Raw genomic sequence first — 115,343 nt, 5'->3', positions numbered from 1 at the left:
CGCGCAGAGCTTCAACTAACTTCTCTACCGACTCAGAGGTATCTCCAGGCGTAACTAGGCAAAGAATGTTATACATATCGCTTAGCTCGATTTCTAAGTTGTAGTGTTCTCGCAGCCAGTTCTCGACGTCGTATCCTGTTACGCCTAGATGGCGAACATGGATACATACTTTGGTAGGATCGTAATCATAAGTGGCTTCACCACCCAAAATTTCTTCGCTAAAGCTGTACAAGCCAGGAATCTCGTTGATTTGTCTGCGAGCGTCTTGGGCAAGCGTAATCGCACGTTCTGCGATATCGCGACCGTTCAGTGCTAGATTGCGACGCGATGTATCTAACGAAGCAAGCAGAATGTAAGAAGTCGATGTTGTTGTCAGCATACTAATTATCGTCTGCACTCGCTGCGGGTTGACACGACCCTTGCGTACATTTAGAACGGAGCTTTGCGTCATGGAGCCACCTAATTTATGAACACTTGTGGCAGCCATATCCGCGCCGGCCTGCATAGCGGACATCGGAAGCTTGTCATGGAAATGAATCAGCACGCCGTGCGCTTCGTCTACTAGCACGGGGATATCATAGCTATGTACCAGATCAACGATTTCTTTGAGGTTCGCGCATATGCCAAAGTAAGTCGGATTAATGACAAGTACAGCCTTGGAGTCCGGATGCCTCTCAAGCGCGCGCTTGACGGAGCGGGTTGTAATCCCGTGATCGATGCCGAGATTGTTATCCCGTGCCGGAGAAATAAATACAGGTCTGGCTCCGGCAAAGATAATAGCAGCCATAATGGACTTGTGTACGTTACGCGGTACGATAATTTTGTCTCCAGGCGCGCAAACAGACAAAATCATTGTGATGATTGCGCCGCTTGTGCCTTGAACGGAGAAGAAGGTGTAGTCGGAGCCGAATGCATCCGCCGCTAGCTGCTGTGCCTCTTCAATTACACCAGTAGGTTGATGAAGATCGTCTAGCGGAGCTATATTGATAAGATCGATCGACAGAGCGTTGTCGCCGATAAATTCGCGAAATTCGGAATCGCTGCCTACGCCTTTTTTGTGTCCGGGAATATGGAATTGAACGGGATTATGCGCCGCATGCTCGCGGAGCGCAGTGAAGAGCGGGGTTTTATTATGATCCATCGCCGTATCCCTGCCTTTCATCAGATGTACAAACAAAATAGAGTATAACAAAATCAAGAGGTTTTGCAAGCAAAGAATGTCGTGATTTCTCGCTCGCGACGCGGGATAACCGTTATTTGTTACAAAATTGTTCATACTTGCGGCCCTCATGGATATGTTACGATAGCTGGAGTGGAGGGATTAACAACATGAAAGATAAACGTTTACTGATTGTTATGGCTGTGTTGATGATCACATTTATCGGCTTTGGCATTATCATCCCGGTTATGCCGGAAATTATACAAGCCGCTGACCCGGAAGGGGCGGAGCTGCATACGGGCTGGATGCTTGCGCTGTACTCAGCAGTGTCATTCATACTATCTCCGTTATGGGGCAACCTGTCCGATCGGATTGGCCGGCGGCCGATTATTCTGATTGGGCTTGTTGGTTTTGCTGCGAGCTTCCTTCTATTCGGACTAGCCTCGGGCAATCTGGGACTGATGTATGTTTCCAGGGCTGTCGGCGGACTGTTCTCCGGTGCGGTCGCTTCTGTCATCGTTGCTTATGTAGCAGATATTACGCCGCCGGAGCAGCGTACCAAAGGGATGGGCCTCGTGGGCATGTCCATTGGTCTTGGATTCACAATCGGACCAGGCTTTGGCGGGCTGCTCAGCGTCGTGTCGCATGAGACTCCGTTTTTTGTAGCTTCGGGGCTTGCGCTGATTACATTTGTTCTTGCATGGCTGAAGTTGAACGAATCCTTGACACCAGAGCAACGCAAGAAAAGGACGGAGAAACGAACATCCCGCTGGACGGCATTCCAAGGTCCGCTCAAACATTTGTACGTTCTCGCATTTTTCGTAACCTTTACGCTGGCTGGCATGGAGGCTACTCTTCAATTTTTCGGGATGAGACGATTCGATGTTACTCCGCTTGAAGTTGGATTGTTATTCTTCGTGTGCGGGATCGTAGGCGCTCTTGTGCAGGGCGGCTTCGTCAGACGTAAAATTCAGAAGGGCGAAGAACCGAAGTATATTGTAATTGGACTTCTCGTGTCAGCCGTAGGATTCTTCATGCTGTTGTTCGCCCATTCATTGACATGGGCAATTGTGTCGCTTGCCGTTTTCGGCATCGGGAATTCTCTGATTCGGCCATGTGTCACTTCGCTAATTACGCAGAAAACAACGGTAGGTCAAGGTGTTGCATCCGGGCTTAGCTCCTCCATGGACAGTCTGGGACGAATTGCAGGACCGCTTCTTGGTACGTTCTTGTTCACACTCGGAGAAGGCTTGCCTTATCTCCTTGGCGGTATTTTATGTGTGGCAGCGGTCGCTTTTGTATTCCGCTTCCGTCAATTGGACGGCGCTGCACACGATTCGCAGAGACAAGAGGCGTAATTTTCCCGGTTGTTCGAATACGACAGTAGAGATGACGTTGTCTGCTAAGGCTCCTTAAGGCTCCCGATTGGGAGCCTTTTGTAGTTGTGAGAAGGCTGTCGGCGAACAACTTTAAGACCAACTGCACTCGACTAAAGTCGTGGTTGGGGTCGGCCTTTGGACGTGAACCGAAAACCGTCTTCAGACGTTTCTCCCGTTTCCTTCGTCTGGGTATGATTGGATTGTTCGTAATAACGATCCGAAGAACGGAGAAGGAGCAGAAACAAATGATGAATTCAATAACAGGGTGGTCATTCCGAAATAAGGCAGCAGTCGGCTTGTTAGTGGTGATGGCGCTCATCATGGGCATGATTAGCTACTTCCGATTACCGATGGAGTTTCTTCCCGCTGCTGACAACCCCCAGGTCATGATCGCAGCGATCGGACAGGGAGTAAGCGCAAAAACGATGGAGGATGAAGTCACAAGTCCACTAGAGGATGCAGTCATGTTTACGAAAGGTCGTACATCGATGTTCTCTACTTCAGGCGATGGATACTCTCAAATTAGTCTGAACTTTGATGCTTCAACCAATATGAAGGAAGCCAAAGAAGAGGTAGAGCGTGCGATCGCGAGCGTGGGGCTTCCGGAGAAAGTGATGAAGCCATTCGTCGTGCAATTTCACACATCGATGATTCCAATATCGTGGGTGACGCTCACCTTCGACGAATCTTTATCGAATAGAGAGCGTGAAGAGAGATTAACTGTAATCAAATCTGAGCTGCAGGGCATAGAAGGAACAGGGCAAATCTCGGTATCTGGCGGAGCGAAGGCGGTCATTCACTTAATTCCATCGGGAGACAAACTTGCTGAAGCCGGATTACCGGTGCAATCGCTTATGGGAGTGTTACAAGGAAGAGGCGTTCAGTCGTCGATAGGCGACCAGAACATAGACGGTCAAGGGGCTAGCCTGAAAGTGTATGATGAAATCAATTCTCTTGAGATGTTAAGGCAATTGCCGATTGCGTCGGGGCTCAGGCTCTCAGACGTCGCAGTCGTCGAATTGGCCAATGAGAGTGACAGCGTCAGCCGAATGAACGGGCAGGATGCGGTCATGTTGACGATATCCAAAGCTTCTGATGCGAATGCAGTTTCGGTGGGCAGGTTAATCCATGAAAAAGTGAGTGAGCTAAACGCACTTGGGGATGGCGTGACAGCTTCCGTTCTAATTAGCAGTGCGGAATCCATTGAGTATTCTGTGAATAGCATGCTGCGGGAAGTGTTACTCGGTGCCTTATTCGCAACAATTGTCATCTTGGTGTTCATGAGAAATTTCCGAGCTACTCTCGTAACGATCGTTTCCATTCCGCTTTCACTTGGAATTACGTTGTATTTGTTGCAGTTATCAGGTGTTACGCTGAATATTATTACGTTAGGCGGCGTTGCTGTTGCTGTCGGCAGACTTGTTGACGACAGCATTGTCGTGATCGAGAACATCTATCGAAGGCTTCAGAAGGAAACATTCTCTATCTCATTAATTACGAATGCGACAAAGGAAGTTGCTCAAGCGATCACCTCGTCCACAATCGTGACAGTAGTGGTATTCTTGCCGATGGGCTTGCTTCGTGGTTCGTTGCAGGCGTTCCTCCTGCCTTTCGCTTTGACGGTAACCTATTCGCTGCTTGCTTCGCTCCTAGTTGCTCTGACAGTCGTTCCGTTGTTAAGCGCTTGGCTGCTGCGGGGTACTAAAGAGAAAGAACATGCAGCTTCGCCGCGGTTCGCGTCGTTCTTATCTTGGAACTTGCGCCATAAGTGGGCTCCGTTGACGTTGTCCGTCGTATTGCTCATCGGTTCTGTCGGCGCATATGCACTAATGCCTAAGGGGGCGCTTGATGCTTCTAGCGCTGAGAATCTTATCGTTACACTTGAATATCCGGGAGATACGCCGGAATCAAAGGTACTAGAGAAAGGGACGGAATTGGAGCAGTTCCTAAGCGGTCACAAAGAAATCGAGTGGACAATGATGACTTTAGGTAACAGTGCAGAAGCTGCCCAGTTCGGGGATGTATCCTCTCCAACGATGGTTTATTATATCGTAGATCTAAAGGCTGGAGCGGATGGCGGGCAAATTCTGGAGGAAGTGCGCGCACAGGCGGCATCTTATCCGGAAGCGGAGCTTCTAGCAAACGCTCAGGATCTTATGATGGGTGGCGGCTCCACAACTGTCTTTATTGATGTGACAGGGGAAGAATCGCAGCTTGCCGAGGTAGCAGGCAAGCTTGAGGAAGCGGTGTCGCAAATCGACGGAGTATTGAAGGTCGAAAGCAATCAAGAAGAATTAAAGCCTGTATACTCGTTCAAAGTGAATCCGATGCTTGCAAAGGGCGAGGAGATCGCACAGCAGCTGCAGCTTGCTCTTAACCAGGTACCTGTCGGTTCCGTGAAGTTATCCGAAGGAGTAACGCCTGTTTGGCTTCAACCGATCGTCAGTCCGCAAACGAATACAGAACTTGGCGCTCTAACCGTTATGTCGGAGTCGGGTCCTGTTCCGATCTCGACAGTCGCGGAGTTGGTCCGGACCGAAGAACCAACCTTGTTGTATCACAAAGAAGGCAAGCCTTACTTGCGAGTAACAGCTAGCGTTGCCCCCGACAAGCTGTCCGTTGTTGGTGAGGATATTAAGAAAAAGTCAGCGGAGATGGATTTGCCAGCAGGTGTGGAATTGGCAGTTGGCGGGGCGTCCGCTGAACAATCCAGCGATTTCGCAGATCTCGGCATGACTGCCCTTATCTCCATCGGATTGGTATACCTGATCATGGTGCTCACCTTCAAGACATTAAGAGGACCGCTTGCCATTATGATTTCTTTGCCTCTTGCTGCAATCGGCGCTGTAACTGGACTGTTAGTCTCTGGCGTTACGCCTGATTTCACAGCGATGTTCGGGGCGCTGATGTTGATCGGCATCGTTGTCACGAATGCGATCGTACTCATTGATCGTGTGAAGCAGAACGAAGAGTCCATGAGTATTCGCGATTCGTTAATCGAAGCGGCGACTACGCGGATGAGGCCGATTGTCATGACGGCGGTTGCCACCATCTGCGCCATGCTGCCGCTCGTATTCGGCTCCCACGAATCAGGTAGCATTGTCTCGCAAAGTCTGGCCATTGTCGTGATCGGCGGCTTGACCGCGGCAACGCTTCTGACTCTGGTTATCGTTCCTTGTGTATACGAATTGTTATATTTCCGGAAGTCAGGTAAGCAGCGTAATATGGCGATTGGCTCATCCAAGTTCGCGGCAGTTGGCGTCTCGGAGAAAACGGAAGCTTAAACGATACAAAGATACAAATTACTCCTAGTAGAAGAACAAGCCGGTGAAGAGTGTTCAGCACTCTTCATCGGCTTGTTGTTATTCTGAGTGTGCGCATGCCATCTTATAGAGCGGCAATAATGCATCGTATGTGGACAACGCATAGGCGAGAAGCTGATCTCCATCCGCAAGAAGAGGATCATCAGCGGCGATATGGCGTCCGATCAGCAGCTCCGCTTTCTGGACATCGCGGAAACGTACCAGCGTGGTTTTCCAAGCTTCCTCATCCATGTCGCCAATTTGGAGTGCGTCCTTCTTCATGTGATCCATTGATAATTTGTATCCATTCGGCACCTGTGCCATTACTTCATCTATTTGTGTCAAATAGGCGGATGCGATCGTTTTTTTGTTCGGCAACTCATAGATCAGTGCGAGCCAAATGAACAGATGATCATCGAACAGTCCAAGCTGGAAGTGGGGATGCGACTTGTAACCGCGCTTATTCCCGCAGATCGATAGCCAGGTATCCTTTGGTGCATTAACGGTTCGTCTGGCATGTTTGGCGATGTGTAGGAACATCTCTTGTCCCAAGCGTTGAGACAGCACGTCCGTCAGCCGTTCGCCGATAGCCCGAAATTTAGGTTGGATGCGAGATTGGATGCCATTCATGCGTTGTTCGAGTCCGTTAAGCTGGAACACTTCGAAATCAGCAGATGTGAAACCTTCATCTATAAGGGAAGGCAGTTGGGTAGGGGTAGTCAAATCTAGATCAGCTCCTTAAGGACTTCATGTATACGATGAGAAGACTTATTAATTTAGAATTATTATAACATGGAGTTCGTCATATGCCTATATCGATCGATTTCGGGAAGAGCCTCATACAGATTAGGCGCCATAAACATAAAAAATAGTCAATAATCCAAGTTGCCAGAACATAAGATGAAGTATAAGATAGTGGTAAGAACAAATTGTCAGAACATTTCGTCAACTAATTCTTGGTTAAGGGAGGGATTGCCGTGAATAAGAGCTACGAAGTCGAATACTGTAATCTGGAGCTGCGATTCGAACGCCGGCAAATCCAAAATCTCATCCGTGATCTCATTCAGGAAGGATATTCCTTATACTGGAGCGAGACGGAAGGGCAGTTCCTCGTATCCATCCGAACCGGTCGCAAGCTGGTGAAGCTCCAATTCCACCGGATGAACACCAGGTACAAAATCGTAGGCGATTATGTCATTAAAGACGAGAAGTTGTCGGAGCTATTGGAGAAATTAATAAACGATACACGCGGCCATGCGGTTGTGAAACGAATTAAGGATCGTCAAATCGTGATCGAAAACATTATGTTCGGTGAAATCATAAGACTTGTGGAGGTGTCTGGCATGGAACATCGGATCATTTATCAAAAGAAACCATTCGTAACAATAGAAGAAATGATCAAGGCCTTTCAATCGAAACGGGCAGAAGAGAGGGCGGCGGTGCTGCGTTACGAGCTCGACTACGAACTGTCGGTGCTTCATGAGGCGCTTGAGGCTCAAAATGAGGAAGCGGTTACACAATCAAAGGAAAAATTAGTGGCGCTCCGTACGGAGATGCTGCAGCTGGAACTGTGAGGGATAGACGCGCGTGGATAATCTAAGGCTCTAACGAAACGATCAAGCAGTCGCCCGGGATGGTGCGGCTTGCAGGGTCGTTTCTTTGTGCGAGCAGCACCGACAAGGCCATTATAAAATTTATTGAACCCCACCCCCCTAATATTCTGATGGTAGCTTACGACATTTTTCAATTCAGAAGGTTTTCTTCTGGTGGCAAAAAGAGTAGAATATAGCTATTGTGAATTTAAAAAAAATTACTTACAAAGGATGGAAGAAATTCATGTCTAAGCAACAAATCGGCGTTATCGGCATGGCCGTCATGGGCAGAAACCTAGCCCTCAATATCGAAAGCAGAGGGTTTACTGTCTCCGTATTCAACCGTTCGCGCGAAAAAACGGACGAGCTTATGAGCGAATCCGCAGGCAAAAACCTGGTGCCTACTTATACGATCGAAGAGTTTGTTGCTTCACTCGAAGTTCCTCGTAAAATTCTGATCATGGTGCAAGCGGGAGCGGGTACGGACGCAACAATCGACTCCCTCGTGCCACATTTGGATCAAGGGGATATTATTATTGACGGCGGCAACGCTTATTTCCCTGATACACAGCGCCGCAGCAAAGAGCTTGAAGAAAAAGGCTTCCGCTTTATCGGCACAGGCGTTTCCGGCGGCGAAGAAGGCGCACTGAAGGGGCCTTCCATTATGCCTGGCGGTCAGCGATCCGCTTACGAGCTGGTGGAGCCGATCCTTACGGCAATCTCTGCGAAAGTCGGCGATGAAGCATGTTGTACATATATTGGACCAGACGGTGCCGGACATTATGTGAAGATGGTCCACAACGGCATCGAATACGGCGACATGCAGCTGATTTGCGAAGCGTATGACCTGCTCAAGAACGTGCTGGACGTAAGCGCGGAGGAGCTTCACGAAATCTTTGCAGAGTGGAACAAAGGGGAGCTGGACAGCTACCTGATCGAAATTACTCGCGACATCTTCTCCAAATACGATCCGGAGACTGGCAAGCCTATGGTTGACGTCATCCTTGACTCCGCTGGCCAGAAGGGTACAGGCAAATGGACAAGCCAAAGCTCCCTTGATCTTGGCGTGCCATTGTCCATTATCACGGAGTCTGTATTCACTCGTTTCTTGTCCGCAATGAAGGAAGAGCGCGTAGCGGCAAGCAAAGTATTGAGCGGCCCTGCTAAAGTTCCTTTCCAAGGCGACAAAGCTGCATTCATCGAAGCCGTTCGCAAAGCACTGTTTGCGAGTAAAATTTGCTCTTATGCACAAGGCTTCGCTCAAATGCGCGCGGCATCCGATGAGTATGGCTGGGATCTGAAATATGGCGACATCGCGAAGATCTTCCGCGGAGGCTGTATTATTCGTGCTCGCTTCCTGCAGAACATCACAGACGCTTACGAACGTGATGCGGAGCTTCGCAACCTGCTGCTGGATCCGTACTTTAACGAAATCGTTGTATCGTACCAAGGTGCATGGCGCGATGTCATCGGAACGGCTATTGCCAATGGCGTACCGGTTCCTGCGTTCTCCAGCGCGCTGGCTTACTTCGACAGCTATCGCACAGAGCGACTGCCTGCTAATCTGCTTCAAGCGCAACGCGATTACTTTGGCGCTCACACCTTTAAGCGTGTGGACAAAGAAGGAACGTTCCACTTCAACTGGCTTCAATCCTAGTCGCTTTTAGCGGTCTACGAGGCCATGGGACGCTTCGCGCAGCCAATCGCGCAGCCTGTCCGCTTCCTGGTCGCTGCAATGTCTGCGTTGAATAAGCGCCATTGCCGCTTCGGCGAAATATAAAAAGTTTTTCATGAGGCGTGGCTGCGACAGATCCATGAAAGCGGGATCTGCGTCAGCCACCTTTTTTTTAATATAACCGAGCATCCAGATGACGTCGTCGCGACATAAAGGATGCTCCGGATTCAGGATAGTACGGATCCGTTGGTCGGTCGGATGTAGTGAGCGGACCTGACTCTTCATAATAAGATCACTCCCTGCTTATAATTGACATCATTAACATGCATACGACTAATCCCACTTTTTTATACACTGAATCCCCAAATAAATGATATGATATGGAAGAATTGTCTTCTAAGAATGAGAAAAGGGATGATTGCTCAGATGAAATCGAACAAGCTGGTGCTGATCGGATTTATGGGCACGGGCAAATCCAGCGTCAGTCGAGCGTTATCGGAGCAACTAGGATGGGAACGGGCCGATAGCGACGACGACATCGTAAGACGAGCAGGAAAAAGTATTCCCGATATTTTCGCGGGCGAAGGCGAGCAGCACTTCCGAGATATGGAGTCGGCGTGTCTCCGAGATCTCTTGCAGCGTGCTGAACCAGCAGTGATCGCGACCGGAGGCGGCGCGGTGCTGCGCGAGAGCAACCGTGAAACGATGCTCGCACATAGCTTAGTTGTTGCATTGACTGCAGACCCGGAGAGTATCATCACCCGCGTATCGCAGGATGAAGGGCGGCCTCTGCTGCAAGGAGATGCCAGGGAGCGAGTTTATCAGCTGCTGGAGCAGCGCAAAGGCCTTTATGATTTCGCACATCTCATCATCGATACGACTGGTTTATCCGTTAAGGATGTCTCAAGCCGTATTATCAAACATATGAATGAATCAAAGGAGAACTAATCGATGGATGTTATCGTAACACCGACGCCCCGCTTGTCGGGCGAAATTCAAGCGCTTTCCTCCAAGAACTACACCACCCGCTACTTGTTGGTAGCTGCATTAGCAGAAGGAACCAGCACGATCTATTATCCCGCCCACAGTGAGGATAGCGATGCAATGCGTCGTTGTATCCGCGATCTCGGTGCCATTGTCGAAGAGGACGAAGAGAAAATCGTTATTACAGGTTTCGGCAGCAACCCCAAGCCTGTTGATGAGCTGGATGTGGGCAATGCGGGAGCGGTGCTTCGGTTCCTCATGGCGATTGCATCGCTTTGTCCGGATGTTACCTTTGTTAATCGTTATCCGGATTCTCTGGGGAAACGTCCGCATGACGATCTCATCGAATCGTTAATTTCGATGGGCGTTGCCATCGAGCATCGTGAAGGGAAGTTGCCAATTCGGATTCAAGGCGGACAGCCTAAGGGCGGACATATTCAGGTTTCCGGCAATATTAGCTCTCAATTCTTGAGCGCGCTGTTGTTCCTCACGCCGCTGCTTCAAGAGGACAGCGAGATCGAGGTTCTGCATGATCTCAAATCCAAGGTGGTAGTCGGACAAACGTTGGAGGTTCTTGAGCAGGCTGGCATTATTATTCATGCCGATGAAGACTACATGCGATTCCGTGTGCCTGGCCGCCAGCAATACGAGGCGAAGACGTATTCGGTGCAAGGTGATTATCCTGGTTCCGCCGCGATTCTGGCAGCTGCCGCTGTGACGGAATCCGATGTTATCGTGCATCGTCTGGTTGAGAACAGCAAGCAAGGTGAACGTGCTGTCGTTGACGTGCTTCGTATGATGGAGACACCGCTCACACATGAGAATGGAATTGTGCATATTAAAGGCAATGGTCGACTCAAAGCAGTCGAATTCGACGGGGATCACGCGACGGATGCGGTGCTCGCCATGGTGGCCGCTGCTGTGTTTGCTGAAGGGACTTCTCGATTCTATAATGTTGAAAACCTGAGATACAAAGAATGCGACCGCATTACGGATTACCTGAACGAGCTTCGTAAAGCAGGCGCTAATGTCGAGGAACGCCAAGCCGAGATCATCGTACACGGCAGGCCGGAAGGTGTTGAAGGAGGAGTCGAAATCAATGCCCACTATGACCACCGCGTTATTATGGCATTAACGATTGTTGGTTTACGCTCCCAAGCTCCGATCCGTATCCGCGATGCGCATCATGTTGCGAAGTCGTATCCGATTTACTTCGACCACCTGAAGGCGCTTGGCGCTAATGTAGAGTGGGTAGACTAATAGTAGACGTTATCCATCCTATTGGGAGGTGCTCGTATGTCATTTGGCAACCCGAACAGAGATGAAATCAAAGAACTATTAGCCAACAGCCAGACAATTGCAGTCGTTGGATTGTCCGACAAACCTGATCGTGTTTCGTACATGGTTTCAAAGGTCATGCAGACAAAAGGGTACACCATCATACCGGTTAACCCTGCTGTCAATGGCCCTATACTTGGAGAAACTTGTTATGCGTCCTTAAAGGACATCCCTGTCCCTGTTGATATCGTCAACGTATTCCGCAGAAGCGAGCATACACCCGAGGTAGCTGAGGATGCGTTGGCTATTGGTGCCAAGTCTTTATGGCTTCAGTTAGGCATACGCAATGATGAAGCTGCTACTATTGCCGAATCCGGCGGATTGCGGGTCATAATGGACCGCTGCATCAAGGTGGAGCTGCTGAACCTGCTGCCGCAAGGGAAATCCAATAATTAACGGAATAACAATGTAGATACTTCTGCACAATAAGTGAGGGCTGAGGGGTCAAACAACACTCTCCCGCGGAATAGAATCATCAACGAAGCGGGCCGTCATGGTCCGCTTGTTGGCGTTAATCGCTATAATTTTTGCCACTTATGTTTGATAATGATGGCCAAGCGCTTTGACAAATAAGGGATGAGCGCGTAACATCAGATTAGATAAGTTAGGATAAAGCGCTTGCTTGACCCGGATAAGCTCTAACTTTGATTCATTCTTATGCCAATTCTGCCATTTCTGCCAATTTGGTATCATACATAACAATCGTATCTCGAATCGAGAACATGCCAACAGGAGGTTAAGAGCAAATGAAGTTTATAGGGAGCCTGCAGCAATTAGGCAGAGCGTTCATGCTGCCGATGATTGTGCTTCCTGCCGCAGCAGTGTTTCTTAGCTTGAGCCAATTACCCTGGGAGTGGATCGGCTTGCCCGGCATGTCAGATCATCTCAGAGCGGCGAGTGAAATTATTTTTACATACTTACCCTTCATATTCGCTTTAGGTATTTCACTTGGTCTGACGGGCAATGCATTGTCCGCAGGGATGGCTTCCATGGTTGGTATGGCGATTTATGTCGGCATAACGGGAGAAGCCAACGTAGAGATTGAACCAACCGTCATGATCGGAACGATCATTGGTATATTTTCAGGATTTAGTTATGAGCGGTTTAAGGATTTGAGACTGCCCGAATATATTCAATTTTTCGGTGGTCCAAGGTTCGTACCGCTATTTGTCAGCTTCCTGACATTATTATTTTCGATCGGGATGGTTAATCTGGCTCCTGTCTTACAGCAGATGCTGATCGAGCTTGGAGATGTCGTTGCTTCAGGCGGCGGTTTTGGCGTGTTCTTATACGGTTTTGTTCATCGGATTCTGGTTGTCTTCGGTCTACATCATCTCGTCAGCCATGTGTTCTGGTTCCAGATTGGTGGTTATGAGACAGAGAGTGGCAACATGGTATATGGAGATTTACCACGTTTCTTTGCTGGAGATCCATCCGCGGGCGTCTTCATGGCGGGGCTGTATCCGACTATGATGTTCGCGCTGCCGGCCATTGCGCTAGCGATTATTCATGAGGCGCGCGAGGATCTCAAGCCCAAGATTCGGAAGACATTTATGTACGCGGCGCTTGCATCGTTCCTTACAGGCGTTACAGAGCCAGTTGAGTTTGCCTTCCTGTTTGTAGCTCCATATTTGTACGTCGTTCATGCGATTCTATCAGGCATAATTATGTGGGTCACATATGAGCTTGGTATTCGACATGGCTTCTCGTTCTCGGGTGGAGCCATTGACTTCTTGATTAATGAACATCTAGCAACGCGAGGATGGCTGATCCTTCCAATTGGGATTGTGGTCTTCGCGATCTATTATGTGTTGTTCCGATGGGCGATTACGCGGTTCCAGATCCCTACGCCAGGTCGAGAAGAGGGCTCGCAGCTCGATGAGTGGGCAGGCGACATTCCGTATCGTGCGCCGCTTATTCTGCAGGCTATCGGAGGCAAGGGAAACATTGTACAGATGGAGTCCTGTATCACTAGGCTGCGGCTGAAGCTGTCTAACGACAAGGTCATCGACGTGAACTCGCTTCGGAATCTAGGAGCTGCTGGCGTAATCCGATTAGGCGGCGGGCATGTTCAGGTTGTGTTCGGCACATATTCGGAGCTGATACGCGAAGAGATGCTGAAAACTATCAGCAGAGACCAAGCGCAAGTGTTATTCCATTCACCTGTTCAAGGTCGGATGATTCCACTTGACGAAGTACCGGATCCGATATTTGCCGGCAAGCTTGTCGGTAATGGCGTTGCATTCCTTCCGGACAAGGGTGAGCTCGTATCACCAGTAAAGGGTGAGGTTATCCATATCTATCCGACGATGCACGCAATCGGTATCAAGACGCCGGAAGGGCTTGAAGTACTGCTGCATATCGGCATTGACACATCCAAGCTGTCTGGCCAATCGATCTTCGAGGCCGTGGTCAAGGAGGGAGATGCGGTGACGCCTGGCATGCTGCTGATCCGCTTCAATCTCGGGAGGCTGCGCAAAGAGAGCAAGTCATTAGCTACACCAATGGTCATTACCAACTCCGATAAGGTTCATTCTTGGCGGTATGCGCCGTTCAAAGCGGTCAAGAAGGGACAGTCATCGGTCATGTCAGTCGTACTTAAAGAGAGCAATGGTGGAGGGGAACAAGTATGATTCAAGGGATTGGTGCATCAATGGGCATCGCGATCGGCAAGTCGTTTGTCCTTCCTAACTGGGAGTGGGAAGTGCCGGACAACAAAGTCGATGTTGCGGATTTCGCCAAAGAGTTCGAGCGGGTGTACGAAGGGATCCGAACGTCCAAGTACGAGATCCAACAGATTAAGGAAGAGCTGCGCGATGTTGTCGGCTCGGACGAAAGTCAGATCTTCGATGCGCATCTTGCCATTCTCGACGATCCCGTGTTCATGAACGAAATACAAGGCATTATTCAGCGTCAATACAAGGCGGCCGAAGTTGCCGTTAAGGAAGCGATCGACCATTTCGTTACCATGTTTGATCTGCTCGACGATGATTATATGAAAGAGAGGGCGCTCGACATTAAGGATGTCGGCAATAGGCTTCTCAAGCATTTGCTAGGTGTTCCTGAAGTGACGCTGCCCGTAGATACTCAGCCCTTTATCCTGATCGCGAAAGAGCTATCTCCATCACAGTTAGCTCATATTAATCCGGATCACGTGCTCGGGATTGTAACGCTTGCAGGCAGTACGACCTCACATTCTTCGATTATGGCGCGCGCATTAGGCATTCCGCTTGTAGTCGGCGTTGAAGCAGGACTTCCTGAGCTAAGCGAGCCGATCATGACGGGGCAGACAATCATCATTGACGGTAGTGACGGAACCGTCTATCTTGATCCTGAGCAAAGTATCGTCGATTTGTATGTCGAACTGCATGAGCGGCAAATGGAAGCCAAACGCAAGCTTCAGCATTTTGCAGAACGCAAAGCCGTCACGCCTGATGGGAAGTCGCTGAAGCTGGAAGCGAATATAAGCTCGCTAAAGGAGCTTGAAATTGCTCTTGCAGGGGGAGCGACAGGCGTTGGCTTGTTCCGGACGGAATTTCTATATATGGATCGCAACCGGTTCCCTAAGGAAGAAGAACAGTACGAAGTATATCGAAGTGTGGCTGAACGTTTAGCCGGAGAGACGCTTGTAATTCGGACCCTAGACATAGGCGGCGATAAGCAGCTAGACTATTTTGATATCCCGGAGGAAGACAATCCGTTTCTCGGTTACAGAGCTATCCGGATATCACTTGATCGCAAAGATTTATTCAAGACCCAGCTTCGAGCCATTCTGCGCGCAAGCGCGTACGGTTCTGTCAAGGTTATGTATCCGCTCATTATATCGGTGGACGAGGTTAGAGCTGCGAATGAGGTGCTGGCAGAAGCGATGCGAGAGCTGGACTCAGAAGGTCTGCCTTACCAGCGAGACATTCCCGTCGGTGTGATGATTGAGGTTCCGGCGGCTGTGATGATCGCCGATTTATTGGCGCAAGAGGTTGATTTCTTTAGCATTGGGACCAATGATCTTGTGCAATTTACACTGGCCGTTGATCGAATGAATGAGGAAATATCACATCTGTACGAACCGTTCCATCCGGCCCTTCTGCGTATGATCAAGAAGACAGTGGATGCAGCGAAGGAGTGTGGCATTACAGTATGCGTATGCGGCGAGCTTGCTGGAGATATGCGGGCGCTTCCGATATGGCTAAGTCTTGACATCGACGGATTAAGTATGTCTGCGCACTCTATCCTGCCGGTCAAGGAGCGTTTAATCTCCACGAGGCAGGATGAATGCAGTGATGTTTGGCAAAACCTCCAGCAATGCCGAACGAGTACAGAGATTATCGGACAGCTGGAGGCGTTCGCAGAAATCAAAGATGAGCAGACGGCGAAGGGTTAACCCTTTCGCTGTTCAAGCGCGTCTACGAATGCTTTGGCATACGGCGGCAGATCCGGCGGACGACGTGCAGAGATCAGGTTGCCATCGACAACTACGGCTTCGTCGTACCAGGTTGCTCCCGCATTCTCCATATCGTCCCGTATTCCAGGTGTCGAGGTCACTTTGCGCCCCTCCAATATTTTGGCGGATATCAATACCCACCCAGCATGACAGATTTGCCCGATCGGCTTATTCGCCGCGTCAAGCTCCTGGACGAGCTTAAGTACCTTGGGATAACGGCGAAGCTTGTCCGGCGCCCAGCCGCCTGGGACCAGCAATCCGGCAATTTCGTTGCTATTTACTTCGTCGAAGGACAAGTCTGCAACGGCAGGCACGCCGTATTTGCCAATATGCGTCTTACCTTTCTCGGGTCCGGCATATAGGACAGTCGCTCCAGCTTCTCGAACACGATAGACGGGGTACCATAGTTCCAAATCCTCGCATTCGTCGTCCAGCAAGCAGATTACAGTTTCATTGTGTAAGGACATCATAACCCCTCCATTCAGAATAAGTGCCATTCATACCTATTGTATCCAAAGGAGACCTCATGAATCAAATCGTACCAAGCGCTGCGAAGCGCCCATTAAGCAAAGTGATCCGATTTGCACCCGCGGTTATTTGGATGCTTGTCATCTTTGTGTTGTCTTCACGGACAGGGGATGAGGTCAACACGATGCTTCCGTTCTTTCAACGATTTTTTCCGGGGATGACGGACTTTAACTGGGGACACTTTGTCACGTATTTCATCTTGGCTGCCTGTATCGACTATGGAATAGGCGCTAAGTCGCAACGATGGAGCATTAAATTACTCATTGTCGTGTTATGCGGTTTGTACGGTATCACTGACGAGCTGCATCAATCGATGGTGGGGGGACGGATGATGGATGCTGCCGACGTGCGCAATGATTGTATCGGTGCAGCCATCTGGACAATTACCTCTGCGATTCCGCCAATGAAGAGAGTCCTTAAGCGGATTGGTTTTCAGTATCGAGTTCATTGAATGGGGCTCGAAACATCATGGCGATCCTTCCAAATTCATCGCTCGAAGGCCCGCTGAGGGTGATCATAAAGTAGTAAAAATTTCATGGGGTTCTTAAGCAGGATTTTTGGCAAAAAAGGTCGAATCCTTTATCATTCCCGACTGCAACTATGCAAGGGGACCAGCGGCATACCCGCGTGAATAAGGAGTTGACCATTTTGCGTAAAACATGCCATTGCGGCGAGATCATGACGATGAAACTGCGTACGGTTATTTATTCCGGCAAAGTCGAAATCGATAACGTACCTATCTTCTCGTGCGCTGCTTGCAGCAGAAGCGAAGTCATACCTGAAGTGAAACCCGATTTGACCGGATTAATCGCGAAGCTCGGTGCAGAGCCTGATAAACAGACGTTTCTGTTTAACGAATGCAACGAATGGGCGGACCTCCTGGTCGAAGCGAAAGTGAACAAAAAACCTCCGGAACGTCATGATGTGGAAGTTCTTATCCAGCAGCGTATCAACACGATCCTTGATCTGTATCTCCTAGCCCAAACGCTTGGTGATGAAGGTTGGATAGCTGATTTGAACAAGCGGTTAGAGCAACTCAGCAGACGCTCGATGCTTACATAAGCTAGACGTTTCGATAAGAAAACCTGCCGTACGGCATGTTCTCGCCAACGCCCATTTGTCGCCGAGGATTCGCGTGCATTGCGAAAAGTAATATTTTGTCGTATCATTACGTTAACAATCAGCGAGCGATCTCGTATGTGATAGCCCTCATAATGGGACTAGCTATATGGATAGTCCCAGGCCGAACCATACTGAAGAATAACAAATTCCCTGAGCAAATGGAGAGAGAAACCGTGACGGTAACCATTTATGATGTAGCAAGAGAAGCAGGAGTGTCCATGGCCACGGTATCCCGAGTTGTGAATAACAACCCTAACGTGAAGCCAGCAACGAGAAAAAAAGTTTACGAAGCAATCGAACGTCTTGGCTATCGCCCTAATGCAGTAGCGCGTGGACTTGCCAGCAAGAAGACAACTACTGTCGGCGTCGTAATTCCAGATATTTCGAACGCGATCTTTGCAGAAGTTGCACGCGGAATCGAAGATATTGCTAATATGTATCACTACAATATCATTCTTTGTAACGCGGACAAGAAAAAGGATAAAGAGATTCGTGTCATTAACACCTTGCTTGAGAAGCAGGTAGATGGTCTGTTATTCATGGGTGGAACCGTGACAGAAGAACATCTCCAAGCGTTTAAGACCGCGAATGTACCCATTGTGTTATGTGCGACAAGCGATGATAACAATCAGATTCCTTCCGTCGACATTAACCATGAGGAAGCGGCTTATGATGCAGTGATGAAGCTGACTAGCCAAGGTCATACGCGAATTGCGATGATCAGCGGCACGTTGCAGGATCCGTCCAACGGTTATGCCCGTTTCCAAGGGTATAAACGTGCGCTCGAAGCTGCAGGCATCACATATGATGATACATTAGTTCGCATCGGCAACTACAGATACGAATCCGGCGCAGATGCCATGAAATATTTTATCGATCTGGAACAACGACCAACTGCCGTTTTCTCTGCAACTGACGAGATGGCGATTGGCGCGATCCATTGTATCCAAGATAGTGGTTTGCAAGTTCCCGGAGATATCTCCATCATCAGTGTCGACAACAGCCGAATGGCCTCCATGGTCCGTCCTCAGCTAACTGCGGTTGCACAGCCCATGTACGATATCGGCGCGGTTTCGATGCGTTTGTTGACCAAATTGATGAAAAAAGAAAACGTAGAACAGGCCAAAGTCATCTTGCCGCATGAAATCGTGGTACGACAGTCGGTTGGAGGAATTTAGAACGAATGACAACTAAGATAGTAGGGATCATCGGCGCAATGGCCGAGGAGATCGAAAGGCTTCATGAGCATGTCGAAGTAACGAATACCTTTACAAAAGCAGGCATTACCTATTATGCAGGACAGCTGCACGGCAAGTCCGTGATTTATTGCAAATCTGGAGTAGGCAAAGTGAATGCGGCAGTGTGCACGCAGCTGCTACTCGATGCTGGCGTGGATTGTGTCTTGTTCACTGGTGTTGCGGGAGCACTTGATCCACGACTGAATATTGGCGATATCGTCGTGTCGAACGCATGTATTCAACATGACATGGATGTGACGCCACTCGGATTCCAGCAAGGAGAAATACCGTATCATCCGAACTCCAGATTCCAAGCAGATCCCCGATTAGTGGAACTTGCGACAAGCGCAAGCGAACGTTTATTCCCTGGACGTTGTTTGACTGGGGTCGTATTGTCTGGCGATCAGTTCATCGCAAGCCGGGAAAAGGTGGATCAACTTCACCAGTCCTTGCAAGGAACATGCGCTGAGATGGAAGGTGCTTCGGTCGCACAAGTATGTGAGATGAATGGTATTCCATTCGTCGTCATACGGTCGATGTCGGACAAGGCGGATGGATCTGCCCATGTTAATTTTGCTGACTTTACTGTTCAAGCATCTAATCATTCGTATCAGATCATTGACGATATTCTTCAACATATTTAACAACAAAGAAGAGCAACCCGTGGCGGATTAGCCGAATGGGTTGCTCTTTTTTAGATCGTAAGTATGAACTTTTATAGATCCTGTATGACGATATCCCGAGTAAGTCGATTATTACTCGTAATTTGCTCTCTGCGAGGCACGGGAGGGATATCCTCTTCTTGATCTAGCCATGTGTGTGGAAGCGGCATTGGGCTGACGGATGACCACCGTTCTAGCCAAGCAGCTGGCAGCTCACATTGGCATGATTCCGACTTGATTTGACTAGACAAAGGATGCTCGCTCATCTCCAGCCATACCATGGACCATGCTCGAGGGACAACTCGCCATACATCATATCCGCCCCCGCCAATCGCGACCCACTTTCCTCCCGTGTAGGTGTGAGCAAGCTCATGAATGATGGCAGGAATTTCGCGATAAATATTCATGCTACAATGAATGTGGGAGAGCGGATCATACGCGTGAGCATCGCAGCCATGTTGGCTTACAATAATATCGGGCTTAAAGGATTCAATGACTTTGCGAAGCGTAGTATTGAAGCTCTCCAGCCAGGATTCATCTTCAGTAAACGGCTCGAGCGGCATATTGAAGCATGCGCCAAATCCGCTGTCCAATCCTTTCTCCGAGGCAAAGCCAGTGCCGGGGAACAAATATTTGCCTGTCTCGTGAATGGAATAGGTGCACACATGTGGATCCGTATAAAAAATCCACTGTACGCCGTCACCATGATGTACATCAGTATCGATATAAAGGACGCGTGCATGATAGCGCTCTCTAATGTATTGAATCGCAATTGCTGCATCGTTGTACACACAGAATCCAGATGCTTTGTCTGGAAACGCGTGATGGAGTCCGCCTGCCAGATGGAAAGCGTGATCCGTCTGGCCGCTCATGACCGCTTCCGCGGCGGATACTGATCCGGAGACGATGGAGGAAGCAGCAGCATGCATGCCTTGGAAAAACGGCGTATCCTCCGTCATCAAGCCGAACTGCTCAGCGGTTACAGCGCGGCTGCGAGGATCGGCTTCGTCATTTAGCGATTTGACGGCCTCTATATAATCAGATCGATGTACAAGGGCGAGAAGTTCATCGCTGCACTTTATGGATGGAGCAACGAGTTCGGCCTCCGTCAGCGCCCCACATTCTTTGAGGAGATCAATGGTAAGTGACTGACGAATGGGGTCGAAGGGATGTTCCTCGCCAAATTTATATTGGTATGAATCGGAATGATGAATGAAAAGAGCATTCGATTTCATTACGATCTTCATTCCTTTCTCGCCGGAATAGGCGTGAGCTTAATACATATACCGATTGCGGAATCGAACGCGGTCGAATTGCTCGATGGAAGTCAAAGGCACTTCCTTGCCGATGCGAACCATAAGACAGTTAGCGGGATGCGAGCAAATTTCGGGATCATCCGTAGCGAACCAGATCATGCCTGCCGATTTCATCAGTCGTTCCATCATATTTCTGTAATCCCAGACATTGAGTTTCGTTCCCTCGAGATCCCAGTGCCAATAATATTCGGTTGTAAATACGATCACATTCTCAAGCTGCTCCTCGGCGAAGGCCATGTCAATGAGTTTTTTTCCGATGCCGTAGGAACGGTAATCATTGGCGACCTCTATTGCGCCTAATTCGACGAGATCGATCATTCCGCCTTCTGACCAGCGCTCCAGCTCGTCCGGATAATGGAAGGTAACATAGCCGACAATCAAGTCACCATCTCTTGCGAGCATAATCCGCCCTTCCTCGAGCCCGGCAATCTCAACCAATGCTTCATGCTGCTCGGCCGGTCTGCGAAAGGCGTCAAGTTTAACATGCATCCTATAGCCCGCCAGCCGGTCTGGAGGGACTGGGCCTTCAATGATAAGCTCCCTGTCGTCGCGGGTCACGATAATGTCGGTCTGAAGCCGTTTGCGATGTTCCAAGGAATCAGCACCTTTCGTTCATAAAAATCGTAAATTTGATCGCATCTTCCTTTTATTTGATTATCTACTACTTATCTTTATATCAAACAATCAAGAAAATGAAAAGCGTAGTCGAATCGAATTGTGTTATGCTATAATAGATATATTGTTTTGTAAGCGCCTTCTAAGGTGCGAATTTCCAGATTTGATGGGAGAGTGATAGGATGATCAACTTGCATCAAGAGCGTATACCTGCAACAGCAACAAACCCTAACCTCAAAAATTATGAAGAGGCAACCGATACTTTCGAATGGGAGCAGATCGAACGCCAATTCAGTTGGTATGAAACGGGTAAGGTCAATATGGCCTACGAAGCGATCGAACGTCATCTGGATACCGGCAAGGGTGACAAGATTGCACTCTATTACAGCGACAATGACCGAGACGAATCCTATACGTATCGCCAGCTAAGCGAGCAATCGAACCGATTCGCCAATGTGCTTCGCAAACACGGTATAACGAAAGGCGAGCGCGTCTTTATCTTCATGCCGCGTACCCCAGAATTATACTTTAGCGTACTAGGCGTCTTGAAGGTCGGTGCCGTAGTTGGACCGTTGTTCGAAGCGTTTATGGAGACAGCTGTCAAGGATCGTCTGCAAGATAGCGAAGCGGTGGCAATCGTCACAACACCAGCGCTGCTACACCGAATCAAAAGGGACGAGTTGCCGGCGCTCAAACATATCATCGTCTTTGGGGATGATGTTCCGTCTGACGAAGGCATCGTTCATTTCAAGAACGAAATGGAAGCGGCCTCTGATGTAGCCGAGATCGAATGGCTGAATCGCGAAGATGGTCTTATCCTCCATTATACATCAGGCTCTACTGGTAAGCCAAAGGGAGTATTCCATGCCCAGAACGCAATGATTCAACATAAATATACCGGTCAGATCGTACTCGATCTGAAAGAAGATGATATCTATTGGTGTACTGCGGACCCAGGTTGGGTTACAGGGACATCTTACGGGATCTTCGGTCCTTGGCTCAACGGTGCCACTAACGTCATTCGTGGTGGTCGATTCAGTCCGAGCGACTGGTATAGCGTGATCCAGAAGTACGCCGTCACAGTATGGTACAGCGCGCCTACGGCGTTCCGTATGCTCATGGGTGCAGGCGACGATCTATCCAAGCAATTTGATCTGTCGAGTCTACGCCATGTATTGAGCGTTGGTGAGCCGCTGAATCCAGAAGTTGTACGCTGGGGAATGAAGGTGTACGGTCAACGGATTCACGATACTTGGTGGATGACAGAGACTGGCGGACAACTGATCTGTAACTATCCTAGCATGGATATTAAACCAGGCTCCATGGGCAAGCCGCTTCCAGGCATCCGCGCGGCGATTATTGACGACAACGGCAATGAAGTCCCGCCTTACCGCATGGGCAATCTGGCGATTCAGACGCCATGGCCATCGATGATGCGTAAAGTATGGAACAATCCAGCCAAGTACGAAGAGTACTTCAGACTGAAAGGCTGGTATGTGTCCGGAGACTCCGCTTACATGGATGAAGATGGATACTTCTGGTTCCAAGGACGTATCGATGACGTCATCAATACCGCTGGCGAACGTGTTGGTCCATTCGAAGTCGAGAGCAAGCTGGTCGAGCATCCTGCCGTAGCAGAAGCCGGTGTTATCGGCAAACCGGATATGGTTCGCGGTGAGATCATCAAAGCGTTTATCGCGCTTCGCGAAGGCTTTGAGCCGACTGAAGAATTGAAGAAAGAGATTTCGCAATTCGTAAAAATCGGTTTGTCAGCTCATGCTGCTCCTCGTGAGATTGAATTTAAAGACAAGCTGCCGAAGACACGCAGCGGCAAAATCATGCGTCGCGTACTGAAGGCGTGGGAACTTAATTTGCCAACAGGCGATCTGTCGACCATTGAAGATTAGAAGGATATAGGATTAAAGGTTTAGATTATAATTAATAAGGGCTGCTCTGAGGTCAATTGACCTTCAGAACAGCCCTTTTTAAATTTGATTATCCTGCAATTTTGACCTTTGTAGAAGGCTGGGATTTTCCTACATCATTTTCGGCTACGATGTAATAAGTCCCCGTGGCGAACGGTGAAACATGTTCATAATTCGTCTGGGCTGTCGAGCCTAGGAGGGTGTAGTCTCCGTCATTATTGGCACTATAGAAAACATGATATGTGGTGACTTGATCGGATACTGGATTCGAACTCCAACTGAGATTAACGCTTAACGCCGAGCTCTCTGCTTGCACACCGCTCGGAGCGGAAGGGGCACCTTCCGTCACCTGTCCGCCGCCCTCAGTACCATCTCCAGGCATCCCTGGAAGCTCTGGAATCTCAGGAATTACAGGCAGTTGTCCGCTCACCACGATAACGCTCGGTGAGGATTCTTTACCCACGATATCAACTGCGACAATGTAATAGGATGTACTCTCGAGTGCGTTAGCTTTAAAGGTCGCCGTGTATGGATCTCCGAAGATAATGGAGTTGCCGAATTTCTCATACGGGCCTCCGTTTAACGAACGATAAATTCGATATCCGATAACATCAACGGATTGGCTGTCAGTAAACGTAATGGTAAGATTGCCAGCGCCATCCGGTGTCAGCTTAACGGCATTAGGCGGTGCAGGCACAGCGCCGTCATCCACCCGAGGATCGGTCTTGGATGGCGCATCATTAGCAGCATCTGCTGGGATATATATATCCATAGGACGTCTGTTTTCAGATGGCAGCTTCTCTTGCGCCAATTGAATTTCGTCCATTAGTGCATCAAGTGGTTTTTTCCGTTTAACCAGAAGCTTTTCGATCAGGAATTCTTCAGGAGTTAGCTCGTTAGGCACATAGTTAATGCCGTTGTAAGTAATGATCTTCATGTTCACGAGTGTATCATCCTGTTTCTTAGGAACGAACTCCTTATTGAACCAATCTGTGACAACCATACCTGCTTGTTGCGTTAACGCGCTAGGTAACAATCCGCTAGCGGAAGAGACAGTAGCCTTCACGATGCCGTCCGGCTTAGGGAAATCCTCTGTAGGGAACAAGTCTGGCTTCTGTTCGGCTACTTCATTCATAATCATCGTCCAGATCGAGCGTGCTCGAGTACGACCGTTATTGGACAAAGCGTTGATTTGTTCTTCGTAGCCCGCCCATACACCAAGTGTAACGTCAGGGGAGAAGCCCATAAACCATACGTCGCCATAACTTTGAGTGGAGCCAGTTTTGCCAGCGATCGGAATTTCACCATACTTCTTGAATTGTTTCGTAATGGCATGACCAGAACCAGTGGTGCTTGAGATTACTGTTTTGAGCATATCCGTCATGAGGAACGCCGTCTGTTCGGAGAACACCTGTTTAGGGGCGTCCTGGTGCTCGTAGACGATCTTGCCGTCCGCATCCGTAATCCGTTCAATCATGTAAGCGTCGTTGAACACCCCTTGATTCGGGATGGCTCCGTATGCGTTCGTCATCTCTTCTACAGAAACACCGAGACGAAGACCGCCGATAACGCCTGTCTGCGAATAAGAATCCTCTGGCTGCAGAGTTGTGATGCCCAGCTTCCTCACGAACTCCCACGACTTCTCGATCGTCACGTCTTCGTTAAAGATCTTGAGCGCAGGCAAGTTCAGGGAACGGTTCAGCGCATCGCGCGCAGTCACTAGACCAGCAAACTTGCGATTGACGTTCATCGGGATGTGATAACCCTTCTGACCGTCTCGCAAGACGAGTGGAGCGTCGTCGATGATGCTGGCTGGTTGAATAATTCCCGCATCAATGGCTGGCAAATAAGCCGCTAACGTCTTCATAGTGGAGCCAGGTTGACGAATCATCTGTGTAGCGAAATTCATTTGCTCCTCGTAGAAGTCACGACCCTCTAACATGCCGACAATCGCTCCGGTCTTATGATCGAGCATGATCGCCGCTGTCTGTTCTAAACCTTTTTGTTCATTGTATGGAGAGAAGTTCTCCGCGTTGCTGCCGATCTTGCGCATAATGTCATATACCTGTTTGTCGATGGTCGTATAGACATGGTAGCCGCCGCGCAGCAATTGCTCCCTTGCTTGTTCTATGAGGTCCGAGTTTTCTTTCTTACGAAGCTCTTCCTTGGTCAAGCTCGGATCCTCTTGCATCAGAAGCGCTTCCGCTGCTTGGCGTTCGGCTTCAAGCATGAGATAAGGATAAGTGGTATACGCTTTCTCGCTCGGAGGAGCGATTGAAGCTCGTATATCGAACTTAAGCGCCTCATCGTACTCGGTTTGTGTAATTCTGCCCGTCTCAAGCATACGTGTCAGGACGAGCTCATGACGTTTGACCGCGCGTTCGAAGCCTGCTTCATTAAATTTACCTGTTCCCGTGAACGCGTTATAAAGGGAAGGCAGCTGAGGCAGACCGGCCAAATAAGCGGATTGGGCAATGTTAAGCTGCTCTAGATCATCGACACCGAATATACCTTTGGCTGCAGCCTTGATCCCGAATACTTGATAACCATTAGAGCCGTTGCCGAATGGCATCTTATTAAGATAAGCCGCCAAAATCTCTTCCTTCGTTAAGTATCGTTCCATGCGCAGAGACAAGAAAATTTCCTTGATCTTACGGCTATCCGTCTTATCCAGACTTAAGAACACGCGTCTAGCAAGCTGTTGGGTCAGCGTGCTGCCGCCCGTTTGTGTGTCTTCATTAAACAGCTTCTGCTTGACGGCTCGACCTAGACCGTTGATGCTCACGCCTTTATGTTCAAAAAACTCGTTGTCTTCCGTAGCCAGTAACGCATCTATGACGGTCTGAGGAATATCTTCATATTCGACGACAATTCGGTCCTCGTCTGTACGTAATTGACCGACAAGCGATTCGTCATTGAAGTAAACGTAGCCTGTCATCGAATATTCGCCGACTTTATCCTGAATGACGGATTGCGGGCGAACCTCCTCGTCTTTGACGAGTGCGGCCACGTAACCTGTCACTGCTCCGCCTGCCAGGAGTCCGATGAAGATACCGAAGTAAACAATCCATTTGACCGTTATAAATGATACCAGTCCGAACATACGCCATTTGCCATAAGGCGGCTGTGATGGCTTTTGATCCTCTTGCATGCTTATAACTCCTCCTCCAAAAATCGCTTTTCCATTATAGCACAAATCCTTATTCGGTACATATTTACACTCATTTTACGACCATGTAGGATGTCAACACGAAGTGCCTATTACAGCTCTGCAATCGCTCTAATGGTTTAAACGCTGGCAGGGGTAAAAAGTTTTGAATAAGTACGAATTGGGAGGAGCTAGCTGAAGCTTGTGTATTCTCAGAAAGAAATGAGCTAATATTTGTGAGAATAATGAAAAATGTCGAATTATATAAGCAACTAATGTATAGTTAGTATCGTATTAATTACGGTAAAGATGACAACATCTGGAGACAGCGAATGGAGGTGGAACAATGGATACGTTATTTTTATCTTGTCTCGCGCTTGGTATTTTATTTGCGCTCGTTAGCGTTATTTTCGGTGATTGGCTAAGCCAGGCAATGGAAGGTGCACTTGATTTCCTTTCTCTTGAAGGACCTGCCTTCTTGAATCCCATGACATTATTCGGCGGGATTACTGCATTTGGCGGCGCGGGTCTTATGCTCACGAAGTATACTTCAATCGCAATGTGGAGTGTCATTCTTCTTTCCGTTTTGATTGCGGTTGCGCTAAGCGCAGTAGTGTTCTTCCTATACGTCAGACCGATGGAAAATAGCGAGAACTCCATCGCGTTCACGCTTCAGTCGTTGCGCGGATCACTTGGAGAGGTGAGCATACCGATACCTGCTGCGGGATACGGCGAGGTGCTAATACGTGCTGGAGCGGGCGTAACGAACCAGATCGCTGCGAGCTTCGATCAGCAGCCCATCCCAGAATCTGCACAGGTCGTTGTCGTTGAAGTCAAGGAGAGTGTGCTCTACGTCTCCGAGGTTCATTTAAGGCTTTAGATTGTTCAAACCATGAGCGAGAGGAGAAATGCAGAACATGAACATTGAAGAGTATTTGGTAATACCGCTGATTGTAGTAGGGGTGCTCGTCGTACTCGGCCTAGCCTTCTGGGCGAGGTACAAGACGGTTAGTCCGGACGAGGCGATGCTGGTAACGGGATCGTTTCTCGGCAGTCGCAACTCGTTAGTCGATGAATCGGGCCGTAAAGTTAAAATTATAAGAGGCGGAGGCGCATTTATCCTCCCTGTGTTCCAGAAAGCTGAATACTTGTCTCTCTTGTCCCATAAGCTTGATGTTTCGACGCCGGAGGTATATACCGAGCAAGGTGTTCCGGTTATGGCAGATGGCGTAGCGATTATTAAGATCGGCGGTGCGGTAGAAGACGTTGCTACAGCTGCGGAGCAATTCCTCGGCAAGCCGACTGAAGCTTTGAAAGGGGAAGCGCAAGAAGTGCTGGAAGGTCATCTGCGTGCAATTCTGGGTTCAATGACCGTCGAAGAGGTATACCGGAACCGCGATAAGTTTGCACAAGAGGTGCAAGGCGTTGCGGCAAAGGATCTGAAGAAAATGGGCTTGCAGATCGTATCGTTCACGATAAAGGACCTTCGTGACAAACACGGCTACCTGGACGCATTAGGTAAGCCTCGTATCGCTGCCGTTAAGCGAGATGCGGAGATTGCGGAAGCAGAAGCGATTAGAGACGCGAGAATTCAGAAGGCGCTAGCATCAGAAGCTGGACAGAAAGCAGAGCTTTTGCGCGACACGAACATTGCGGAAGCAGAGAAGGACAAGGAAATGAAGGTTGCATCCTTTAAGCGTGACCAGGATACGGCTAAGGCAGAAGCTGACCAAGCGTATTCCATACAGGAAGCTCGTGCTAAGCAAAGCGTAGTCGAAGAGCAGATGAAAGTAGAGCTTGTTCGTAAGGAACGCGAGATCGATCTGGAGGGCAAGGAAATTCTCCGCCGCGAGAAGCAATACGACGCGGAAGTGAAGAAGAAGGCGGATGCCGATCGTTATGCCGTTGAACAAGCGGCGGAAGCAGATAAGGCTAAGCGTATTCGCGAAGCAGATGCGCTGCAATACCGCATCGAGGCTGAAGCCAAGGCGCAGGCTGCTCAGAAGCGTCTAGACGGTCTGGCTGTCGCGGAAGCGGAGCGAGCAAAGGGTACAGCGGAAGCCGAAGTCATTCGTTTGCGTGGTCTGGCAGAGGCGGAAGCAAAGGAAAAGCTGGCAGAAGCATTCGCGAAGTTCGGAGAAGCAGCCGTCCTCGATATCATTGTCAAAATGTTGCCTGAGCTTGCAGGCAAGGTGGCTGAGCCGATCAGCGCAATCGATAAGCTGACTGTGGTGGATACAGGAAATGGCGAAGGGGCTGCAAGACTTAGCAATTATGTTACGTCATTGATGTCGACAGCTCCGGAAATGCTCAAAAGCGTATCCGGAATCGACGTTAACCAACTCATACAAGGATTGACGTCCAAAGCGATCGCTCCGAAGGAAACTGTGAAAATGAGTGCAGTTGAAGCTGGATTGACACAAGCCAAGCCGGTCGTAGCTCCGTCTAACGTACAGACGCCGCCTACTGATAAGTAATCAACAAAAAAACCTTGGACCGGAATACCGGTTCCAAGGTTTTTTTGATTAAGCGCCGATTAACGGCTGTAGAATTCAACGATTTGTTTTTCGTCGATCTCTTGGGACAGCTCGTCACGCGCAGGAAGACGAACGTACTTGCCTTCCAATGCTTGCTCGCTGAATTCAAGATAGTTAGGAAGGTGATGACGGCCTTCCATTGCTTCTTTAATGGATTTCATGCCACGGCTGCGCTCGCGCAGGCCGATAACGTCGCCAACAGCTACCGTGTAGGAAGCGATGTCGACTTTCTTGCCGTTAACTGTTACGTGACCGTGAGCAACCAACTGACGTGCGCCTGCACGGGAGTTAGCGAATGCAAGACGGTAAACGAGGTTGTCCAGACGGCTTTCAAGAAGCGACATGAAGTTTTCGCCGGCTTTACCTTTTTGTTTGGCAGCTTTGTCGAACAGGTTACGGAATTGTTTTTCGTTCATGCCGTACATGTGACGAAGCTTTTGTTTTTCTTGCAATTGAACGCCGTAGCCGCTAAGCTTCTTGCGTTGGTTAGGGCCGTGTTGTCCCGGAGGGAAAGGGCGTTTCAAGTCTTTGCCGTTACCGCTTAGGGAAATGCCAAGACGGCGGCTTAATTTAAATTTAGGTCCTGTATAACGTGCCATGTTAATGTTAACTCCTTCATCAAAGTAAATTTTGAGAATGGGGTTGTGTTTCGCGGAATAGATTCATCGGACAAGTCTTTGCTCGTCCCTGATCAGCACATCAGCCGCAGGCTAATCAGTGAACCATATTCCTGAGGGTGGCACAAAACCGTACGCCCATGTTTTCAACAATTAATATTATATGATTTTCACCAGAAAAGTCAAGGAAGTTCATTGTCAAAACATCAAATTCACTAATATTTAAAAAGCGGCTAAAGTCCTATAAAAAAAGGAAAGACTAGTGCAAAAATCATAAAAATAAAGTATGATGTTGATAGATAATTTAGATCGTCTTCCTGTAACGGAAAAGGAAGGGAGAGGTGCAGCATGGAAAATGACCGGAAGGGCAGCCAGCCTATATGGTTTGCCAATGAAGATATTCATGATGCGGACACGCTGTATCTTCCTGCTATATTTATAGAGAGCTTTCTAAACTGGAGCGCCGAGATTGCGATCCTACCGCTCTTCCTTAATGGTCGATTCGAAATATTCGATAGGGATGCGACAAGCCATGGAACGTCCGGTCAAGGCGAATGGACAACCTTGCCAGCCGATGCTGCACAGCGTGCAGCAAGGGAAGCGATTGTCGAAGTGTCTTACCAACGATCTACAACAAACGGATGGACGATCGCTGCGATTCCTCTTTTCAGACGCAATAGCGCTGTACTATTGGGCGTGCTTACGTATGCGACAGTATTCGACAAATCGTTCTCAGAAGGTGAGCTCCAGGGGCTAGCGCTTCATTATCGGAGTAACTTCTATCACTGTTTCGAAGGGGTATTCGTTAAAGATCTCCTGCAGCAACAGGTGCGCATCGACCGCGAATCGAACCGGCGTGACGCACTTTTTTTGGCAGCTAAACGATTGTATGATCAAATCGATGTCAGCTCTGTCCTTAATGAACTGCTTCACAGCTTGGAGATTCTATATCCTAGCTCGCAGGTTCATCTTTATCTCTCACAGGACTATGTAGCCGGTGATCCTAGGGTGAGACCGCTCGTATTCAAGAATACAGCGCATGACATCATCGCGAAGGCATTCTTAGATGGCAATCCGGCGACGGAGAAGGATCGGGATGACAATACTCGAATCGCAATTCCTTTATCCGGCAAACAAGCTGCTTATGGCGTTCTCTGCATCACAATGGCGGGCGGCAAGGCTCAGGATGATCTGGATCTTCCGGCAGTCCTACTTCTTGCGGATACGGCAGGCTCAGCCTTCGAGAATGCCAAGTTGTACGAGCAGTCCAATTTATTAATAAATGAGCTTAGACTTATTAACGAAATGACCAAACGTCTTAATCAATCCTTAAGACTGAAGGAAATATTCCAATTCGCAACAAGCGAGTTATTGACTATATTCGATGCCGATTATTGCTGCGTGTTGCAGCTGAACGGGGAAAAAGGAGTATTCGAAGTTAAATCCAGCAATATTCCATCCATGTCGAGCGAAACATTTTCACCGGAATACGGTTTCTGCGGTATGGTTTATGGAACAAAGGAACCTCTGATTATTTCTGATTACTGGAATACAAGAGTCGTTTCTTCTAAGCTGATGGATAACACAGGATCCCGCTCCCTGATTGCTGCTCCTATATTCACCGATGGCGATGTCGTTGGTGTCATCTTAGTTACACATAAGCTGCAGAACTATTTCTCATACGAAAATTATAAGCTGCTGCAAGTAATGAGCACTCATATCGGCCTAGCATTGACTAACGCTTCCCTGCATGCTGAAGTCCGGAGAATGGTCATAACGGATAATCTTACTGGCTTGCATGCTCGTCACTATCTGGATGAACAAATTCAGCGTCGTCAGCGCAAAGATCCATATGGTTCGCTAGTGCTTGTTGATATCGATTATTTCAAACGAGTAAACGATACGTACGGTCATCAAGTAGGTGATCGGATATTGGTGCAAGTGAGCCGAATCATCTCCAGTGCGATCAGGCAGGACGATATTGCCGCTCGATGGGGCGGCGAAGAATTGGCTATCTATTTGCCCGGTGTACGAACGGAATTGGCGCTTCGTATCGCAGAGAGAATTCGCAAGCAGGTCGCCGAAGAAACAGACCCATCCGTAACCGTATCCTGCGGAATATCCGAATGGACGTTTGATCAGGACAAGGTCAGCGTCGAATCCTTGTTCTATAGAGCCGATATGGCGCTTTATGAAGCGAAGAACAAAGGCAGGAACTGTATTATTGCCAGCAGTGCTTCCTAATTAATCGGCAATCATCCATCAACGCGCAACGCCTCCTAGCGAGGCGTTTTTTTGTTGAATAGCGGTTTCGTAATCAGCTGCGAACGATGTGGCAGCCCTATTAGAGACGAATAATGAGTTGCAAATCGTGGGAACCTAACGGTACTAGCGGCAATTGTGGGAGGACGGACCATGAAACGAAGTTTGACAGCAACGACAGCAGCAAAATATGGTTATTTATTTAGACTCGTTTGCATCAACCTATTTGCTTTGGTTGCGATGTTTGGCGTGGCAGGCTGCGCGGCAGATGCCGATAGCAGAACGCCCGAGGAGTGGCTGTCGATGGCGTACTCAGGACTGGCGGCGATGGATCAATACCATTTTACAGGATCTGTGAGTATGGGGATGGATGAAGCCGTAATGTCCAAGCCGCAGATGTTCGAAGGCAAAGTCATGAATCATGAACAATTGACGGTGCAATCCGACGAAACAACACCTGTGAATTGGAACCCAGTAGATGTGCTGGCAAAATTAAGTTCGTCCAATGCAGGAGTCGAAATTATTGATGAAGGTATGACGGAAACGGAATCCGGCGCTAGCCAGACATTAACGATACAAGTGAACGAGCAATCCGATATTACGACCAAACGATGGGATAGCTTACTGCGTCAACAGTTCCAAGAGGTGGCGAAAAGCGATCTTGGAAGAGGAAGTACCTCTGAGGATTGGAGACGAATCGTCAGTCAATCACAGGAGGAGCTTAACGAGATGTTAGCCAAGCTAGAAGTGAAATCGCAATATGACATTGTAATCGATAAGCAACGATTGCTTCCACTCAAGATGGAAGAGCATACGCAGTTCTCATACCTTCGTGGCGGTCATCCGGTGAGCGAGTCCAGGTATACGGCTATCCGGTTCCAGCGATTCGAAGGATCGGCTAATGAGGCTGTAAATTAAGAAAAAATCATGGTAGGATGGGGTGGAACGGCAATCGTTAAATATGAATGATGACCGTAAATTACAAGCATCAAGAAGGAGCAGATCGAATTATGCGAGACCCTCGATTGCAGAAGCTGGCTCAGAACCTTGTCCAGTATTCAGTAGACGTACAGCCCGGTGAAAATGTGCTTATCGATATAAGCGGAAGCGGTAACGAACGGGAATTAGCCAAATGCCTGATTGAGGAAGTCGCGAATCGAGGCGGCCGGCCGTTCGTAGACTATAACGATCGTTCGATCCTCCGCTCCATGCTCATCCACACCTCAGAAGAACAGCTGGAAGTATGGGCCAAGCTTGACCTCGAACGCATGAAAAATATGCAGGCGTATATCGCGGTTCGTTCCGGCGAAAATGCAAACGATCTCTCTGATGTGCCAGATGCCAAGATGAAGTTATACGAGAAATTGTATCGCAATCCTGTACATACCGAGCAACGGGTGAAAAAAACGAAGTGGGTGGTTCTGCGATTCCCTAATCCATCTATGGCTCAGCTGGCACAGATGAGTACGGAAGCATTTGAGAACTTCTACTTCGACGTATGTAATCTCGATTACTCCCGAATGGATACTGCCATGGACCCCCTGCAGTCTCTTATGAATCGAACGGACCGAGTGAGGATTGTGTCGCCCGGAACGGATTTGACATTTTCAATTAAGGGAATCGGTTCAAAAAAATGCAGCGGACATCGCAACATTCCGGACGGAGAAGTGTTCTCAGCGCCTGTACGTGATTCCGTCAACGGCACCATAACCTACAACTCGCCTAGTGTATATTCGGGAACGACCTTCCAGAACATTTCTTTAACGTTTGAGAGCGGTAAGATCGTCAAAGCCGAAAGCAATGATACCACAAGGCTGAACGAGATTTTGGATTCAGACGAAGGCGCTAGATATATCGGTGAATTCGCAATCGGCTTTAACCCATATATTCTTCATCCGATGAACGACATTCTGTTTGATGAGAAGATTGCAGGCAGTTTGCACTTTACGCCAGGGCAAGCATACGATGAAACAGATAATGGCAATCGTTCCTCTGTACACTGGGATCTTGTATTGATCCAGCGCCCGGAATATGGTGGAGGCGAGATTTATTTTGATGATGTCCTGATCCGCCAAGATGGATTGTTTGTGGTGCCGGAATTGCTAGGCTTAAACCCGGATTACTTGAAATAATTGCAAATGAAGCGTTTTTTTCACCAGCCCTCTTGATGGATGTCACATTTCAGAGTATCATTGTGACAAAGGTAAGCTTTACTAATTAACTGGAGGGAACGTCCATGTCCAATAACGCAGCAATTGTAGAAATCTCCCAAACAGCCAGCCAATTCACTTCGTCGATCGTTCTGCAAGCAGAAAGCAAATATATCGATGTTAAGAGTATCCTAGGTCTATTCACGACTTTGGTCGGCGGCCATTCTTATGAGCTTCATGTACACGGTCCAGACTCCGAAGAAGCGAAGAAAGCAATGTCCGAAGTGTTCGCGAAACATAACCTTAACGTAACGGTTATTACAGACTAACAACTAGTTACGGCCAAGGCGCCTCTTCCAGTAGGGAGAGGCGTTTTTACTTTTGAGCTTCGAAGGTGGCTTCTATCCCCGATTTTGTCCTTGTGTATTCCCTGGATTTCGTCTAATATAAAAGGTATAAGAGCTGGAGGCAAGACGCACAGGGGGGAGAAGCATGTCCGCACCGGAAGTTGCAGATAAGTTACAGGAGAGAGCGTTGCGTCTTCTTCAGGAAGATGCAAGTAAGATAGAGAACTTAATCGAAGTACAGATGGCGAATTTGACAACTCGTCAATGCCCACTGTATGAAGAAGTGCTGGATACACAAATGTACGGTTTCTCGCGTGAGGTTGATTTCGCAACACGTGCGGGTCTGATCGCGGAGCATTCCGGCAAGGAGATTATCAGCCGTTTAGAACGCAATTTGGCTGTGTTATATGAAGCTTTGGATCGTAAGGGCAGCCTGTAATCAGGCTGTTTTTTTTGACGAATTGGAAAGAAAATTCCATTATATCCACGTATGTCTATTGCGGATAGACTTCGAATAGCTCAATTCGGTGTCAAGGCCATCCTCCTTTGCGATGCGCCTTGCTTCAACCCGTCTATTCCATTACAATAAAAGATATATGGTAAATTTGAGGAGTGATTGACATGACCGAGGATCTTCAAACAGGCATTATTCGAATTTCTGACGACGTTGTAGCGACTATTGCAGGACTTGCAGCCCTTGAAACTCCAGGAATCGCCGCCATGTCGGGCGGGATCTCCGAAGGTCTAGCGAAACGTCTCAGCGGCAAAAATGCGCAAAAGGGCGTTTCGGTCGAAGTCGGTCAACTAGAAGCGGCCATCGACTTGCGAATTATTGTCCATTATGGCATTCCGATTCAAGAAGTTTCCAGACAACTTCAGCTGAACGTTCGCGAATCTGTTGAGAATATGACTGGCTTGCAGGTAGTAGAAGTGAACGTGAAGGTAGAAGGTGTAGCGTTCAAGGAAGAAGAGCAAGAAGAGACGCAGCAGCGGTTGAAATAGGCCATAGATGGACAAGAAGAAGGCACTTTCCCTTTCAAAGGGAAGTGCCTTCTTCTTGTCGATCGATTCAGTTGGAATTAAGATTGTATCTTTAGTAGCGTCGTTTCTTGTCTCACAGGTTTGTCTGAAACGGCAACCCGGTTGGATTCGCGGGATATGCTCAGCAATACGCCCATACTCATCAAACTTGCCAATATGGAGGAGCCGCCGTAACTAATAAACGGCAAAGTGACACCCGTAATAGGGATCGCACCAGTGACACCACCGATATTGATGAAGGTCTGTATAGCGAAAAGCCCAACAATCCCGACGCCAACTACAGTCCCGTACAAGTCAGGACATCGTAATGCTACGATGAGTCCACGCCACAAAAAGATTAAGTAGAAGAGCAAGAAGATGGTGCCTCCGATAAATCCAAATTCTTCTGCAATGACCGCAAATATAAAATCATTGTAGGCGAATGTGAGGTAGTGGAGCTTCTGTACCCCTTCGCCAAAGCCTGCACCTGTTAGACCTCCATGACCAAGTGCCTGCAAGGAAGAAATCAATTGCCAAGCATCACCTTGGGCATTGCCTATAGGGTCCATAAACGATGTAAAACGTGCGATCCGATACCTCCATGGATCCATATCAATCGCCATCGAGACGCTAACCATTAACGTAATCGCAATCGCGGCTAATGTTCCCATCGAAATAATCTGTTTCAGGTTGGCACCGCCTGCAAGAATCATAACCGTCGCGCAGGCTGCGAGTACTAAGCAAGACCCGAGATCCGGCTGCAGCATTATGAGTCCACAGAAGATACACACGATGACGATTACGGGCATTAGACCGCGTTTGAAGTTACGGAAGGTCTCACCCTTCTTGGCGATAAGAGATCCAAGATACAGAATCAGAGCGAGCTTGGCGAATTCGGTAGGCTGAATGCCGAGCGGGCCAATATTGAACCAGCTGCGCGCTCCGTTAATCTTCTCGCTGACGAATGGGACCATAATCAGCATGATAAGGACAGGGACGAGCAGCAACAGAAATCCTCGCTTGAAGAATTGATAGCGGAAGTTCATCAGGAACAACATCATAATAATGCCAAAGCCCGCAAACGCAACCTGGCGTTTCGTGAAATATAAGGGGTCATTGCCCCACTTTGCTTCGACTTGTGCAATTCCAGAGCTTGAGCTGAACACCATCACAAGCCCGAAGCCGACGAGCAGCAGCGTCATGATGAGCAGCAGAAAATCTGGTCTGCCCCGACTAGCGTTCCCCGTAGCTTTCATACAGCGCCTCTGCTTACAGAAGCTGTTTCTTAAGTTGATCTAAACGCTGTGTAGCGGTATCCATGATGTGCTTAGGGATTGGCGATTCGTATTCCATTCCGTGAGGGAATGTCGATTTACCGATATAAACGGCTTCAATGTTCAATACGGCATGCGGATTCTCAAGTTTGCCCTCCACAGCGCGCGTGTTAATGCGAAGGAAGTACTCCGAGCCGCTTGTCCGATCCGTCAATTTCAAATCATATGTAGCGCGATAATATTCCCATTGCCAACGAACGAATCCAGCCTTATCGGCAGCATCATCCATATGGTGCAATTCGCTCGAAACACCGTTTAATCCGGAGTTTTCAATAATCATTTCTGTTCCTCCCAAATTGACAAGACATTAGTTGTATATTCTTTACTCATGATAGTATGTTTCCCCAGTCAGCGCAACCCTTACTCCAACCTCATGGGGCAATGTTCGTGACATTTTTGAGAAAAGTGAGCGTATGCATGATCCTACTCCGCCACTTCCCTATTTCCCGCGATATTGCTACACTAGATATAACATTCATGAACCACATTTTTTCTAACCTTTCTTATATTCCAGCAAAGGGAGGGCATCAACATGTCGATTCAGCCTGAACATACGAAGCAAGCATTAGAGAACAATTATACGAAGATGGTTGAGTGGCGCAGATATATGCATCAATATCCAGAGCTCTCGTTCCGTGAACAAGAAACGTCTTCGTGGATCGCGGCGCGGTTGACGGAGATCGGCTGTGATGTACAGACAGGTATCGGCGGATATGGAATCGTTGTATCGATCAAAGGCGATATGGAAGGTCCTGCTATCGCATTAAGGGCAGATATGGACGGATTACCGATTCAGGACGAGAAGAACTGCGAATACAGCTCAAAGGTGCCAGGCATCATGCATGCTTGCGGGCATGACGGCCATACATCGGCACTTCTTGCAGTTGCCGATTACTATATGAAGAACCGGGACAAGTTTTGCGGCGAGCGGCGTCTGCTCTTCCAGCCAGCAGAAGAAGTGACGCCTGGCGGGGCAATTGAGATGGTACGAGCTGGGGCGATCGAAGGAGTGGATGCTGTGTACGGTGTTCATCTCTGGAGTCCAATCCCGTACGGACACGTAGCCTCGAGACCGGGACCATTTATGAGCGCGGCAGACGAGTTTGTCATCGATATTGAAGGGAAAGGCGGACATGGCGGCATGCCGCATCATACAGTGGATGCCATTGTTGTTGGTGCTGCGCTCGTGCAAGCCGTACAATCCATCGTCAGCCGTAATGTCAATCCATTGCATCCGGCTGTCGTGACGATTGGATCGTTCCAAGCTGGCAGCACGAACAATGTAATCGCCGAGAAGTGTAGAATGAAGGGAACGGTCCGTTCCTTTGACGAAAACACTAGAAAAGCGATTCATGAGCGGCTAGAAGACATCGTAAATCAGACTTGCTCCATGTATGGTGCATCATGCTCATATGAGATGCGTATTGGGTATCCGCCTGTTGTGAATGATGAACGAGAGGCGGAACGATTCTTCCAAGTGTCAGAGTCGTTGTTTGGAGCCGAAGCCGTCTTGATGCAAGATCCGCTAACAGTTGCGGAGGATTTCTCTTATTATCTGGAGAGAGTTCCCGGCTGCTTTATGTTTGTTGGAGCCGGTAATGCAGACATAGGGGCATCCTATGGGCATCACCATCCTCGTTTTGATATAGATGAGCGGGCGATGATCTCCTCTGCAAGACTGTTGATTGGAATGGCAGAACATTTTGCTTCGCAAAGTGAGAAGGTCAGCCGTTAAAAAAATGAGCTTGCCGCAGTACAGGGGACTATTGATCCTCCCATACCGCGACAAGCTCATTGTTTTCATTGTATAGTTCACCTGGATCCGGCTCATTATTGTTCCAAACGTTGTCGACTTCCCAGATGAGGACAACATTGGAGTTCGGCTTGGATGTTCTGTCGCTGGACGATACTTGAAGCGTCCCATTCGCAGGGAGTTGCACAGAATCGAATGTATAAGTCTGATTTCCCCTGACACTGACTAACTTCCAGCCGTCTAGATTAATGGAATTATTGGTTGTGTTGCTGATCGTGACAAGCTCAGCTCGTTTGTCGATCTCGATTTCGACTCCGATTTGTGCAGCCTTCTTGACAGGGACGTCTGATTGGCTCGTTGCATCTCCAGTACTCCAGATCCCAATCATATCGTGTTTCGCTTGTTGTTCAAGACCTTTATACACATTTTCCATCTTTACATTAGGTTCAACGATCATTACTTTGGCCAGACCCTCCTGAAGTAACAACTCGTTCAGAATGGTTCCATCCCGCAACTCCACGATTGCAAGCGTTCTCCCGTAACGGTCCTTCGTTTCCTTATCGAAAGTCAATCGTACTTCCTTGGATTGCTCAAGACGTTCCTTCGCAAAGACGGAGGCTTCTTCGCCATAGGGCTCAGGAGGATTGTCTTCGCTGCTCGTAATCTCTGGCGTGTCTACATATAGCAGTCTGACTGCCACGGATTCTTTGTCCGACTGAACGCGAAACGTGTCGCCATCAATATAACCCGATATCGGAAGCCACTCGCCGGCCTTGGCTGAGTGTTCCGTTGAGTTCGTAGTTAGGGCGCATCCGGCTATCAGCATCGAGAGCACGATCAGCATATAAATTGTAAATTGTTTCAATTACGTGGCCTCCCATGCATAGTCTATCGGTTAATCTGCCGGAACCGCTTCCCCTTACTATACCATAGATTTTATATATAATCGAAGGCTAGTCCAGCAAAAGATGGATAAAAAAGCACTGATCCAATCATACTGTTGACATAAGAATGGATCAGGAGGTAATTGCTGGATGATGGAGCTAGTGGATCGAGCATTGATTGTGCAATCCGATCTGACCGTGCTGCTTGATGGGAAGGGGCAGAACGTCGAAGAAGCTCGAGAGCTGCTGCATGGTTTTGCCGAGTTGCAGAAGCGGACCGGGGATGTTCACACGTATCGGATCACACCTATAACCATTTGGAATGCGCTGGGGGCTGGTAATCGCTCATCCGATATTCTGGAGGGACTTGAGCATCATGCTCGTTATGGTATTCCTTTGCACGCCTCCGCATCGATACGGATATGGGCAGGTCGATACGGGAAGCTGCAATTATTCGAGCAAGCGGGGAGATTGTTTCTCTCTGGTGAAGGTGCGATTCTTGGACAACTACAGGGATGTTCATCCGTTTCCCAATGGATCCTGGATCGATCAGAGATGGATCGTTGGGAATTTCACCCTGAGTGTAGAGGGGAGCTGAAGCAGGAATTGACCCGGCTTGGTTTTCCTGTGCTGGATCATGCAGGATACCATGACGGAGAATCTATGCCTGTACAATTACGCGAAATAACGATGGGCGGGCGAAATTTCTCTTTGCGCGATTACCAATGGGAGGCGATAAACCGTTTCCTTCAGAACGGCAGCGTGCAAGGTGGAAGCGGGGTTGTCGTACTGCCTTGTGGAACCGGCAAAACAGTTGTTGGTGTTGCCGCATTGTCGCTGCTAGGCGCCGAGACCCTTATTCTAACATCTAGTGTGACGTCAGCCCTTCAGTGGAAGGCAGAGCTCCTCGACAAAACAAGTCTGGCCGAGGAGCAAATCGGTTTGTTCTGCGGCTCCTATAAGCAAGTGCGGCCGGTTACCATTAGTACGTATAACTTGCTGACGCATCGGAAGTCGAAGGGAGGGGCATTCTCAAATATGAAGCTGTTTACGGAGCGGGATTGGGGATTGATTATATATGACGAGGTTCATCTGCTGCCGGCCCCCGTATTTAGAGTGACAGCTTCTATTCAAGCGACTCGCCGAATTGGATTGACAGCCACGCTGGTGCGTGAGGATGGCTGTGCGGAAGACGTGTATTCGTTGATCGGACCTAAGCTATACGATATGGAGTGGAAAAAGGCGGAAGCCGGATCCTACATCTCAGTCGTAAATTGTGCGGAAATTCGAATTGGATTGCATCACTCGCAAACGTTGAGTTATGCCGAATCCAGCGCGAGAGGCAGACTGCGCATTGCTGCGGAGAACCGTAACAAGTTACCGGTGGTGCGTGACCTATTGGGTCAGCATGAAGGGAAGCCGACGCTAATTATCGGTCAATATCTGGAGCAATTAAACGAAATAGCTGAGGATCTGAACGCGCCTATCCTTACAGGAGAAGTCCCGCAGGAAGAACGGAAGGTATTGTACGATCGATTCAAAAGTGGCGATGTCAGCGTTCTGGTCGTGTCCAAAGTCGCCAATCTGGCGGTAGATTTGCCAGATGCCGCTGTAGCCATTCAAGTGTCGGGAAGCTTCGGCTCCAGGCAGGAAGAAGCTCAGCGGATCGGCAGATTGCTTAGACCGAAGTCAGGCAGCAATGAAGCTTGGTTTTATACATTAGTGACAGAAGGTACCAAAGAGACGGAGTTTGCTTGGAAACGCCAGCTATTTATGATGGAGCAGGGTTATTTGTATGAGCAGCAAACACTGAAGCGAAACGTGGCGGAACTGGAAGAGGAAACGGCGAGCGGTTATAGGGGAGGTGAAACTTTATGCTGATTTCGCAATTGTTAACGAAAGTAAATGTGGATCGATTACGACAGCCAGATGTATCGTCCGATCGTATACATCTCGATGTGACCACATGGTCGCGTGAGGTGTATCAGTCGCTTCCTCGATATGCGTCAATCGTAATGGATACGATGATGCTGGCATGCGGTCCAACGCCATGGGAGGAAGAACAATTAGTTGCCGAACTGCGTCATCAAGCACAACTTGCTGGATCGGAAGTCCGCACAGCTCTTGCTCACCTTGGCGAAGCGGGTTTGGTATATGTTATGAGGCGAGCTTGGGGCGAACAGTGGTGGGTTATTCCTTCTGATCTTTACATAGCTCTATGGCCTAGTATCTATCCATGCGAAGAGCTTCATAGCGGGTACTGGCAATCATCAGAGGTTCTTCCGCTTATGGATGTACAAGGGCAATTCCGCGCGTCTGTGATCCCGTTCGAGCGTACTTTCATGTACGGTCTTTCGCTCCTTGCGAGTAACGATGCTTCATTTACTTCTAAGGGACTGTTAGTGAAAAAAACGACAGATCGGCTTGCATCCCTCTTTCAATCCATCGAGCTTTCTCTTGCACCATTCAATCTGCAGAGAAGCCAAACCAGCCGATATCCATTAGGGGTTGCGATCTTTCTGGAGGCGGCACATGCACTCGGCTTGGTCAAGGAACGTGATGGGCAATTCATATTGTGCCAGGAGCCGTTAAGCAATTGGCTGCGTGATTCGAATCGAGATCATGTGTTGCAAGATTGGTTGATAAGTAGATTGTCAGAGGCTGCAGGTGCTTATTCAAGTTCATGCGGGGATCTTTGTTCGCTGCGAATTGGAGAGGGCAGAGAAACCTGGCGTGCGGAGAGTGCATTGGTGCTGGTGGAGGAACGAAGAAGACGTAACCGTACCGAGAGGCGCAAGCTTGCTGGGACACAAGAAAATATTCGATGGAGCAGTGTTTGGTTAGAGGTGTTCAGTGCGTTCGGTTGGCTGGAGTTTGGGCAACCAGCGGCTCATTCTACAAATAATGAAAGATTGTACCGTTGGAAGAGCCGGGTCATGGAGCGCGTCTCCGAATTATTGATCCAGCCAAGCGGAGAACTTATTGCTGGACCTGGCTTCAGCTACGTTGGCAGATGGGAGCTTGAGTTGATCGCGGAAAGAAGGCAGGACGGCGAGCTGACGCATTATATGCTGTCCGCTCGTACGATTGCAGCTGCGATAGAGTTAGGTCGAACGAAGTCTTCGATCACCGACTTCCTATTACAAGCATCAGGTTCTAAGCAATTGCCATCACAGCTTGCAGCGATGATCGAGCAGTGGGCTAGCAGCGCAAGCCAGTTTGAATTCGTACAAGCGACCTTACTTCACTGTGGATCATCAGAGCGGGCAGATTGGCTTGCAAGTCATCCGGAGGTTCAAGCCTTTGAGATCCAAAGAATCGGCCTCAGCGACTTTGTAGTCCAGACCGATCAGATAACCATGCTCCGAAAGCTCTTGCAGCAGTCCGGATTCCCACCGCGCAAAGGAGTGGCATCATCACTCTTGGGAGAAAAAAGCAGCAATATTAAACAAGTTTACCCGAAATTTCCCCTCCACGAACAACCAACGCAGATCGTCGATGACCAAGTTCGGGAAGGGGAGGGAGCTGATGAAACAGAACTGGGAGTAACGTTGTCTACCACTCATCGCCCCGAGTACGGATATCAAGTACGTTTGATCGGCATGGAAGGATTGTATGTCAGTGATCCCGGAATGCTGCGGCAATGTGCGCTCGCAGACGTTCCCGTGCCGGATCGTCTTGTTCATGCAGAATGGCAGTCCTTGCCTCAGATGTGGTCGACTCAGCTGCGAGCATACCATCTATCGACGCGTAAGGAGCTGCTGCAGAAAGCGATCGCACTTGAGCTCTCTGTTCGCCTCAAGACGGAAGGAGAGCTGCGCTCGTTCGTGCCAGAGCGGCTGGAGCAACGCGGCGCAGATTGGTCTGTCGTCGGTGTATGGAGGGATCCAGAGCTGCGTGAAGAAGTCCGATTATCGCCAGAGATGTGGGATGAGATGGGAATTTCGTTGCCGGAAGGACTGAGGGTCTAACAACTCTATCTATTGGCTAAAACCTAAAGGTATGATAATGTAGAAGCAAGCACGAGGAAAGAGGTGGTTTCATGCCAATTGCCGAGCCTTACACATTATCGGCCGCAGAGGGGCAGGGATATGCCGCCGAAGCATCGCTAGATATGGCGAGTTTGCTGCTCAGCGCTTACGAATTGGGTGACTGGATTAATCAATCGGCAGAAGTTGCCGAATATGCATACTGGAAACGTGTAGTTGGAGAAGATGTTGAAGCCGCAATTCGGCAGCGAGAGTTCGCTAAAGCGAAGGAATTGTTCTCGGAATGCGAGCGATTCGGCAGATTTCATCCCGATTATCACGAAGCCAAAGATAAAGTAAAAGCAGCGGAGAAGCGGCTTGGCGAGATTGAATCCGTCCAACGCTTCAAGCAAGCAGAGCAAACAGTCGATGAAATGCTGCATCAGGTCGCACTTATCATCGCAGAATCAGTATCGGAAACCATTAAGGTGCCGAGCAACGAAAAAGGATCAGGCGGCGGCTGCGGAAGCGGCGGTTCATGCGGCTGCGGAAGCGGCGGCTGCAGCTAACCTGGATGAGTAGTTAGCACCGTGATGGTTGAGGGGGCGTATAGAGGATGTTGCCGGATCGAACGGGATTTATCGTATGGGTAAGCGACTTGAAGGCAGCACGCGCGTTAGAGCGCTTCGGCAGCGTTCATTATATGTCGAGGAAGTTGCATTACGTCGTGCTATATATGAACGCTGATCGCGCGGAGGAAGCAGTAAAGCAGATGACTCGCTTGGCATATGTACGTAAGGTTGAGCGGTCGTATCGAGGCGAGATCAAGACGGAATATAGCAAGGACAGTGAAGATAAGACACGCTTCTATAGTTTGTAAGTCGTAGAGAAAGCTCCCTGCTCTCATGGTGACATGAGTCGGGGGCTTTTTTTGTTCCAAACATTATAATCATGTCCTCAATTGGTCATAAAACTATTGGAACGAAACGTGCTAATAGGGTTTTATTTACTTCCATTTCCTAAAATAAAGAATATTTTGAAGTTACAGATAAAATACAAGGCTGGTTAATATTGAAATATCGGACAAGCATGTTAAAATGAAATTATATTAATAGGCTTAAAGCCCTGGTTCATTGGGAGGAGTGGTATCCGATATGAAAGATAAAATGACGAGAAGATGGAGTACTTATGAGTCGTTTTTCGTAGAGCTTGGCGATAAGCGTGTTGTGGATATCATTATTACCAATCATGCCAAGAGCCGGTGGCTTGACCGCGTTGAGTCGGAGAAGACCGGATACGAGGATATTGCAGAATTTCTGTGGGAATGTCTGAAGAAGGACAGAGTTAAGCCGTACTATCGCAACGAACAAGACGTTTATCTGATCGACGATGATTTGGTATTTGTTGCAGAGTTTTCGGAATCGATGACTGAAAGAGATCTACTGGGCAATCCATTGCACAAAATGATCATCGTTACTTTCTTAGGTCGAATGTCCGAGACGATCGAGCTTAGAGATTTAAAGTCGTATTATTCGTGGCTCCGACATTCCAGAAGAATGACACTGATTAAGAATAGCCGAAAACGCAAATAATGGCATTATAATTATTACATTTATTGGATGAAGCGCGGTGCCATATGGTATCGCGTTTTTTAATGGAACTTCTTCTTCGCATGTACGCTCTGTTCGTACATGTTGTATAATAAGTGTCAAAGAAAGGACGGTCATCATGGCGCTTAATTTCCATCAGTTGCATATTTTCCATACGGTAGCAGAGCGGGGCAGCTTCTCTGCGGCTGCGCAATCCTTGCATATGACACAGCCCGCCGTGACGATGCAGGTTCAATCGCTGGAAGAATATTTCGGAACAAAGTTGTTGCTTCGTTCGACGAAACGAATCGAGCTTACCGACGCGGGCAAAGCGTTAATGCCATTTGCCAAACAAAGCATCGAACTGATCCGCGATACGGATCAAGCGATGTCCGCTTTCACGAAGCAGCTCAAAGGCCGATTGCAGCTTGGTTCAAGCCTGACAATTGGAGAATATATTCTGCCGAGGCTCCTTGGGCCGTTCGGGCAGGAGTACCCGCATATTTCCATAAGCATGAAGGTGATGAATACTGCGCAGATCATCGAAGATATCCTCAATCATCAGCTCAACTTCGGCTTGATCGAGGCGCCGGTTCATCATCCGGATATGCATATGGAAGCCGTCATGAACGACGAGCTGGTGCTTGTTGTACACAAGGGACATCCTCTTGCGGAGTTAGAGGAGACGACGCTTGCCGAAGCGCTTAAGCACAACTTTGTTCTTAGGGAGCAGGGCTCGGGTACGAGATCAGTCATGGAAGATGAGATGCGAGCTAAAGGCGTAGACCCGGCCTCCATGAAAATTGTAATGGAGCTTGGCAGTACGGGAGCCGTCAAGTCTGCCGTAGAAGCGGGCCTTGGCATCTCGATTCTATCCGCTTCTTCGGTCAAACACGAGATCGCGCTGGGCCTGATCAAGACGGTTCCATTGACGGATGCCAAGTTCCATCGACAGTTTTATTCGATCTACCTGAAGTCGGCATTGCTGCCGATATCCGCTGTGACGTTTCTAACGTTCCTAAGAGAGAGGGATTTGAAGCAGTGGCTATAGAACATGTGGAGAATGGCGGGATGGAGAAGCCGGGCCGCGGCGACCTGCATACCCATACGACAGCCTCAGACGGTCTCCTGAGGCCTGCGGAAATTGTACGCAAAGCATTGGCGTGCGGGTTATCGGCAGTCGCGATTACCGATCATGATACGATTGCTGGCGTAGAGGAAGCCATAAACGAAGGCGAGCAGCTTGGTATTGACGTGATTCCTGGCATCGAGATTAGCACATATGCACAAGGCGGAGATATACATGTGCTTGGATATTGGACGGACAATCGTAATGGGCAATGGCTTGAACGATTGGAAAGTCTGGGAGGCGTGCGAGGGAATCGTAATGAGTTGATTGTAAATAAGTTGAAAGCGCTCGGCGTGGCAATCGAATGGGCGGATGTGGAGGCGGTTGCGTCGGAAAGATTGAAATCCGGCGAAACAGAAGGAAACAGTATCGGGCGACCTCATATTGCGGAAGCATTAATCCGTAACGGCGTGGTGTCGTCGATGAGTGAGGCATTCGACCGATTTCTCGCTTCTGGAGCCGCAGCTTATGTTGAGTTAACGAAGATTCATCCGCAAGAGGCTGTTCGCTGGATTCATGAAGCAGGCGGGGCAGCCGTCATCGCACATCCGGGGCTCTACGATAAGGATAGTCTAGTCGAAGAACTGATCGTTACCGGAGCGGACGGAATCGAAGTGTATCATCCTGATCATGGTCTGGCTGAAGAAAAACGATATAACGCAATCGCCCGCCGATACGGTATCGTAGCGACGGGCGGTTCGGACTATCATGGGGAGAGACTTGGCGCCAGCTATCATGGCGCGCTCGGCAGCCGTTATGCATCGACGACCATTGTCGCTGCTTTGCGAGAATTGGCGGTCAAGTGGCAGCAAGTTTGAGTTAAGCTTTGTCTTCGTGCTAAGCCTTCACTTCGGATTGAAGTAGCTTGAGCCTTGCTGTATCAGGGGTAATGAATAACGTTTTCTGGTTGTCATAGATGACGAATCCGGGTTTCGCACCGCTTGGCTTGCGGACATGTCTGATCATTGTATAATCGACAGGAACCATACTGGATTCTTTTGCTTGGCTGAAGTGAGCAGCAAGCATCGCGGCCTCTTCGAGTGTTGCATCGCCGAAGTCACCGCCGCGAATCACGACATGTGAACCAGGTATATCCTTTGTATGCAGCCATGTATCGGACGAGGATGCGAGACGGTTCGTCAGATATTCGTTTTGAGTATTGTTTTTGCCGACGTAAACCTGCACGCCCTCTGAAGATGTATAGCAGAGCAGTGCGGGGCGCGTCGGTTTTTTGCGTTTGGGTCCCTTGCGACCGCGTTCTCTCAGATAGCCTTGCTGCACAAGCTCGTCCCTGATTTCCTCGATATCCGCCAGCGACGCATTGTCCAATTGCTGAAGCAACGCCTCGAAATAACGGATTTCTTCTTCGGCCAGCCCCATCTGCTCGCCTACAACCGTCAAGCTGTTCCGATGTTTTGTATATCTGCGGAAATAACGTTGCGCGTTCTCGGAAGGAGTAAGCTGTGGATCAAGCTCGATCGTCACTTCTGCCGCATTCTCGTCATAAAAGTTGATGAGCGTAATGGAGGTGTCTCCACGGCTCATTTGATGCATATAAGCCGTGAGGAGTTCGCCAAGCACTCTAAACTTCTCCGCATCCTTGGCTACAGCCAAGGTTTCTTCCAGCTTCTTTATTTTGGTTGTATTCTTGGCGATTTCGTTCTGGACGAATCGGATGAGATCTGCGGCGCGCTGCTTGACGGTATCCCGCTCCGCCTTGTCTCCGTAGAAGGCTTCTAAACATTCGCTGATGTTGCTATATACGAACCGTTCGCCATGAATGTGTTGGAGCTCCGTAATCGAGAAGCTAGCCTTGCCTGTCTCAGCGTCTATCACGATGGCGGGCGTATAATGATGCTCCCGCACATTGTCCATCATGCCGCTGAAGCTCCTCCACAGCGGTGTGCCTTCTCCATCGCTTGCATGTTGGGCACGGAATACGATTTCTTTGGAGAGCAACGGGCTTAGTCCGCTAAACGCAGCGACGAGAGACTTAGCATCGTTTGCGACGGCCGAATCATCGCCGGCTACCGCTGTCATCATCGTGCGGAATTCGTCCTCGTTGCTGACGACAACCGGGTCATGTTTGTGTTGATCGGGAGGGGGAGTATATGCACTGCCCGGCATGACGATACGATATGCGCTGATGGCAGGGGTGACATGATGAATGCCGTCATGAATGAGTCCCGTGGAAGGATCCATCAATATGATATTGCTATGCCGCCCCATAATCTCGATGATGATCCTTTTGCTGGAGAGATCGCCGAGCTCGTCGCGATGTCTTACATCGATAAGGATGATTCGTTCATTGCCAACCTGGCTTACCGATTCGATGACGCCGCTTTCGCAATGTTTGCGGAGCAGCATGCAGAACATGGGCGCTTCTAGTGGGTTCACGTATGTCCCGGTTGTGAAGTGGACACGAGGATACGTGGGGTTGGCGGAGAGCAGCAGCTTGCCGGAAACGCCGCCGCCTCGGACGGATAATACAAGGTCATGCCCCGTTGGTTGATGTATTTTATGTATGCGTGCACCTACACATCGCTGTAGGTCGTGGACGAGGGCCCGCGTGACGATGCCATCTAATGCCATTGTTGTGATATACCTTTCTTCTTGCAGGATGACTCTATCATGCCATATTCGGGACAAAAAATTAAGTGCGGTGGGATATTTTATAGGCTGTCCGAATACATTTGTCCTAGAAGAGCTTGTTCAAGAACTGCTTAAGAATACGAAGTTTGCCGCGAAACGCGATGGAATTCGATTGTTGAATTCTAACGCAACTTCTTGGAAGCAGACTTTTTGGAACCTTTGGGAGGGAATCGTGCAATGGAACAGTTGAAATGGCATCAATACGGCGCCAGTGAGTTGTCGGAAATGCTGAATAGCTCACTGAAGGAAGGGCTTAAGTCTTCTGCTGCGGCGGAACGGCTGGAGGAGCATGGCGCAAATGAGCTGACCGAAGGGAAGCGAGTTCCGCCGATATTGTTATTTTTGAATCAATTCAAGGATTTTATGGTGCTGATTCTGATGGGGGCTACGCTCATTTCCGGTCTGCTCGGTGAATATTTGGACGCCATAACGATCATTGCCATTATCGTCATTAATGCGGTGCTTGGCTTCGTGCAGGAGTTTCGTGCAGAACGTTCGCTGCGTGCGCTTAAGGAGCTTTCGGCGCCATCGGCCAAGGTAATGCGCGGCGGCGAGCTTGTGAATATAGCCGCTAGAGAATTAGTAAAGGGCGACATCGTTTATCTGGAGAGCGGCGACCGAATTCCTGCGGATTTGCGTATGTTCGAAACCAATAGCTGTTATGCCGAAGAATCGGCATTAACAGGCGAGTCCGTTCCGGTAGGTAAATATGCCGCGCCAATATCCGACGACGACTTGCCGCTGGGAGATCAACGCAATATCGGATTTATGGGGACGATGCTGACGAGAGGCACGGCTAAGGGAGTCGTGATTCGGACGGGCATGGAGACGGAGATGGGCAAGATAGCGGGCCTGATTCAGTCTACCGAATCGATGGAAACTCCGCTGCAGCACCGTCTGGAGCAGCTGGGCAAGCTGTTGATTTTCGTTGCGATCGGTCTGACTGTGATGGTCGTAGTAGCAGGTATTCTTCATGGACAGCCAGCGTACGGGATGTTCCTCGCCGGAGTCAGCTTGGCGGTCGCCGCTATACCTGAAGGACTTCCGGCGATCGTCACCATTGCGCTTGCGCTCGGCGTACAGCGTATGATCAAGCGCAAGGCGATCGTCAGAAAGCTGCCGTCCGTCGAGACGCTGGGCTGTGCGTCCGTGATTTGTTCCGATAAAACAGGCACTTTGACGCAAAACAAAATGACCGTTACGCATGTATGGCTCAGCGATCGTCGGCTGGAGGTCAGCGGGGAGGGATATGAGCCCACAGGCGCCATCTACGAACATGGCAAAGCGCTGGATCATAAACACGATCTGCATCTCAAACGATTGCTGCAAGTAGGCGCGTTATGCAACAACGCTCTGGTTGAGCGTGTAGAAGAGCAGGGGGGCAAGCGGCGAAAGGCGGAGGAGTCAGCGGCAGAGTGGAGATTGAAAGGCGACCCTACCGAAGGCGCGCTGGCTGTATTGGCTGCGAAGCTGGGTTCTTCTGCGAAGTCGCTTGAATCCTTATACAAAAGGGAAAGAGAGTTTCCTTTCGATTCTGAGCGGAAACGGATGTCCGTCATCGTGGCGCATCAGGGCGGGCGGCTCATCTGCACCAAAGGCGCTCCGGATTTGCTAATGGAGATTTGCTCTTATGTACTCTGGGACGGCAAGGTCGTTCCGTTTACTTCTACACTGAAACGGAAGTGCGCCGAAGCTGGTGAAAAGATGGCGGGTTCTGCGCTCAGGGTGCTTGGATTAGCTTACAAGGATGTCCGACCGACGGACAATTGCGATTCGGAGCAAGACGTAGAGAATGGCCTTGTCTTTATCGGTCTTGCGGGAATGATCGACCCGCCGCGCCGCGAGGTCAAAGATGCGATCGCGACTTGCCGCAGAGCAGGCATTAAGACGGTGATGATAACAGGCGATCACCAACTGACTGCAGAAGCTATCGCAGACCAGCTCGGCATTATGTCGCGCGGCTCGATCTCGGTGACAGGCAAGCAGCTAGAGGAAATGACTGACGATGCGCTGGATAAACAAGTGGATACCATCAGCGTGTTCGCTCGCGTGTCTCCTGAACATAAGCTGAGGATCGTCAAGTCGCTCCAGCGCAGAGGCCATACGGTTGCGATGACAGGGGACGGCGTCAATGATGCGCCTGCAATCAAAGCTGCCGATATCGGAATTGCGATGGGTATTACGGGGACGGATGTGTCGAAGGAAGCCTCCGCGCTTGTGCTTAGCGATGATAACTTCTCTACAATCGTCGCAGCGATCGAAGAGGGCAGGGGCATCTACGAGAACATCCGGAAGTTCATCCGTTATTTGCTCGCATCAAATGTTGGCGAAATATTAGTGATGTTTTTGGCGATGATGGCAGGTCTGCCATTGCCGCTTGTGCCGATCCAGATTCTTTGGGTCAACCTCGTTACAGACGGATTGCCTGCGATGGCGCTCGGTGTCGACCAAGCGGAGAAGGATCTGATGCAGCAGAAGCCGCGTCAGGCCAAAGAAAATATTTTCGCGCGCAGGTTAGGGTGGAAAATCATTAGCCGAGGTATCCTGATCGGTATTTGTACGCTCGGCGCGTTCTGGATCACGCTAGTTGCTGAAGGCAATGACCCGCAAGGCTTGATGACGGCTCAAACCGTTGCATTCGCAACGCTTGTCATGGCGCAATTAATTCATGTGTTCGATTGCAGAAGCTCCCGGTCGATCTTCCATCGCAATCCGTTCCAGAACAAATATTTGGTGCTCGCCGTCTTGTCTTCGTTGCTCCTTATGATCGGTGTATTGTATATCGAAGCGCTGCAGCCAATCTTCAAGACCGTGCCAATCGGTTTCCGTGAGTGGTGTCTCGTGTTCGTAGCCGCTGGCATCCCAACATTCGTAATGGGCATCGGCAGCGTGCTCGGCAAGCCAAAACGTAATACGGCAGGCAAATGGCCCCTTGGTCCACAGACCGCTTCGCGCCCGTGAATGAGTGCAAATGATGTTCTAAAATGTGAATAGCGTTTCTCCCCCGTTTGCGGTAAACTAGTAGGAATGATAACTAGAATCATCCATACTAGGAATGTAATAAGGAGAGAGCGATAGATGAATTTCACAAAGATGAACGGCCTTGGCAATGACTTTATAGTAGTAGCAGGAGAGCGTCAGTTACCGGACAATGCGTCCGAGCTGGCGCTTGATCTGTGTAACCGGTTTTTCGGTATCGGTGCCGATGGACTTGTATATATTCTTCCTTCCGAGCAAGCGGACTTCCGTATGCGTATTATCAATTCTGACGGCTCCGAGGCAGAACAATGCGGCAATGCGATTCGCTGCGTAGCGAAGTATGTGTATGATAACGGCCTCACGAACCAAGAAGAGATTACAATCGAAACATTGGGCGCAGGTGTTCAGAAAGTCCAATTGACGGTCGATGGCGGCAAAGTCGTGACTGTACGAGTGGATATGGGCGAGCCGATCCTGCAAGGACTGAAGGTGCCAACAACGGTTGACGCGGACCGCGTTATCGAGCATCCGATCGAAGTCGATGGCCGCACATTCTCCTTCACTGCAGTATCGATGGGTAATCCGCATGCGGTTATCTATGTTGACGATGCTGTTCATTTCGACCTGGAGACATGGGGACCGAAGCTTGAGACACATCCAATGTTTCCGCGCAAAATTAACGTTGAATTCGTAACGGTGAACTCCCGCACACAAGCAGACATGCGCGTATGGGAACGCGGAGCCGGCCCGACACTCGCTTGTGGTACAGGCGCATGCGCTACGCTGGTTGCTTCCGTGCTGACCGGCGCAACGGATCGCACGGCAACCGTATCGCTTAAGGGCGGCGATCTGCTTATCGAGTGGGACGAAGCTGACAATCATGTATATATGACAGGGCCTGCCGCGGAAGTATTCCGCGGAGCCTTGTAGGTACCGCCTCATGAGCGGCGGTATCAACGCAAAGCCAGCGCTTCGCGATGCGCTGGCTGAGCGAATCCTACCTGGCGATGGCGCGATGGGCACTTATTTGTATCAAATGGGTTTTCCCGTCGGCGTATCGTATGAGGAGTTTAACGTACTGAAGCCGGACGTCATCGAGAACGTCCATCGCCAATATTATGAAGCTGGTGCCAGAGTGATCGAAACCAATACGTTCTCGGCGAATTTGGTCAAGCTGTCCAAATATGGGCTGGAAGGCGAGATGGAAGCGATCAATCGGGCTGGCGTACGAATTGCGCGCGCTGCGGTCGGCCCCGATGCTTATGTTGTCGGAGCAGTGGGATCCATCCGAGACGGTAAGCTCAAGAACTTACGTACTAATCTGGTTGCTGACGCTTATGAGCAACAGATGAAAGCATTGCTTGACGAAGGTGTGGACGGTCTGCTTCTGGAGACGTTCTATGATCTCGCTGAGATGAAGCTGGCGTTGTCGATCGCCCGCAAGCTGTCGGATGTGGCAGTCATTTGCCAATTCGCAGTTGAGGATGTTGGGCGTACGCTCGACGGTGTCGCGCTTGCTGATGCTTTCCGCGAGCTTCAAGCGCTTGGCGCCGACGTCATAGGCTTCAATTGCCGAAGCGGTCCTAACGGTATTATGCGGGCGATTGATTCGATCGGCGACCGCGCGGAAGATTTGCCGATGTCGGTCTATCCGAACGCTGGTATCCCGGACTACGTCGATGGCAAATATGCGTATTCGGCAGGCCCCGAATATTTCGCAGAAAGCGCCAGACGTTTCGCAGATCGCGGAGCACGTATTGTCGGCGGCTGCTGCGGCACAACGCCTGAACATGTGGCGGCGATGGCTGCCGCGCTTGCGGGGTATACACCGCAACAGGATGAAACTGTGGCGACAACAGAGCACATCCAAGCCGAGCCATCCGCTCAATCGGCAGTGTCTGTGATTGAACCGCCTGCTGCAGGCGGAACTGGAGAGGGCAGCGACGATCCTAATATCGTTGAGCTCGTGAAACAGCGTCATACGGTCATCGTAGAGCTGGATCCGCCGCGCGATCTCGATATCGGCAAGTTTATGGCTGGCGCAGCTGCGCTGAAAGAAGCGAAGGCCGATGCCATTACGATGGCCGACAATTCGTTAGCCGTGACACGGATGAGCAATTTGGCGTTAGCCGCTCTGCTTAAGGAACGCGTAGATATTAGACCGCTTGTCCATATCGCTTGCCGTGATCGCAACCTGATCGGCACGCAGTCTCATATGATGGGGCTAGACGCGCTTGGTATCGATCATGTACTTGCCGTAACTGGCGACCCGGCTAGATTCGGCGATTTGCCGGACTCGAGCTCCGTCTACGATTTGACTTCATTTGAGATGATTCGCATGATAAAGCAGCTTAATGATGGCGTCGCTTTCTCGGGCAAGCCGCTTAAGCAACGCGCGAAGTTTGTAGTTGGGGCTGCGTTTAATCCGAACGTCAAACATCTCGACAAAGCAGTGCAGAGGCTGGAGCGCAAGATTGCATCCGGAGCGGATTATATTATGACTCAGCCTGTATACGATCCAGTGCTCATGGAGCGTATCGCAGAATCAACGAAACATCTGGACGTCCCTGTATTTATCGGTATCATGCCGCTTGCGAACGGTCGAAACGCCGAATACCTGCATAATGAAGTACCGGGTATCCAGTTGTCGGACGAGGTTCGCAGAAGGATGGCGGGACTTGAGGGTGAGGCCGGACGCGCAGAAGGTGTTCGGATTGCACAAGAATTACTCGATGCCGCTTTGCCGCACTTTAATGGAATCTACCTGATTACGCCGTTTATGTTCTATGACATGGCGGTTCAGCTTACACAATACGTGTGGCAGAACACGAAACAATTGAACGTGAATTAGGATGTTTTTATGCCGCGATGTTAACTTTTGCTTGTTCGCGCGATGAAAATCAATTAAAATAGGGCGTACAGTTGGAGCGGCTCTGTAAACGTATGCTGTATCCTTTTTATGTCAACAATAATGTAGTGGTTCTGTCGAACGAAGATTGTATGGGAAAGTGCGCATGGGATGACCGGAGGCGCGGAGGGGGACCTGGCTTGGCTATTAAGTTAATTAATATCGGTTTCGGCAATATTGTATCAGCCAATCGCATAATTTCTATCGTAAGTCCGGAGTCGGCTCCAATTAAACGGATCATTCAGGAGGCCCGTGACCGGCATATGTTAATTGACGCCACTTACGGTCGTCGGACGCGCGCGGTCATTATTACGGACAGCGATCATGTTATTTTATCAGCGGTTCAGCCGGAGACGGTAGCGCATCGGTTATCTACGAAGGATGACGATAACGACGAATAGTACGGGGAGCTATGGAACAAATGGGATTGTTAATTGTTTTGTCCGGTCCTGCCGGGGTAGGCAAGGGCACGGTGTGTACCGCGCTGCGGAGTAGGATGCCGGAGATCGTGTATTCCGTGTCGGCAACGACTAGGCAGCCGAGACAGGGCGAGGTTGACGGCATCAACTATTTCTTCAAGACTCGTGATCAGTTTCAGGATATGATTGCCCGTGGCGCGCTTCTTGAGCATGCCGAATATGTAGGCAACTATTATGGAACGCCGCGTGATTTTGTCGATAAGACACTAAGCAGCGGCAAGGACGTCATCCTGGAGATCGAGGTTCAAGGCGCACTGAAGGTGAAAGAAAATTTCCCTGAAGCGATCTTTATTTTCTTGTTGCCGCCGTCGCTTGACGAATTGAAACAGCGTATTACCGGTCGGGGTACGGAGACGCAGGATATTATCAATACGCGGATGAATGTCGCCGTGGAAGAGATGAGCTTGCTTCAGCATTACGACTATGCGGTGATGAACGACGAGATCGACGCTGCTTGCGATCGTATTCGCAGTATCGTGATCGCGGAGAATTGCCGCAGAGAACGGTTTATCCCCTATGTGTCGGGACTTAAGACCGCAATTGAGAAAGCTTAAGTGAGGAGAATTAGCCATGTTATATCCGTCGATTGACGAAATGGTCAAGAAGGTTGACAGTAAGTATACGCTAGTCGTAGCTGCTTCCAGAAGAGCGCGCATGCTCCGCAATGGTGATAAGACAGAGCTTGTTAATGCGCGTTCCCACAAATTCGTAGGCGTAGCGCTAGAAGAGATTTACGGCGACATCATCCAGGTCGAAAAGATTCCTACCAAAGAAGATTAATACGATAACTACAAAATGCTTCGGATTAAAGGAGATGCTTTCAATATGAAGCACTCCTTTTTTGATGTATAGGAAAGTAGGTATGTTTGTTTATCTAATCGCCCGTTCAATCTGTTGATGGACAGGTCGAATGCTCTCTCCGGAAAGAGATGATCACATCGCGTTTGAGGTAAAGCGGTTGGAGGTATATACTTCTCATATCCTTGCAGCGCCGCTGCTTGTGAGCTAAACAAGTGGCTAGTTTTTGGCCTGCGATATGGTATGATATGGAGAGAACAATCACGCCAAAGGATGAACTTCATGAGCTCGAGATGTACAGCTTTACTGCTGAAGGACGATGCAGAACGTTAATTCTTGGGAGGGATTAATTTGGAGCAATTACGTTATCCAATCGGACGATATCAATTCGAAGGCATGAATTCCGCGCAGCGGGAGAGATGGATCTCTGAAATCGAAGCTTTGCCAGGTCAGTTGAGAGCAGCGATTGACGGACTAGACGCGGAGCAGCTCGACACGCCTTACCGGACAGGTGGTTGGACAGTTCGTCAAGTGGTGCATCATCTTGCGGATGCAGGGATGAATTGTTTCACTCGCTTCAAGCTCGCTCTAACAGAATCCAACCCAACGATTAAACCGTTTCATGAAGAACGGTGGGCGGAAACATCGGATAGCTTGAAAGCGCCCCCTGAATTAAGCGTAGCAATCATTGACGGCTTATATTCCCGCTGGACGCTGCTCCTGCATGGGATGGAGAAATCGAGCTTCGATAAGGAATTCTATCATCCAGAGCGTGGCATGCAGATAAAGTTATCATATTTTCTCGGATTCGTGGCTTGGCATGGACGGCATCATGTTGCTCAAATTACGAATCTGCGCGAACGGAATGAATGGTAATCCAACTGGGGAAATCATATCGGTTCAAGTTACCGCGCCGAACGTGCGTTTAAGCGCGCGTTCGGCGCTTGGAATAGGAGTGGCATCATGATCAAAGGAAAAACCATTGTACTCGGCATTACGGGAGGCATCGCTGCCTACAAAGCCGCAACATTATGCAGTAAATTAGTACAAGCCGGCGCCATGGTTCATGTCATAATGACGGAATCAGCGACGAAGTTCATTACACCGCTAACGCTGCAGACTTTATCGCGCAATGCAGTACATATCGATACATTCGACGAACGTGATCCAGCTGTCGTCTCTCATATTCAATTGGCCGACCATGCCGATCTGGTCGTTGTTGCACCGGCGACGGCTAACAGCATCGCCAAGCTTGCAGGCGGCTTTGGTGACGACATGTTGACCACAACCCTGCTTGCCGCCACTTGTCCGATCATAATCGCGCCGGCCATGAACGTCCATATGTACGAGCATCCAGCCGTCGTTCATAATATGGAGCTGCTGGCTTCGCGCGGTGTGATGTTCGTAGAGCCTGGAACCGGTCAGCTTGCTTGCGGCTACGTGGCGAAAGGAAGATTGGCGGAGCCAGAGGATATCGTTATGGCGATTCAAACATGGTTTAATAGAGGCAAGACGCTGATCGGCAAGAACGTGCTGGTGACGGCAGGCGGGACCATCGAGCGGCTTGATCCGGTTCGATATTTGACTAATGATTCTTCGGGCAAGATGGGGTTCGCTATAGCGGAGGCCGCCCGATTGATGGGTGCCAATGTGACGGTCGTTGCAGGACGAACGACGGAGCAGCCGCCAGCCGGAGTTCGAGTGATACGCGCAGAGTCAGCTCAGAGTATGCTGGATGCCGTGCTTCCTCTCTATTCGGAGATGGATGTCGTCGTAAAGTCGGCAGCCGTGGCAGACTATCGCCCAGCGATGACTTACGGTCAGAAGATCAAGAAAACGGGTGAAACGTTAGTGCTTGAGCTCGAGCGGACGACCGATATTCTGCAGACGCTCGGGGAGAGTAAGACGCATCAGTTGCTGGTTGGCTTTGCCGCCGAGACGCAGGATGTCGAGCGGTACGCTATGGATAAGCTTCGTCGCAAGCATTGCGATCTGATCGTCGCCAACGATGTCAGCGCCGAAGGTGCCGGATTCAACGTGGATACCAACGCGGTTCACATTTATGGTCCGCAAGGTCTTGTAGAAGCACTGCCACTCATGTCGAAACGGGAGACCGCGGCACGGATCATGGAGGTCATCGCTAGCAGGCTGGCTCCTACTGGCGGGGGTTCCCATTCATGATTGCCAGAGTGATTGTCGACGTGCCGAGCCGCCAGACGGATCGGCCTTTTGATTATTCTGTCCCCTCTGAGATGGAGGAATGGATCGAGGTTGGCAGCCGGGTAGGCGTTCCGTTCGGAGGCAGGGTGCTGCAAGGGTTCGTCATCGCGATTGTGGACGAAGCTGAAGTAGATCGTTCGCGTGTGAAGCCGATCTCCGAGCTGCTGGACGCATTGCCGCCGCTCCTGCCCGATATGATCGAATTGTCGAAATGGCTGAGCGACAAATATTGCTGCTCTTGGACGCAGGCACTGCAAGCGATGATCCCCGCAGCCCTCAAGGGTAAGGAGGAACGACTTGTTGGCTGGTCATTAGATGAGGAGGCTGGAGACGGGCTGCCTGCTGACTTGGTCGAATGGCTGAACAGTGCGTCTGGGCAGGTGCGTCTGGATGCGCTGCTTGGGAAGTTTCCTCAGCACACACGAGTGGTCAAACATGCGCTCCGCAGCGGTTCGCTGGTGCAGCAATCTAGAATCAAGGATCGGTTATCCGTGAAGAAACAACAGATGGTGTTTCTTGCTGCCAGTCCAGAGGTGGCTGCAGCCGCACTCGAAGACATTCCGAAGCGTGCAGGCAAGCAGCGAGACGCGCTGTCCTTTCTAGTGGATCATGGCGGACCAATCGCGATGCAGGAACTTGCAGCAGCGGCAGGTGTAACGCCGGCTAGCGTCAAGGCGCTGGTGGAGAAGGGACTGCTGGAGCTGCGCAATGTCGTGCAGGAACGTGATCCCTATTCCCATCGCGAGTTCGGGAGGACATCCCCGTTGTCGTTAACGGAAGGTCAGCAGGCGGTGTTCGCATCGATTGCAGAAGCGATAAACATTATGCAGCCGCATACGATGCTGTTGCATGGCGTAACGGGGAGTGGCAAGACGGAGGTTTATCTGCAGAGTATCCAGCTGTGCTTGTCCCAGGAGCGTCAAGCGATCGTACTCGTACCAGAGATCTCGTTGACCCCTCAGATGGTGGAGAGGTTCAAGGGACGATTCGGCGATGCGGTAGCCGTCCTTCATAGTCGCTTGTCTAATGGCGAGCGCTTCGACGAATGGCGCAAAATTCGCAGCGGACGGGCGCAGGTTGCCATCGGGGCACGATCTGCGATCTTTGCTCCATTCGAGCGGATCGGGCTGATTATCATTGATGAAGAACATGAGTCTTCTTATAAGCAAGAAGAAAGTCCCAAATACCATGCCAGAGACGTAGCCGTTCGTAGGGCCAAGCAGCACGGGGCTGCTGTTGTATTGGGCTCTGCTACTCCTTCGCTAGAGTCGTATGCAGCTGCGAGCCGAAGCGCTGCACCTCCAGTCAATGGCAAGCATGCAACACCTTCGCTGCTGCCTATGCCGGATCGTGTGGGCGGGCGCCCCTTGCCAGAGGTTGCCGTCGTTGACATGCGCGAGGAGCTTCGAGAAGGCAATCGCTCGATGTTTAGCCGCGCGCTTCACGAGGCTTTGCTGACTCGGCTGGAACGGGGAGAGCAGTCGGTGCTCTTGCTGAATCGTAGAGGTTACTCTACCTTTGTGATGTGCCGATCCTGCGGTTTCACCTCCACTTGTCCGCATTGTGATATTTCGTTAACCTATCATCAGAAGACTCGCGTACTTCGCTGTCACTACTGCGGACATGCCGAAGGTGCTCCCACAGCGTGTCCATCCTGCGAAAGCGAGCATATCCGTTACTTCGGGACAGGGACGCAGCGCGTGGAGGAAGAGCTTGCAAAGCTTTTCCCTGGCATTCGTGTGATCAGGATGGATGTGGACACAACTTCGGAGAAACATGCGCATGAGAAGCTGTTGAAGCAGTTCGGTGATCGAAAAGCGGATGTGCTGCTTGGAACTCAAATGGTGGCGAAAGGACTGGACTTTCCGTATGTTACATTAGTAGGCGTAATTGCGGCAGATACTTCGCTGCATCTGCCTGACTTCCGCGCGGCAGAGCGGACCTTTCAGCTATTGACACAGGTGGCTGGCCGAGCGGGACGACACGAGCTGAGAGGCGAAGTCATCGTTCAAAGTTATGCGCCGGAGCATTATGCGATTACAACGGCTCAACATCACGATTATGCGGCGTTCTTGCATGAAGAGCTTCGCCATCGTTCCGTCATGGGGTATCCGCCGTATTGCCGACTTGTACTGATTACGATGTCGCATGAGCAGCTAGCCTTACTTTCGGCGACGAGCGAAACGTTCGCGCGTGAGCTGCGTGAGCTGGCGGAGCATGAAGGGGTTCTTCTGCCGCTGGGATCGGGGATGCCGCGTGCGCTTGAGGTGCTTGGGCCCGTCGCTTCATCGATTCCGAGAATGAAAGATCGCTACCGTTTTCAATGTGTGATAAAATATCGGGGAAGCATCGACGTATCCGCGCTCATCCGCCGTGCGCTCAAGCCTTTCGAGGAGGCGCCTCCGCAGCGGAGAATTCTATTTAGTGTGGATATAGATCCTCAAGTCATTATTTGAAGTGCGAGGGCGAGGACAAACAGCCCCGAAGCGGTCTGCTTGAACGACCTCTTAAACCGAAACCATAGGATTAGAAAAGGATGGTATAGTCATGGGTATCAGATTAATCGTAAAAGAACCGGATCCGGTGTTGCGCGAAATTGCGCAGGAAGTAACCAAGTTTAACCCTAACCTTAAGAAATTGCTGAAAGATATGGCTGCTACAATGTATGACGCAGAAGGCGTGGGGCTTGCAGCGCCGCAGATCGGCATATCCAAGCGCGTAATCGTTGTGGACGTGGGCGACGATAATGGCCTTGTCGAGATGGTGAATCCAGTCATTGTCGAACAAGAAGGCGAGCAGCTCGGACCGGAAGGCTGCCTCAGCATACCGAATCTGAACGGCGAAGTGCGCCGCGCGGATCGGATCGTCGTGCAGGGACAGAACAGTGATGGCGAGTCGATCACGGTTAACGCATCAGGTTACTTTGCTCGTGCCTTCCAGCATGAGATTGACCACTTGAACGGCATTCTGTTCACGGATCTCGCCGAGAGCGTCTACGATATTTCTGATAGACCGAGAAAAGGCGGCGAATAATCGATGCGTATTATATTTATGGGGACGCCGGACTTCGCCGTCCCTTCTCTGCGTTTGCTGTTCGAGAGCGGTTATGACATCGCAGCTGTTGTAACTCAGCCCGATCGTCCCAAAGGCCGCAAAAAAACATTGACGCCGCCGCCTGTTAAGGAAGCGGCGTTGTCGCTTGGACTTACGGTTATTCAACCGGAACGGATGCGCAGCCTTGAAGCGGTGGAAGCTATTCGCGAATTGAAGCCGGAGCTGATCGTAACGGCTGCTTACGGTCAGATTCTGCCCAAGGCGGTACTGGAGGTTCCACGTCTTGGCTGCATTAACGTGCACGGTTCGTTGTTGCCGAAGTATCGCGGCGGAGCACCTATCCAACGTTCGATTATAAATGGTGAGGCGAGTACCGGCGTAACTATTATGTATATGGCGGAAGGTCTTGATACTGGCGACATGATCAGTGTTGTCGAGCTGCCGATCGGAGATGACGATAATTCCGGCACGATGTTCGAGAAGCTGAGCGTTGCAGGCGCGAAGTTACTCGGTGAAACGCTGCCTTCAATTATCGATGGTACGGCGAAGTCTGTGCCGCAAGACGATTCGGAAGCGACCTACGCCCCGAATCTGACCAGGGAAGACGAACGTATGGATTGGAGCAAATCAGCCAGGGAGCTCTTTAATCAGGTGAGAGGGCTGTCGCCAATGGCAGGCGCGTTCACGTTCTTGAACGGCGAAATATTTAAGGTTCGGTCATGTATCGTGGCGGGCGGCAGGTCCGGTGCTGTAACTACCGGCAATGGAACAACTGGACAAGGAAACGTTGTTTCCCCGGGAACGGTAATCGAAGCGAACGGCGATGGTATTGTTGTGCAAACCGGCGACGGCAGACTGCTGCTCACGGAGATACAGGCCGCAGGCAAACGTGTCATGAGCGCCGCGGAATGGCTGAAAGGTGCAAGGCTTGAGACCGGCACGCTCTTCGGAGTCGAAGGAGGTCCATTATGAGCGGCGGCAGTTCGGGTACAGGCGCAGATCGTAATGGCGGCGGCAAACCACGTACGCATGGCGGCTCTGGACGTCGTCCTGGCGGTCAGTCAACGAAGGGAGCGGGGGGATCGAAGGGGCAAGGCAGAGCAGCGGGGAATCAGCAGCGTGCCGGTGCGACTAACACATCCCGCCGGATCGTAACACCGCGCGAACTGGCGCTGGATATTCTGACGAAGGTGGCGGGCAGCGGGGCGTACAGTAATTTGCAGCTTAACCGCGCCTTGCAAGACGCTGGTCTGTCGAGACCGGATGCCGCGCTTGCTACTGAGCTTGTTTACGGCACGATCGGCAGGCAGGCGACGCTGGATTATTGGCTGGACCGTTATGTAGCCAAGGGAGTCGGGAAGCTTCAGACATGGGTCCACCAGCTGTTGCGTCTTAGTGCATATCAGCTGCTGTATCTGGACCGCATTCCGGCACATGCCGCTGTTAATGAAGCGGTAAGCATTGCCAAGAAACGCGGGCATGCAGGCATATCCGGTATGGTGAACGGCGTGCTTCGCAGCCTGGATCGCAATCGTGCCGAGTTAACGCCGTCTGCGATACAACTTGCCGATCCTATTGCGACGGTCGCGCTTCGTCACTCGTATCCTGAGTGGTTGGTACGCAGGTGGGCCGGCGTATACGGCGTAGAGGGCGCAGAAGCAATCTGCGAAGCGGGCAATCGGCCACCTCATGCGAGCATCCGCGTGAATCCGCTGCAAGGCAATCGCGCGGAACTGCTGGAGCAGCTTCATGAAGTGGGGTTGCGCGCAGAGCCTTCCGCACTAGCGCCAGCTGGTATCGTCATTGAAGCAGGCGGCAATCTGGCCGATATGGATGGCTTCCGGACAGGGCGATGGTCGCTGCAGGACGAAAGCTCCATGCTTGTGGCGGAGGTCGTTCAGCCTAAAGCAGGAATGAAGGTGCTTGATTGCTGTGCGGCGCCGGGCGGCAAGAGCGCCCACATGGCGGAGCTTATGGAGGGCAAGGGTAAAGTGTGGGCCAACGATCTTCATGCACACAAGCGTGATCTTGTCGTGCAGCAGACGGAGCGTCTCAAGCTGCGTAATGTAGAGGCTGTAACAGGTGATGCAGCTACCCTTGCAGAGCGGTTCGCTCAGGGCTCCATGGATGCGGTTCTGTTGGACGCGCCTTGCTCGGGCTTTGGCGTCATTCGGCGCAAGCCGGAGATCAAATGGACGAAGACGGAAGGCGACATCGCCGAGATCGGCGCTGTGCAGCGCAAGCTGCTGGATTCGGTCTGCGAATTAGTGAAGCCAGGCGGAGCGCTTGTGTACAGCACATGTACAATTGAGCGAGAAGAGAATGAACGTCAGATCGAGTCATTCTTGCAAGCTCATCCCGAATTCGTATTGGATGCAGAATGGTCTCCTGCGCTGCTCAAGACACTGCGCGAAGCGAATGTGATCGATGACAGCTTTGACGGGCAATTGCAATTGCTTCCGCAGCACTTTGGCAGCGACGGCTTCTACATCGCTCGGATGAAAAGGCTCATATAAGTGCCTGTTATGGCTTGACATGGGCGTTTGTGGTAAAATGAATCGACGACGGCTGAGGAAACGCCTGGGACCAATGTTCCCGGCGGCCATGCCGTCTACTTTGCAGATACAGGTGTGATGAAGATGAAACCATTTATTTATGACTATACGCTCGATCAATTAAAGGATTGGATGAAAGAGAACGGCGAGCCTGCATTCCGCGGCGACCAGCTGTTCGACTGGATTTATGTCAAACGTGTCAAGAGCTTTGAGGACATGTCCAATCTGCCCAAGCCTCTTCGCGACAAGCTGGACGACCAGTTCCAGTTCGTCACGCTGACGGAGATTACGAAGTTCGAGTCGAAGGACGGCACTGTGAAATTCCTGTTCGGTCTACATGACGCACATGCGATCGAAACGGTTATCATGCGCCATAACTACGGCAATAGCGTCTGCGTCACGACGCAGGTCGGCTGCCGGATCGGCTGTACGTTCTGCGCATCCACCCTTGGTGGATTGAAACGGAATCTGACTGCTGGCGAGATCGTAGCCCAAGTCGTGACTGCCCAGCAGATGCTGGACGCATCCGGCGAACGTGTCTCGAGTATCGTGATCATGGGCTCCGGCGAGCCTTTCGAGAACTATGATGAAACGATGACATTCCTGCGTCTCATGATTCACGAGAAAGGACTTAACATCGGCCAGCGTCATATCACGGTATCGACCAGCGGCATCGTGCCGAGCATGTACAAGTTCGCGGATGAGAACACACAGATCAATCTTGCGCTCTCCATCCATGCTCCTAACGACAAGCTCCGCTCGAAGCTGATGCCGGTTAACCGCCGCTTCCCATTCGAAGACGTGATGGAAGCTTGCCGATATTATATCGCGAAGACCGGTCGACGCATTACATTCGAATATGCTTTGATCGGTGGTGTTAACGACCAAGCGGAGCATGCTCAAGAGCTGGCGGATGTTCTGAAGGATTTGCTTTGCCACGTCAATCTAATCCCGGTCAATCATGTGCCTGAGCGCAACTACGTTCGTACCCCTCGCGAAGATATTTTTGAATTCCAGCGTATACTGGACAAGAATGGTATCAACGTAACGATCAGACGGGAGCAAGGACATGACATTGCGGCCGCATGCGGTCAGCTTCGAGCCAAACATATGGAGTCTACGACGAGGTGATAAGTGTTGTTAACGGCAACCTTAAGCAATATCGGACGAGTTCGTCAGGTTAACGAAGATCAGTGCTGGGTAGGCTCGCTCGGCGGCGGTGCGTCCATTGCCGTCGTAGCGGACGGCATGGGTGGCCATCAAGCAGGTGATGTTGCCAGCCAAACGGCAGTCGATACGTTCCGCGGCACCTTCGAGCAGCTCGCTGAGAAGCAGTCGTTCTCGGAGCAGGAAGGGAAGATGCTGATCAGACAAGCGATCGCCGAGGCGAACGAGGCAATCTATGCGATGGCATCTCGCAACGATCGTTATCATAATATGGGAACGACGGTTGTTGCGGCTCTTATGCTTCCGGGGACGGCAGTCATCGGACATGTTGGCGACAGCCGCGCCTATCGCATTGGAGACGGCGGTATTCAGCAGCTCACGTTGGATCATTCACTCGTCAACGAGCTTGTAAGATCGGGCCAGCTCAGCGCAGAGGAAGCAGCTACTCATCCCCGTCGCAATGTATTGACCCGCGCAATCGGTACGGATCCAGAGGTCGAAATCGATGTACAGTCGATCGAGTGGCGTCCAGAGGATGTATTGTTATTGTGCAGCGACGGCTTGACGAACATGGTCAGCGACGGAAGAATCGCCAAGGTGGTTGCCGACGCTACGCTGGCGATCGAAGACAAAGCGGATCATCTCATTCAGCTGGCGCTTGACGGCGGAGGCGACGACAACATTACTGTTGTGCTTCTGCAAGATCAGCACGGTGGCGAAGCGGGAGGAACAAGCACATGATCGGACATGATTTGGCAGGGCGATACGAAATTTTGACCCGCGTTGGCGGAGGCGGTATGGCGCTTGTATACAAGGCGCATGACGTACTGCTGAACCGCAAGGTCGCGGTGAAGGTGCTTCGTCAGCAATTTGTAGGCGACGAGGAGTTTATCCGCAGGTTCCGCCGCGAGGCGCAGTCTGCTGCAGCATTGTCTCACCCCAATGTGGTTAGTATCTACGATGTGGGACAAGAAGACGATATCCATTACATCGTGATGGAGTATGTGGAAGGCAGCAACCTCAACGAAATTATCCAAGAAAGGGCTCCGCTGCAGAACGAGGAATCGGTCCGTATTGCGGTCCAGATCTGTGATGCACTGGATCACGCTCATCAGAATCACATTATTCATAGAGATATTAAGCCTCATAACATACTTATCGGCAACAACGGCAGAGTGAAAGTGACGGACTTTGGAATTGCCAGAGCGGTCACATCATCGACGATTACACAGACGGGCTCTGTCATTGGTTCCGTCCATTATTTCTCGCCAGAACATGCCAAGGGCATTAACACCGGAGAGAAATCAGATCTATACTCCCTCGGCATAGTATTGTATCAAATGCTTACAGGGAAGCTGCCGTTTCTCGGCGAAAGTCCGATCAGCGTTGCCCTTAAGCATCTACAGGAGCCGTTCGAGGAGCCTCGGGTTGTTAATCCGCATATCCCGCAGAGCGTGGAGAACGTCATCCTGAAATCCATGCGCAAAAATCCTGCGGAGCGTTACAATTCGGCGCATGACATGCTGCTTGATCTGGATACTTGTCTTCGCCCCGAACGGTTGAATGAGCCGCGTATCTCATTTACGGCCAATCACGATTTGGACGAAACAAGGGTGATGCCGGCCATCCGCGGAAGTGTTGCTCCGATAACCTCGGAGGGCTCTCCCCGCAAGGAGGCCAAAGCAACCGTCAGTGATACAACAAGCGTGAACTGGCAAGAGGAAGAGAACAAGCCGAAAGGCTGGAAGAAGCCGCTTCTTGTGGTTGGCATCACGTTATTGTTGTTAGCCTTGCTGCTGTTAGGCTTCCGGTGGATACTGAATCAGTTGGATCCAGGCGAGGTCAACGTCCCCTATGTGATAGGGATGACCGAGGACGAGGCTAGGGCGAAGCTGACTGAGGCTGGACTGAGAGTTACCGATCCTGTTACTAGGGAATTCCAGAAGGATATTCCGAAGGGTGAGGTGTTCGACCAGTCGAAGAGTAATATCAGAGTCAAGAAAAACGCCTTTATCGAACTATCCGTCAGCGACGGACCCGAGATGAAGGAGCTGAAGTCTTACGTCGGTAGGAAGCTTCAAGAGGCGAAGGAAGAGCTCTTGGCACTAGGTATTGCCGAGGATCGGATCCATGTCACAGAAGAGCACAGCGAGGAAGAAGCCGGTACGATATTGGAGCAAACGCCTGACGATGGCGAGATGCTTGATCCGGAATCTGCTGAGGTGTCGTTTGTCGTCAGCATGGGCCGGGAGACGGTTCCGATGGAGGATCTTACGGACTGGAGACTGAAGGACGCCAGAAACTGGCTGAAGTCGAAAGAACTTGTATTTGAAGAGGACAGCATCATCTGGGAAGCTAGCTACTTGCACGAAAAGGATCATGTCATAGGCGTACAAGATTACCAGGTTGGAGATGCGGTGCCTAAGGGCTCCGCCGTCATTCTTAAAGTAAGCTCCGGACCGCCTGCCGATTCCAAAACATATCAATTCAATATTCGCATTTCGCCGGCGCAAGCGGGCAAATCAAGCGAAGTGAAAATTGTTTATTCCGATGCAACGGGCGAAAATATCGAAGGAGTCAAACGCACGATTGACAGCACTGTCGATATACCTGTCACGGTTATACTTGCGCCGGACACGGTCGCTCGTGTGACGGTCTTCCGGGACAACGAGCTTAAGGACACGCAGGAAATCCGGTACGATCAGATTGGCACGGGCAACGATTCGCCGAATTTGACCATTCCTGGCGCTGGCGATACAGAGCAGCCGGTTGGTGAAGGTGAAGGAGAGAATCAGCCCGCGCAAGGAGAGGTAGACAATAGCGATGGCGAAGACGGGACAGAAGGCGAAGAAGAAGCAGGCGGATGACAATACGGAACTGGTGAGCAACGAAGCTCGTAATGGCCGCATTGTAAAGGCGCTTAGCGGCTACTATTATGTGCAGGACGACCAGCAACCGTTAGGTGAGACCGTTCAATGCAGGGCGCGTGGCGTATTCAAGAAGCGGGGGCTCACCCCGCTTGTCGGGGATCAGGTCGCTTATGTCTTGACTGAGAACGGGGAAGGCACCGTAACGGAGCTTCGCGAGAGGTTCTCCGAGCTCATACGGCCGCCTGTAGCCAACATCGACCTTGCCATTCTGGTGTTCTCCGTTACGGAGCCTGTGCTTAATCTACAGCTTCTGGACAAATTTTTGGTGCATATCGAGCATGCAGGGATTCCGGCGGTATTGTGCCTGAGTAAACGCGATCTTGAGGTTGAAGGGGATATGACGGAGGAGGCTGCGGAAGCAGCCTCCTCCGTACAGCGTATCTATAAGAAGCTTGGCTACGAAGTATACGGGACAAGCTCCCGTAAGCAATCGGGCACCCGGGAGCTGCGCGAACGTCTTCAAGGGCATCTATCTGTATTCGCAGGTCAATCCGGCGTTGGCAAGTCGTCGTTGCTTAATGCCATCGTCCCGGGACTTACCTTGACGACCAACGAGATCAGTAATCGACTTGGACGAGGCAAACATACGACCAGGCATGTGGAGCTTGTGGATATAGGAGGCGCATACGTTGCAGATACGCCTGGCTTCAGTCAGCTGGACTTCGGCGAATTAGGCGTTGAGGACTTAAGCTACTGTTTCGTGGAGATGAGGGAGCTGTCGCCGTCTTGCAAATTCAGAGGCTGCACGCATGTTCACGAACCAGGCTGCGCGGTTATCTCCGCGCTGGAGGCGGGCGACATCGAACGCAGCCGATATCAACATTATTTGCTTTTCCTGGAGGAAATGAAAGATATTAAACGGAGGTACTGACTATCATGACGATTATCGCTCCTTCCATACTATCGGCGAATTTCGCCACGCTCGGGGCAGAGATCGCGGCAGCAGAAGCAGCAGGCGGAGACTGGATCCACATCGATGTCATGGACGGGCATTTCGTGCCGAACTTGACGTTCGGTCCACCTGTCATCGCTGCGGTTCGATCCGCAACCAAGCTTCCGTTCGATGTTCATCTGATGATCGAACGCCCTGAGCTGTCTCTTGCCGATTACATCGCAGCCGGAGCCGACCGGATTACGGTTCATGCAGAAGCCTGCACGCATCTGCACCGTACCATCCACTATATTAAGGAAAAGGGTTTGCCAGCCGGTGTGGCGCTTAACCCTGCGACTCCGGTATCCGTCCTGGAGCCGATTATTCATGATTTGGATCTTGTGCTTATCATGACGGTTAACCCAGGCTTTGGCGGGCAGTCGTTTATCCCTTATTCGTTAGTCAAGCTGCGTCAAGTCCAGACGATGTTGAACGATCGTGGCTTGGATCACGTGCATGTGCAAGTCGACGGGGGAATCAATGCCGAGACAGCACCGCTCGTTCGCGAAGCGGGCGCGAATGTTCTCGTTGCAGGCAATGCCGTGTTTGCCCAGCAAGACCGCGCAGCCGCTATCGCGGCGCTGCGTTAGGGGGAGACCCATGAGAGATTCCGTTCGTACAAGCTTCTGGGTCATTTTATATGCCGTTTTGGCAGGTATCTCATTAGCTTTGTTTGCACATATCGGCGATTTCATCAAGTATGTGTTTTCTTTGCTCGCCATTTATATCGGCATTCGGTTTTTCCGGCGGTTCGAAACCATTGGCTTGCGTGTCACATTTATCGTGCTTGCTATCGTATTCTATTTTTTGGCGGCGATTTGTTTCGCGGTGTACACATATATTCAGGACAATCCGCTTCCGGCTTGACGTCGGAGTGAAATCAGAGAGCTGTCATCGGCGCAACCCGGTGGCGGCTCTTCTTTTGTCCCTGTTATACACGCTTACATTGGAATAGGACGTTAATCCTTCGCATAGGATGGAACATGAGCGCGGGAAAGGTCACGGATTAATTTCATGAGCGTGTCTGAGGGAGGGATGAGGCATGAAGTTTTATACAATTAAACTGCCGAAATTTCTGGGCGGATTTGTCAAAGCGATTTTGAATACGTTCCAAAAAAGCTAGTGCCGAAGCAGCGCGCTACCGTGCCCCGGCAGCCATGAAACAGGGGAAAATGATCGCTGGAATAATAACATGTCCGTCTAGCGGCGGGATGACGTTGTCTTGCGGAAATGAAGAAAAAAAGCACCTGAGCGCTCAGGTGCTTTTGGTTATGGCATTAGCCATGATTATACGCGAGTAACTTTACCGGATTTCAGCGCACGTGCGCTGACATAAACACGTTTAGGTTTGCCGTCAACAAGGATGCGAACCTTTTGCACGTTTACGCCCCAAGAACGACGTGTTTTGTTATTGGCGTGGGAAACGTTGTTGCCTTGACGCGGCGACTTGCCAGTTAGATAACATTTGCGGGACATGACTACACCTCCTTAACGTTTTGCCAGGGCAAAACCGACTTCGAAAACTCACACCACGTTCAATATGACATGAGCCATACACCGGCCGATCGAGAACAAGTTCCGTTCAACCTTTACGTACTACATACATATGGTCATTAAACACACTTGAATATCGTATCACAAACTCCCAATTGGTTCAAGCCAATTCTACGACTGTTTGAGCTAAATTGTTGAACAGACTTCAATATCATGTTTATTTATAGTACAATGATATATAGTCCATAATAGATACAGTCAGGAGTGAATATCCATGTCATTGCAACTAAGCACCGAACTGGGCTCCATTCATGTTACCGATCATTGCATTGCCGTACTAGCTGGCTCGGCAGCTTTGGATTGTTATGGACTTGTAGGGATGGCTTCCCGCAAAGGCTTGAAGGATGGCATTGCGGAACTGCTTGGCCGTGAGAATATGTCACGCGGCGTGGAAGTGAGACGGCAGAACGACGGGCTGCATATCGACCTCCATATAATCGTAAGCTACGGAACCAAAATTTCCGAAGTGGCACATAACATTCAGTCCAAGGTGAAATACGTGCTGAATAACGTCATTGGCTTACAAGTGAATGAAGTCCATATATTTGTACAAGACGTAAGGGTATCCAGGTAGCGGGAAGGGGAATTTTCATTGGGTAAGCGCTCTATTAACGGATCGGATTTTGCCGGCATGGCATTGCTCGGTGCGGAGCTATTGCAACAAAACGCGGAACGCGTAAATGCATTAAATGTATTTCCGGTGCCTGACGGTGATACCGGCACGAATATGAATTTGACGATGAGCTCTGGAGTTAGAGAATTGCGGGCCAGACCGTCCGAACATATTGGGAAAGCGGCGGAGGCATTGTCGAAGGGGCTGTTGATGGGCGCTCGCGGCAACTCCGGCGTTATCCTGTCCCAGCTATTCCGGGGCATCTCGAAATCGCTTGCAACTTTCGAGGAAGCGACAGCAGCAGATCTTGCGGCCGCTCTCCAGCATGGCGTGGATCTCGCTTACAAAGCCGTAGTGAAGCCTGTCGAAGGCACGATTCTGACGGTAGCCAGGGAAGCGGCCAAACATGCCGTACAATACGCAAGACGTAATACCGAAGTAACGGATCTTATCGAAGAGCTTCATCGTAAGGCGTACGAAGCACTTCAGCGTACACCGGATCAACTGCCTGTGCTTAAACAGGTAGGTGTAGTCGATTCCGGAGGTCAAGGTCTTGTTTATATCTATGAAGGTTTTGTCCGTTATTTGGCCGAGCTGGAGACAGGACACGAATCCGACTCCTTGTACCTAGCTACAGAATCTGCTATGCCGGATGCCGTGACGGTGGCTGCTGTGAAGCCGCTTGAGAGAAAGGCGGAGCCTAATTCCGCGCAGGCGCGTCTAGCAACTGAGGACATCGAGTTTTTGTATGACATGGAATTTTTTATCAATCGTTCCCATGCTGGGAAATCAGCGATGTTTTTTGATGAATCCGCTTACAAGAAGGAGCTGGAGAAGGACGGTGATTCCATTCTCGTAATCGTCGACGATGATATCATCAAAGTGCATGTTCATTCGCGTCGACCAGGCGACGTCTTTAATTACTCGCTCCCATACGGGGAGCTTACCGATATTCATATTCTTAACATGCGGGAGCAGCATCGCGACCTCGTCGAACACGATGCGGCTATCGATAGCTCGGCGGACTTCTCGAACGCCAATATTCTATCGGGACAAGCGGCCAGCGAAGTGGCGCCTGTGCAGATGTTCGAACGCGCTCCTTATGGCATTATAGCTGTGGCTATGGGGGACGGCATCTCGGATATATTCCTTGCAAGTGACGTCGACACGGTATTGTCGGGCGGTCAAACGATGAACCCGAGCACGGAGGATTTCCTCAAGGCGATTGACGCGCTCGCAGCGGATCATATATTCTTGCTTCCGAACAACGGCAACATTATACTCGCTGCAGAACAGGCGGCTGAGCTGTCCGAAAGCAATGTGACGGTCATCCCGACACGCACGATCCCTCAAGGTCTTGCTGCGGTGCTGGCATTCAAGGAAGATGAGTCGCCCGAACGCAACCGAGATTGGATGAATGGCGCTGCGGAGGGAGTCGTTTCCGGGCAAGTCACGAATTCGGTTCGCGACACTTCTATTGACGGCGTGGATATCAAGGAAGGCGATTTCATCGGCATCAAAGAAAAGGCGATCGTTGTCTCTGATCGTGATCTGCTATCCGCATGCCAGCAATTGCTGACCAACATGCTGACTAACGGCGGCGATCTGCTGACAGTGATTGCAGGCTCTGAAGCCGACGCCGAGTTGACCGCAACGCTCTGCGAGTGGGTGGAAGGCGAATATCCCGAGCTGGAGATTGAGGTACAGCGAGGCGGACAACCGCTCTATCCGTACTTATTCGCTGTCGAATAGTTGTTCCTATAAGGAGATGGAGGGGTTGTCATGGGGAATATTAGGATTGTGACCGACAGTACGGCCGATATATCCGCGGAGCTGAGAGAGAAGCTCGGAATTACGATGGTACCGCTTAAGGTACTGTTCGGCGAAGAAACCTATGTGGATGCCGTGACGATCACTGCGGATCAATTCTACGAAAAGCTAAAGTCTGTATCTACACTTCCGACAACTTCCCAGCCTTCGCCGCTTGAGTTCTCGGAAGCTTACGAACGTTTGCTGCAGGAGGATCCGGACTGTGCCATTATCTCGATCCATTTGGCGGCATGCCTAAGCGGTACGTATCAATCGGCAACGATCGCTCAATCGATGCTGGAGCAAGAGGCGGATATTACAGTCGTTAATTCTAGATCCGCTTCTTACGGCATTGGTACTCTAGCGGTACGCGCGGCCGAGATGGCGTCAGCCGGTCATAGCAAGGAGGAGATTCTTGCAGAGATCGAGCGGCTTCGCGAAGATACGACGATCTACTTCCTGGTGGACAGCCTGGAGCATCTGCAGAAGGGTGGTCGTATCGGCCGTGCCTCAGCTCTAATTGGATCGATTCTGAACATCAAGCCGATTCTGTCGCTGGATGCAGACGGTAGCGTACATGCGGTGGACAAGGTGCGTGGCACGAAGAAGGCCATGAGTCGTATTAGCGAGATGCTCAAGGGCGGCTACGGCTCGGATCCCGTGTCGCTTACGATCTTTAAGACTGACGACGATGCAGCTGCAGAAGAGCTTGGCGAACGAGTAAAGGCTGATCTGAATGTACAACAAGTCAGCTACACTACGATTGGTCCCGTAATCGGCGCGCATGCGGGTCCCGGAACGTCAGCCGTACTCATTCATAGGGTGTGAGTTCAAGCATGATAAAGATAGACGAAATTTCAGTAAGACAGCTCAAAGGCGTGAGCGCTCTCAAAGAGGGGGAGCTTCACGCCTTTGGCATACATACGATCTCTGATCTGCTGAATTATTTTCCATTCCGTTACGAGGATTATCGCGTGCGTGAACTAGGGGATATCAAGAGCGGGGAGAAAGCAACCATCTTGGGTATCGTGAGAGGTATTCCGATGCTGCAGCGCTACGGCCGCACGAAATCCAGATTAACCTGCAAGATTGAAGCCGGCGGGCTGCTCCTTACAGCCGTTTGGTTCAATCGCACGTACTTGCAAGATCAGCTGCGGGTGGGCCGAGAGATCATGTTAACGGGCAAGTGGGAACAACATCGCCTTCAAATGACGGTAGCGGATTCAGAGTTTCCCGATTCTGCCAAGGCATCGAAAACCGATTCTCTTCAACCCGTCTACCATGTTGGCGGCAATATTACACAAGCGTGGATCCGCAAGGCGATTGGTACCGCCCTTACGCAATATGGCCCGCTCATTGAGGAGGTGCTGCCTTACGAGCTCGTCGAGCGTTACGAGCTGATGCCCCGCTCAGAAGCCGTTGAGCGCATCCATCTGCCCGGTGATCCCAAGCAGGGGTTAGCTGCGCGTCACCGCATGGTTTACGAGGAGCTGTTCCTGTTCCAACTCAAGCTGCAAGCCTATCGAAACTTGAATCAAGGACGCGCAGACGGTGTCGCTCAGCCGATCGGCAGTGATACGATCCGCGATTTTGCGGCGACGCTGCCCTTCTCCTTAACGGATGCGCAGAAAAAGGTAGTCAACGAAATTTTGACGGACATGCGGCGTCCTTATGCGATGAACCGGCTGCTGCAAGGCGATGTAGGTTCGGGCAAAACAGTCGTTGCGGCAATAGCCCTTTATGGTTCAGTGCGAGTAGGGCATCAAGGCGCTCTCATGGTACCCACCGAAATATTGGCGGAGCAACACGCTAAGTCGCTAGCACGATTGTACGAGGGAACGGGGATTCAGGTAGGACTGCTTACCGGAAGTCTGACGGAGCGGAAACGGAGAGACTTGCTTGCAGGCTTGCAGATGGGGCTGATCGACGTTGTTGTCGGCACGCACGCACTGATTCAGGATGATGTGTTTTTCCGCAGCCTCGCGCTTGTCGTGACGGATGAACAGCATCGATTCGGGGTGAATCAGCGGATGGTGCTTCGTCGCAAAGGGATCGATCCCGATGTGCTGACGATGACCGCGACGCCGATTCCGAGAACGCTCGCCATTACAGCATTCGGGGATATGGATGTCTCCACAATTAAGGAGATGCCGAAGGGACGCAAGCCGATCAAGACCTATTGGGTCAAACACGACGCATTCGACCGCGTAATTGGTTTCATCCGTAAGGAAGTAGCTGCCGGGCGACAGGCTTATGTCATCTGTCCGCTCATCGAAGAGTCCGAGAAGCTTGACGTACAGAACGCGATTGATACGTATATGCAGATTCAGCAGTCATGTCCGGATTTGACGATCGGCCTGCTGCATGGGAGATTGTCCGCTGCCGACAAAGACGATGCAATGGCACGTTTCGCCGCGAATGAAAGTCAGGTGTTGGTCGCGACGACGGTCGTTGAGGTTGGCGTCGATGTGCCGAACGCGACACTTATCGTTATTATGGACGCTGAGCGGTTCGGCTTGTCACAGCTTCATCAGCTGCGCGGCCGCGTTGGGCGAGGGGAGCACCAGTCTCACTGCATTCTGATCGCAGATCCCAAGTCCGAGACGGGCCGAGAGCGGATGAAGGTCATGACGGAGACTACCGATGGATTTGAGGTGGCAAGGCGCGACTTGGAGCTGCGCGGACCCGGCGACTTCTTCGGGACAAAGCAAAGCGGTGTGCCGGAATTCAGAATCGCCGATATGGTGAGCGATTATGAGACGTTAGAGCAAGCTCGTGAGGATGCCGGAGAGCTGACGGGCCGGGAAGATTTCTGGACGAACGAATCGTTTGCGCGGTTATGGAGTATTTTGCGGCGGGAAGGATTATTTCAGGGCGAGCAGCTGGACTAGGCAATAATTCGCTTCTTTCGGCATATAGTTAAGCGATTAGATTGGATTGCCGAATGGAGGTGCCTGCCGCTGTGAGTTACCAGAATTACGGCATTCGGCCGCAACTGGTTGAACGCGTGAAGCTCAAGCTGAAAAACCCCGTCGTGAAGGACAAGATACGGCAGTTGCTCGGACCTGTGACCAAATATGATCTGCAGGATCGGGTGAAGGTGCGCAAGCTGGTGAAGGCTGCTGCCGTTGTCCTGCAAGAGAAGCTGACTGATGTACAAGAGGAGCAGATCGTCGCGTTTATTCTTGCGCAGAAGATCGATCCGAACAACACCTTCCATTTGCTGAAGCTGTGGGGGATGTTTCGCTGACCGTATGGTCGGCGTTTTTTTTTGAGCATTTACCACAAAGGGATTTGCCCCTCGACTCGGCCTTGTACGATAAGCGACGGATCGTCATTACGCACGTTGCCGACTGCCGCGCCTACCGGATAGGCTTCGAGCTCGTGCTCCGGGTAAGGAACGAATAACGAGCGGAGCTGCTTGACATCCTGCACGCCGCGATCAAGCCACAGTGCTTCGTCACTGGGCTTAAGGATAACAGGCATACGATCATGGATGGGAGCGACGAGGCTGTTCGGCTCCGTTGTGAGAATGGTGCAGCTGCTCAGCTTCTCTCCGTCCGGAGACAGCCATGTTTCGTATAGTCCTGCCATGCTGAACACGGAGCGATCCCGCTTGACGATGCGCATGGGCTGCTTGTGCTTGCCGCCTTCCTCCTTCTTCCATTCGTAGAAGCCGTCGGCAGGGATGAGGCAGCGCTTCCGCTTGATCGGCTCGCGAAACGCGGGCTTGCTTGCGGCAGTCTCGGCGCGTGCGTTGATCATCATGAAGCCGATTTTGGGATCATCCGCCCATGGCGGCACGAGTCCCCACTTGAGCTCGCCTAGCCGATTGCGCTTGCCGTCGTGGATGACCGCAAAGACCAACTGACCGGGCGCCACGTTATATTTGGGACGATGGAAGGGGACAGTCGTCTCGTCGATCATATAACGAGCCATCAGCTCCTCAAGCGTGATTGTTATGGTATATCTTCCGCACATGGGATGGTGGACCTCCAGTCTATCGAAAGGAATTATTGGTTCTATTATACGACTGTTGCCTGGTAACGCGAAAGCTGAGGTTATACGGTTGTCTCCCCAGGATGTATGGGACGGTATGAGCAGGTTAAGCAACGTGGATACTGATCGTATAGGGGGTGTTCATCGTGAGCGGAGGAAACAAAAACCATTCAGTAGGGAAGGGCATTCGGGGATGGGTGGCTCATCTTATCGCCTTGCCTGGCGCGGCCTTCTCCTACGCGGTTGGCAAATGGCGGGCGATGCAGGCCTCCCAATACATGATCAGCGAGGCGGAGCCCATCCTTTTGTCGCCGGTTTCAACAACGAAGCTTGTATCGGCATGGGCCAAGGGGGTTCCGTTGTTGGGCGTGAATAAACCGCCAGCGGCATGGTCGCCGGATGAGACGATGCTGATTACTCGGATACGAGCGGAGACTGCCGAGTATGGACGCAACAATGTCACGCGGACAGAAGCTTACCGAAACGTATACTTCCGTACACCGGAGCTGCACTGGGCGCTGCTGGCGCACATGGTGTCACGTAACGGCGGCTGGAACATGACGGATCTGCAAGGAGAGTGGCTGCCGCATCTGCTTAGCGAGCGTCAGCGCAAGGATGTGTTCTTGCTGCTGGAGCGGGCGAATGTATTGATCTTCTGTGATGCCTACCCACAGCTGCTTCTATACGAGTGGAGCCGCCGCCTTGGAAGGAGTTTGTTCCACTTGCTCCCGGCTTTTGGCGTCTCGTCGTTTATGGAGCCCGTCTGGCGCCAATTCTGGAAGGAAGGAGATTCAGCCTTGTTGTCTACGGCGCTTATCGTGAACGAACAGCATTACATTGACGCTCGTGTTGCACATCATCCCTATTATGAGGAGCATGTGCTGCATACGATGTTTTTTGGTTTGCAGTCGTTGCTCCAGATGAACGCCATCCTATTTCCATACCGCTGCGAGATGGTGGAGAAGGGGGAGGATTTGCAGCTTGCGGGCTTGATTCTGGAGCGGTTTCAGGACCTCGGCGAGCGCATTGAATTCGGCAAACGTTTGTACGCCATGCTCTTTGGTATACCTCGCGTGCTTGACGGTGTCCGCAGCTTCGCCGCCGCCATCAAGCATACTGGCTCGCGGGCAGATTATGCGCCAGGTCTCTTCCAGCCGATCCGTCACCAATCGCCCGAACGCTTCTACTCCGAGAAGCTGTTAGGGGGCAAGCTGAAGCCAGGCGCGACGCCGCTGTACAGCCCGCCGCTGCATGCCGCGTGGGCTGATCTGTTGCCGGAGCCCTCTGAGCCAGGCGATTGGTTCGAAGGAGCGGAGCAAGTTGCCAGATACTTTCGCGAATTGCCGTTTCCGCCGAACTTCGAGATTACGAACGAATACGGATTGATGCTGAACAAGCTGGAGCTTGCCGTGCTTGCAGCGCAACGAGGCGGGGATTACTTCTAGGGCGTAATATTGTCCGGCTATGCGGGCCCCTACCTTGGCGTTGGCATCATCGATGCGCAGCTTCGTTTGTTACTTCCTGCGATTCAACAGGTCCTGCTTCGCCGTACAGCTTATGGAGATGGCGCACATGCTGGGTGCCCCAGCTGTTTATAGCTTCCAGCAACGGCGTCATGCCGACTCCATACTCGGTAATGGAGTATTCTACTTTCGGCGGAACTTGCTGATAGACCTTGCGATGAACAATGTCGTGATACTCCAGTTCTCGGAGCTGGGAGGTCAGCATTTTTTTGGTAATATCGGGCAGCGCTCTCTGCAATTCACTAAAGCGCATTGTGCCGTTGGTGAACAATTGGAACAGAATAACGGGCTTCCACTTCCCGACTAATATATCTAATGCGGTTTCGACTTTACAATTATCAGACATTACGAATCCCCCCGTTAGGTGAAAAAAATGAGTATTTATACATGGTTTCCTAAAAGATACTTGGTATAAAACTTGTGCCTACTTCCCCAAAGTACTCCTTGCTATTAGTATAGCTTTATTAGGCATTACTCACAAGGAGGCTTCAACTAATGAATATTGCGTTATGGATCGTGCAAGGTATTCTGGGCATTATGTTCTTGATGGCCGGTATGATGAAGACTTTTCAACATGACAAAGCCGCGGCTACGCTCCCATGGGTCAAACAGTACTCCAAGAGCTTCGTGCGGTTTATCGGTATATCGGAGCTGCTGGCAGGGGTTGGACTTATCTTGCCGTATGCGCTGGATATCGCTCCTGTACTGACGCCGATCGTCGCTCTCGGAATCGGAGTCATTATGCTGCTGGCCGCGGTGTTTCACGCGAAGCGCAAGGAATATTCGGGTATCCTCATGAACATTGTGCTGCTGGCGCTATCGCTATTCGTCGCCATCGGCCGCTTCTAACGGGCATATCAAAGGACCTCAGTCTCTACGATTGTAACGTGGAGTCTGAGGTCCTTTTTCTACGTGCGTGCCGTTACTCAGCGAGCAGGGATGCACCCTCGATGTCGCTGATGGGGAACCATTCGCCATCGACCATGAATCGCCGTTTCAACGAGTCGACCCGGTCGACGATTCCGATGACGGTGAGCAGCTCCTCCGGGTGATACAGCCTGACGGTGATGGGCTGCCGATGCTGCAGGGAGTCGGATACGGTGCGGGATACATGCTCCCACTCCTGATCGTCGAGCTGGACGCGTTCGCGGCGTTGTGCGGCGGCCGACCATTCGTTGATCGCATACTTGTGCTCCGGGAGCATCATGCGGCTGGATTCCCATAATCCGTTGCCCTCAAGCTTCTTCCTCATTTGTAGTGACCTCCTATCTTCTTGGAGCGATCCAGCGCCTGACCGACGTTTTTCGTCAGCGATACCGCTCGCAGGATACTGGCATCTCCGTACTTCTCTTTGATTGCGTCGGTGGCGCGCTCCAGCGCCATCCACTTCTCCCGTCCCTCGTCGAACAAGGATAACTGGTAGTCGTCGCTGCTCGGCAGCAGCTGCGACAAGCTTACCCCTACCTTGCGGACTGGCATGCCATCCCAGTGTTGACGAAGCAAACGCATGGCAGAGCGATAGACTTCGTTGGTGACGTTGGTCGGATCCTCCATCTTCATCTGACGGTTAAAGCCGGTCGGTCGATCGTAGTCCGCTCCCATACAGCCTACCGACACGACGTGACCCATAAAGCCTTTGCCGCGGCAGCGCTGGCAGACGAGCTCTGTCAGCTCGAGCAGTACAGTGGCAATCTCCTCGATCGCGCCATAATCGCGTGGCAGTGTCATCATATGACCGACGGATTGCGGGGCGATGCCGTGGGTGCCCGGCTTGACAGGGCTGTCGTCGATCCCATTCGCAATGCGCGAGTATAGCTCGGCGTTGATGTCGGAATTGCGGCCGAACTTGCGGCGCATCAGCGTCTTGAGCTTGTCGAGCGGCGTTGCGGCGAGCTGCCCGATCGTCTCAAGACCCATGGCGTTGAAGTGCCGCGTCATGCGGCTGCCGACCATAAACATGTTCGAGATCGGCAGCGTCCAGAGCGTCTCCGCGATGTTGGCATCGTTTAGGGTGAACACGCCGTTCTTATTCTTTTTGGCGTAGTTGTCGCAGGCCGTCTTGGCCAGCACTTTGCTCGGTCCGATGCCGAACCGTGTGTAGATGCCTGTCTCCGCCTGGATGCGCGTCTGGATGAGGGAGGCAAGCTCCTGAGGTGAGCCGTATAGATGGAGGGATCCGGTTACGTCCAGGAATTGTTCGTCGATCGAATAGGGCTCCACGAGATCGGTATACGCTTCGTAGATGCGGGTAATCATGAGCGACACGTCGATATAAAGCTGCATGCGCGGCTTGATAATGACGAGGTCCGGACACTTGGCCAGCGCATCGCCGAGCCGCTCGGCTGTGGTCACGCCGTGTTTCTTGGCGATCGGGCAAGCCGCGAGAATAATGCCCGAACGGCGCTCGGGATCGCCCGCCACGGCTAGTGGTACATGCTTGTACTCCGGGCGCTCCGTCTTCTCGACAGAGGCGTAGAACGATTGGCAGTCGGCCAGCATGATCGTTCGTTCATGCTCATGCGCCATGTTGCCACTCCCTCCCTGTACGAATGTATGTTCTTATCATATGCTTATTATATACAGAACATACGATCGTGTACTATCTTTTTTTGTGTGGGGATTATTGACAGTGGAGTAGGTTCCGGAGAGCCATAAAATTCTTCAATCATCTCTACAGAGTCCAAAAGAAAAAGAAGCTTATAAAAAAGTTGTGGACGAAGTAATAACAGGTGTCTTGCATTCCATTATGGTGATGATTGACGGTGGGGATCATTTAGCATCTAAGTGTGTGATTGATATTGTCGACCGTTAATCTGGTGAGTCGCTATCCGCTGAAGGAGCTTGGCATGAACTTCTATTTTCTATTTGATTATTTGGCTAGAGACTAACATTTGTATGTTGCAAATTTTAATGATATAAATGAATGAGGAGGTGATGCCGATGGATAATGTACGAAATATGTTTCAAATTCTTTCGCGCAATTTTGGCTTGTTAAATGAACAATGCTGCGAAAACAGCTGCGGGCAAGAAGTTTCGCTTGTTCAAAGCCATATCTTATACGAGATCAATCGACAACACAGGCCATCTATGCAAGAAATATCCGGTGCATTGGGCATGGATATTACTACGTTTAGCAGACAAATAAAAACCTTGGTGGAGAAGGGGTTTGTGAGAAAAACGCCGGATTCTGTAGATAGTCGAATTAACATACTGGCTCTTACGCCAGAAGGCTTAAGTATAGAAAATAATATTAACCAGACTGTCAATGCGCAATTAAACGGTGTTTTATCTACACTAACCGAATTTGAAAAGGAAACCGTGTTACGTTCCATTCAATTATTCAACCATGCAATGAAAGATGTGGGCTCTTGCTGTGTGCCTCCAAAATAATGGAGGCTTATCGTTGGGCTAATACTTGCAATGTTCAAGTTTCTAGTGTTTTTTCGGTTGACATTGGATACAAGGCGACCAGGTCGCTTATGTAATTTTTTTTAGAGCTTCATTCGTCTGTGTCAGAATCGATATAGAGGAAGTACCAGGTGTGCTTAAAGGAGAAGAATATATGAAACGAGGATTAACCCACTGTCTTCAACTATTTCCAACGCCAGATTTGAATAAAACAGCAGCATATTATACAAACCTTGGTTTTCGGGCTGAGTACTATCTGCAATCACTTGAACCGCATGTATGTTTATACAGAGATGCCATAGAAATTGTGCTTACTAAATCGAATACAGACAAAATTATCCCGAATCGAATCGCTCATGGCTACGGATATGATGCTTATCTTATAACAAACGCTCCGGACGAGTTGGAAAATGAGTTTCAGGAGCTAGGCATTCGTATTGTAAGACCTTTAATTAGAACGGATTATAACAATATAGAGTTTGTATTCGAAGACATCGATGGAAGATGGTTGGCTGTAGGCAATAAAGTGGAATAATTACGTTCCTAACGATCCTGCGACGGCTGATTGACGAAAAAGTCGGATCGTCGACTGAAGGAGCGGCGGAAAGCGCACAACGGACTGCCCATTAGGCAGTCCGATTTCGTTGCCGCACACAGCGGTTATTTCTTCAAGCGCTTGAAGTAGTTCTCGTTGTACCGGATGCTGGGATGGCTCGGGTTCATCGTCATCGCCTCGCGATGATGCTCCATCGCCTTGGCGCGGTTGCCGATTCGATCATAGCAGACGGTTAGCTGCAGATGCGGCAGCCATGTGGAGGTGGCATGGTCCATGGAGCCCATGGAACCGGCCGGGCGCTCAACGGTCAGCGCTTGGCCGAACCAGTGGATGGCTTGCTCGAACCGCTCCTGGCGAACGAAGACGCAACCGAGCTCATAGCAGATTTCGGGGCGCGGCTTGTCGTAGCCGAAGGAGCGGAACAACGAAGCCAGCTGGCTTGCCGTGTTGCCTAGCCGTCCGTAACAATCCCCCTGCTTCTGGCATGCGCCGATATTGTCTTCGACCCAGCCTTCGCCACCGTCTAGGAAACGTCCATACCAGTCGATCGCCTCCTCGTTGCGCCGGTTGTCGCGAAGCTCGTTGGCGAAATAATATTGATCGCGCGGCGAGAAGTTCTCGCCAGCATCCAGACGTCCCAGATAGATTCGCAGGTTTCGGTCGGTGTGCACCTTCTCCTTGCGGTGAGTAACGGCGATATCGCTATGGAAGATACGACCGGATACGGCCAAATATTCGTGTACGGGACCGATCCAGCGGAAGCCGCGGCTTCGTCTGACGAGACGGTTGCGGCGCAGGCTGAAGATTGGGTTGCCCTTCTGATCGAAGGTCAGGTGGTAATTCATAGAGACGCTGTCGTAGGGGAAGTCGTCGCCATGCCCCTCCTTGAGCGCCTTAAGACGAGCCTGATCTTCCGGTTCGACAACATCGTCGGCGTCCAGCCACATAATGAATGGCTGCGTGGCCTGTTCGAATGCGTAGTTGCGCGCGGCGGCGAAGTGGTTGATCCACTCGAAGTCGTATACAATAGCACCGTATGATGCCGCAATCTCTTTCGTTCGGTCTTTGGAACCTGTGTCCACGATAATGATTTCGTCGACGACATCCCGAACAGAGGACAGACAGCGCCCCAGACTTTCCTCCTCGTCCTTGACGATCATGCACAAGCTAATGCCGAGCATTCCTCAACATCCTCTCTCCTAGTCGTTTATCGTATTATTGTATTAGCCGCTGGAAGGGAAGGTGCCATTGATAAATCGAGCAAGGGACGTATTGCAACAATCCGCTTGGGAAAATAATGCTGGCATTACAAGCTGAGTCTGCTATAATGATTACGTAATTGACACAACCGCATATGCTCCGGGGAGCTGGTTAGGCCGGCTGAGAGGGAATGACTACATTCCGACCCGTAAACCTGATCCGGATAATGCCGGCGTAGGAACGTGAAGCGAGCGCTTCATCATGGTTTGGCGTGCAGCCCAGCAGGCTGTACAAGAAACCCTGTTGTAAGGCGCGATCCATGCCGACAGCACATCGTCCTCCTGATATCAGGAGGGCGATTTTTTTATGGAGAAATCTCAAAGTGAAACGCTAAGTTCCCCGATGGGAGCGAGAGTTGCTTCATAGGTTTGTGATAGGGATTATGAGAAGAGCGGCGGAGGACGTCAATCACAAGACAGAGGGAAACGGAGAGGGGAACAAATCATGCTGAATAAGAAGAACAAAACATTATGGGGACGGGGACTTACTGCGGGAGTTCTCGCGATGACGCTGATCATCGGCGGCTGCGGCGGCAACGAGTCTGGGAATGATGACAGCGCAGGAGCCGATAAAGAACTGAAGAAGGTCAAGGTCGTGCTCGACTGGACTCCGAATACGAATCATACAGGGTTATACGTGGCGCGGGACAATGGTTTCTTCAAGAAGCATGGTCTGGATGTTGAGATTATCCAGCCAGGGCAGGATGGAGCAGACGCGATGGTTGCCTCCGGCGATGCCGAATTCGGCGTCAGCTATCAAGAGTCGGTGACGATGGCGCGTATCGCGGATGTGCCGCTTGTCTCGATCGCGGCAGTCATCCAGCACAACACGTCGGGCTTCGCCTCTCCGAAGGCGAAGGGAATAGACTCGCCTAAGAAATTCGAAGGCCAACGTTACGGCGGCTGGGGAGCACCGGTCGAGGAGTCGGTTATTGACGCTCTTATGACGGCAGACGGAGGCGACGTCAGCAAAGTGGATATCATGAGCATCGGCGATAGTGATTTCTTCGCCGCAGTGGAGCGGGATATCGATTTTGCGTGGATCTATTATGCGTGGACAGGTGTCGAGGCGGAGCTGCGCGGAGAAGAGCTGAACATGGTATACCTGACGGACTATAGTGATAAACTCGATTATTATACACCGGTTCTTGTGACGAACGAAGAGCAGATCGAGTCGGATCCGGAGCTTGTCAAATCATTTGTGGCCGGTGCGGCGGAGGGCTACCAATTCACGATCGACAATCCTGAGGAAGCTGCCGAGGTGCTGATTCAAGCAGAGCCGGATTTGAATGCAGATCTCGTCAGGGCTAGTCAGAAGTGGTTAAGTCCGAAATATCAGGAAGATGCACCGCGCTGGGGTGAGCAGAAGCTGACTGTATGGGCAAACTACGCGAACTGGATGCTGGAGCAGGGACTGCTCGAAGGCGAGCTGGAAGCGGAGAAGGCATTTACGAATGAATTCCTGCCGGAATAACGAATAACGCAGGTTCGAAGGTATGATACGATCAGAGAGGGGAACGCAGGACATATGACTAACGCACTGGTAAGCATCCAAATATTGCCGAGCACGCCGGGAGGAGAGAGCGTCCTTCCTTATGTTGACCGGGCAATCGATATCATCAAGGAATCGGGAGTGCCGTATCGTGTAGCTCCACTGGAAACGACGATGGAAGGGGAGCTGACAGAGCTGCTTGCCATCGTACAGCGAATGAATGAAGCGATGACCGAGATGGGCTGTGCATCGGTTATTTCCCAGATCAAAATTTATTATAATCCGGAGAATGGCGCGTCTATGGGGCGTCTGCTGGAGAAATATCCGGATGGCCAGTAAGTCACTGATGAAGCGGTGGAACGGGATATGGCCGCCGATAGCTGTGCTTGGCGCTCTTATTGCGCTCTGGCAGGCAGTTTCAATGCTTGGATTTGTAGATGCGTGGCGAATTCCGTCGCCGCTGGCAGTCGCAAGCGAAGCAATTGAAATTTGGCCAAGACTCATGATGCATACGTGGGCGACATTGAAGCTGACTTTGATCGGTTTCGCGGGCGGATCGGCGGCGGGCTTTGCGCTCGCCGCTTTGCTGCATCTGCTGCCGGGGGTGCGCAAAGGCGTATACCCGCTGCTCATTCTGTCGCAGAATGTGCCGATCGTCGTCCTTGGTCCCATCCTGACGATGATGTTTGGTTATGGTCTGCTGCCTAAGATTATGCTCGTTATGATGGTCTGTTTCTTCCCTGTATCCATTGCGATGCTGGCAGGGCTATCGAATGTGGATCCCGGTCTGAGGCATTACATGCGGATGATTGGAGCTGGCAAGAGCGAGTTGTTCTGGCGGCTGGAGCTGCCTAATGCGGTCGTACATTTATTCTCCGGTCTCAAAATAGCGGCTTCGTACAGCGTGCTGAGCGCCGTCTTTGCTGAATTGCTTTCCCCCAAGCTGGGGCTTGGCGGGTTTATGGCGTTGTCATCGCGCGGATTTATGCCGGAACGAGCTTTTGCCGCGGTATTGATGATTATTATCGTAAGCTTGACGTTGTTTGGCTTGGTCTCGTGGGCAGAGCGGCTTGTCATCCGCTGGCGTCCGCCGGTAAAGGAAGGAGGTGTGCAGCATGAGGCTTGAGGTTAAGGGTATCGGCAAAAGCTTCGGAACGAAAGAAGTGCTGCGCAATCTTAACTTGCATGTGGCGGATGGCGAATTCGTATCGCTGATCGGTCCGTCGGGCAGCGGAAAGTCAACGTTGTTTAGTGTTATTGGAGGATTAGAGCAGCCGGAGGCTGGCGAAATAAGGATCGAGGGACACGAGACGACTGGTCAACGCGGACATGTCGCTTATATGCCGCAGCAGGCATCGCTGTTGCCTTGGCGTACCGTGGCTGGCAATATCGAGACAGCGCTGGCGATTGCCGGCGTTGATAAGAAAAGAGCGAAGGCGCAAGCGCAGGAGTGGCTGGCGCGCCTAGGATTGGCGGACTACGCGGGTGAATATCCTCATGTCTTGTCCGGAGGCATGCAGCAACGTGTCTCGTTCCTGCGTGCGTTGCTATCGCCGCGAACGTTGATGCTGCTTGACGAGCCGTTCGGAGCACTTGATGCGTTGACCCGGCTCCACATGCAGAAGTGGCTGCTGTCAATCTGGGAGGAGCATCGTCGTTCGGTGCTGCTGATTACGCATAGCATCGAAGAGGCCTTATACTTGTCCGACCGGATTGTCGTGTTATCGGCATCACCCGCGTATGTGGTTGATGAGATCGTGGTACCATTCGAGCGGCCGCGTAGAGAGGACTTGTGGACCGATCCGAGGTTTAACGAATTGAAGGCTCGAATATACGGTCACTTGCAGCATGGTGCGAGGGAGGGAGAGAAGCATGGCGGAACATCGGGAGCAATCCTGTCGTAATGGAGAATCGCCGAGTCCTGAACGAACTAGTCGACCTCTTGCTTTAGGGTCAATCCCCGTTATCGATGCGCATATCCATATTGATTTGTATCCCGTGGATCAGCAAGAGGCGTTGCTGGAAGAAGCGAGACGCCAACAGGTTGACGCGGTTGTAGCCGTTTCCATGGATTTGAATTCTTCGATGCGGACGCGCGAGCTCGCTCGTCGTCATACGGGTTTCGTCCATCCAGCCTACGGCTACCACCCGGAGCAGGAACCGCCCACGCTAGAGGAGCGCGAGTTGCTCCTTGACTGGATTAGGGAACGCCATCGCGGGGGAGAGTCATTCGCCATTGGCGAGGTTGGATTACCTTATTACAAACGTAGTGAAGCTGTGGCTGAAGGTGCAGCGTTTGATGAGGAGCCTTATATCGAGTTGTTGGAATGTTTCGTTGCGCTTGCGGCAGAGCTGAATCGTCCCATCGTCCTGCACGCCGTCTACGAGGATGCGGATAAGGTTTGCAATTTGCTGGAGCGATACGGGGTACGGGATGCTCATTTCCATTGGTTTAAGGGCAGCGCAGAGACGATGGAGCGGATGGTGAAGGCAGGTTATTTGATTTCCGTGACACCGGATGTGGGCTACGAGGAAGAAATTCAGGACGTCGTTAGACGATATCCGCTGGAGCTGATGATGGCCGAGACGGACGGTCCATGGCCCTTCGAAGGACCTTATGCCGACAGAGAGACCGTACCTGCGATGACACGAGAATCGGTAATCGGCATTGCGGCAATTAAAGGAATGGACCCCTTGGAAACCGCGGAGAAGTTGTATCTGCAGACGCGTAAGTTTTATCGGTTGTAAACATGTGTTCATGCTTAGCGGCTCTTCGTCGATTCGGGACGAGGGGCCGTTTCCTTTTGCTAAGAGGGGGCATATATTAAGTAGAAAGAGAGGTTGATAGGAGAGGAGGAAGGTAGATGGCCAAGATGACGAGAGATCAGTTTTTTGCTGCAATTGCGCCTAGCGTGGAGCTAGTGAGAATGCAAGGCTCCCTCATGTTCCCTTCGGTGCGTATGGCGCAAAGTCTGTTGGAATCCGGCGGTGAGATCCATGACTGGAACAACCTTGGCGGTATTAAAGTCGGCAGCGGCATCACGAATGCTTATTGGCATGGAGGCGCCGTCATTAAAGGAACTTGGGAGTATCTAGACGGACGCACCATCACGACGAAGACGGCATTTCGTGCATACAAAACGCTGTATCATTTCTATAAGGATTTGGATTTGTTGCTGGAGGCACCTCGTTACGAAAGGGTACGTTCGGCAGGGACGCCGGAGAGGCAAGCTGCGATGCTTCAAGCATGCGGTTACGCAACGGATCCCGCTTATCCGACGAAGCTGATGGCGATCATTCAACAATATGGGTTGAAAAAATATGATGTGCCTGCAGCGCCGCCGATCGTAACGAGAGACTTCGATGGTGCAGTTATCGTCCCTGTAACCTGGCTTGGAGCGGTCATCTCTACAGGATATTTGTTTGAAGGGGTAACATGGGTCCCGGCCCGGAAAGTTGCAGAAACGTTAGGAGCCAAAGTAGGCTGGACGGGAACGGCGGTAACGGTCAACGGCACCGAGTTGATATCCCGGCTGTCGATATCGACTGGTTATGTAAAGGTAAGAGATCTTGCCATGCTGCTTAGCATCGAAATTAAATGGGAGCCCCAGGCAAGAGTTGTCATGCTGGGAGAAGCTTCGCCCTAACGGCTGCCGGCATTCGGACATAAAGTATAAGATGTCGGAACGAAGAGAGGAGAATGAATGATTGTACACGTATATTGTAGATCATATCCCACTGTCGACACCGCACAATAGACGTCCGGGTCTAGCGCTAAGCGCCAGCACGATCACGATTCATAATACTGCCAACCCCGCCAGTACAGCGAGAAACGAGAGGAATTGGTTGACGAATCCATCGAATTCGGCAACAGCATCCTTCCACATCGTTATCGATCAAAAAGAAGCGATTGAATGTATACCGCTAAGCGAGGTCGCATGGCATGCAGGAGATGGAAGCTCTCCAGGGAGCGGGAATCGCACGTCGATTTCGATTGAAATTACAGAAAGCGGCAACTATGCGGCGACACAGGCCAATGCAGCGCAATTGACAGCGTCTCTGTTGAAGGAACGGGGCTGGGGAACAGACCGGCTGAGACGCCATTATGACTGGAGCGGCAAAAACTGTCCGAGAAAGATGAACACGGATGGAGAGTGGAGTGGCTGGGAAGACTTTGTCGCACAGGTCGAGGCGATATTGGAGGAGGGTGAAGAGCCGATGATGGATCCGAAGGATGCCAACAACATAATACGGTTTCTAAGCGCGGCCTATATGGCGACGACAGACCCGCAGGCGAGAGCGGAATTCAACCGACTGGCGAACGAGCTGCGGCGCGTAAGCGGTCAAGATCCAGAGCCAGGTTAATCGTCAGGAGCTTGCGGAGACCAGAAAGCTTATAACGAGTAGGATGTAGAAGAGAAACACGGCAGAGAGAAGCGGTTGACCGAGAAGGTTAACCGCTATTTCATTTGTTGCGACTGCGATCGCCATAAAAGCTAGATAACCGGGCTGGGTAAAGTCTGATGAAACCCAATAGAGCGGCAGTCATCAGACTGTTACAAGCTATACTTCGATATTAGCGGCAATACTGTCCTCGCGTCCATACTCACGGATAAGCGCTGCTACAGCTTGGTGCTCCGGGTTCGGTCCATATGCCTCAAGCGCTGCTTGGTCTTCGAAACGTACACGCAGCACGAGTTGGTACCCTTTGTTGTTGTCCGAGAAATTAATGCCCGCGTTCACTTCGACGACACCGGATAGGTGTTGCTTGAGTGCCTTGAACTTTTCGACGATTTCTTGAAGCTGGGCTTCGGTAGTTTGTTCACCGAATTTAACGAGAATAACGCGATCGAGCATGGGTTCAGCCTTCTTTCCTTCGAATGAAATAGGAATAACTTTAAGCACTATAGCACGAAAGGGCAGGGATGATCCAGCGCAGCATAAAAGCGTGACTTCAAAACATCCGCAACTTCGCAGCCTGCAAACCCGTCTATGCAGAATGAGGTGATAAATAATGGTAGGTATGAAGCTGAAAATGGTTTGCGTTTTGCTCATTGCAGCCTTGACGGCAGGATGCGGGGCTAATAGCCTTGCAACCAATAGTGGCGTGCCGCCGACATTAACGCCAGCGCCATGTAACGCGATTATCGAATGGGTTGATTTTCTGATGGTGAACGATATCAAGTATTACAACATTGACGATGGATCTATTGAAGAACCGCCAATTACAATGGAGCAGTTAGGTGAGCAGGTAGGGGAAATTACATATAGGCTGCAAGATCACGCTTGTACGGATTACACGGAGAAAAATGGAGATGCAGCATTCCTTCCCATTGGAATGGCCGTTTATGCGCTAAAGGGGTATAAGCCGGAATTCCGTGTAGTGGCGCGCAATAAAATCTATCAGGTTCGTCATAATCCGAAAGCGGCTACGATAGGTGAGTTATTGGATATAGAAGGGAAAGTAGCTAAGGTCAGTCTGGAGAGCAGCGAAGACGGAAGCACGATTGGCGATTTCAGTCCGGAAGCTGCTGAGGCGTTTGTTCAGGAGCTATTGCCTTTGGAGCGCGTGGGATATGAAGAGGTTTATGAAGAAAGCAAACACGAGTCAGGCATCTTTTTGCGCGTGCATCTCCAAGATGGTACATCCTTTCGGATGGTCTATTATGAGAAAGCGAATGCGTTCTTAGCAGGTGCCTTTGGCACGGATCAGCTTCACACGATCATAATGACGCAGAGACAACAGATCAAAGCAGCAGCGGGACTTTAGGTGAGGCAGTTCATCTCCAGCTCGAAAATAATAGGGGTTGACAACCAACGGTGTCCGGGGCGGGGCTTGACAGCCATGTGCTATAGTAAAGAAAAATGAGCACATCCGGAGGTTTGTTATGTTCGAACACAAAAATCAAAAGTACGAAGGGATCAACTTCGGCACTCAAGATTTGCGATATGGAGAGTTGATTGGCTGTACGTTTATGCGCTGTACATTTGCTCATGGATCACTAGAGGAAATTGTCACGAACTCATGCAGATTTGTTGAATGTGATTTCCGCGGTGCGGCGCTGAACGGCTCCATACACCAAGAATCAGCGTTCGAGAATTGCAAGTTCGGTGGAGCCAATCTATTTGTAGCGAAATTCGATACTTGCAAAATGACGGGCTCGGATTTCACGAGCGCTAATATGGACGGCATTACAATCGTTGGCGGCGATTGGTCTTACACGAATCTGCGGCATACGAGGCTGATGCGTCAGGATCTGCGCGGGATTAAATTTCATGAAGCCGACCTGTCCGGTGCTGACCTCGAGAAAGCCGATCTGCGAGACTGTGATCTGACGCTGGCGTCGCTGGCGCAAACCAAGCTGGCGGGAGCTGATATCAGAGGCGCCAATCTGCAGGGAATTGATTTCAAAACATTTTCCATCTCCGGACTGCGAATCGACAGGGAGCAAGCGCTGTTGTTCGCGCGTTCGCATGGGGCGAAGGTTACTTAATTTCGAGAAAATGAGGAGTGTTTGGAGATGGTGATGGATGATGAGCGTATCCGGCTTGTTGCCCGGAATTTACGGGAATTTATGGCGCTGCATCTTTATGATGAGCTTCTGCTGTTGAACGAATTCGCGAATGAAGAAACGTATTACGAATATAAAAGTAAGGAAGAAAGCAGTGACCAGCAATCAGCCTGGTTCGATCATGCAAGGTGGAGGAGAGAGAAAGAACAGGTGAGGGATACGATGAGGAACGTATTCGGATTCGAACCTATTGCTCAGCCTTATCCATACATACAAGACATACGACTAGAACGGAGCATGCGGACGATCATGACAACCAAGGATTCTGTCGGTGTAATGGCCAGCAGTGCTTCAAAGGACTTTGGTGAGCAGACAGCCTTACTGGCAGCGGTGCGTCATTTGCAGCATGACTATTGTACGGATCGGGACGTTATCAAGCAACACGCTCAAGCTTTGAAGGATATGGGCTTGAGGCATGAAGCGGAGGCGTTAGTGGAGAGGCTGCTGGGATAGGAGCTAAGGCCGTGATCATTCGACTGTGATATGATACACTTATGGTCGTAATATCAGATTAGGATGGAACGGGGAACTTGAACGTGCAACAAATGATAACCTACAACTTGGAGGCAGTTTTCACCATCGATGGCATGCAAAGGTTTATGTTAGGCGACTCTGTGGCCGGAGGTGAGTCATGACATTCGGCGCGCGTATGCTCAAGACGGGGATAGCCGTCACTCTTGCCTTATACGTAAGTATGTGGCTCCAATTCACACCGCCGGTTATTGCCGCGGTAGCTGCCATCTTCGCGCTGCAACCGACAATCTATCGGTCGTGGCGATACTTTCTCCAACAGATACAGACGAATACGTTAGGGGCCATTATTGCAATGCTCGCCGGCACGTATTTCTCCAATGAACCCATCGCGATCGGTGTCGTCTGTGTACTTGTCATTATGATATGTATGAAATTAAAGATGTCGGAGTCCATCGGTCTTACGCTCGTTACCGTCGTGAGTGTCATGGAAGCATCCGGCGATTGGGAGTTCGCACTGAACCGGTTTTTGCTCAGCATGATCGGTATCGTAGCGGCTTTTCTGGTCAACATCATCTTTGTGCCGCCGGATCCGAGAGAACAGTTCACCAAGCAGATTCATCTTGTGTTCAACCAACTGTCCTTACTGCTTCGTACGGCAATATCGGATGAAATCAAAGAGAAGGTATTCCGCGATCAGAAGCAGGAGCTGGCTGACGGGCTGCATGCTTTGAGAGAAAAGTATAAGCTGTTGGAAGAAGAGCTCAAGCGGCTGAAGCGGGCGAAATTCCGGCAAAAGCGGCAGATCGTGGTCTACAAGCAGCTCCTACATAATTTGCAAAAGGGTTTTGAAGTACTGGAAGCTGTGCATGAGCACTACTTCCAATCGGATCGAACAGCCGAGATCAATCGATATTATGATCGGCATCTGGAGAGGCTCATCAAGTTCAATGAACATGTGCTGCTCAAATTCGAGGAGAAGGTAAAACCGGACAGCTGGAAGGCGGAGTCAATCGAAGAGGAGAACAACGCTTTCATGAAGCAGGCAAGGGCGGGGTGCGACGAACAGGAGAGCGAACCAGAATCCCTAGATGGGTCACCAAGGCTGCTCATTGTAGCCGCCACCATCTACGAGTACGGTTATCAGACCGTACGATCGGATCGCCTTGTCGAGCATACCGAGAATGACGAAGAAAACACATCGTTGTTGTTTGGATAGATAGGTAAAGCAAAGAAGAAGACAATCGTGGCGAGATCGCCCTATTGTCTTCTTCTTTGCTTTGTGCCACGTATGGGCGACTACGGCGGTATGTCTAAGCCTTGCTTGCTGCCACGTTCTTCTTCACGAAGACGACGCCTTGGCCGGCGAGCCGCTCATGCAGCGTCTCGATGGAGATGTCTGCGACGGGAGCGTCCGACTCGATGGCGAGCGCAGCTGCGACGCCAGCCGCTTGGCCCAGCGCATAACAAGTCGCTTGTACACGCATCGACGACATGGCGACATGAGTAGCGGAGATGCTGCGTCCGGCAACGATCAAACCTTCGACATCTTGCGGAAGCATGCAGCGGTATGGGATATCGTAACCGTCCAGCTTTCTCTCATCGGTGTTGACGCCACCAGTCGGATTATGGATGTCGATCTCGTAGTTGGTCTGAGCGACAACGTCCTCAAAGCGGCGTCCAGTCGTCAGATCGTCTTCCGTCAGCGTGTAACGTCCTTCGATCTGGTTGGTTTCCCTTACGCCGACTTGACCCGGAACATGGGACAGGATATGGTTCGGATGGTTCGTGCGCTGCAAGTAATTGGCGACGGATAACGCTTGGCGCAGCGATTCTTTCTCAGCGTAGTTAATATCCCTGATCTTGGCTCCGTTACCCTTGACGCGTGTCATATTGACGAGTAGGGTACCGTCGCCCATGCCTCCCCAGTACAGATGGCGGCCTTGCGGGAGATCGGGAATCGATTCATACGTATAACAATCGTCCGGCAGCTTCGGAGTGACCGGCTTGCCAGTGTCCTGCATCATGAACATGAGCGTCATCGGCTGCGTCAGCCCGTCTTCGTCGCGTCCGGCATGAGTCGGTACGCCGGAGTCTTGAGCGACTCTTGCGTCACCTGTGCAGTCAATCACGACGCGGCCCGCGAAAGCGCGGAGACCTTCTCTTGTATTCGCCACAACTCCTGTAACCCGATTCCCTTCCATAATAGAAGAAACGAAGCTGACGTGGTAGAACACCTCGACGCCTTCTTTCTCCAGCTTGCCATTCAAATAATGACGAAGCTCGAATGGCGAATATTGCGGCCAGATCGATTCGTGATGCGAGCTTGGCAGCGCCGCGGGAAGAAATTCCGAGATGATCTCCCGGTAAATGCCGGTTACGTTGCCGACGCCCATGAATACGCTCACATTGCCGAGCGTCCCCATTCCGCCGAGCTGTCCCGACTGCTCCAGCAAAATCGTTTTGCGTCCGCCGCGCGCGGCACTGATGGCTGCAGCCGTTCCTGCGGGACCTCCGCCGACGACAATGACATCTACCTCATCGAATACGGGTACTGTACGTTCTATCTTGATTTCGCGATTTGACATCATGATCAACTCCATCCTCAATTTGTTGTTCTTAGTTTCAATTGTAGGGAAAATGAAACCTGATTTATAGTTTCATTTTTGTTACAATTAGAACAGAATGAATGTACTGGGAGGTTCAATCATGTCGATTAGAAAACAAGTAACACTGCAGACGATAGCCGACGAGCTAGGGCTGACGATTCACACCGTATCCAAGGCGCTGCGGGGACTGCCCGGTATGTCCGAGACGACACGCAAGATGGTCGCGGATCTGGCGCGCGAGCTGGGATACAGAACGAAGGAGCAGGAGGCGGGCATAGCGGCGGAGCGTATTCCTTGGGCGGGGGCAAAGCCTAGGCGGTTCGCCATGTTGACCTTTGGCGACTCCGTCTTTCATCAGCTGCAGCTCGAAGGAGTGCGCATCCGTCTGAACGAGCTTGGACACTCGCTCTACCCGCTGATGATGCCCGTAGAGATGGACGGGGAGGAGGAGCTGCGGCATTGGTTGGATAACAACGGGCTATTTTTCGCGGACGGACTGTTCCTGACGGCGGTAATCCCGGAGTGGGTAGAGGCCGTCTTGCTGGAGCTCCCGATGCCCAAGGTGCTCATCAATTATCCGCCAGACGTGACTGCGGTGGACAGCGTGATCTGGGACGTGGAATTTGCTATCCACCAATCGATGGATGCCTTATACCGGGCGGGGCATCGAGACATCTTGTATATAGGGGAAATCAATCGGCTAAGAGGCTTCCGCTTGCGTTGGAGCGCGTTCACGGCCGCGGCGGAACGTCTCGGGCTTCCAGACTTGGCGAATTCCGCCCAGCACTTGACCAGCAGCAACGCGGATCGCACGACGTGGATGGAGCAGCTTAGCGCCAAGCTCAGCTCCGGCCGCTATACGGCAGTTATAGCCGCCATTCCAGGTATGGCCGAGTGGGTGTATGTCGCTGCGGGTTTCTTGAAGCTAAGCATCCCACAGGACATCTCATTGGTCGGAATGGAGAATGAAGCTCATCCCCGTTACGACGGCACGTCCAGGCCGCTATTGCTTGTTCGCGAGGCTGGTGAACGAGCGGCGGAACTAATGCTGCGCAGAATCGCGAATCCTCTGATGCCCTATGAGCAAGTAAGGCTGCGGGGGGCGTTTCATCCTGGGGAAACGATACTAGCAAGGAACACTTAGAGGACAAATAAGTCATGAATCTACGGATTAAGGTCATGACTGTCCTCTATCGGCATGTGTAGTAAGCGTTTACAATTTAAGGTGGACGATCGCTGGCAATAGGACAGCCGAATCGTTGACGGTTAGTCGGTGTAAGTCGGATTTTGACTATGAAAACTCTGTTTTGTTCATTGTGCAAACCCGAAGCAAGAGGTAGAATTCTCTTAAAAAGCTGATAGAGATAGGGAGAATGAACGATGCCTTGGATAAATGCAGCGACGATATACATCGAACCTAAGCAAGCAGCAGATCCCGTGAAGCATGCTCTTGCCATGCTGTATCGCGACCACGAGAGCGTGTTCGGAAGTCAACCGGTTACCGGGGATGGATCGAACCATGCAGTTAGCACAAGGGTTCATATTCGTTATGCGACGATTGATGACGAATGCCCGGCATGGACAGAAGCCTACGCAATGCATGTGCGCGACGCCCGCACGGTCGACATTGTCGGCCGAGACGATCTCGGGCTCGTCTACGGGGTTCTGCATTACAGCCGTTATGTGCTTGGCGTCGAACCGTTCTGGTTCTGGGCGGACTTGGCTCCTCGTTCGCGAGAGTCGATCGAATTGCCAGTTGGAAGCTACTATTCTTCACGACCAAAGGTCCGGTTCAGAGGCTGGTTCGTCAACGACGAAGTATGCCTCATCGGCTGGAAGGCGCAATACCCGCCGACGAAGGAAGTGTGGCAGCCGGTGTTCGAGGCTCTGCTGCGCTGTGGCGGCAATATGGTCATTCCGGGGACGGACTTGCCAAAGGACGGCATCCAAGCCAGCCTCGCTTCGGAGATGGGTCTATGGCTCACGCACCATCACGCCGAGCCGCTAGGCGCTGAAATGTTCTTACGCGCGTATGAAGGACGCAAGGCAAGCTATCATGAGCATCCTGACCTGTTCGAGGCGTTATGGGCGAAGGCGATCGAGCACCAGAAGGATAGCCGTATTGTCTGGGTATTGTCGTTCCGAGGTCAAGGCGATGCGCCGTTCTGGCAGAACGATCCTTCGTTCGATACGCCGGAGAGCCGTGGTGAATTGATCTCGCGAGCCGTTCGTAAGCAATATGAGATGATCCTTGCGCAAGTCGCGGACCCGGTCTATTGCATGGCGATGTATGGAGAGATCGCCGAGTTGTACAAGGGCGGCTACATCGACGTTCCGGAAGGTGTCATGCTCGTCTGGGCGGACAACGGCTACGGCAAGATGGTGTCCCGGCGCCACGGTAACTTGAACTTGCGTGTGCCTTCACTGCCTGCGAGGAAGGACGGCGAATCGAACGGAATCTATTATCACGTGACGTTCCACGATCTGCAAGCATCCAATCATCTTGCGCTGTTCCCTTCGTCTGCGGCATTCATGCATGCAGAGCTGAGCGAAGTGCTGGACGTAGGCGCGACCGATTATTGGCTTATTAACTGCGGTAATATCCGTCAGCACGTCTATTTGCTGGACTTGATCGCGGAGATGTGGGGATCCGGCTCCGTCACGAACGCGGTGGAGCATAGGGAGAGCTTTGTCCAGATGCTGTTCCCGAATTCGGATGCACAACGCCAGGCTCAGATCGGAGCATTACTCGTCGACTTTGCTGAGACGACGATCCGATACGGTCCGAACTCCGACGACAAGGCCGGGGACGAAATGTACCACCATCCGGCTAGACACATTATCGGTCATTGGCTGCGCGGAGAGATGGAAGCCCTTAATGAAGGGCTGCGATGGGCAACGGGAGAAGTCGAGACGTTCGATCAACAGGTGCACCACTTCGAGCGATTGTTCGAGCAGGCGAATCCGGCATGGACTGCGCTCGCCGAGAGGGCCAAGGCATTGCATGAAGAGCTTATCGGGCCGGAGCGTACACGCTTTGAGGATCAAGTGTTGTTCCACATTCGCTTGCACGACTCCGGTTGCCGTGGCTTCCGCAGTCTGTGCCAAGCGTACCGCACGTTCCGGGCGGGGGACGCGCCGATCGCATTCGTATACGCAGCACGATCGCTAGCTGCGTATCGTGAGGGGCTTAAGACGATGGCCCAAGCCGAGCACGGCAAGTGGGAGAGCTTTTATTCGGCCGACTATCTCACGAACATCGCCAGTACCGTGAACAATGTAGAGACAGTCGTCCGTTACCTGCGCATGCATGGCGATAGCCCGGACTTCTTCCAATGGCACAAACAGTTCTTAATGCCTGAGACGGAGAAATATATCTATCTCGAGAACACGCATCGCCGCGTTCAATCGGATGATGAGCTTGCTGGCCGATTGGATGACTATTTCACTGCGCGAGGGATCATTGAACGTTAATTTCTATGCTTGGTAAAGAAGGTTCGATAGATTGTGAAATAGGCGCGCAAGAAAAGATCGCCTACAATAGGTAGGATTAGAATATTATTCGATAGCAAGGAGAGTCGAGCAATGAAGATGATATTCCGCTGGTACGGCGAGGGCAACGATTCCGTATCTCTGAAGCAGATTAAGCAGATTCCGGGCGTAGAAGGCATCGTATGGGCGCTGCACGACATGCCTGCGGGCGAGGAATGGCCGATGGACAAGATTATGGCCTATAAGAAGCTGTCCGACGAGTCCGGCTTGCACCTGGAAGTCGTCGAAAGCGTGAATGTGCATGACGATATAAAGATTGGCTTACCTTCTAGAGACCTCTATATCGATAATTACAAGAAGACGATCGCGAAACTGGCGACGGTCGGCGTGAAGACGATCTGCTATAACTTCATGCCGGTATTTGATTGGGCGCGCACCGATCTGTACAAGGAGCTGGAGGACGGCTCAACGGCGATGTTCATGGAGAAGGCGAAGATCGAGTTTATGGACCCGATGGAGCTCGTTCGCTCCATCGCGGGTAATCCGGAGCTGACGATGCCCGGCTGGGAGCCGGAGCGTCTTGGACGATTGTCCGAGTTGTTCGAAGCGTATAAGGACGTGACCGAAGAGAAGCTGCGGGACAACCTGCGATACTTCCTCGAGCAAGTCGTTCCGGTGGCCGAGGAGCACGGCATCCGCATGGCGATCCACCCGGATGATCCGCCGTACTCGATCTTCGGACTGCCGCGCATCGTGAAGAGCCAAGGCGACATCCGGCGCATACTCAGCTTCGTGGACAGTCCGAGCAACGGCGTCACGCTGTGTAGCGGCTCGCTAGGCACGAATCCGAGCAACGATATCATCTCCATGGTACACGAGTTCGCGGATCGTATTCCGTTCACTCATCTGCGCAACGTGCGCGTGTACGACAACGGCGACTTCATCGAGTCGTCCCACCGGACGCAGGATGGTACGGTCGATATGACCGGCATCGTACAAGCGTATAGCGACATCGGCTTCACCGGCTACGTGCGACCGGATCATGGCAGACATATCTGGGACGAGCAATGCAGACCGGGCTACGGCTTGTACGATCGGGCGCTCGGCATCATGTACTTGTGGGGAATATGGGACGCGGCGGAACGGGCGAAGCGATTGCGTGGACAGGGGGCGAAACGGGCATGAGTAGAAGTGTAAGCAGCAGTAACGGTCAGAAGGATCACTTGCAAGGGCGCGTAGCCGTCATTACCGGCGGCAGCGGCGTGCTTTGCTCGGAGATGGCAAGAGAGTTGGGGCGTCATGGCGTGAAGGTCGCGATCTTGAACCGCACTGCTGAGAAGGGCGAAGAGGTCGCCGAGCAGATCCGACAGGCTGGCGGCATCGCGATCGCTGTCGCTTGCAACGTGTTGGATGCAGAGAGCGTGAGGCAAGCGGACGCCGTCATCTCGGAGCAGCTCGGACCGTGCGATATCCTCATCAATGGCGCGGGGGGTAACCATCCGGAAGGCATTACGACGAAGGAGATCTTCCGGACAGAGGATCTCGCGAACCCTGAGGTGAAGACGTTCTTCGATCTGAAGGTGGACGGATTCTCCCATGTGTTCAACCTTAATTTTCTGGGTACTCTCATTCCGACGCAAGTCTTCGCGAAGCACATGGTGAACAAGCCTGGCGCGACAGTGCTGAACATCTCCTCGATGAGCGCGCCGAGTCCGATGACGAAGGTACCTGCGTATAGCGCGGCGAAGGCAGCCATCGACAACTTCACGCAGTGGCTCGCTGTGCATATGGCGGAAGTGGGCATTCGTGTGAACGCCATCGCGCCGGGCTTCTTCCTGACCGAGCAGAATCGCCGCTTGCTCACGAACGAAGACGGCTCGCTCACCGAACGCTCGCACAAGATTATCACACACACGCCGATGCGCCGGTTCGGCAAGCCCCAGGACTTGCTCGGCACGCTCATGTGGCTCGTCGACGACAACGCATCGGGTTTCGTCACCGGTGTGACGGTTCCGGTCGATGGCGGGTTCATGGCTTATTCGGGCGTGTAGGTTTCTCCAGACAGAAGCTGTGCTTAGTGAGTTGGAATAATTGGATTTCATTCGCTGAGTACCCGATAGTCTATGGGGACGAAGAGAACCTGATACCTCCCACTTCATGAATTTCCATCAAAGTATTTAATACGATATTAGCCAAAATCAATTCGTCATGCCGACATCGGCTGAATCCAAAACAAAGGAGATAAGCGGATGGACTTTATACCAATCCAAAAGGACGAAAGTAACAGAGAGCGTTTTCTAAAACAATTAATGAATTTGATGGTGCCAGTAAAGGGAGGAAGCATTGAATTACGTGATTATGTGAATACGAATAAATGGCTTAGTTCGGATTATAAGTTATCGAATCCCGGAAGTCATAAAAAGGAAATTACATGGACGGAGACGATTGAACATTTTTATGTAATGAAGTATCCGGTAACACAGCAGTTGTATCATTTTGTCATGAACGAAGAAGAAATAGCGCCAATGTTGAATAACCTACCCATTACGGACGTTTCGTGGCTGGATTCGATTTCCTTTTGCAATACATTGTCCAGAATGTTGGGGAAGACGGAATGCTACACCATCACAAATGAAAGTGTGAACACGATATATAATAAGGCAGCGAATGGCTTTCGATTACTATCAGACGCTGAATGGCAATATTCTTGCAAAGCGGGTACCACGGGATATCGGTATGCAGGAATTGATCAAATTGCTTGGTATCAAGATAACTCCAATGGATCAGTTCAACAAGTGGGACAATTGCTCCCTAATCCATGGGGGCTTTACGATATGATCGGGAACGTCTGGGAATGGTGCTGGGATCTATATGATAATCAGCGATATGGGAACTATAGAGTATTCCGAGGAGGCAGTTGGGCTGAGGTTGAGAACAGTTGTGGTTCTACGAGTAGAAGGAAAAGCATGCCCGATTTCAAGATAGATGATCTTGGTTTTAGAATAGCGCTTACAAAATGTTAATGGCCATCAACCAGTAACAGTTGAGAAAGGATGGAGCAAACTTAGAGGAAAAAGCACCTTGTCCGTCACTCCGTTCCAATAAAACACCTCGATACAGTCCGAAAAAGAAGACACCCCTCCCAGATACCTGGGTGGGATGTCTTCTTCATCTTTGTTCTATATGGACAAACGGTCAATCTCGCGAGTTTTTTAGTGGCTTCCTGTTCAGCCGGTATGCACAATACATTGGTTTTGGGAGCATCGTATGCAGGAGCGGACATCAACGCAAGCAATTTTTTTACTTGAGGAAGAATCACAGTATACACATGTTGGAATATTTTCAAGTTTAACAGCTTCACTGACAGCAGTTGTCAGTGAAGCTGTTTTATTATAATGATAACCATCGTTAAAGATGAATGGTTGCAGTTACCTAATAAACTTTGTGAGGAGCACTTAGAAATGAATCATACAGTATATCTTTATGTGTTTGATACCATGTCCGATTGGGAAATAGGTTATTTAGCCGCCGAACTGAACTCTGGAAGATACTTCAGGCAGGGGCTGGCTCCCGCCAAAATAGTCACCGTTGGGATAGAAAAGACTCCAGTAACTACAATGGGCGGATTGAAAATAATGCCTGACATTACAGTGGAGGAGTGCAGCATTAAAAACGTAGATGCACTCATTTTACCTGGTGGAAATACATGGACAGAATCTATTCACGTGCCCATATTAAAAATGGCCGAAATGTATTTAAAGGAAGGGATAATAGTTGGAGCAATTTGCGGTGCTACCTTAGGACTTGCTCAAGCAGGATTGTTAGATTCAAGTTGGCATACAAGCAATGATTTGGCCTACCTTAAAATGGTTTGCCATTCTTACACGGGCGAAGAATATTACAAAATGGAATCTGCTGTCACCGATGGGAGATTGATCACCGCATCCGGAGTAGCTCCATTAGAATTTTCTGTCCATGTTTTAAAAGCGCTAGATGTATTTTCTCCAAAAACATCAGACGCTTGGTATCATCTTAATAACTCAACTTTCGCAGCTTGAAATTGGCAAATAAGCCTTGATGTAGCTAGGTAAATCGGCAATCCAATTCTGGAGTTGACGATGAATCAGTTTTGAGATTCTCTTTCCTGCCTTTGCAGCAATTTCGTTCATCATTTCAACCAGTTGTTGAAGCGCAACCACCCAATCCATCGTGCCCACTTCGTCGCACAACAAATAGAACAGACCTCCAATGGTTCGTTGGTCTGTGCTCTGGCGATGCTGCCAGGCAAGTAAGATGTAACGAGCGAATACGATCGTTGTGTGGCTAATGAGCAGATCATAAGATCGGCCTTGAAACTCCTTTTGCAGTCGCAGCAAGGATTTGGCGCACTTAAAAAAGACTTCAATTTCCCAACGCATTCTGTAAATCCGAATGATGTCCGAAGCAGATAACGTAAGATCGGTAGAGAGGATCGCCAGCCATTCCTTCTTCTTGGATCGATGACGAACGAATACAACAGTGACCGGAATCCCCGGGGCTAGTTCTGTTCGAATCTGGCGAAGGATGTTTCGGTTCTTCCCTTCGATACGTGCCGCCATTGCATAGAGCGAATCCAGGCAAAGGCGTTTCCCATCCACCAGATATCGCTTTTTATCATTTTTGACCATGCCAATGACGTCGAGCTTGCGATCACGCATCTCTTGAATCAGCGGCGCGTGAGTGAACCAGCTATCCATGAGCACATAAGATGCAGACATACCGGCAGCAATAGCGCGATCTAGCATGAATGTGATGTTTACAGGAGCACTTTGCATCGCTTCTTTTCGACGCTTGTAACCGGACGAGCGTTTATCGATTCCGTCCGCAATCCCATTAATGCTAGAGTTGTTCGAGCTAAGAAGCGAGAAGTCAACCGGAACGAAGGAGTGTCCATCCGTCCAGCCCATGGTTAGCAGGCGAAAACCCTTGTAGTACGCCCCAGTGGCATGATCTTTGAAGCGTGCTAGCATCTCGACAGCCTTGCTCCGGTTACGTTCAAACATCGAGTCGTCAAAGATGAACGCTGTCTCGCGTGCGTCAGAGGTTAGGTTCTCCATTCGATGAACGGTCTCGCGACTCAGTAGCGTTAAAAAGCGGCGCCAAGCATATCCGCTGTGATTGAGAAAGCGATACACCGCATCTTTACCCGGATAATTCGTACCTCTATGGCTCTCGAGTAGACGAAACCAGTTCTTCTGTTGAAACAGCAGCACAAAAATGATTCGGAATAATGTCGCACAGGTGAAGCCGAATTTCTTCTTAAAGCCCGCGTTATTCAGATGCTTGACCACTTTAAGTTCCTGAAAAGCTGATTTTATCTCGTTTGGTAGTTGATCGAATGGCTGATTTTGCTCTATCATAGAGAAGACACCTCTTCTGTGTGGTAGTGATTGGTCGCACTTTCACTTTACCAAACAAAGCGGTGTTTTTCTATTTTCAAGCCAGGTATCTCATACGCCCCAAATATAGATGACGTATGGGCTTAAGCTGATTTATTAGGTGCGAAAGTTGAGTTAATAAAACTCATGAACCTAAATATTTCTACGAGTTGATGCATTCAATCCAATGACAGTATGGAAATACAAGGCATGTTGAATGCTGTGTAACAGATGAACAAAGTGAATGCTGAGGTAAGCTGTTGATGATTTCATCGACAGCTTTTTGTTATGTCATATTAATGACTTCAGTCATGTCCAACCAGTCGGCAAAAAAGGCAGCGGTATGCCTTTTGTAATGGTGAATGATTTGGATTCAAAGGAAATTTGTGTCGAATATAACCAGAAATAAAAGGATTGTCCACTGCCAATACGCATACATCTCTTCTACACTAAAACAAGATTTAGAAAAATACTGAAGTACATTGGCAGAACAATTGGAAAAAAGAGAGCTCCTCCCGAAGGTGGCGGACGATCCTGCAACTTATCCCACTACATGCAGAAAGTAGGTAATCGCTTGACGCCTGAACGCTTCGGCAATCTGTTGAAAAGAATGAAGCAAGTAACCGTTATCGGCTATCATGGTGCCAATAATTTCGGCGATGATATGATGCTGAAATCCATTATTACGATGTTAGAAGCAGCCAACGTTAAGATCAATATCGTCGGGTTTGGCGAAATCAACTGGATCGACCCCGAGATCAAGGTGGGCAAGCTGCTTGGCCGAAAGTTAAAAAAAGAAAATTTGAAGCTGTTCCACGAATTTTCCCGCGACAGCGATTTGGTCATATGGGGCGGAGGGACTTGCTTCACGGACGAAGAAGGAGACGGATTCTTTGATTTCATGATCCGTGCCAAGCTGAGGGGCAAAAAAATCGGCTACTACAGCGTGGGTATTGGCGCATTAAACCGATTAAGTCGAAAGCTGAAAACGAGGGCGTTAATTAATCTATCGTCATACGTTGGCTTGCGAGACGATACTTCTTTCAAACAGGCAAGCCAATATGCCTTCATAAATAAGAAGAAGGTAGAGAGAATGGAAGATGCGGCCAACGAAAGCATTATGACTTTAGTAGAAAGCCGCGGGAGCCATCAAGCGAATCCGGACAAGAAAAAAAATCTGCTGCTGGCTTGGAGAAACCTGAGAGCGTACAGCAAGGACACGACTGGGGAAAACTTCGAAATCATTGCCCGTTATAGCTTGGATCTGTACCGCGAGCATCGGATGGAACAGATTACGTTAATGGACACGGATTCATGGCAGGACAATAGAGTCGGAATGAAGTTCGTTGAAATATTGAACAGTCTGGATCCCTCTATCCCGGTTATCCATCACACAACAAAAGATTATCTGGACAAATATCAGTACATTGCGGAAGCCGACCTCATCCTCACTTCCAGATTGCATGTTGCCGTATGCGCACATTATTTGAACATCAAATGCCTGGCTTATAATTACTCCCCCAAAATTCAATACTTCGTAGATGAATGCGGCAATCCCGATATCGTACTGCTTGAGAAGGATTTACAAACGAGATCAACATAGACAGGAGAATACCATATGAGTTCGGTTTCGATCATTATGCCTACACACAACAAATCATTTTATTTGGATCGTACGCTCGCCGGATTTGTGAATCAGACCTTCAAAGATTTCGAAATCGTAGTTGTCGATGACGGCAGTACGGACGATACGCGCGCGATTGTCGAAAAGTATAAGGCTTACCTGTCCATTCAATATTGTTATCAAGAGAATAGTGGTAGGGCGAAAGCCAGAAATACGGCATTAGGCCTGGCAAACGGAAAATACCTCATATTTAATGATGACGACCGAATTCCGTCCCAGCACTTTGTGAGCGAACATGTCAATCTACTGAATGAGAATCCACGTACCGTAAGCATCGGCTCCAAACATGTCATGTTATCGAGACTGGAGGAAAGCTTGAAGCTGCCTATGAGCAGAATGTATCCCTTCCTGGTCAAGAACCGAGAGAAACTGCCCGAGCTGCTGGATGAATCGAGCCCAGGATTGTTTATGCCGGAGGATCTGATGCTTCGCGGTAACGGAGTGATCGATGAATTTTATTTGTACGAGCCCATGGACAACTATAAGGTTGTAGTAGAGAAGTATACGGATAAGCTGACGGGCTTCCATTTTGATTGGGTGTTAGCTACGACAGGCAACATGGCCGTGGACCGCACGAGTCTGGAAGGTCTATCGTTTGACGAAAATTATTCGGGCTGGGGACTTGAGGATACGGATTTTGCCTATCGTTTGAAGCAACGGGGCTTCTCCTTTGCTTTTCATCCAAATGCATTGAACTTCCATCAAGTGCATCCTCGCGGCAGCGATGAAGGTAAGGAGCTAACTCGCAATTTCGAGTATTTCTACTCCAAATTTACGAATCCTGAAATTCTTATCTTTCAAAGAGTATTCAAAGGCGATTTCAACTGGTTTGAAGCGAATGAGATGGTCCAGTTTATACGTGATCACTCGGGCAGCTTGTTCGTCAAGGACTACGCAAAGCTTTTAAGAGACGCACAGGGAGCATAAATAGATAAATAGATAAATAGATAAATAGATAGAGCAAACGACGGAGGTCAGCATGAGTCAGATTATAGTCGATAGGCTGAACAAAACGTACCGGCAAGCCATGCGCGAGCCAGGTCTCAAAGGTGCGATCAAACATCTCTATACGCAAAAGTTCGTAGATAAATGTGCGGTGAACGATATTAGCTTCTCGATCGACCAAGGGGATTCCATAGCATTCCTCGGACCGAACGGCGCCGGCAAATCGACGACGATTAAAATGTTGTCCGGCATTCTGGTCCCAACCTCGGGATCGGTGCACATCAATGGGAAGATCCCTCACAAAAATCGGATAAACAACGCCTATAACATCGGAGTCGTCTTCGGCCAGAGAACACAGCTTTGGCTCGACTTGCCCGTCAGGGAATCCTTTTCATTGCTGAAGGATATTTATGCCATACCGGAGGCGATGTTCAAAAGCAATATGGATCGTTTCACGGAGCTGTTGGATCTGGATCAATTTCTCCATTTGCCGGCTCGCAAGCTTTCGCTTGGACAGAGAATGAGGGCCGATCTGGCGGCAGCACTGATACATAATCCTCAAATCGTTTTTCTGGATGAGCCCACGATTGGTCTTGACATCTCGGTCAAATCCAAAATACGCAAATTTATCAAGCAGATGAATCAAGAGCAGGGCACAACCGTACTGCTGACAACCCATGATCTCGAGGATATCGAAGATATCTGTCGTCGCCTTATTGTCATTGATAAGGGAATCGTTATTTACGATGGCAATCTGGATGATTTAAGAAGACAGTATGGCGGCAAAGCTAGAACCATCCATCTGCAATTAAAAGAAGTAGACACGGTTCACGTATTAATGCAGGACATGAAGCAAAGGTTTGCGATCGATAGATTAAGCAATATCGGGAATGTGCTCTCCATACAATTTGATGGAAATGAAATCCCAGCCGGCGAAATCGTCGCTCATGTCATGAAGCATACCGAGGTCATCGACTTTAAATTCGACGAATCCAAGATCGATCATATTGTCAAAAACATTTACGAAGGCAATCTGCAGCTGACAGGTGATCAACGTGTATAAGTATCTTTCGTTAGGCAAACTTTCGATGCAGAATACGGCCGCTTACCGAGGCACCTTCATTATTAGCATATTAGCTAATCTGATTTACCTTCTGTCCATCTTTTATTTGTGGGATGTGGTGTATTCAAGCAAAGAGCAGCTTGCCGGATTGTCGTGGGAGCAAATGAAAGGATATCTGATCGTCAGCTTTTTCATGAACGGATTAATTTCTTTTTACTCCGAAGGTACGATCTCGGGCAAAATCGTTGACGGCACGGTCGCTCTTGACCTGCTTAAGCCTGTTGATTTCCAGAAGGCACGTCTCTCCGAGGTTCTGGGAGCTAGCGTTTTTGAGAGTATTGTATGTATCGCCATGATCTTCATTCTGGCCCCGACCATATTCTCGGGGGTATACAATCCGAGTTGGTACACGTGGCTGCTGTTAATTATTAGTGTTGGCGCCGCGCTGCTCATCAAGTTCAGCATCATCTATCTCACTTGTCTGCTTTGTTTCTACACAACGAGCAGGTATGGTCTCTCGCTGGCGCGAACGGCGATTATGAATCTGCTTTCAGGGGCATTAATTCCATTAGTGTTTTTCCCCAAGTGGCTTGAAGTGCTGTGTACGTATTTACCGTTTCAAGGCATCGTCTTTATCCCCGCATCCATTTATCTCGAAAGAGTGGTTGGAATGGAAGCTTTGCGACTCATCGGCTTGCAGTTCGTTTGGGTTGTGATTCTGTGGGCAGCAGGCAAGCTGTTGTGGAATTGGGCGATTAAACAGGTGACCATCCATGGAGGATAAAGACATGAAAGCTTCAATCCGGCGTCCTTTCTATTTGTTTTACAGGTACATGAATCAAAATGTGAAGGCTATTTTGGAGTATCAATCCGACTTTTATATCTTGATGTCGGCAGCAGTGTTAACCCAAGTATTAGGGTTTATCTTTATTTGGGTCGTGTTCATGCAAATACCGGAAATACACGGGTGGACGATGTGGGAAGTCGTGCTGATGTATGCCATCTTGTTTTTTGCGACGGGCTGTTCGACCTTCTTCTTCGAGGGGACCTGGCGGTTAAGCGCCTATATTCTTCGAGGAGGCATGGATATCTATTTGGTTCGTCCCGTCTCGCCGATCCTGCAGGTTCTAAGCTCAGCGGTAGGAATGAACGGACTCGGCAATTTGACGGTCGGGGCGTTTCTCATCATCTATTCGCTCATTCAAGTGCAAGTGGAGTGGAGTATCGGCAAGGCGCTGTTTTTCGGCCTGCTTATCCTATCTAGCATCGTGATACGTACGGCGATCAATCTCGCGGCGAATTGCATCGCGTTCTGGTTGCTGGGTTCCGGCAATCCGTTCTCGATGATGGTTAGTACGCTTGCCGATTTTGCCAAGTTCCCGATCAGCATTTATTCCGTCGGCATTAAGGTGCTTATTTCCGTCATCATTCCGTTTTCCTTTGCCAGCTATGTTCCGGCCTCCTATCTATTCGAGAAGGACAGCTCGTCGTTGCTGCTGGGGATTCTATGTCCGATTGTCGCGATCTATTGCTTGGGGATGGCCATACTGATATTTAATAAAGGTTTGAAGAAGTACGAGAGCGTAGGGAATTAGACGGAGTGAAGGTGAGGCGTAGTTGTGAAAATAGAAAGTGATCGTTTAGTGATCGAGGATCAAAGAGGGGACTGAGTTCCCTCTACGAATCGTGTTAAAAGAATCAAATGAGATCATAGGAACGATTACCCTTAGAGTAGATAAGCTCAACAATAGGGGCGAACTCGGTTATTGGATGGGTCGAGACTTCTGGGGGCACGGTTATGCTACCGAGGCGGCTCGGCGAATGATCGAATCCGGATTTGTGGAACTCGGACTCAACAGAATTTGGGCAACCGCCATAACGAGAAACAAAGCTTCCGTAAGGGTGTTAGAGAAAGCTGGTTTGCGTAAAGAGGGAACATTAAAACAGAATCGCCTTCTAGCTGATACGTACGAAGATGTTGATGTATATGGTCTTGTAAAGTCGGATTACGGTAGGTTCTAAAGGTGAAATTGTATCCTTGAATTGGATCATAGAGTTGGAGGGGCTTTGCTTATGCACGGCTCCTTTCTCATTTTCCAAGACTATATCGACGATATGTACAATAGCTGCATCTACGATAATTAGAAAGGATCCATCCCTATGGCCAAATGGAAACAAAGCGTATCGCTCTCGCTGATTGCTGCTATGGCGGGCTTGTCTGCTTGTACGTCGAACGGCAACGAAGGGAGCGGGAAAACAGTTGGTTCTGCCGATTTGCCGGAGGTATCCCTTGGGACTTCAATCGGTAACGACACGATCGCAGCAGTACCAGAGCAATCTTCGATCAAGGTCGTCTTCAACAATGGCGGACGCAAGTTCCCGGATGGCATGGACGAAAATAACAATCCGTATATCGATTACATTCGGGAGAACACGAATCTGAACATTACGCTGCAATTCCCGCCGGCGGACGGCTATCAGGATGCGCTGAACGTCATTATGGCTTCGGGCGACTTGCCGGACTCTCTCTACACGTCGGACGCCAGCTGGTTCGAAAGCTACGTGAAACGGAATGCGCTCCAACCGCTTAACGAGTCGCTCGAGAAATATGGTCAGGATCTGCTGAACAATATTCCGGAGGATGCATGGAAGACGGTGACGATTAACGGTCAAATTTATGCGATACCGTCCATGAACGCAGTGACGGGCAACGAGCTTATGTATGTTCGCAAGGATTGGCTGGACCATCTCGGCCTGCAGCCGCCTAGAACGCTCGAGGAATATCGCGAAGTGATGCGTGCATTCAAGGAAGACGATCCGGACGGCAACGGCAAGGACGACACATACGGCTTTATCATGGCGGAAAATCTAGCGAGAATGGCGCCGCTCATTGGAGCGTTCGGCCTCCAAACGGACATGTGGGCGGAGAGGGACGGGAAGCTCGTCCATTCGGATACGCTGCCGGAGATGAAGGAAGCACTCGCTTTTATCGCAGGTCTGTACAAGGACGGCTTAATCGATCCGGAGTGGCTGCTTAATAAGGAGCCGAATTTCAGTGAGAAGATCGCGCGCGGACAAGTCGGTCTGTTCTCGGCCTTGTGGTACGACACCCGCGGACCGATCAGGGTAAGCATGCAACAGGATCCGAAGGCGGAATGGATGGCGCTCGACTTCCCGACGGGACCGCAAGGCCGGCAGGGCACGATGGGTTTCGGATATATCGCGGGCTACAACGTCGTTCCGATTACGAGCAAAAACGTCGATGCGATCGTCCGTATGTTCAACTTTATGAATGGCGCCGGCTACAAAACGTTGCTGCTCGGCTTCGAGAATGAGGTGTGGAAGATGGTTGACGGCAAGATCGCGACCGACTTCGAGAAGCATAACGAACATATTTACCGTCAAACGCTGGGCGAGTCGATTCGACCGTATAACGCGGAAGAGGAGAAGGAACGTCTCGATTCGCTCGGCGAGGAGTTCAAGCTGAACGATAACATCGACCGTATTGCCGAGGTAGCTATTCGAGATCAATATTTGGGCGTACCTACACCAGGCATGGGCAAGTATTACAAGGATTTGAACAAACTTGCGACGGATTTCTTTACGGAGATCATTATCGGCAAGCAACCAATCGAAGCGTTCGACAGGTTCGTCGAGGAGTGGAGGGATAAAGGCGGAAACGAGATAACGGAGGAAGTTAACGTTTGGTATGCGGAGAACCAATAAACCCGATTCGGCAAACACAAGAGGGACACAACTGATGCAGGCACAGAGAAAGGAGATAAGGAGATGCGGCGGCTCAATGATTTCAGGGACTTGTTCAAGCAGTCTATCCAGTTTAGGCTGACCTGTTCTTTCATCATGATTCTGGTGCCGCTCATCGCGTTCAGCTTGTTCGCTAACGACCGCTCTCAGCGAATCCTGGAGCAGGAGCTTGGCGAGCGGACGACAAGCGCAATGGGCTCGACTCTTGAGTATATAGATTTGACGATGGGCGGGGTCAAAAGCTTGTCGACGCTCCTCTCGACGGACCGCGGCCTGACGGCGCTGCTGAATCATCATGATGGAGAACGTCTGTCGACGGAGACGCTCATCGATTTCACTAGTGTGATGGAGGAGATATCCAACATCGCGGCGGTTAATCCAAGCTTATCTGCCGTGACTGTCTACCACGGCAACTCGGGGAGACTGTTGTCGAGCAGCATAGGTTCGCTTCATAGGCCGCGTGCGGCAGAGGAGCAGTGGTACCGCGAGGTCATGCAGTCGAACGGCTCATATGTCCTGTATATCCCGGATCATCATGAGACCGAGCTCATGGGTTGGGCCGATCCCGTATACAACAAGTCCCAGATTATGCTTATGCAGCGCATGGATCTGTATAGCCGGGAGCAAGGGACCAACGTCCTGATGTTGTCCGTGCCGAAGAGCAAGTTGCTGAATGATTTGATGAGCCTCGTTCCGAGCGACGGCTCGCATGTCTACCTGCTGGACAACAACGGACGGTTGATCGTGACGAACGCGGCAGCCGATAGAATGGAGAAATTGGAAGACCAGTCCGGGTCCGGCGAGAGTAAGACGGTGCTGGAACTGCTGGAATCGGAGCGAAGCAACATGGTATTGAGAGTCGATTCGCCTTCCACCGGATGGATGCTTCTGCTCGAACAGCCAGAAAACGAGATTTATAAGAAATCGAAGCCGCTGGAGTATTTTTCGTACGGAATGATTCTCCTCAGCTGCTTGCTCGCGGTCTGGATCTCTTGGGTCGTCTACAGCGGCATCGCGTCGCCGATCTCCTCGCTGGTGGAGGGCATGAAGCTGCTTCGGCTCGGCAAGCTCGATACAAGGCTCGCGAATAGGCGGCAGGACGAGCTTGGTTACTTGACCGACGCGTTCAACCAGACGGTTGAGCAGCAACGTCACTTGATCCGGGACATCTACGAGCAGCAGTTGCTGCTGACCAAGACGGAGCTGAAGTTTCTCCAGTCTCAGATCAACCCCCACTTTCTGTACAACCGCTTAATTCGATCTACTGGTCGGCCAAAAATTACAATGCCGAAGAAATCGGCGAGATGGTGCTGAACCTATCAAAGTTTTTCCGCCTTAGCTTAAGCAAAGGGAGAGAGGCGTTCACGGTCGAGGAGACGTTCTCCCATCTCGGCTACTATATCCGTGTACAGCAGCTTCGGTTCGTTGGGCAATTCACTGTCCGGTATGACACGGACCCAGAAAGCGCCGGGCTTTATGTACTGAAGCTGATTCAGCAGCCACTTGTCGAGAATGCCATTCTGCACGGGCTCGAGAAGAAGAAGCGGGACGGGGAGCTGCGCATTGCGGCCGAGCGCAAAGGGGATCGTCTCGTGCTGACCGTATCGGATAACGGAAAAGGAATTAGCGAGGATACAATGGCACGAATTCGCGACGCGCTGGCCGACTGCGGCCCAGGAGAGATGCATGTCGTCGGCACGGAGCGGAACGGGGAATTTTTCGGCCTGCGCAATGTGAAATCGAGGATTCGTTTGTACTATGGCGATACCGCCGAATTTATAATCGAAAGTCATGAAGGAGCGGGGACGACCGTCCGCATCGATCTGCCGGCGGATCGATGCCTGAGTGAATGGGAGGGGGAAGAAAGGCATGAATCTGATGATCGTCGAAGATGAAAGTCTCATTCTGAACGGTCTCGTGAACAACATTCCGTGGGAGAAGCACGGCATCGAGGTAGTGGCAACCGCAGAGAATGGGAAGGATGCGCTCGCTATCCTGGAGCGAAGAATGCCGGAGATTCTCCTGCTCGATATCGAAATGCCCGAGATGGACGGTCTTGCGCTGGCGGAAGCCGTTCTGGCTCGTGAAACAGGGACCCGCATCGTTATTTTGAGCGGGCATGATGAATTTGCTTACGCGCAGCGGGCAATCAGTCTCGGAGTGGCTAAGTACTTGCTTAAGCCGGCCGGGGACGAGGAGGTGATGAACGCTGTCGCGGAGGTTGCTGAGGATATTCGTCGCGAGCTGGCGGAGAAACACGATCTGAGCGAGCTCAAGCGGATGTGGCGAATTCGGTTGCCGCAGCTTCAGGAGGATTTCTTGCGCGGCTGGGTCACGAACCGTTACGCGGATTGGGAACTGCGCAAACATTCGGCGGAACTGCGGATGGAACTTCGGGAGCATGCGACGTACGCTGTCGCGGTGTGCGTGATCGATCCGCTATCCGAAGACGAGACACGATTCGGCGCTGCGGATATGCCGCTATTGCAATTCTCCCTGGAGAGTATTGCCAAGGAAGCGTTGCCTCCCGAAGAAGTCACCGTATTTAATGACGCGAACGGTGCTCTCGTCCTCCTGTTCATGAAACGAGAGGAGGAAGACATCAGTGAGTTGACCAAGCGGGTCAATGTAAGATTGGCAAAGCTCCTGAACGTCGTGAAGGAATGCTTGAAACTGACGGCTAGCGCGGGGATGGGGAGCGCGGGGGACTTCGCGAGCGTGCCGCGCTCCTATCAGCAGGCCTGTCAGGCGCTGCAGGGACGAGCGATCTACGGCAATGGCATTGCGATTCCGTATCCGGAAGCGGCAGGAAACATCGAGGCGATCAGGCTTGACGCGGATTTCGAGCGCCAATTGGAGATCGCCGTCCACACGGGTGAGAGGGAGAAGGCGGATGCCTTAGTTGACCGCTACGTGGAGAAGGCATACGCGAGCGCCGGTTCCGCGGAGCTCATCTACGAGCATCTTCTCTATTTGAGCGGTGTATTCACTCGCGTGATTCAGACACAGGGCTGGTCCATGCAGCGCGTGTTGAATGGAGACTATGGGTACTTCTTGGCCTTGGAGAAGCTCGTTTCCAAGGATCAGATCGTGCAGTGGGCAAAGCGGGTCAACTTGAACATTGCGGCTTATATGCTGAGCGAACGGCAGCACTCCAGTCATCGGCTGGTGAAGCTGGTCGTCGAGACAGTGGACCGGGACCTCGGGAGCGACCTAACCCTCCATACGCTGGCGGAGCGGATGTACGTGAATCCTTCGTACCTGAGCCGCCTGTTCAAACGGGAGACGGGCGATGTGTTCTCGAACTACGTACTCGCTAGGCGGATGGAGAAGGCGAAGGAGCTGCTGCTCGCGGACGCCAAGGTGTACGATGCATCGGCTGCCGTGGGGTATCAGGATATCAGTTACTTTGCCAAAGTGTTTCGCAAATATTGGGGTGTGGCTCCGAGCGAGCTCAAGAAATAACATTAACACATGACACGGGAAATTTGACTTCGGCAGTAGGCCGGAGAATCAGCGATTAGTAGTATCATTTAGTCTGCGTATCCGATACGCATTCGTAGCAGCTTCTCCGAGCTCTTCAAGAATGGTGTAGTTCGCCCATGCGCCTGCTACAGCACCGATTCCCGGAATCATTTGCAGCATTTTTCGGAAGTCGATTGCGTCTCGATATTCTTTTTGAAACGTCTCCCAGTCCATGTTTCCTGCAAAATCTGGAACTACGGACCAAGCTTCTTTCTCCGACTCCCAATGTTTAATCGTTTGAAGAAGCTTGGTTCGTTGTTCGGGACCTGAGAATGTGAGCTGAAACACTTTCAGAATGAATACTCGTTCTGACATGTTCTTGGTATCGTAGCCATAAACATGCGCGAGCTCGAACAAAAATTTCATCTTGATCGCAATTAAGGCCGGGAAGTCTACTACATTTAGCAGAATTCCGCCCGCACCTGTGCCAGCACCTTCGGCGACCGCGATTTTCTGGTACAGGGCAAATAATTGCGCGCCCTCTTGGTCGGAGAGCTCCAGAGTGTGTGTATGCTGTACCGGTCTCCGAGGTGTATATTCCGCACCGAACAGAGCTGTACGTACGATCGATTTGATCGTGGTCGTGATGATGGTCTGTACTTTGGACGGAATCAATTGATTGATTCGCGTGCCAATGGACTTAGATGTCCTCTCGAGCCAGCCGGGAGGCTTGAATAATTGCTGCTCCCAAGCGGCAATTTCGTCTCTTATCTTCCGTTCGTCATACAATGGCATTCGCTCCCCAGATCATTGTTGGAATAATTGTAACGGTCATTCTCATCATACGTAACGGACTGAAGAAGGTGGCGGTTACCGACGAAAGTCGGGGAATCGTGGGGATTTCATGTAATCCGGCTGAGTCTAGCTACCAACAGCTGCGTGGGAGAGCAGGGGCAACAT

General features: G+C 50.7%; 106 protein-coding genes, 1 pseudogene and 1 riboswitch (1 of these 108 cut by a window edge). Of the genes and pseudogenes, 85 read left to right on the top strand and 22 right to left on the bottom strand.

Translation table 11 applies throughout. The features are described 5' to 3' along the window. Positions 1-1,141 carry the 5' portion of an aminotransferase class I/II-fold pyridoxal phosphate-dependent enzyme gene (locus ACX1C1_RS22370; protein ID WP_458954343.1) on the bottom strand. It extends 329 nt beyond the left edge of the window, so the window shows 1,141 of its 1,470 coding nt (coding positions 1-1,141); the start codon lies at positions 1,139-1,141; its stop codon lies beyond the left edge, outside the window. A gap of 152 nt (positions 1,142-1,293) precedes the next feature. Between ACX1C1_RS22370 and ACX1C1_RS22365 the strand changes: the two genes are divergently transcribed. Both ACX1C1_RS22365 and ACX1C1_RS22360 read left to right on the top strand, forming a co-directional pair. Beyond that, entirely contained in the window at positions 1,294-2,517 is a 1,224-nt protein-coding gene (locus ACX1C1_RS22365) for an MFS transporter (protein WP_458957766.1), read from the top strand. Between the two features lie 269 nt (positions 2,518-2,786). Then, entirely contained in the window at positions 2,787-5,822 is a 3,036-nt protein-coding gene (locus ACX1C1_RS22360) for an efflux RND transporter permease subunit (protein WP_458957765.1), read from the top strand. A 78-nt stretch (positions 5,823-5,900) separates the two neighbouring features. Here ACX1C1_RS22360 and ACX1C1_RS22355 read toward each other — a convergent pair whose 3' ends face one another. Next, complete coding sequence (locus ACX1C1_RS22355; protein ID WP_458954342.1) at positions 5,901-6,563, bottom strand: DUF1054 domain-containing protein; 663 nt, start codon at positions 6,561-6,563, stop codon at positions 5,901-5,903. Positions 6,564-6,817: 254 nt separating this feature from the next. Here ACX1C1_RS22355 and ACX1C1_RS22350 point away from each other — a divergent pair, with 254 nt between their 5' ends. Both ACX1C1_RS22350 and gndA read left to right on the top strand, forming a co-directional pair. Further along, positions 6,818-7,414: a hypothetical protein gene (locus ACX1C1_RS22350; protein WP_458954341.1), complete on the top strand. Its 597-nt coding sequence runs from the start codon at positions 6,818-6,820 to the stop codon at positions 7,412-7,414. A gap of 262 nt (positions 7,415-7,676) precedes the next feature. Next, on the top strand, positions 7,677-9,089 hold the full coding sequence (gene gndA, locus ACX1C1_RS22345; RefSeq protein WP_458954340.1) for an NADP-dependent phosphogluconate dehydrogenase: 1,413 nt from the start codon (positions 7,677-7,679) through the stop codon (positions 9,087-9,089). A 6-nt stretch (positions 9,090-9,095) separates the two neighbouring features. Here gndA and ACX1C1_RS22340 read toward each other — a convergent pair whose 3' ends face one another. Continuing rightward, positions 9,096-9,392: a hypothetical protein gene (locus ACX1C1_RS22340; RefSeq protein ID WP_458954339.1), complete on the bottom strand. Its 297-nt coding sequence runs from the start codon at positions 9,390-9,392 to the stop codon at positions 9,096-9,098. Positions 9,393-9,533: 141 nt separating this feature from the next. Here ACX1C1_RS22340 and ACX1C1_RS22335 point away from each other — a divergent pair, with 141 nt between their 5' ends. The 5 genes from ACX1C1_RS22335 to ptsP all read left to right on the top strand — a co-directional run bounded on the left by ACX1C1_RS22335 (position 9,534) and on the right by ptsP (position 15,810). Continuing rightward, positions 9,534-10,055 carry a shikimate kinase gene (locus ACX1C1_RS22335; RefSeq protein WP_458954338.1) on the top strand — a complete coding sequence of 174 codons (522 nt, stop codon included), beginning with the start codon at positions 9,534-9,536 and terminating at the stop codon, positions 10,053-10,055. A 3-nt stretch (positions 10,056-10,058) separates the two neighbouring features. Further along, positions 10,059-11,351 carry a 3-phosphoshikimate 1-carboxyvinyltransferase gene (aroA, locus tag ACX1C1_RS22330; protein ID WP_458954337.1) on the top strand — a complete coding sequence of 431 codons (1,293 nt, stop codon included), beginning with the start codon at positions 10,059-10,061 and terminating at the stop codon, positions 11,349-11,351. A gap of 36 nt (positions 11,352-11,387) precedes the next feature. Beyond that, positions 11,388-11,825, top strand: a complete 438-nt coding sequence (locus ACX1C1_RS22325) for a CoA-binding protein (RefSeq protein WP_458954336.1) — start codon at positions 11,388-11,390, stop codon at positions 11,823-11,825. Positions 11,826-12,175: 350 nt separating this feature from the next. Continuing rightward, positions 12,176-14,062 (top strand): glucose PTS transporter subunit IIA, encoded by a 1,887-nt coding sequence (locus ACX1C1_RS22320; protein WP_458954335.1) that lies wholly within the window; start codon positions 12,176-12,178, stop codon positions 14,060-14,062. Further along, on the top strand, positions 14,059-15,810 hold the full coding sequence (ptsP, locus tag ACX1C1_RS22315) for a phosphoenolpyruvate--protein phosphotransferase (protein ID WP_458954334.1): 1,752 nt from the start codon (positions 14,059-14,061) through the stop codon (positions 15,808-15,810). Before ACX1C1_RS22320 ends, ptsP begins: the two co-directional genes overlap by 4 nt. On the opposite strand, the gene ACX1C1_RS22310 is transcribed toward ptsP, so the two are convergent. Then, the gene (locus ACX1C1_RS22310; RefSeq protein ID WP_458954333.1) at positions 15,807-16,340 is read right to left on the bottom strand and encodes a type 1 glutamine amidotransferase domain-containing protein; all 534 of its coding nucleotides are present in this window, start codon (positions 16,338-16,340) and stop codon (positions 15,807-15,809) included. The genes ptsP and ACX1C1_RS22310 overlap by 4 nt on opposite strands. A 56-nt stretch (positions 16,341-16,396) precedes the next feature. Between ACX1C1_RS22310 and ACX1C1_RS22305 the strand changes: the two genes are divergently transcribed. From ACX1C1_RS22305 to ACX1C1_RS22290, 4 genes are all read left to right on the top strand, one after another. Continuing rightward, positions 16,397-16,849 (top strand): VanZ family protein, encoded by a 453-nt coding sequence (locus ACX1C1_RS22305; RefSeq protein WP_458954332.1) that lies wholly within the window; start codon positions 16,397-16,399, stop codon positions 16,847-16,849. Positions 16,850-17,046: 197 nt separating this feature from the next. After that, positions 17,047-17,460: a hypothetical protein gene (locus ACX1C1_RS22300; protein WP_458954331.1), complete on the top strand. Its 414-nt coding sequence runs from the start codon at positions 17,047-17,049 to the stop codon at positions 17,458-17,460. Positions 17,461-17,693: 233 nt separating this feature from the next. Next, positions 17,694-18,698 carry a catabolite control protein A gene (ccpA, locus tag ACX1C1_RS22295; protein WP_458954330.1) on the top strand — a complete coding sequence of 335 codons (1,005 nt, stop codon included), beginning with the start codon at positions 17,694-17,696 and terminating at the stop codon, positions 18,696-18,698. 5 nt (positions 18,699-18,703) lie between these two features. Then, positions 18,704-19,402, top strand: coding sequence for a 5'-methylthioadenosine/adenosylhomocysteine nucleosidase (locus tag ACX1C1_RS22290; protein WP_458954329.1), 699 nt, complete (start codon positions 18,704-18,706; stop codon positions 19,400-19,402). A 71-nt stretch (positions 19,403-19,473) separates the two neighbouring features. Here the strand turns inward: ACX1C1_RS22290 and ACX1C1_RS22285 are convergent, their stop codons facing one another. Both ACX1C1_RS22285 and ACX1C1_RS22280 read right to left on the bottom strand, forming a co-directional pair. Further along, positions 19,474-20,655 (bottom strand): acetoin utilization protein AcuC, encoded by a 1,182-nt coding sequence (locus tag ACX1C1_RS22285; RefSeq protein WP_458954328.1) that lies wholly within the window; start codon positions 20,653-20,655, stop codon positions 19,474-19,476. Between the two features lie 39 nt (positions 20,656-20,694). Further along, positions 20,695-21,330 (bottom strand): GNAT family N-acetyltransferase, encoded by a 636-nt coding sequence (locus ACX1C1_RS22280; protein WP_458954327.1) that lies wholly within the window; start codon positions 21,328-21,330, stop codon positions 20,695-20,697. Positions 21,331-21,533: 203 nt separating this feature from the next. On the opposite strand from ACX1C1_RS22280, the gene acsA reads away from it, so the two are divergent. After that, positions 21,534-23,258: an acetate--CoA ligase gene (gene acsA / locus ACX1C1_RS22275; protein ID WP_458954326.1), complete on the top strand. Its 1,725-nt coding sequence runs from the start codon at positions 21,534-21,536 to the stop codon at positions 23,256-23,258. 88 nt (positions 23,259-23,346) lie between these two features. On the opposite strand, the gene ACX1C1_RS22270 is transcribed toward acsA, so the two are convergent. Beyond that, entirely contained in the window at positions 23,347-26,427 is a 3,081-nt protein-coding gene (locus ACX1C1_RS22270) for a transglycosylase domain-containing protein (protein ID WP_458954325.1), read from the bottom strand. Between the two features lie 343 nt (positions 26,428-26,770). On the opposite strand from ACX1C1_RS22270, the gene ACX1C1_RS22265 reads away from it, so the two are divergent. Next, the gene (locus tag ACX1C1_RS22265) at positions 26,771-27,304 is read left to right on the top strand and encodes a protease (protein WP_458954324.1); all 534 of its coding nucleotides are present in this window, start codon (positions 26,771-26,773) and stop codon (positions 27,302-27,304) included. A 37-nt stretch (positions 27,305-27,341) separates the two neighbouring features. Next, positions 27,342-28,901, top strand: a complete 1,560-nt coding sequence (locus ACX1C1_RS22260) for a flotillin family protein (protein ID WP_458954323.1) — start codon at positions 27,342-27,344, stop codon at positions 28,899-28,901. 59 nt (positions 28,902-28,960) lie between these two features. On the opposite strand, the gene rpsD is transcribed toward ACX1C1_RS22260, so the two are convergent. After that, entirely contained in the window at positions 28,961-29,560 is a 600-nt protein-coding gene (rpsD, locus tag ACX1C1_RS22255; RefSeq protein WP_458954322.1) for a 30S ribosomal protein S4, read from the bottom strand. A gap of 366 nt (positions 29,561-29,926) precedes the next feature. Between rpsD and ACX1C1_RS22250 the strand changes: the two genes are divergently transcribed. From ACX1C1_RS22250 to ACX1C1_RS22225, 6 genes are all read left to right on the top strand, one after another. Continuing rightward, a complete protein-coding gene (locus ACX1C1_RS22250; RefSeq protein ID WP_458954321.1) occupies positions 29,927-31,822 on the top strand; it encodes a sensor domain-containing diguanylate cyclase in 1,896 nt (631 codons plus the stop codon). Positions 31,823-31,993: 171 nt separating this feature from the next. Then, complete coding sequence (locus tag ACX1C1_RS22245; protein ID WP_458954320.1) at positions 31,994-32,758, top strand: hypothetical protein; 765 nt, start codon at positions 31,994-31,996, stop codon at positions 32,756-32,758. Positions 32,759-32,850: 92 nt separating this feature from the next. Beyond that, a complete protein-coding gene (locus ACX1C1_RS22240; RefSeq protein ID WP_458954319.1) occupies positions 32,851-33,972 on the top strand; it encodes an aminopeptidase in 1,122 nt (373 codons plus the stop codon). 104 nt (positions 33,973-34,076) lie between these two features. After that, positions 34,077-34,319, top strand: a complete 243-nt coding sequence (locus ACX1C1_RS22235; protein WP_458954318.1) for an HPr family phosphocarrier protein — start codon at positions 34,077-34,079, stop codon at positions 34,317-34,319. A 163-nt stretch (positions 34,320-34,482) separates the two neighbouring features. Beyond that, positions 34,483-34,776 (top strand): DUF1507 family protein, encoded by a 294-nt coding sequence (locus ACX1C1_RS22230; protein WP_458954317.1) that lies wholly within the window; start codon positions 34,483-34,485, stop codon positions 34,774-34,776. Positions 34,777-34,958: 182 nt separating this feature from the next. After that, complete coding sequence (locus tag ACX1C1_RS22225) at positions 34,959-35,339, top strand: Asp23/Gls24 family envelope stress response protein (RefSeq protein ID WP_458954316.1); 381 nt, start codon at positions 34,959-34,961, stop codon at positions 35,337-35,339. A gap of 77 nt (positions 35,340-35,416) precedes the next feature. Here ACX1C1_RS22225 and ftsW read toward each other — a convergent pair whose 3' ends face one another. After that, entirely contained in the window at positions 35,417-36,613 is a 1,197-nt protein-coding gene (gene ftsW / locus ACX1C1_RS22220) for a putative lipid II flippase FtsW (protein WP_458954315.1), read from the bottom strand. A gap of 13 nt (positions 36,614-36,626) precedes the next feature. Continuing rightward, positions 36,627-36,971, bottom strand: coding sequence for a YugN family protein (locus tag ACX1C1_RS22215; RefSeq protein ID WP_458954314.1), 345 nt, complete (start codon positions 36,969-36,971; stop codon positions 36,627-36,629). A 252-nt stretch (positions 36,972-37,223) separates the two neighbouring features. Here ACX1C1_RS22215 and ACX1C1_RS22210 point away from each other — a divergent pair, with 252 nt between their 5' ends. Then, entirely contained in the window at positions 37,224-38,426 is a 1,203-nt protein-coding gene (locus ACX1C1_RS22210; protein ID WP_458954313.1) for an amidohydrolase, read from the top strand. A gap of 28 nt (positions 38,427-38,454) precedes the next feature. Here the strand turns inward: ACX1C1_RS22210 and ACX1C1_RS22205 are convergent, their stop codons facing one another. After that, entirely contained in the window at positions 38,455-39,309 is an 855-nt protein-coding gene (locus ACX1C1_RS22205) for a thermonuclease family protein (RefSeq protein WP_458954312.1), read from the bottom strand. 169 nt (positions 39,310-39,478) lie between these two features. Here ACX1C1_RS22205 and ACX1C1_RS22200 point away from each other — a divergent pair, with 169 nt between their 5' ends. The 7 genes from ACX1C1_RS22200 to ACX1C1_RS22170 all read left to right on the top strand — a co-directional run bounded on the left by ACX1C1_RS22200 (position 39,479) and on the right by ACX1C1_RS22170 (position 46,832). Beyond that, positions 39,479-41,209, top strand: coding sequence for a DNA repair helicase XPB (locus tag ACX1C1_RS22200; protein WP_458954311.1), 1,731 nt, complete (start codon positions 39,479-39,481; stop codon positions 41,207-41,209). Beyond that, positions 41,203-43,299 (top strand): helicase-associated domain-containing protein, encoded by a 2,097-nt coding sequence (locus tag ACX1C1_RS22195; protein WP_458954310.1) that lies wholly within the window; start codon positions 41,203-41,205, stop codon positions 43,297-43,299. The genes ACX1C1_RS22200 and ACX1C1_RS22195 overlap by 7 nt, the downstream gene beginning before the upstream one ends. 71 nt (positions 43,300-43,370) lie before the next feature. After that, the gene (locus ACX1C1_RS22190; protein WP_458954309.1) at positions 43,371-43,865 is read left to right on the top strand and encodes a YlbF family regulator; all 495 of its coding nucleotides are present in this window, start codon (positions 43,371-43,373) and stop codon (positions 43,863-43,865) included. Positions 43,866-43,912: 47 nt separating this feature from the next. After that, positions 43,913-44,176 (top strand): YlbG family protein, encoded by a 264-nt coding sequence (locus ACX1C1_RS22185; RefSeq protein ID WP_458954308.1) that lies wholly within the window; start codon positions 43,913-43,915, stop codon positions 44,174-44,176. A gap of 274 nt (positions 44,177-44,450) precedes the next feature. Continuing rightward, entirely contained in the window at positions 44,451-44,888 is a 438-nt protein-coding gene (locus ACX1C1_RS22180; RefSeq protein ID WP_458954307.1) for a hypothetical protein, read from the top strand. A 136-nt stretch (positions 44,889-45,024) separates the two neighbouring features. Further along, on the top strand, positions 45,025-45,936 hold the full coding sequence (locus ACX1C1_RS22175; RefSeq protein ID WP_458954306.1) for a selenium metabolism-associated LysR family transcriptional regulator: 912 nt from the start codon (positions 45,025-45,027) through the stop codon (positions 45,934-45,936). Then, positions 45,927-46,832: a PHP domain-containing protein gene (locus tag ACX1C1_RS22170; RefSeq protein ID WP_458954305.1), complete on the top strand. Its 906-nt coding sequence runs from the start codon at positions 45,927-45,929 to the stop codon at positions 46,830-46,832. Before ACX1C1_RS22175 ends, ACX1C1_RS22170 begins: the two co-directional genes overlap by 10 nt. A gap of 19 nt (positions 46,833-46,851) precedes the next feature. On the opposite strand, the gene ACX1C1_RS22165 is transcribed toward ACX1C1_RS22170, so the two are convergent. Next, on the bottom strand, positions 46,852-48,606 hold the full coding sequence (locus ACX1C1_RS22165; protein WP_458954304.1) for an Rqc2 family fibronectin-binding protein: 1,755 nt from the start codon (positions 48,604-48,606) through the stop codon (positions 46,852-46,854). Positions 48,607-48,843: 237 nt separating this feature from the next. Here ACX1C1_RS22165 and ACX1C1_RS22160 point away from each other — a divergent pair, with 237 nt between their 5' ends. From ACX1C1_RS22160 to spoVM, 19 genes are all read left to right on the top strand, one after another. Next, entirely contained in the window at positions 48,844-51,627 is a 2,784-nt protein-coding gene (locus ACX1C1_RS22160; RefSeq protein WP_458954303.1) for a calcium-translocating P-type ATPase, SERCA-type, read from the top strand. A gap of 117 nt (positions 51,628-51,744) precedes the next feature. Then, positions 51,745-52,575 carry a diaminopimelate epimerase gene (gene dapF, locus ACX1C1_RS22155; protein ID WP_458954302.1) on the top strand — a complete coding sequence of 277 codons (831 nt, stop codon included), beginning with the start codon at positions 51,745-51,747 and terminating at the stop codon, positions 52,573-52,575. Positions 52,576-52,585: 10 nt separating this feature from the next. Continuing rightward, entirely contained in the window at positions 52,586-54,496 is a 1,911-nt protein-coding gene (locus ACX1C1_RS22150; protein ID WP_458954301.1) for a bifunctional homocysteine S-methyltransferase/methylenetetrahydrofolate reductase, read from the top strand. Positions 54,497-54,693: 197 nt separating this feature from the next. After that, the gene (gene remA / locus ACX1C1_RS22145) at positions 54,694-54,954 is read left to right on the top strand and encodes an extracellular matrix/biofilm regulator RemA (protein ID WP_005548256.1); all 261 of its coding nucleotides are present in this window, start codon (positions 54,694-54,696) and stop codon (positions 54,952-54,954) included. A 20-nt stretch (positions 54,955-54,974) separates the two neighbouring features. Continuing rightward, positions 54,975-55,586, top strand: coding sequence for a guanylate kinase (gene gmk / locus ACX1C1_RS22140; RefSeq protein ID WP_458954300.1), 612 nt, complete (start codon positions 54,975-54,977; stop codon positions 55,584-55,586). Between the two features lie 16 nt (positions 55,587-55,602). Continuing rightward, on the top strand, positions 55,603-55,812 hold the full coding sequence (gene rpoZ, locus ACX1C1_RS22135; RefSeq protein ID WP_458954299.1) for a DNA-directed RNA polymerase subunit omega: 210 nt from the start codon (positions 55,603-55,605) through the stop codon (positions 55,810-55,812). Positions 55,813-56,181: 369 nt separating this feature from the next. Beyond that, entirely contained in the window at positions 56,182-56,706 is a 525-nt protein-coding gene (locus tag ACX1C1_RS22130; RefSeq protein WP_458954298.1) for a YfiT family bacillithiol transferase, read from the top strand. Positions 56,707-56,793: 87 nt separating this feature from the next. Next, positions 56,794-58,011, top strand: a complete 1,218-nt coding sequence (gene coaBC / locus ACX1C1_RS22125) for a bifunctional phosphopantothenoylcysteine decarboxylase/phosphopantothenate--cysteine ligase CoaBC (RefSeq protein WP_458954297.1) — start codon at positions 56,794-56,796, stop codon at positions 58,009-58,011. Next, on the top strand, positions 58,008-60,506 hold the full coding sequence (gene priA / locus ACX1C1_RS22120; RefSeq protein ID WP_458954296.1) for a primosomal protein N': 2,499 nt from the start codon (positions 58,008-58,010) through the stop codon (positions 60,504-60,506). Before coaBC ends, priA begins: the two co-directional genes overlap by 4 nt. A gap of 91 nt (positions 60,507-60,597) precedes the next feature. After that, positions 60,598-61,083 carry a peptide deformylase gene (def, locus tag ACX1C1_RS22115; protein ID WP_458954295.1) on the top strand — a complete coding sequence of 162 codons (486 nt, stop codon included), beginning with the start codon at positions 60,598-60,600 and terminating at the stop codon, positions 61,081-61,083. Between the two features lie 3 nt (positions 61,084-61,086). After that, positions 61,087-62,076, top strand: coding sequence for a methionyl-tRNA formyltransferase (fmt, locus tag ACX1C1_RS22110; RefSeq protein ID WP_458954294.1), 990 nt, complete (start codon positions 61,087-61,089; stop codon positions 62,074-62,076). Beyond that, positions 62,073-63,620, top strand: a complete 1,548-nt coding sequence (gene rsmB / locus ACX1C1_RS22105) for a 16S rRNA (cytosine(967)-C(5))-methyltransferase RsmB (protein WP_458954293.1) — start codon at positions 62,073-62,075, stop codon at positions 63,618-63,620. The genes fmt and rsmB overlap by 4 nt, the downstream gene beginning before the upstream one ends. Before the next feature lie 123 nt (positions 63,621-63,743). Next, a complete protein-coding gene (rlmN, locus tag ACX1C1_RS22100) occupies positions 63,744-64,790 on the top strand; it encodes a 23S rRNA (adenine(2503)-C(2))-methyltransferase RlmN (RefSeq protein WP_458954292.1) in 1,047 nt (348 codons plus the stop codon). A 3-nt stretch (positions 64,791-64,793) separates the two neighbouring features. Then, positions 64,794-65,567, top strand: a complete 774-nt coding sequence (locus tag ACX1C1_RS22095) for a Stp1/IreP family PP2C-type Ser/Thr phosphatase (RefSeq protein ID WP_458954291.1) — start codon at positions 64,794-64,796, stop codon at positions 65,565-65,567. Beyond that, complete coding sequence (gene pknB, locus ACX1C1_RS22090; protein ID WP_458954290.1) at positions 65,564-67,693, top strand: Stk1 family PASTA domain-containing Ser/Thr kinase; 2,130 nt, start codon at positions 65,564-65,566, stop codon at positions 67,691-67,693. The genes ACX1C1_RS22095 and pknB overlap by 4 nt, the downstream gene beginning before the upstream one ends. Beyond that, positions 67,650-68,627: a ribosome small subunit-dependent GTPase A gene (gene rsgA / locus ACX1C1_RS22085; RefSeq protein ID WP_458954289.1), complete on the top strand. Its 978-nt coding sequence runs from the start codon at positions 67,650-67,652 to the stop codon at positions 68,625-68,627. The genes pknB and rsgA overlap by 44 nt, the downstream gene beginning before the upstream one ends. 5 nt (positions 68,628-68,632) lie before the next feature. Further along, entirely contained in the window at positions 68,633-69,277 is a 645-nt protein-coding gene (gene rpe, locus ACX1C1_RS22080; RefSeq protein WP_458954288.1) for a ribulose-phosphate 3-epimerase, read from the top strand. 10 nt (positions 69,278-69,287) lie between these two features. Further along, the gene (locus ACX1C1_RS22075; protein WP_458954287.1) at positions 69,288-69,554 is read left to right on the top strand and encodes a hypothetical protein; all 267 of its coding nucleotides are present in this window, start codon (positions 69,288-69,290) and stop codon (positions 69,552-69,554) included. Between the two features lie 175 nt (positions 69,555-69,729). Beyond that, positions 69,730-69,810 (top strand): stage V sporulation protein SpoVM, encoded by an 81-nt coding sequence (spoVM, locus tag ACX1C1_RS22070; RefSeq protein WP_040711006.1) that lies wholly within the window; start codon positions 69,730-69,732, stop codon positions 69,808-69,810. A gap of 164 nt (positions 69,811-69,974) precedes the next feature. Here spoVM and rpmB read toward each other — a convergent pair whose 3' ends face one another. Beyond that, positions 69,975-70,163 carry a 50S ribosomal protein L28 gene (rpmB, locus tag ACX1C1_RS22065; protein ID WP_068683988.1) on the bottom strand — a complete coding sequence of 63 codons (189 nt, stop codon included), beginning with the start codon at positions 70,161-70,163 and terminating at the stop codon, positions 69,975-69,977. Positions 70,164-70,455: 292 nt separating this feature from the next. On the opposite strand from rpmB, the gene ACX1C1_RS22060 reads away from it, so the two are divergent. The 5 genes from ACX1C1_RS22060 to ACX1C1_RS22040 all read left to right on the top strand — a co-directional run bounded on the left by ACX1C1_RS22060 (position 70,456) and on the right by ACX1C1_RS22040 (position 75,913). Further along, positions 70,456-70,815, top strand: a complete 360-nt coding sequence (locus ACX1C1_RS22060; protein WP_458954286.1) for an Asp23/Gls24 family envelope stress response protein — start codon at positions 70,456-70,458, stop codon at positions 70,813-70,815. A 57-nt stretch (positions 70,816-70,872) separates the two neighbouring features. Next, positions 70,873-72,606: a DAK2 domain-containing protein gene (locus ACX1C1_RS22055; RefSeq protein WP_458957764.1), complete on the top strand. Its 1,734-nt coding sequence runs from the start codon at positions 70,873-70,875 to the stop codon at positions 72,604-72,606. A gap of 30 nt (positions 72,607-72,636) precedes the next feature. Next, positions 72,637-73,491 (top strand): DegV family protein, encoded by an 855-nt coding sequence (locus ACX1C1_RS22050; RefSeq protein ID WP_458954285.1) that lies wholly within the window; start codon positions 72,637-72,639, stop codon positions 73,489-73,491. Between the two features lie 8 nt (positions 73,492-73,499). Continuing rightward, on the top strand, positions 73,500-75,554 hold the full coding sequence (recG, locus tag ACX1C1_RS22045) for an ATP-dependent DNA helicase RecG (RefSeq protein WP_458954284.1): 2,055 nt from the start codon (positions 73,500-73,502) through the stop codon (positions 75,552-75,554). A gap of 71 nt (positions 75,555-75,625) precedes the next feature. After that, on the top strand, positions 75,626-75,913 hold the full coding sequence (locus ACX1C1_RS22040) for a stage VI sporulation protein F (protein ID WP_458954283.1): 288 nt from the start codon (positions 75,626-75,628) through the stop codon (positions 75,911-75,913). Between the two features lie 29 nt (positions 75,914-75,942). Here the strand turns inward: ACX1C1_RS22040 and ACX1C1_RS22035 are convergent, their stop codons facing one another. Continuing rightward, on the bottom strand, positions 75,943-76,644 hold the full coding sequence (locus tag ACX1C1_RS22035; protein ID WP_458954282.1) for an SOS response-associated peptidase: 702 nt from the start codon (positions 76,642-76,644) through the stop codon (positions 75,943-75,945). A gap of 164 nt (positions 76,645-76,808) precedes the next feature. Between ACX1C1_RS22035 and ACX1C1_RS22030 the strand changes: the two genes are divergently transcribed. Further along, complete coding sequence (locus tag ACX1C1_RS22030) at positions 76,809-78,107, top strand: DUF2515 domain-containing protein (protein WP_458954281.1); 1,299 nt, start codon at positions 76,809-76,811, stop codon at positions 78,105-78,107. 46 nt (positions 78,108-78,153) lie between these two features. On the opposite strand, the gene ACX1C1_RS22025 is transcribed toward ACX1C1_RS22030, so the two are convergent. After that, complete coding sequence (locus tag ACX1C1_RS22025) at positions 78,154-78,531, bottom strand: winged helix-turn-helix transcriptional regulator (RefSeq protein WP_458954280.1); 378 nt, start codon at positions 78,529-78,531, stop codon at positions 78,154-78,156. Between the two features lie 149 nt (positions 78,532-78,680). Between ACX1C1_RS22025 and ACX1C1_RS22020 the strand changes: the two genes are divergently transcribed. Beyond that, entirely contained in the window at positions 78,681-79,034 is a 354-nt protein-coding gene (locus ACX1C1_RS22020; RefSeq protein WP_458954279.1) for a DoxX family protein, read from the top strand. 73 nt (positions 79,035-79,107) lie between these two features. Here the strand turns inward: ACX1C1_RS22020 and ACX1C1_RS22015 are convergent, their stop codons facing one another. Both ACX1C1_RS22015 and ACX1C1_RS22010 read right to left on the bottom strand, forming a co-directional pair. Continuing rightward, on the bottom strand, positions 79,108-79,437 hold the full coding sequence (locus ACX1C1_RS22015; protein WP_458954278.1) for a YolD-like family protein: 330 nt from the start codon (positions 79,435-79,437) through the stop codon (positions 79,108-79,110). Further along, entirely contained in the window at positions 79,434-80,711 is a 1,278-nt protein-coding gene (locus tag ACX1C1_RS22010; protein WP_458954277.1) for a DNA polymerase IV, read from the bottom strand. Before ACX1C1_RS22010 ends, ACX1C1_RS22015 begins: the two co-directional genes overlap by 4 nt. Before the next feature lie 414 nt (positions 80,712-81,125). On the opposite strand from ACX1C1_RS22010, the gene ACX1C1_RS22005 reads away from it, so the two are divergent. Together ACX1C1_RS22005 and ACX1C1_RS22000 are read left to right on the top strand one after the other, a co-directional pair. Next, on the top strand, positions 81,126-81,575 hold the full coding sequence (locus ACX1C1_RS22005; RefSeq protein WP_458954276.1) for a MarR family winged helix-turn-helix transcriptional regulator: 450 nt from the start codon (positions 81,126-81,128) through the stop codon (positions 81,573-81,575). A gap of 172 nt (positions 81,576-81,747) precedes the next feature. Further along, positions 81,748-82,128: a VOC family protein gene (locus ACX1C1_RS22000; protein WP_458954275.1), complete on the top strand. Its 381-nt coding sequence runs from the start codon at positions 81,748-81,750 to the stop codon at positions 82,126-82,128. 125 nt (positions 82,129-82,253) lie between these two features. Here the strand turns inward: ACX1C1_RS22000 and ACX1C1_RS21995 are convergent, their stop codons facing one another. Then, positions 82,254-83,330 (bottom strand): glycosyltransferase, encoded by a 1,077-nt coding sequence (locus ACX1C1_RS21995; RefSeq protein ID WP_458954274.1) that lies wholly within the window; start codon positions 83,328-83,330, stop codon positions 82,254-82,256. 169 nt (positions 83,331-83,499) lie between these two features. Beyond that, positions 83,500-83,608: riboswitch (TPP riboswitch) on the top strand. 305 nt (positions 83,609-83,913) lie between these two features. Between ACX1C1_RS21995 and ACX1C1_RS21990 the strand changes: the two genes are divergently transcribed. The 7 genes from ACX1C1_RS21990 (at position 83,914) to ACX1C1_RS21960 (ending at position 89,265) form a co-directional block, all read left to right on the top strand. Continuing rightward, the gene (locus tag ACX1C1_RS21990; RefSeq protein ID WP_458957763.1) at positions 83,914-84,882 is read left to right on the top strand and encodes an ABC transporter substrate-binding protein; all 969 of its coding nucleotides are present in this window, start codon (positions 83,914-83,916) and stop codon (positions 84,880-84,882) included. Positions 84,883-84,936: 54 nt separating this feature from the next. After that, a complete protein-coding gene (locus tag ACX1C1_RS21985; RefSeq protein ID WP_458954273.1) occupies positions 84,937-85,239 on the top strand; it encodes a thiamine-binding protein in 303 nt (100 codons plus the stop codon). Continuing rightward, entirely contained in the window at positions 85,229-86,026 is a 798-nt protein-coding gene (locus ACX1C1_RS21980) for an ABC transporter permease (RefSeq protein ID WP_458954272.1), read from the top strand. Before ACX1C1_RS21985 ends, ACX1C1_RS21980 begins: the two co-directional genes overlap by 11 nt. Beyond that, positions 86,016-86,804: an ABC transporter ATP-binding protein gene (locus tag ACX1C1_RS21975; protein WP_458954271.1), complete on the top strand. Its 789-nt coding sequence runs from the start codon at positions 86,016-86,018 to the stop codon at positions 86,802-86,804. The genes ACX1C1_RS21980 and ACX1C1_RS21975 overlap by 11 nt, the downstream gene beginning before the upstream one ends. Then, complete coding sequence (locus ACX1C1_RS21970) at positions 86,773-87,648, top strand: TatD family hydrolase (protein ID WP_458954270.1); 876 nt, start codon at positions 86,773-86,775, stop codon at positions 87,646-87,648. Before ACX1C1_RS21975 ends, ACX1C1_RS21970 begins: the two co-directional genes overlap by 32 nt. A 116-nt stretch (positions 87,649-87,764) precedes the next feature. Beyond that, the gene (locus ACX1C1_RS21965) at positions 87,765-88,547 is read left to right on the top strand and encodes a glucosaminidase domain-containing protein (RefSeq protein WP_458954269.1); all 783 of its coding nucleotides are present in this window, start codon (positions 87,765-87,767) and stop codon (positions 88,545-88,547) included. A gap of 61 nt (positions 88,548-88,608) precedes the next feature. After that, positions 88,609-89,265 carry a peptidoglycan recognition protein family protein gene (locus tag ACX1C1_RS21960; protein WP_458954268.1) on the top strand — a complete coding sequence of 219 codons (657 nt, stop codon included), beginning with the start codon at positions 88,609-88,611 and terminating at the stop codon, positions 89,263-89,265. Between the two features lie 198 nt (positions 89,266-89,463). Here ACX1C1_RS21960 and ACX1C1_RS21955 read toward each other — a convergent pair whose 3' ends face one another. Further along, complete coding sequence (locus tag ACX1C1_RS21955; protein WP_458954267.1) at positions 89,464-89,757, bottom strand: Dabb family protein; 294 nt, start codon at positions 89,755-89,757, stop codon at positions 89,464-89,466. A 157-nt stretch (positions 89,758-89,914) separates the two neighbouring features. Between ACX1C1_RS21955 and ACX1C1_RS21950 the strand changes: the two genes are divergently transcribed. The 4 genes from ACX1C1_RS21950 (at position 89,915) to ACX1C1_RS21935 (ending at position 93,162) form a co-directional block, all read left to right on the top strand. Further along, a complete protein-coding gene (locus tag ACX1C1_RS21950) occupies positions 89,915-90,670 on the top strand; it encodes a hypothetical protein (RefSeq protein ID WP_458954266.1) in 756 nt (251 codons plus the stop codon). Between the two features lie 118 nt (positions 90,671-90,788). Beyond that, entirely contained in the window at positions 90,789-91,394 is a 606-nt protein-coding gene (locus tag ACX1C1_RS21945; protein ID WP_458954265.1) for a pentapeptide repeat-containing protein, read from the top strand. A gap of 27 nt (positions 91,395-91,421) precedes the next feature. Beyond that, positions 91,422-91,925: a hypothetical protein gene (locus ACX1C1_RS21940; RefSeq protein WP_458954264.1), complete on the top strand. Its 504-nt coding sequence runs from the start codon at positions 91,422-91,424 to the stop codon at positions 91,923-91,925. A 178-nt stretch (positions 91,926-92,103) separates the two neighbouring features. After that, on the top strand, positions 92,104-93,162 hold the full coding sequence (locus ACX1C1_RS21935) for an FUSC family protein (RefSeq protein WP_458954263.1): 1,059 nt from the start codon (positions 92,104-92,106) through the stop codon (positions 93,160-93,162). Positions 93,163-93,256: 94 nt separating this feature from the next. On the opposite strand, the gene ACX1C1_RS21930 is transcribed toward ACX1C1_RS21935, so the two are convergent. Further along, complete coding sequence (locus ACX1C1_RS21930) at positions 93,257-94,534, bottom strand: FAD-dependent oxidoreductase (protein ID WP_458954262.1); 1,278 nt, start codon at positions 94,532-94,534, stop codon at positions 93,257-93,259. A 118-nt stretch (positions 94,535-94,652) separates the two neighbouring features. On the opposite strand from ACX1C1_RS21930, the gene ACX1C1_RS21925 reads away from it, so the two are divergent. From ACX1C1_RS21925 to ACX1C1_RS21900, 6 genes are all read left to right on the top strand, one after another. Further along, a complete protein-coding gene (locus tag ACX1C1_RS21925) occupies positions 94,653-95,696 on the top strand; it encodes a LacI family DNA-binding transcriptional regulator (protein ID WP_458954261.1) in 1,044 nt (347 codons plus the stop codon). A gap of 236 nt (positions 95,697-95,932) precedes the next feature. Continuing rightward, positions 95,933-98,026 (top strand): glycosyl hydrolase 115 family protein, encoded by a 2,094-nt coding sequence (locus ACX1C1_RS21920; protein WP_458954260.1) that lies wholly within the window; start codon positions 95,933-95,935, stop codon positions 98,024-98,026. Positions 98,027-98,137: 111 nt separating this feature from the next. Then, positions 98,138-99,229: a mannonate dehydratase gene (gene uxuA, locus ACX1C1_RS21915; protein ID WP_458954259.1), complete on the top strand. Its 1,092-nt coding sequence runs from the start codon at positions 98,138-98,140 to the stop codon at positions 99,227-99,229. Further along, positions 99,226-100,095 (top strand): SDR family oxidoreductase, encoded by an 870-nt coding sequence (locus ACX1C1_RS21910; protein WP_458957762.1) that lies wholly within the window; start codon positions 99,226-99,228, stop codon positions 100,093-100,095. Before uxuA ends, ACX1C1_RS21910 begins: the two co-directional genes overlap by 4 nt. A 258-nt stretch (positions 100,096-100,353) precedes the next feature. Beyond that, positions 100,354-101,067, top strand: a complete 714-nt coding sequence (locus tag ACX1C1_RS21905; RefSeq protein ID WP_458957761.1) for a formylglycine-generating enzyme family protein — start codon at positions 100,354-100,356, stop codon at positions 101,065-101,067. 438 nt (positions 101,068-101,505) lie between these two features. Beyond that, entirely contained in the window at positions 101,506-102,102 is a 597-nt protein-coding gene (locus ACX1C1_RS21900) for a type 1 glutamine amidotransferase family protein (RefSeq protein ID WP_458954258.1), read from the top strand. On the opposite strand, the gene ACX1C1_RS21895 is transcribed toward ACX1C1_RS21900, so the two are convergent. Then, a complete protein-coding gene (locus ACX1C1_RS21895) occupies positions 102,085-103,443 on the bottom strand; it encodes an IS4 family transposase (protein WP_458954257.1) in 1,359 nt (452 codons plus the stop codon). The two genes, ACX1C1_RS21900 and ACX1C1_RS21895, sit on opposite strands and share 18 nt — an antisense overlap. Positions 103,444-104,035: 592 nt before the next feature. On the opposite strand from ACX1C1_RS21895, the gene ACX1C1_RS21890 reads away from it, so the two are divergent. The 10 genes and pseudogenes from ACX1C1_RS21890 to ACX1C1_RS21845 all read left to right on the top strand — a co-directional run bounded on the left by ACX1C1_RS21890 (position 104,036) and on the right by ACX1C1_RS21845 (position 114,383). Beyond that, a complete protein-coding gene (locus ACX1C1_RS21890) occupies positions 104,036-105,064 on the top strand; it encodes a polysaccharide pyruvyl transferase family protein (RefSeq protein WP_458954256.1) in 1,029 nt (342 codons plus the stop codon). A gap of 15 nt (positions 105,065-105,079) precedes the next feature. Beyond that, a complete protein-coding gene (locus ACX1C1_RS21885) occupies positions 105,080-106,072 on the top strand; it encodes a glycosyltransferase family 2 protein (protein WP_458954255.1) in 993 nt (330 codons plus the stop codon). Between the two features lie 52 nt (positions 106,073-106,124). Further along, positions 106,125-107,153 carry an ABC transporter ATP-binding protein gene (locus ACX1C1_RS21880; RefSeq protein WP_458954254.1) on the top strand — a complete coding sequence of 343 codons (1,029 nt, stop codon included), beginning with the start codon at positions 106,125-106,127 and terminating at the stop codon, positions 107,151-107,153. Then, the gene (locus tag ACX1C1_RS21875) at positions 107,146-107,937 is read left to right on the top strand and encodes an ABC transporter permease (protein WP_458954253.1); all 792 of its coding nucleotides are present in this window, start codon (positions 107,146-107,148) and stop codon (positions 107,935-107,937) included. The genes ACX1C1_RS21880 and ACX1C1_RS21875 overlap by 8 nt, the downstream gene beginning before the upstream one ends. A gap of 4 nt (positions 107,938-107,941) precedes the next feature. After that, on the top strand, positions 107,942-108,748 hold the full coding sequence (locus tag ACX1C1_RS21870) for an ABC transporter permease (protein WP_458954252.1): 807 nt from the start codon (positions 107,942-107,944) through the stop codon (positions 108,746-108,748). Positions 108,749-108,806: 58 nt separating this feature from the next. Next, the gene (locus tag ACX1C1_RS21865; protein ID WP_458957760.1) at positions 108,807-109,175 is read left to right on the top strand and encodes a GNAT family N-acetyltransferase; all 369 of its coding nucleotides are present in this window, start codon (positions 108,807-108,809) and stop codon (positions 109,173-109,175) included. A 138-nt stretch (positions 109,176-109,313) separates the two neighbouring features. Next, complete coding sequence (locus ACX1C1_RS21860; RefSeq protein WP_458954251.1) at positions 109,314-110,879, top strand: extracellular solute-binding protein; 1,566 nt, start codon at positions 109,314-109,316, stop codon at positions 110,877-110,879. A 63-nt stretch (positions 110,880-110,942) separates the two neighbouring features. After that, a complete protein-coding gene (locus ACX1C1_RS21855) occupies positions 110,943-112,232 on the top strand; it encodes a cache domain-containing sensor histidine kinase (protein ID WP_458954250.1) in 1,290 nt (429 codons plus the stop codon). Further along, positions 112,176-112,813, top strand: a pseudogene (locus ACX1C1_RS21850) (sensor histidine kinase); the annotation flags it as partial. The gene ACX1C1_RS21855 and the pseudogene ACX1C1_RS21850, both read left to right, overlap by 57 nt. Then, positions 112,788-114,383, top strand: a complete 1,596-nt coding sequence (locus ACX1C1_RS21845) for a response regulator (protein WP_458954249.1) — start codon at positions 112,788-112,790, stop codon at positions 114,381-114,383. The pseudogene ACX1C1_RS21850 and the gene ACX1C1_RS21845, both read left to right, overlap by 26 nt. Before the next feature lie 48 nt (positions 114,384-114,431). Here ACX1C1_RS21845 and ACX1C1_RS21840 read toward each other — a convergent pair whose 3' ends face one another. Further along, on the bottom strand, positions 114,432-115,178 hold the full coding sequence (locus tag ACX1C1_RS21840) for an EcsC family protein (protein WP_458954248.1): 747 nt from the start codon (positions 115,176-115,178) through the stop codon (positions 114,432-114,434). Positions 115,179-115,343: the final 165 nt, after the last annotated feature.

This window comes from Paenibacillus sp. strain BS8-2, assembly GCF_054483835.1.
Note: the sequence above shows the minus strand (reverse complement) of the source record. Positions and strands in the feature narration are given on the sequence as shown.

Excerpts from the sequence above, each read along its gene's own strand:
- ACX1C1_RS22360 (WP_458957765.1), top strand. The coding sequence starts at position 2,787 with ATGAATTCAATAACAGGGTGGTCATTCCGAAATAAGGCAGCAGTCGGC.
- gndA (WP_458954340.1), top strand. The coding sequence starts at position 7,677 with ATGTCTAAGCAACAAATCGGCGTTATCGGCATGGCCGTCATGGGCAGA.
- ACX1C1_RS22340 (WP_458954339.1), bottom strand. The coding sequence starts at position 9,392 with ATGAAGAGTCAGGTCCGCTCACTACATCCGACCGACCAACGGATCCGT.
- ACX1C1_RS22335 (WP_458954338.1), top strand. The coding sequence starts at position 9,534 with ATGAAATCGAACAAGCTGGTGCTGATCGGATTTATGGGCACGGGCAAA.
- aroA (WP_458954337.1), top strand. The coding sequence starts at position 10,059 with ATGGATGTTATCGTAACACCGACGCCCCGCTTGTCGGGCGAAATTCAA.
- ACX1C1_RS22325 (WP_458954336.1), top strand. The coding sequence starts at position 11,388 with ATGTCATTTGGCAACCCGAACAGAGATGAAATCAAAGAACTATTAGCC.
- ACX1C1_RS22320 (WP_458954335.1), top strand. The coding sequence starts at position 12,176 with ATGAAGTTTATAGGGAGCCTGCAGCAATTAGGCAGAGCGTTCATGCTG.
- ptsP (WP_458954334.1), top strand. The coding sequence starts at position 14,059 with ATGATTCAAGGGATTGGTGCATCAATGGGCATCGCGATCGGCAAGTCG.
- ACX1C1_RS22310 (WP_458954333.1), bottom strand. The coding sequence starts at position 16,340 with ATGATGTCCTTACACAATGAAACTGTAATCTGCTTGCTGGACGACGAA.
- ACX1C1_RS22305 (WP_458954332.1), top strand. The coding sequence starts at position 16,397 with ATGAATCAAATCGTACCAAGCGCTGCGAAGCGCCCATTAAGCAAAGTG.
- ACX1C1_RS22290 (WP_458954329.1), top strand. The coding sequence starts at position 18,704 with ATGACAACTAAGATAGTAGGGATCATCGGCGCAATGGCCGAGGAGATC.
- ACX1C1_RS22285 (WP_458954328.1), bottom strand. The coding sequence starts at position 20,655 with ATGAAATCGAATGCTCTTTTCATTCATCATTCCGATTCATACCAATAT.
- acsA (WP_458954326.1), top strand. The coding sequence starts at position 21,534 with ATGATCAACTTGCATCAAGAGCGTATACCTGCAACAGCAACAAACCCT.
- ACX1C1_RS22270 (WP_458954325.1), bottom strand. The coding sequence starts at position 26,427 with ATGCAAGAGGATCAAAAGCCATCACAGCCGCCTTATGGCAAATGGCGT.
- ACX1C1_RS22265 (WP_458954324.1), top strand. The coding sequence starts at position 26,771 with ATGGATACGTTATTTTTATCTTGTCTCGCGCTTGGTATTTTATTTGCG.
- ACX1C1_RS22260 (WP_458954323.1), top strand. The coding sequence starts at position 27,342 with ATGAACATTGAAGAGTATTTGGTAATACCGCTGATTGTAGTAGGGGTG.
- rpsD (WP_458954322.1), bottom strand. The coding sequence starts at position 29,560 with ATGGCACGTTATACAGGACCTAAATTTAAATTAAGCCGCCGTCTTGGC.
- ACX1C1_RS22250 (WP_458954321.1), top strand. The coding sequence starts at position 29,927 with ATGGAAAATGACCGGAAGGGCAGCCAGCCTATATGGTTTGCCAATGAA.
- ACX1C1_RS22245 (WP_458954320.1), top strand. The coding sequence starts at position 31,994 with ATGAAACGAAGTTTGACAGCAACGACAGCAGCAAAATATGGTTATTTA.
- ACX1C1_RS22240 (WP_458954319.1), top strand. The coding sequence starts at position 32,851 with ATGCGAGACCCTCGATTGCAGAAGCTGGCTCAGAACCTTGTCCAGTAT.
- ACX1C1_RS22235 (WP_458954318.1), top strand. The coding sequence starts at position 34,077 with ATGTCCAATAACGCAGCAATTGTAGAAATCTCCCAAACAGCCAGCCAA.
- ACX1C1_RS22230 (WP_458954317.1), top strand. The coding sequence starts at position 34,483 with ATGTCCGCACCGGAAGTTGCAGATAAGTTACAGGAGAGAGCGTTGCGT.
- ACX1C1_RS22225 (WP_458954316.1), top strand. The coding sequence starts at position 34,959 with ATGACCGAGGATCTTCAAACAGGCATTATTCGAATTTCTGACGACGTT.
- ftsW (WP_458954315.1), bottom strand. The coding sequence starts at position 36,613 with ATGAAAGCTACGGGGAACGCTAGTCGGGGCAGACCAGATTTTCTGCTG.
- ACX1C1_RS22215 (WP_458954314.1), bottom strand. The coding sequence starts at position 36,971 with ATGATTATTGAAAACTCCGGATTAAACGGTGTTTCGAGCGAATTGCAC.
- ACX1C1_RS22210 (WP_458954313.1), top strand. The coding sequence starts at position 37,224 with ATGTCGATTCAGCCTGAACATACGAAGCAAGCATTAGAGAACAATTAT.
- ACX1C1_RS22200 (WP_458954311.1), top strand. The coding sequence starts at position 39,479 with ATGATGGAGCTAGTGGATCGAGCATTGATTGTGCAATCCGATCTGACC.
- ACX1C1_RS22195 (WP_458954310.1), top strand. The coding sequence starts at position 41,203 with ATGCTGATTTCGCAATTGTTAACGAAAGTAAATGTGGATCGATTACGA.
- ACX1C1_RS22190 (WP_458954309.1), top strand. The coding sequence starts at position 43,371 with ATGCCAATTGCCGAGCCTTACACATTATCGGCCGCAGAGGGGCAGGGA.
- ACX1C1_RS22185 (WP_458954308.1), top strand. The coding sequence starts at position 43,913 with ATGTTGCCGGATCGAACGGGATTTATCGTATGGGTAAGCGACTTGAAG.
- ACX1C1_RS22180 (WP_458954307.1), top strand. The coding sequence starts at position 44,451 with ATGAAAGATAAAATGACGAGAAGATGGAGTACTTATGAGTCGTTTTTC.
- ACX1C1_RS22175 (WP_458954306.1), top strand. The coding sequence starts at position 45,025 with ATGGCGCTTAATTTCCATCAGTTGCATATTTTCCATACGGTAGCAGAG.
- ACX1C1_RS22165 (WP_458954304.1), bottom strand. The coding sequence starts at position 48,606 with ATGGCATTAGATGGCATCGTCACGCGGGCCCTCGTCCACGACCTACAG.
- ACX1C1_RS22160 (WP_458954303.1), top strand. The coding sequence starts at position 48,844 with ATGGAACAGTTGAAATGGCATCAATACGGCGCCAGTGAGTTGTCGGAA.
- dapF (WP_458954302.1), top strand. The coding sequence starts at position 51,745 with ATGAATTTCACAAAGATGAACGGCCTTGGCAATGACTTTATAGTAGTA.
- ACX1C1_RS22150 (WP_458954301.1), top strand. The coding sequence starts at position 52,586 with ATGAGCGGCGGTATCAACGCAAAGCCAGCGCTTCGCGATGCGCTGGCT.
- gmk (WP_458954300.1), top strand. The coding sequence starts at position 54,975 with ATGGGATTGTTAATTGTTTTGTCCGGTCCTGCCGGGGTAGGCAAGGGC.
- rpoZ (WP_458954299.1), top strand. The coding sequence starts at position 55,603 with ATGTTATATCCGTCGATTGACGAAATGGTCAAGAAGGTTGACAGTAAG.
- coaBC (WP_458954297.1), top strand. The coding sequence starts at position 56,794 with ATGATCAAAGGAAAAACCATTGTACTCGGCATTACGGGAGGCATCGCT.
- priA (WP_458954296.1), top strand. The coding sequence starts at position 58,008 with ATGATTGCCAGAGTGATTGTCGACGTGCCGAGCCGCCAGACGGATCGG.
- def (WP_458954295.1), top strand. The coding sequence starts at position 60,598 with ATGGGTATCAGATTAATCGTAAAAGAACCGGATCCGGTGTTGCGCGAA.
- fmt (WP_458954294.1), top strand. The coding sequence starts at position 61,087 with ATGCGTATTATATTTATGGGGACGCCGGACTTCGCCGTCCCTTCTCTG.
- rsmB (WP_458954293.1), top strand. The coding sequence starts at position 62,073 with ATGAGCGGCGGCAGTTCGGGTACAGGCGCAGATCGTAATGGCGGCGGC.
- rlmN (WP_458954292.1), top strand. The coding sequence starts at position 63,744 with ATGAAACCATTTATTTATGACTATACGCTCGATCAATTAAAGGATTGG.
- pknB (WP_458954290.1), top strand. The coding sequence starts at position 65,564 with ATGATCGGACATGATTTGGCAGGGCGATACGAAATTTTGACCCGCGTT.
- rsgA (WP_458954289.1), top strand. The coding sequence starts at position 67,650 with ATGGCGAAGACGGGACAGAAGGCGAAGAAGAAGCAGGCGGATGACAAT.
- rpe (WP_458954288.1), top strand. The coding sequence starts at position 68,633 with ATGACGATTATCGCTCCTTCCATACTATCGGCGAATTTCGCCACGCTC.
- ACX1C1_RS22075 (WP_458954287.1), top strand. The coding sequence starts at position 69,288 with ATGAGAGATTCCGTTCGTACAAGCTTCTGGGTCATTTTATATGCCGTT.
- spoVM (WP_040711006.1), top strand. The coding sequence starts at position 69,730 with ATGAAGTTTTATACAATTAAACTGCCGAAATTTCTGGGCGGATTTGTC.
- rpmB (WP_068683988.1), bottom strand. The coding sequence starts at position 70,163 with ATGTCCCGCAAATGTTATCTAACTGGCAAGTCGCCGCGTCAAGGCAAC.
- ACX1C1_RS22060 (WP_458954286.1), top strand. The coding sequence starts at position 70,456 with ATGTCATTGCAACTAAGCACCGAACTGGGCTCCATTCATGTTACCGAT.
- ACX1C1_RS22055 (WP_458957764.1), top strand. The coding sequence starts at position 70,873 with ATGGCATTGCTCGGTGCGGAGCTATTGCAACAAAACGCGGAACGCGTA.
- ACX1C1_RS22050 (WP_458954285.1), top strand. The coding sequence starts at position 72,637 with ATGGGGAATATTAGGATTGTGACCGACAGTACGGCCGATATATCCGCG.
- recG (WP_458954284.1), top strand. The coding sequence starts at position 73,500 with ATGATAAAGATAGACGAAATTTCAGTAAGACAGCTCAAAGGCGTGAGC.
- ACX1C1_RS22035 (WP_458954282.1), bottom strand. The coding sequence starts at position 76,644 with ATGTGCGGAAGATATACCATAACAATCACGCTTGAGGAGCTGATGGCT.
- ACX1C1_RS22025 (WP_458954280.1), bottom strand. The coding sequence starts at position 78,531 with ATGTCTGATAATTGTAAAGTCGAAACCGCATTAGATATATTAGTCGGG.
- ACX1C1_RS22020 (WP_458954279.1), top strand. The coding sequence starts at position 78,681 with ATGAATATTGCGTTATGGATCGTGCAAGGTATTCTGGGCATTATGTTC.
- ACX1C1_RS22015 (WP_458954278.1), bottom strand. The coding sequence starts at position 79,437 with ATGAGGAAGAAGCTTGAGGGCAACGGATTATGGGAATCCAGCCGCATG.
- ACX1C1_RS22010 (WP_458954277.1), bottom strand. The coding sequence starts at position 80,711 with ATGGCGCATGAGCATGAACGAACGATCATGCTGGCCGACTGCCAATCG.
- ACX1C1_RS22005 (WP_458954276.1), top strand. The coding sequence starts at position 81,126 with ATGGATAATGTACGAAATATGTTTCAAATTCTTTCGCGCAATTTTGGC.
- ACX1C1_RS22000 (WP_458954275.1), top strand. The coding sequence starts at position 81,748 with ATGAAACGAGGATTAACCCACTGTCTTCAACTATTTCCAACGCCAGAT.
- ACX1C1_RS21995 (WP_458954274.1), bottom strand. The coding sequence starts at position 83,330 with ATGCTCGGCATTAGCTTGTGCATGATCGTCAAGGACGAGGAGGAAAGT.
- ACX1C1_RS21990 (WP_458957763.1), top strand. The coding sequence starts at position 83,914 with ATGACGCTGATCATCGGCGGCTGCGGCGGCAACGAGTCTGGGAATGAT.
- ACX1C1_RS21985 (WP_458954273.1), top strand. The coding sequence starts at position 84,937 with ATGACTAACGCACTGGTAAGCATCCAAATATTGCCGAGCACGCCGGGA.
- ACX1C1_RS21980 (WP_458954272.1), top strand. The coding sequence starts at position 85,229 with ATGGCCAGTAAGTCACTGATGAAGCGGTGGAACGGGATATGGCCGCCG.
- ACX1C1_RS21975 (WP_458954271.1), top strand. The coding sequence starts at position 86,016 with ATGAGGCTTGAGGTTAAGGGTATCGGCAAAAGCTTCGGAACGAAAGAA.
- ACX1C1_RS21970 (WP_458954270.1), top strand. The coding sequence starts at position 86,773 with ATGGCGGAACATCGGGAGCAATCCTGTCGTAATGGAGAATCGCCGAGT.
- ACX1C1_RS21965 (WP_458954269.1), top strand. The coding sequence starts at position 87,765 with ATGGCCAAGATGACGAGAGATCAGTTTTTTGCTGCAATTGCGCCTAGC.
- ACX1C1_RS21955 (WP_458954267.1), bottom strand. The coding sequence starts at position 89,757 with ATGCTCGATCGCGTTATTCTCGTTAAATTCGGTGAACAAACTACCGAA.
- ACX1C1_RS21950 (WP_458954266.1), top strand. The coding sequence starts at position 89,915 with ATGGTAGGTATGAAGCTGAAAATGGTTTGCGTTTTGCTCATTGCAGCC.
- ACX1C1_RS21945 (WP_458954265.1), top strand. The coding sequence starts at position 90,789 with ATGTTCGAACACAAAAATCAAAAGTACGAAGGGATCAACTTCGGCACT.
- ACX1C1_RS21940 (WP_458954264.1), top strand. The coding sequence starts at position 91,422 with ATGGTGATGGATGATGAGCGTATCCGGCTTGTTGCCCGGAATTTACGG.
- ACX1C1_RS21935 (WP_458954263.1), top strand. The coding sequence starts at position 92,104 with ATGACATTCGGCGCGCGTATGCTCAAGACGGGGATAGCCGTCACTCTT.
- ACX1C1_RS21930 (WP_458954262.1), bottom strand. The coding sequence starts at position 94,534 with ATGATGTCAAATCGCGAAATCAAGATAGAACGTACAGTACCCGTATTC.
- ACX1C1_RS21925 (WP_458954261.1), top strand. The coding sequence starts at position 94,653 with ATGTCGATTAGAAAACAAGTAACACTGCAGACGATAGCCGACGAGCTA.
- ACX1C1_RS21920 (WP_458954260.1), top strand. The coding sequence starts at position 95,933 with ATGCCTTGGATAAATGCAGCGACGATATACATCGAACCTAAGCAAGCA.
- uxuA (WP_458954259.1), top strand. The coding sequence starts at position 98,138 with ATGAAGATGATATTCCGCTGGTACGGCGAGGGCAACGATTCCGTATCT.
- ACX1C1_RS21910 (WP_458957762.1), top strand. The coding sequence starts at position 99,226 with ATGAGTAGAAGTGTAAGCAGCAGTAACGGTCAGAAGGATCACTTGCAA.
- ACX1C1_RS21905 (WP_458957761.1), top strand. The coding sequence starts at position 100,354 with ATGAATTTGATGGTGCCAGTAAAGGGAGGAAGCATTGAATTACGTGAT.
- ACX1C1_RS21900 (WP_458954258.1), top strand. The coding sequence starts at position 101,506 with ATGAATCATACAGTATATCTTTATGTGTTTGATACCATGTCCGATTGG.
- ACX1C1_RS21895 (WP_458954257.1), bottom strand. The coding sequence starts at position 103,443 with ATGATAGAGCAAAATCAGCCATTCGATCAACTACCAAACGAGATAAAA.
- ACX1C1_RS21885 (WP_458954255.1), top strand. The coding sequence starts at position 105,080 with ATGAGTTCGGTTTCGATCATTATGCCTACACACAACAAATCATTTTAT.
- ACX1C1_RS21880 (WP_458954254.1), top strand. The coding sequence starts at position 106,125 with ATGAGTCAGATTATAGTCGATAGGCTGAACAAAACGTACCGGCAAGCC.
- ACX1C1_RS21870 (WP_458954252.1), top strand. The coding sequence starts at position 107,942 with ATGAAAGCTTCAATCCGGCGTCCTTTCTATTTGTTTTACAGGTACATG.
- ACX1C1_RS21860 (WP_458954251.1), top strand. The coding sequence starts at position 109,314 with ATGGCCAAATGGAAACAAAGCGTATCGCTCTCGCTGATTGCTGCTATG.
- ACX1C1_RS21855 (WP_458954250.1), top strand. The coding sequence starts at position 110,943 with ATGCGGCGGCTCAATGATTTCAGGGACTTGTTCAAGCAGTCTATCCAG.
- ACX1C1_RS21845 (WP_458954249.1), top strand. The coding sequence starts at position 112,788 with ATGAATCTGATGATCGTCGAAGATGAAAGTCTCATTCTGAACGGTCTC.
- ACX1C1_RS21840 (WP_458954248.1), bottom strand. The coding sequence starts at position 115,178 with ATGCCATTGTATGACGAACGGAAGATAAGAGACGAAATTGCCGCTTGG.